General features: G+C 27.4%; 100 protein-coding genes and 4 tRNA genes (2 of these 104 running past the window's edge). 55 read left to right on the top strand and 49 right to left on the bottom strand.

The window, feature by feature from the left end; genetic code table 11:
* The 8 genes from flhA to F0310_RS01290 all read left to right on the top strand — a co-directional run.
* Positions 1–1586: the 3' portion of a flagellar biosynthesis protein FlhA gene (flhA, locus tag F0310_RS01325; RefSeq protein WP_232535930.1), read on the top strand. Its footprint begins 508 nt before the window's first position; only the last 1586 of its 2094 coding nucleotides appear in the window; its start codon lies beyond the left edge, outside the window; its stop codon occupies positions 1584–1586.
* On the top strand, positions 1586–2752 hold the full coding sequence (gene flhF, locus F0310_RS01320; protein ID WP_182117174.1) for a flagellar biosynthesis GTPase FlhF: 1167 nt from the start codon (positions 1586–1588) through the stop codon (positions 2750–2752). The genes flhA and flhF overlap by 1 nt, the downstream gene beginning before the upstream one ends.
* 12 nt (positions 2753–2764) lie before the next feature.
* Complete coding sequence (locus F0310_RS01315; RefSeq protein WP_182117173.1) at positions 2765–3655, top strand: MinD/ParA family protein; 891 nt, start codon at positions 2765–2767, stop codon at positions 3653–3655.
* A 1-nt stretch (position 3656) separates the two neighbouring features.
* Entirely contained in the window at positions 3657–4157 is a 501-nt protein-coding gene (locus F0310_RS01310; RefSeq protein ID WP_182117172.1) for a hypothetical protein, read from the top strand.
* 2 nt (positions 4158–4159) lie between these two features.
* Positions 4160–6058 (top strand): FapA family protein, encoded by a 1899-nt coding sequence (locus F0310_RS01305; RefSeq protein WP_182117171.1) that lies wholly within the window; start codon positions 4160–4162, stop codon positions 6056–6058.
* A 22-nt stretch (positions 6059–6080) separates the two neighbouring features.
* Positions 6081–6392 (top strand): hypothetical protein, encoded by a 312-nt coding sequence (locus tag F0310_RS01300; protein ID WP_182117170.1) that lies wholly within the window; start codon positions 6081–6083, stop codon positions 6390–6392.
* 15 nt (positions 6393–6407) lie between these two features.
* The gene (locus tag F0310_RS01295; RefSeq protein ID WP_182117169.1) at positions 6408–6905 is read left to right on the top strand and encodes a hypothetical protein; all 498 of its coding nucleotides are present in this window, start codon (positions 6408–6410) and stop codon (positions 6903–6905) included.
* 349 nt (positions 6906–7254) lie between these two features.
* A complete protein-coding gene (locus F0310_RS01290) occupies positions 7255–7422 on the top strand; it encodes a hypothetical protein (protein ID WP_182117168.1) in 168 nt (55 codons plus the stop codon).
* 966 nt (positions 7423–8388) lie between these two features.
* Here the strand turns inward: F0310_RS01290 and lepB are convergent.
* Positions 8389–8910 (bottom strand): signal peptidase I, encoded by a 522-nt coding sequence (gene lepB, locus F0310_RS01285; RefSeq protein WP_182117167.1) that lies wholly within the window; start codon positions 8908–8910, stop codon positions 8389–8391.
* Between the two features lie 49 nt (positions 8911–8959).
* Between lepB and F0310_RS01280 the strand changes: the two genes are divergently transcribed.
* Positions 8960–10207 (top strand): peptidoglycan DD-metalloendopeptidase family protein, encoded by a 1248-nt coding sequence (locus F0310_RS01280; protein ID WP_182117166.1) that lies wholly within the window; start codon positions 8960–8962, stop codon positions 10205–10207.
* 1 nt (position 10208) lies between these two features.
* Here the strand turns inward: F0310_RS01280 and F0310_RS01275 are convergent, their stop codons facing one another.
* A complete protein-coding gene (locus F0310_RS01275) occupies positions 10209–11591 on the bottom strand; it encodes a tetratricopeptide repeat protein (protein WP_182117165.1) in 1383 nt (460 codons plus the stop codon).
* A 175-nt stretch (positions 11592–11766) separates the two neighbouring features.
* Here F0310_RS01275 and F0310_RS01270 point away from each other — a divergent pair, with 175 nt between their 5' ends.
* From F0310_RS01270 to F0310_RS01255, 4 genes are read left to right on the top strand one after another with little or no spacing between them, the layout of a single operon-like run.
* Positions 11767–12969, top strand: a complete 1203-nt coding sequence (locus F0310_RS01270; RefSeq protein WP_232535928.1) for a hypothetical protein — start codon at positions 11767–11769, stop codon at positions 12967–12969.
* The gene (locus F0310_RS01265) at positions 12962–15145 is read left to right on the top strand and encodes a flagellar assembly lytic transglycosylase (RefSeq protein ID WP_232535927.1); all 2184 of its coding nucleotides are present in this window, start codon (positions 12962–12964) and stop codon (positions 15143–15145) included. Before F0310_RS01270 ends, F0310_RS01265 begins: the two co-directional genes overlap by 8 nt.
* Positions 15138–15932 carry an undecaprenyl-diphosphate phosphatase gene (locus F0310_RS01260; protein WP_182117162.1) on the top strand — a complete coding sequence of 265 codons (795 nt, stop codon included), beginning with the start codon at positions 15138–15140 and terminating at the stop codon, positions 15930–15932. Before F0310_RS01265 ends, F0310_RS01260 begins: the two co-directional genes overlap by 8 nt.
* 21 nt (positions 15933–15953) lie before the next feature.
* The gene (locus F0310_RS01255; RefSeq protein ID WP_182117161.1) at positions 15954–18311 is read left to right on the top strand and encodes a DNA translocase FtsK; all 2358 of its coding nucleotides are present in this window, start codon (positions 15954–15956) and stop codon (positions 18309–18311) included.
* A 52-nt stretch (positions 18312–18363) separates the two neighbouring features.
* Here F0310_RS01255 and rpsU read toward each other — a convergent pair whose 3' ends face one another.
* The 4 genes from rpsU to F0310_RS01235 are packed head-to-tail and all read right to left on the bottom strand — an operon-like array spanning position 18364 to position 22355.
* Positions 18364–18576 (bottom strand): 30S ribosomal protein S21, encoded by a 213-nt coding sequence (rpsU, locus tag F0310_RS01250; protein ID WP_120104064.1) that lies wholly within the window; start codon positions 18574–18576, stop codon positions 18364–18366.
* A gap of 16 nt (positions 18577–18592) precedes the next feature.
* Complete coding sequence (locus tag F0310_RS01245; RefSeq protein WP_476577974.1) at positions 18593–19504, bottom strand: M23 family metallopeptidase; 912 nt, start codon at positions 19502–19504, stop codon at positions 18593–18595.
* A 26-nt stretch (positions 19505–19530) separates the two neighbouring features.
* Positions 19531–21645, bottom strand: a complete 2115-nt coding sequence (gene recJ / locus F0310_RS01240; RefSeq protein WP_182117159.1) for a single-stranded-DNA-specific exonuclease RecJ — start codon at positions 21643–21645, stop codon at positions 19531–19533.
* Between the two features lie 23 nt (positions 21646–21668).
* Positions 21669–22355: a hypothetical protein gene (locus tag F0310_RS01235; RefSeq protein WP_182117158.1), complete on the bottom strand. Its 687-nt coding sequence runs from the start codon at positions 22353–22355 to the stop codon at positions 21669–21671.
* Between the two features lie 94 nt (positions 22356–22449).
* On the opposite strand from F0310_RS01235, the gene lon reads away from it, so the two are divergent.
* On the top strand, positions 22450–24873 hold the full coding sequence (lon, locus tag F0310_RS01230) for an endopeptidase La (protein WP_182117157.1): 2424 nt from the start codon (positions 22450–22452) through the stop codon (positions 24871–24873).
* Between the two features lie 39 nt (positions 24874–24912).
* Here the strand turns inward: lon and F0310_RS01225 are convergent, their stop codons facing one another.
* The 7 genes from F0310_RS01225 to rdgB form a co-directional block, all read right to left on the bottom strand.
* Entirely contained in the window at positions 24913–27189 is a 2277-nt protein-coding gene (locus F0310_RS01225) for an efflux RND transporter permease subunit (protein ID WP_182117156.1), read from the bottom strand.
* Between the two features lie 10 nt (positions 27190–27199).
* Positions 27200–29728: a leucine--tRNA ligase gene (leuS, locus tag F0310_RS01220; protein ID WP_182117155.1), complete on the bottom strand. Its 2529-nt coding sequence runs from the start codon at positions 29726–29728 to the stop codon at positions 27200–27202.
* 143 nt (positions 29729–29871) lie between these two features.
* Positions 29872–29955 (bottom strand) — tRNA-Leu (locus tag F0310_RS01215).
* A gap of 22 nt (positions 29956–29977) precedes the next feature.
* Positions 29978–30586 (bottom strand): DedA family protein, encoded by a 609-nt coding sequence (locus F0310_RS01210; RefSeq protein WP_182117154.1) that lies wholly within the window; start codon positions 30584–30586, stop codon positions 29978–29980.
* 10 nt (positions 30587–30596) lie between these two features.
* Positions 30597–31301 (bottom strand): phosphatidylcholine synthase, encoded by a 705-nt coding sequence (pcsA, locus tag F0310_RS01205; protein WP_182117153.1) that lies wholly within the window; start codon positions 31299–31301, stop codon positions 30597–30599.
* Positions 31302–31317: 16 nt separating this feature from the next.
* Entirely contained in the window at positions 31318–33087 is a 1770-nt protein-coding gene (pepF, locus tag F0310_RS01200; protein WP_182117152.1) for an oligoendopeptidase F, read from the bottom strand.
* A 126-nt stretch (positions 33088–33213) separates the two neighbouring features.
* Positions 33214–33813, bottom strand: a complete 600-nt coding sequence (rdgB, locus tag F0310_RS01195; protein ID WP_182117151.1) for an RdgB/HAM1 family non-canonical purine NTP pyrophosphatase — start codon at positions 33811–33813, stop codon at positions 33214–33216.
* A 249-nt stretch (positions 33814–34062) separates the two neighbouring features.
* Between rdgB and F0310_RS01190 the strand changes: the two genes are divergently transcribed.
* From F0310_RS01190 to F0310_RS01180, 3 genes are read left to right on the top strand one after another with little or no spacing between them, the layout of a single operon-like run.
* The gene (locus F0310_RS01190; RefSeq protein WP_476577986.1) at positions 34063–35076 is read left to right on the top strand and encodes a peptidoglycan DD-metalloendopeptidase family protein; all 1014 of its coding nucleotides are present in this window, start codon (positions 34063–34065) and stop codon (positions 35074–35076) included.
* Complete coding sequence (locus F0310_RS01185; protein ID WP_182117150.1) at positions 35077–35634, top strand: bactofilin family protein; 558 nt, start codon at positions 35077–35079, stop codon at positions 35632–35634.
* Positions 35624–36118: a DUF327 family protein gene (locus tag F0310_RS01180; RefSeq protein WP_182117149.1), complete on the top strand. Its 495-nt coding sequence runs from the start codon at positions 35624–35626 to the stop codon at positions 36116–36118. The genes F0310_RS01185 and F0310_RS01180 overlap by 11 nt, the downstream gene beginning before the upstream one ends.
* Positions 36119–36350: 232 nt before the next feature.
* Here F0310_RS01180 and F0310_RS01175 read toward each other — a convergent pair whose 3' ends face one another.
* The 3 genes from F0310_RS01175 to glpT all read right to left on the bottom strand — a co-directional run bounded on the left by F0310_RS01175 (position 36351) and on the right by glpT (position 40394).
* Positions 36351–37913: a glycerol-3-phosphate dehydrogenase/oxidase gene (locus F0310_RS01175; protein ID WP_182117148.1), complete on the bottom strand. Its 1563-nt coding sequence runs from the start codon at positions 37911–37913 to the stop codon at positions 36351–36353.
* A 33-nt stretch (positions 37914–37946) separates the two neighbouring features.
* A complete protein-coding gene (gene glpQ / locus F0310_RS01170) occupies positions 37947–38960 on the bottom strand; it encodes a glycerophosphodiester phosphodiesterase (RefSeq protein ID WP_182117147.1) in 1014 nt (337 codons plus the stop codon).
* 66 nt (positions 38961–39026) lie between these two features.
* Entirely contained in the window at positions 39027–40394 is a 1368-nt protein-coding gene (gene glpT, locus F0310_RS01165; RefSeq protein WP_182117146.1) for a glycerol-3-phosphate transporter, read from the bottom strand.
* A 3012-nt stretch (positions 40395–43406) separates the two neighbouring features.
* Between glpT and F0310_RS01155 the strand changes: the two genes are divergently transcribed.
* Complete coding sequence (locus F0310_RS01155; RefSeq protein ID WP_182117686.1) at positions 43407–44009, top strand: deoxynucleoside kinase; 603 nt, start codon at positions 43407–43409, stop codon at positions 44007–44009.
* Between the two features lie 58 nt (positions 44010–44067).
* Complete coding sequence (locus F0310_RS01150) at positions 44068–44847, top strand: hypothetical protein (RefSeq protein ID WP_182117144.1); 780 nt, start codon at positions 44068–44070, stop codon at positions 44845–44847.
* Here F0310_RS01150 and lnt read toward each other — a convergent pair.
* Positions 44805–46364 carry an apolipoprotein N-acyltransferase gene (lnt, locus tag F0310_RS01145; protein WP_182117143.1) on the bottom strand — a complete coding sequence of 520 codons (1560 nt, stop codon included), beginning with the start codon at positions 46362–46364 and terminating at the stop codon, positions 44805–44807. The genes F0310_RS01150 and lnt overlap by 43 nt on opposite strands.
* 151 nt (positions 46365–46515) lie before the next feature.
* Between lnt and F0310_RS01140 the strand changes: the two genes are divergently transcribed.
* The 8 genes from F0310_RS01140 (at position 46516) to F0310_RS01105 (ending at position 53502) form a co-directional block, all read left to right on the top strand.
* A complete protein-coding gene (locus F0310_RS01140) occupies positions 46516–48522 on the top strand; it encodes a tetratricopeptide repeat protein (RefSeq protein WP_182117685.1) in 2007 nt (668 codons plus the stop codon).
* A gap of 21 nt (positions 48523–48543) precedes the next feature.
* On the top strand, positions 48544–49650 hold the full coding sequence (gene ychF, locus F0310_RS01135; RefSeq protein ID WP_182117142.1) for a redox-regulated ATPase YchF: 1107 nt from the start codon (positions 48544–48546) through the stop codon (positions 49648–49650).
* A gap of 59 nt (positions 49651–49709) precedes the next feature.
* On the top strand, positions 49710–50495 hold the full coding sequence (locus F0310_RS01130) for a hypothetical protein (RefSeq protein WP_232535926.1): 786 nt from the start codon (positions 49710–49712) through the stop codon (positions 50493–50495).
* A gap of 69 nt (positions 50496–50564) precedes the next feature.
* On the top strand, positions 50565–50822 hold the full coding sequence (rpsT, locus tag F0310_RS01125) for a 30S ribosomal protein S20 (RefSeq protein ID WP_182117140.1): 258 nt from the start codon (positions 50565–50567) through the stop codon (positions 50820–50822).
* Positions 50823–50833: 11 nt separating this feature from the next.
* Entirely contained in the window at positions 50834–51163 is a 330-nt protein-coding gene (locus F0310_RS01120; RefSeq protein ID WP_182117139.1) for an HU family DNA-binding protein, read from the top strand.
* Positions 51163–51570, top strand: coding sequence for a bactofilin family protein (locus tag F0310_RS01115; RefSeq protein WP_182117138.1), 408 nt, complete (start codon positions 51163–51165; stop codon positions 51568–51570). The genes F0310_RS01120 and F0310_RS01115 overlap by 1 nt, the downstream gene beginning before the upstream one ends.
* Before the next feature lie 85 nt (positions 51571–51655).
* The gene (gene rho, locus F0310_RS01110; protein ID WP_182117137.1) at positions 51656–53197 is read left to right on the top strand and encodes a transcription termination factor Rho; all 1542 of its coding nucleotides are present in this window, start codon (positions 51656–51658) and stop codon (positions 53195–53197) included.
* A gap of 59 nt (positions 53198–53256) precedes the next feature.
* Positions 53257–53502, top strand: coding sequence for a type B 50S ribosomal protein L31 (locus F0310_RS01105; protein WP_182117136.1), 246 nt, complete (start codon positions 53257–53259; stop codon positions 53500–53502).
* A gap of 36 nt (positions 53503–53538) precedes the next feature.
* On the opposite strand, the gene F0310_RS01100 is transcribed toward F0310_RS01105, so the two are convergent.
* Positions 53539–56460 (bottom strand): insulinase family protein, encoded by a 2922-nt coding sequence (locus tag F0310_RS01100; RefSeq protein ID WP_182117135.1) that lies wholly within the window; start codon positions 56458–56460, stop codon positions 53539–53541.
* On the bottom strand, positions 56457–57176 hold the full coding sequence (locus tag F0310_RS01095; RefSeq protein WP_182117134.1) for a hypothetical protein: 720 nt from the start codon (positions 57174–57176) through the stop codon (positions 56457–56459). Before F0310_RS01095 ends, F0310_RS01100 begins: the two co-directional genes overlap by 4 nt.
* 138 nt (positions 57177–57314) lie before the next feature.
* Here F0310_RS01095 and serS point away from each other — a divergent pair, with 138 nt between their 5' ends.
* On the top strand, positions 57315–58589 hold the full coding sequence (gene serS, locus F0310_RS01090) for a serine--tRNA ligase (RefSeq protein WP_182117133.1): 1275 nt from the start codon (positions 57315–57317) through the stop codon (positions 58587–58589).
* Here serS and dusA read toward each other — a convergent pair.
* Positions 58579–59586: a tRNA dihydrouridine(20/20a) synthase DusA gene (dusA, locus tag F0310_RS01085; RefSeq protein WP_182117132.1), complete on the bottom strand. Its 1008-nt coding sequence runs from the start codon at positions 59584–59586 to the stop codon at positions 58579–58581. The genes serS and dusA overlap by 11 nt on opposite strands.
* 75 nt (positions 59587–59661) lie before the next feature.
* On the opposite strand from dusA, the gene F0310_RS01080 reads away from it, so the two are divergent.
* The 5 genes from F0310_RS01080 to F0310_RS01060 are packed head-to-tail and all read left to right on the top strand — an operon-like array spanning position 59662 to position 64940.
* Complete coding sequence (locus F0310_RS01080; RefSeq protein ID WP_182117131.1) at positions 59662–60348, top strand: SIMPL domain-containing protein; 687 nt, start codon at positions 59662–59664, stop codon at positions 60346–60348.
* A 20-nt stretch (positions 60349–60368) separates the two neighbouring features.
* Positions 60369–61070: a 6-phosphogluconolactonase gene (locus F0310_RS01075; RefSeq protein ID WP_182117130.1), complete on the top strand. Its 702-nt coding sequence runs from the start codon at positions 60369–60371 to the stop codon at positions 61068–61070.
* Positions 61057–62286 (top strand): flagellar motor switch protein FliG, encoded by a 1230-nt coding sequence (locus F0310_RS01070; RefSeq protein ID WP_182117129.1) that lies wholly within the window; start codon positions 61057–61059, stop codon positions 62284–62286. Before F0310_RS01075 ends, F0310_RS01070 begins: the two co-directional genes overlap by 14 nt.
* On the top strand, positions 62286–64064 hold the full coding sequence (locus F0310_RS01065) for an alanine--tRNA ligase (RefSeq protein ID WP_182117128.1): 1779 nt from the start codon (positions 62286–62288) through the stop codon (positions 64062–64064). Before F0310_RS01070 ends, F0310_RS01065 begins: the two co-directional genes overlap by 1 nt.
* Before the next feature lie 54 nt (positions 64065–64118).
* The gene (locus F0310_RS01060; RefSeq protein ID WP_182117127.1) at positions 64119–64940 is read left to right on the top strand and encodes a ZIP family metal transporter; all 822 of its coding nucleotides are present in this window, start codon (positions 64119–64121) and stop codon (positions 64938–64940) included.
* Positions 64941–64942: 2 nt separating this feature from the next.
* Here F0310_RS01060 and pstB read toward each other — a convergent pair whose 3' ends face one another.
* The 4 genes from pstB to F0310_RS01040 form a co-directional block, all read right to left on the bottom strand.
* Positions 64943–65707, bottom strand: a complete 765-nt coding sequence (gene pstB, locus F0310_RS01055; RefSeq protein WP_182117126.1) for a phosphate ABC transporter ATP-binding protein PstB — start codon at positions 65705–65707, stop codon at positions 64943–64945.
* Complete coding sequence (gene pstA, locus F0310_RS01050) at positions 65708–67189, bottom strand: phosphate ABC transporter permease PstA (RefSeq protein WP_476577985.1); 1482 nt, start codon at positions 67187–67189, stop codon at positions 65708–65710.
* A gap of 56 nt (positions 67190–67245) precedes the next feature.
* Entirely contained in the window at positions 67246–68154 is a 909-nt protein-coding gene (gene pstC / locus F0310_RS01045) for a phosphate ABC transporter permease subunit PstC (protein ID WP_182117124.1), read from the bottom strand.
* Positions 68155–68245: 91 nt separating this feature from the next.
* The gene (locus F0310_RS01040; RefSeq protein ID WP_182117123.1) at positions 68246–69091 is read right to left on the bottom strand and encodes a substrate-binding domain-containing protein; all 846 of its coding nucleotides are present in this window, start codon (positions 69089–69091) and stop codon (positions 68246–68248) included.
* A gap of 121 nt (positions 69092–69212) precedes the next feature.
* Between F0310_RS01040 and efp the strand changes: the two genes are divergently transcribed.
* Together efp and F0310_RS01030 are read left to right on the top strand one after the other, a co-directional pair.
* Complete coding sequence (efp, locus tag F0310_RS01035) at positions 69213–69791, top strand: elongation factor P (protein WP_182117122.1); 579 nt, start codon at positions 69213–69215, stop codon at positions 69789–69791.
* On the top strand, positions 69769–70422 hold the full coding sequence (locus F0310_RS01030) for a hypothetical protein (RefSeq protein WP_182117121.1): 654 nt from the start codon (positions 69769–69771) through the stop codon (positions 70420–70422). The genes efp and F0310_RS01030 overlap by 23 nt, the downstream gene beginning before the upstream one ends.
* A gap of 3 nt (positions 70423–70425) precedes the next feature.
* On the opposite strand, the gene F0310_RS01025 is transcribed toward F0310_RS01030, so the two are convergent.
* The 7 genes from F0310_RS01025 to F0310_RS00995 all read right to left on the bottom strand — a co-directional run bounded on the left by F0310_RS01025 (position 70426) and on the right by F0310_RS00995 (position 79267).
* Positions 70426–70499, bottom strand: a tRNA-Ile gene (locus tag F0310_RS01025).
* A gap of 69 nt (positions 70500–70568) precedes the next feature.
* Entirely contained in the window at positions 70569–71618 is a 1050-nt protein-coding gene (locus F0310_RS01020; RefSeq protein WP_182117120.1) for a hypothetical protein, read from the bottom strand.
* A gap of 20 nt (positions 71619–71638) precedes the next feature.
* On the bottom strand, positions 71639–73486 hold the full coding sequence (gene mutL, locus F0310_RS01015) for a DNA mismatch repair endonuclease MutL (protein ID WP_182117119.1): 1848 nt from the start codon (positions 73484–73486) through the stop codon (positions 71639–71641).
* Complete coding sequence (locus tag F0310_RS01010) at positions 73483–75846, bottom strand: tetratricopeptide repeat protein (RefSeq protein WP_182117118.1); 2364 nt, start codon at positions 75844–75846, stop codon at positions 73483–73485. Before F0310_RS01010 ends, mutL begins: the two co-directional genes overlap by 4 nt.
* On the bottom strand, positions 75839–76687 hold the full coding sequence (locus F0310_RS01005; RefSeq protein ID WP_182117117.1) for a tetratricopeptide repeat protein: 849 nt from the start codon (positions 76685–76687) through the stop codon (positions 75839–75841). Before F0310_RS01005 ends, F0310_RS01010 begins: the two co-directional genes overlap by 8 nt.
* Positions 76688–76736: 49 nt before the next feature.
* The gene (locus F0310_RS01000) at positions 76737–78437 is read right to left on the bottom strand and encodes a BB_0208 family protein (protein WP_182117116.1); all 1701 of its coding nucleotides are present in this window, start codon (positions 78435–78437) and stop codon (positions 76737–76739) included.
* A complete protein-coding gene (locus tag F0310_RS00995; RefSeq protein ID WP_182117115.1) occupies positions 78434–79267 on the bottom strand; it encodes a sugar phosphate nucleotidyltransferase in 834 nt (277 codons plus the stop codon). Before F0310_RS00995 ends, F0310_RS01000 begins: the two co-directional genes overlap by 4 nt.
* Before the next feature lie 84 nt (positions 79268–79351).
* Here F0310_RS00995 and rsmD point away from each other — a divergent pair, with 84 nt between their 5' ends.
* A complete protein-coding gene (gene rsmD, locus F0310_RS00990) occupies positions 79352–79891 on the top strand; it encodes a 16S rRNA (guanine(966)-N(2))-methyltransferase RsmD (protein WP_182117114.1) in 540 nt (179 codons plus the stop codon).
* 14 nt (positions 79892–79905) lie between these two features.
* Here rsmD and F0310_RS00985 read toward each other — a convergent pair whose 3' ends face one another.
* Both F0310_RS00985 and F0310_RS00980 read right to left on the bottom strand, forming a co-directional pair.
* Positions 79906–81450, bottom strand: coding sequence for an HD-GYP domain-containing protein (locus F0310_RS00985; protein ID WP_182117113.1), 1545 nt, complete (start codon positions 81448–81450; stop codon positions 79906–79908).
* 181 nt (positions 81451–81631) lie between these two features.
* Positions 81632–81704 (bottom strand) — tRNA-Phe (locus F0310_RS00980).
* Positions 81705–81844: 140 nt separating this feature from the next.
* Here F0310_RS00980 and F0310_RS00975 point away from each other — a divergent pair.
* Entirely contained in the window at positions 81845–82684 is an 840-nt protein-coding gene (locus tag F0310_RS00975) for an HAD-IIB family hydrolase (protein WP_182117112.1), read from the top strand.
* A gap of 579 nt (positions 82685–83263) precedes the next feature.
* Here F0310_RS00975 and hflC read toward each other — a convergent pair.
* The 4 genes from hflC to F0310_RS00955 all read right to left on the bottom strand — a co-directional run bounded on the left by hflC (position 83264) and on the right by F0310_RS00955 (position 86749).
* A complete protein-coding gene (hflC, locus tag F0310_RS00970; RefSeq protein ID WP_182117111.1) occupies positions 83264–84235 on the bottom strand; it encodes a protease modulator HflC in 972 nt (323 codons plus the stop codon).
* Positions 84236–85165: an FtsH protease activity modulator HflK gene (gene hflK / locus F0310_RS00965; protein ID WP_182117110.1), complete on the bottom strand. Its 930-nt coding sequence runs from the start codon at positions 85163–85165 to the stop codon at positions 84236–84238.
* A gap of 205 nt (positions 85166–85370) precedes the next feature.
* Positions 85371–86621: a hemolysin family protein gene (locus tag F0310_RS00960; RefSeq protein ID WP_182117109.1), complete on the bottom strand. Its 1251-nt coding sequence runs from the start codon at positions 86619–86621 to the stop codon at positions 85371–85373.
* Between the two features lie 55 nt (positions 86622–86676).
* Positions 86677–86749 (bottom strand) — tRNA-Cys (locus F0310_RS00955).
* 157 nt (positions 86750–86906) lie between these two features.
* Between F0310_RS00955 and F0310_RS00950 the strand changes: the two genes are divergently transcribed.
* Positions 86907–88430, top strand: coding sequence for a UDP-N-acetylmuramoyl-L-alanyl-D-glutamate--2,6-diaminopimelate ligase (locus F0310_RS00950; RefSeq protein ID WP_182117108.1), 1524 nt, complete (start codon positions 86907–86909; stop codon positions 88428–88430).
* A gap of 4 nt (positions 88431–88434) precedes the next feature.
* Complete coding sequence (locus tag F0310_RS00945; protein WP_182117107.1) at positions 88435–89529, top strand: D-alanine--D-alanine ligase; 1095 nt, start codon at positions 88435–88437, stop codon at positions 89527–89529.
* Here the strand turns inward: F0310_RS00945 and F0310_RS00940 are convergent.
* From F0310_RS00940 to prfA, 4 genes are read right to left on the bottom strand one after another with little or no spacing between them, the layout of a single operon-like run.
* Positions 89526–91787, bottom strand: a complete 2262-nt coding sequence (locus tag F0310_RS00940) for a hypothetical protein (RefSeq protein WP_182117106.1) — start codon at positions 91785–91787, stop codon at positions 89526–89528. The two genes, F0310_RS00945 and F0310_RS00940, sit on opposite strands and share 4 nt — an antisense overlap.
* Positions 91777–93780, bottom strand: coding sequence for a RelA/SpoT family protein (locus F0310_RS00935; protein WP_182117105.1), 2004 nt, complete (start codon positions 93778–93780; stop codon positions 91777–91779). The genes F0310_RS00940 and F0310_RS00935 overlap by 11 nt, the downstream gene beginning before the upstream one ends.
* Positions 93764–94597 carry a peptide chain release factor N(5)-glutamine methyltransferase gene (prmC, locus tag F0310_RS00930; protein ID WP_182117104.1) on the bottom strand — a complete coding sequence of 278 codons (834 nt, stop codon included), beginning with the start codon at positions 94595–94597 and terminating at the stop codon, positions 93764–93766. Before prmC ends, F0310_RS00935 begins: the two co-directional genes overlap by 17 nt.
* Before the next feature lie 13 nt (positions 94598–94610).
* Positions 94611–95678 carry a peptide chain release factor 1 gene (gene prfA / locus F0310_RS00925; RefSeq protein WP_182117103.1) on the bottom strand — a complete coding sequence of 356 codons (1068 nt, stop codon included), beginning with the start codon at positions 95676–95678 and terminating at the stop codon, positions 94611–94613.
* A gap of 293 nt (positions 95679–95971) precedes the next feature.
* Here prfA and F0310_RS00920 point away from each other — a divergent pair, with 293 nt between their 5' ends.
* A complete protein-coding gene (locus F0310_RS00920) occupies positions 95972–97117 on the top strand; it encodes a tetratricopeptide repeat protein (protein ID WP_182117102.1) in 1146 nt (381 codons plus the stop codon).
* A complete protein-coding gene (locus F0310_RS00915; RefSeq protein WP_182117101.1) occupies positions 97114–97923 on the top strand; it encodes a TatD family hydrolase in 810 nt (269 codons plus the stop codon). The genes F0310_RS00920 and F0310_RS00915 overlap by 4 nt, the downstream gene beginning before the upstream one ends.
* On the opposite strand, the gene F0310_RS00910 is transcribed toward F0310_RS00915, so the two are convergent.
* The 3 genes from F0310_RS00910 to F0310_RS05760 form a co-directional block, all read right to left on the bottom strand.
* A complete protein-coding gene (locus tag F0310_RS00910; RefSeq protein WP_182117100.1) occupies positions 97905–98552 on the bottom strand; it encodes a flagellar filament outer layer protein FlaA in 648 nt (215 codons plus the stop codon). The genes F0310_RS00915 and F0310_RS00910 overlap by 19 nt on opposite strands.
* A 70-nt stretch (positions 98553–98622) precedes the next feature.
* Positions 98623–99360, bottom strand: a complete 738-nt coding sequence (locus F0310_RS00905) for a hypothetical protein (protein WP_182117099.1) — start codon at positions 99358–99360, stop codon at positions 98623–98625.
* 4 nt (positions 99361–99364) lie between these two features.
* Positions 99365–100021 carry a hypothetical protein gene (locus F0310_RS05760; protein WP_232535923.1) on the bottom strand — a complete coding sequence of 219 codons (657 nt, stop codon included), beginning with the start codon at positions 100019–100021 and terminating at the stop codon, positions 99365–99367.
* A 170-nt stretch (positions 100022–100191) separates the two neighbouring features.
* On the opposite strand from F0310_RS05760, the gene infC reads away from it, so the two are divergent.
* The 6 genes from infC (at position 100192) to tsaB (ending at position 102864) form a co-directional block, all read left to right on the top strand.
* A complete protein-coding gene (gene infC / locus F0310_RS00895) occupies positions 100192–100746 on the top strand; it encodes a translation initiation factor IF-3 (RefSeq protein WP_182117097.1) in 555 nt (184 codons plus the stop codon).
* Between the two features lie 16 nt (positions 100747–100762).
* Entirely contained in the window at positions 100763–100960 is a 198-nt protein-coding gene (rpmI, locus tag F0310_RS00890; RefSeq protein WP_182117096.1) for a 50S ribosomal protein L35, read from the top strand.
* Between the two features lie 26 nt (positions 100961–100986).
* The gene (gene rplT, locus F0310_RS00885; protein WP_182117095.1) at positions 100987–101334 is read left to right on the top strand and encodes a 50S ribosomal protein L20; all 348 of its coding nucleotides are present in this window, start codon (positions 100987–100989) and stop codon (positions 101332–101334) included.
* Positions 101335–101535: 201 nt separating this feature from the next.
* Positions 101536–101796 (top strand): hypothetical protein, encoded by a 261-nt coding sequence (locus F0310_RS00880; RefSeq protein WP_182117094.1) that lies wholly within the window; start codon positions 101536–101538, stop codon positions 101794–101796.
* Positions 101793–102221, top strand: coding sequence for a tRNA (adenosine(37)-N6)-threonylcarbamoyltransferase complex ATPase subunit type 1 TsaE (gene tsaE / locus F0310_RS00875; RefSeq protein WP_182117093.1), 429 nt, complete (start codon positions 101793–101795; stop codon positions 102219–102221). Before F0310_RS00880 ends, tsaE begins: the two co-directional genes overlap by 4 nt.
* Entirely contained in the window at positions 102199–102864 is a 666-nt protein-coding gene (tsaB, locus tag F0310_RS00870; RefSeq protein WP_182117092.1) for a tRNA (adenosine(37)-N6)-threonylcarbamoyltransferase complex dimerization subunit type 1 TsaB, read from the top strand. The genes tsaE and tsaB overlap by 23 nt, the downstream gene beginning before the upstream one ends.
* Here tsaB and csrA read toward each other — a convergent pair.
* From csrA to F0310_RS00845, 5 genes are read right to left on the bottom strand one after another with little or no spacing between them, the layout of a single operon-like run.
* Positions 102849–103097, bottom strand: a complete 249-nt coding sequence (gene csrA / locus F0310_RS00865) for a carbon storage regulator CsrA (protein WP_182117091.1) — start codon at positions 103095–103097, stop codon at positions 102849–102851. The two genes, tsaB and csrA, sit on opposite strands and share 16 nt — an antisense overlap.
* Positions 103091–103492 (bottom strand): flagellar assembly protein FliW, encoded by a 402-nt coding sequence (fliW, locus tag F0310_RS00860; protein ID WP_182117090.1) that lies wholly within the window; start codon positions 103490–103492, stop codon positions 103091–103093. Before fliW ends, csrA begins: the two co-directional genes overlap by 7 nt.
* Positions 103493–104764 (bottom strand): flagellar hook-associated protein 3, encoded by a 1272-nt coding sequence (locus F0310_RS00855; RefSeq protein ID WP_182117089.1) that lies wholly within the window; start codon positions 104762–104764, stop codon positions 103493–103495.
* A 1-nt stretch (position 104765) separates the two neighbouring features.
* On the bottom strand, positions 104766–106649 hold the full coding sequence (flgK, locus tag F0310_RS00850; protein WP_182117088.1) for a flagellar hook-associated protein FlgK: 1884 nt from the start codon (positions 106647–106649) through the stop codon (positions 104766–104768).
* 10 nt (positions 106650–106659) lie between these two features.
* Positions 106660–107154, bottom strand: a complete 495-nt coding sequence (locus F0310_RS00845) for a flagellar protein FlbF (protein WP_182117087.1) — start codon at positions 107152–107154, stop codon at positions 106660–106662.
* A 120-nt stretch (positions 107155–107274) separates the two neighbouring features.
* Between F0310_RS00845 and mnmE the strand changes: the two genes are divergently transcribed.
* The 8 genes from mnmE to F0310_RS00805 form a co-directional block, all read left to right on the top strand.
* On the top strand, positions 107275–108669 hold the full coding sequence (gene mnmE, locus F0310_RS00840; RefSeq protein ID WP_182117086.1) for a tRNA uridine-5-carboxymethylaminomethyl(34) synthesis GTPase MnmE: 1395 nt from the start codon (positions 107275–107277) through the stop codon (positions 108667–108669).
* A gap of 2 nt (positions 108670–108671) precedes the next feature.
* On the top strand, positions 108672–110534 hold the full coding sequence (gene mnmG / locus F0310_RS00835; protein ID WP_182117085.1) for a tRNA uridine-5-carboxymethylaminomethyl(34) synthesis enzyme MnmG: 1863 nt from the start codon (positions 108672–108674) through the stop codon (positions 110532–110534).
* On the top strand, positions 110531–111154 hold the full coding sequence (gene rsmG, locus F0310_RS00830) for a 16S rRNA (guanine(527)-N(7))-methyltransferase RsmG (RefSeq protein ID WP_182117084.1): 624 nt from the start codon (positions 110531–110533) through the stop codon (positions 111152–111154). Before mnmG ends, rsmG begins: the two co-directional genes overlap by 4 nt.
* Positions 111155–111226: 72 nt before the next feature.
* Positions 111227–112219: an AAA family ATPase gene (locus F0310_RS00825; RefSeq protein WP_182117083.1), complete on the top strand. Its 993-nt coding sequence runs from the start codon at positions 111227–111229 to the stop codon at positions 112217–112219.
* 13 nt (positions 112220–112232) lie between these two features.
* Positions 112233–113114, top strand: a complete 882-nt coding sequence (locus tag F0310_RS00820) for a DUF58 domain-containing protein (RefSeq protein ID WP_182117082.1) — start codon at positions 112233–112235, stop codon at positions 113112–113114.
* Positions 113111–114010: a hypothetical protein gene (locus F0310_RS00815; RefSeq protein ID WP_182117081.1), complete on the top strand. Its 900-nt coding sequence runs from the start codon at positions 113111–113113 to the stop codon at positions 114008–114010. Before F0310_RS00820 ends, F0310_RS00815 begins: the two co-directional genes overlap by 4 nt.
* A complete protein-coding gene (locus F0310_RS00810) occupies positions 113997–114998 on the top strand; it encodes a vWA domain-containing protein (protein ID WP_182117080.1) in 1002 nt (333 codons plus the stop codon). Before F0310_RS00815 ends, F0310_RS00810 begins: the two co-directional genes overlap by 14 nt.
* On the top strand, positions 114995–115343 hold the beginning of the coding sequence (locus F0310_RS00805) for a vWA domain-containing protein (RefSeq protein ID WP_182117079.1). Its footprint extends 641 nt past the window's final position; 349 of the gene's 990 nt are visible here — the first part of the coding sequence; its start codon is at positions 114995–114997; its stop codon lies off the right edge, out of view. Before F0310_RS00810 ends, F0310_RS00805 begins: the two co-directional genes overlap by 4 nt.

The raw sequence follows: 115343 nt of genomic DNA, 5'->3' as shown, positions 1-115343 counted from the left end.
CGTATAGTTCTGGAAATTTGACAGAAGAGGAAGCTACAAGACAGAAAAATGATTTGCAGGCAGAGGTAAATTTTTATGGAGCTATGGATGGTGCTTCCAAGTTTGTTTCAGGTAATGTAAAAGTTGGTCTTTTAATAACTATTATCAATATTATTGGAGGTCTTATAATAGGAGTTACTCTACAAGGTCTTAGTTTTAATGATGCCATTAATAATTATGTTTCATTAACTGTTGGGGATGGACTTGTATCACAGCTCCCTGCATTATTGATTTCAACAGCAACCGGGCTTATTGTTACAAGATCAATAGCTAAGAATAGTTTCGGAGGAGAAATTATTGAACAGTTTACCTCTTATTCAGGAATTTATTGGATTGTATCTGGATTTTTATTGTTTTTAGCATTTCTTCCAGGATTTCCGACATTAATACTAATTTTGTTAAGTTTAGTAATAGCATTTTTAGCTTATTCACTTTCTAATTTAATTAGGGATAAGGAATTCCATGATAAGCAAAAGTCAGAGGAAGATAAGATAACAAGTTATTTTGAAAGAGAAGTGGCTCCTGTTGTTCCACTAGATCCATTATCTTTGGAGATTGGATATAATCTTGTTCCAATTGTAGATGATACAAAAACTTCAGAATTACTTGATCGTATCGTAAAAATACGTCGTGAGATTGCACTTGAATTTGGAATAGTTGTTCCTAAGATTAGAATAGTAGATAATATGCGACTTAAGTCTAATGAATATTCATTTAAACTTAGAGGAGTTGAAATTGGTCATGGAGAGATTAAGCTTGGTAAGTTCTTAGTTATTAATATAGTTTCTGATTCTGATATTCAGGGAGAACATACAAAAGATCCTTCATTTGGGCTACCATCTCTTTGGGTGAATGATGATGGAAGAGAAAAGGCAGAAAAGTTAGGTTATACGGTGGTTGATCCACCTTCTATTATTGCTACTCATATGACAGAACTTATAAAAAGGCATGCTTCTGAAATCTTAACTCGTCAGGATGTTCAAAATATTCTTGATGTATTTAAGAAAGATTATGGGGTTATTGTTGATGAAGTTTTAAAGGACTTCTCAGTTGGAGAGATTCAAAGAGTACTTCAAGGTCTTTTAAGAGAACAAGTTTCTATTCGTAACTTAGTTACAATTTTTGAAACAATAGCAGATTTTACAAGCGTAACTAAGGACATATTCTTTTTGATTGAAAAATGCAGGCAGGCAATTGGAAGGCAGATAGTTAGTGGATATTTAGATTCTAATTTTGAGCTTAATGTAATAACAATAAATCCAGAGTTTGAACAAAAAATAATTGAGTCAAAGTTTGAATCTAATAACGATCTTATAAGTTCTCTTGATCCTAATTTGAAATCAAAATTTATTTATGAGCTTTTTAAGCTTATCGGTGAGGTTCAATCTCAAGGATATTATCCTGTTGTGTTATCAAGTGAGTCTGCAAGACCTTTAATAAAGGTGTTAATGAGTAGGGATCTTGCAGATATTGTTGTCATTTCTGTTCTAGAAGTGCCTAAAAATGTTAAAGTTAATGTTCTTAAGACATTAGAGGTTGAAAAATAATGGTTCAATATTTTACAGAAAGAGGACCAACCTATAATGAAGTCATAGAAGTAATTAAGAAGAAATATGGGAAAAATGCTAGAGTTATGACTTATAAGACAATATCTCATGGAGGAATTTTTGGCTTATTTAGTAAAGATTGGATTGAGGTTTCGGGGTATGTTAGATATGATATAGGACAGCAGCAAATAAATATTGAAGAGGAAAAACGTAAAATTCTTCAAAGCATTAAAAAGCAAGAGAGTTCTTCAATTGAAGATGTGCTCAAGGAAGTTAAGTCTCTTAAAAATGAGCTTGCACATAAAAAAGAAGAAATTAATCATCCGACAATCTTAAAAATAGAAGATATTTTGCGCGATAATGATTTTTCTGAAAATTATATAAGAGATGTTAATGATTTTATTAAGAAAGAATTTAGTTTGTCAGGTCTTGATGATTATGATAAAGTTAGGGATAGTGTTGTGGTGTATATTGCTGAGACTATTAAATGTTCAGGTTCTCTTATTGATAATCTTAAGAAGAGGATTTTTATTTTAGTAGGACCAACAGGAGTAGGTAAAACGACCACTATTGCAAAGCTTGCGGCGATTTATGGAATCAATGGTGATAATACGAACTTAAACATTAAAATTATTACTATTGATAATTATCGTATAGGGGCTAAGAAGCAAATTCAAACTTATGGTGATATTATGGGAATTCCTGTTAAGGCAATTGAGTCTTTTAAGGATTTAAAGGAAGAGATTACACATTCGAAGGATTTTGATCTTGTTCTTATAGATACTATTGGCAAGAGTCCTAAGGATTTCATGAAACTTGCTGAGATGAAAGAACTTCTAAATGCTTGTGGTCGTGATGCTGAATTTCATTTGGCTGTAAGTTCTACTACAAAGACAGCAGACATTAAGGAAATATTTCATCAATTTTCGCCCTTTAATTATAAGACTGTAATTTTTACAAAACTAGATGAGACAACATGTGTTGGAAATTTAATAAGTTTGATTCATGAAATGAGAAAGGAAGTTTCTTATATCACTGATGGGCAAGTTGTCCCTCATAACATTAGTGTTGCAGAACCACTTACTTTTATAAAGAAGATAAATGGATATAGAATAAGTGAAGATGTTGAATTTATTCGAAGAATCAAAAGTAAATCTTATTATTGAGGATAGTATAAGATGGAAGATCAGGCTCAAAGTTTACGAGATATTATGAGATTGAATAATAAGGCTAATTTTGTTATTGATGATAAAATCCAAAACAGTAGAACTAGATTTATTGCTATTACTAGTGGTAAGGGTGGAGTTGGCAAGAGCAATATTGCTGTGGGGCTTGCTCTTAAATATTCAGGACATGGAAAGAAAGTGTTAATTTTTGATGCCGACATTGGGATGGCTAATATAAATATATTACTTGGCGTTATTCCAAAATATAGTATTTATCATATGATTATGCAGGGTAGAGATATCAAAGAAGTGATAACAAAAACAGAATATAATATAGATCTTTTGGCTGGTGCTTCTGGAACAACAGAACTTTTAGATCTTTCAGAAGCTGAGATGAATCAATTTATAAATGAACTGTTAAAGGTTTATGAATATGATATAGTAATCATAGACACTAGTGCAGGGATTTCAAGACAGGTTATTTCATTTTTGTTTTCTAGTGATGATGTGGTGATTGTTACAACTCCAGAGCCTACTTCCATAACAGATGCTTATGGTATAATCAAAGTTTTAGCTCACAGAATGGAGAATTTAAAGAATTTGAGACTTATTGTTAATAGAGTTGCTAATGTAAGTGAGGGGAAAGTAGTTGCTAAGAAGGTTATTGATATATCAAGTCAGTTTTTAAATTTAAATATTGATTATTTAGGATATGTTTATGAAGATCAGAATATTAGAAGTTCTGTTTTTAAGCAAAGGCCTTTTATTTTATTAAATCCTAATAGTAAGGCTAGTTATTGTCTTGATTCTATTGTTGCTACTCTTGAAGAAGTTTCTTTGGATAATAAGAAAAAAAGGGGAGTAATAGGGTTTATATCTAAATTTTTTGGTATGGAAAGATAATATGTTTGGTAAAGAAATTAGATATGTCTTATTATTTAGTGTATTTGCATTTATTATTTCAGTTATTCTTGGTCTACTCTCGCATGTATATTTTTTTACAGTATTATTTAGAGCATTCATTCAGTTTATATTTTTTTTCATTATTGGGGTTTTGATAGGATTTATATATAAAAAATATTTATATGATATTTTTAAAGATATAAGATTTGGTAGTAAAGAAGAAAATTATGGGCATGATAAGAGGAGCAAGAAGTATGAAAAAAGAGAAGTTGATACAGAGACTTTGTCCAATGGTACTTCTATTGCTAATAAGAGTGATATTAATGATGATTTTAAATTTGTGGAAGAATTTGGGAAAAACAATATAGGCCTTGAAGATAGTAGTCCTATTAGTAATATTGAGTTAAGTGATAAGCGATCAGATCAACTTTCATATATCGAAGCAAATGATCCAAAAATTGTTGCTGAAGCTATTAAAACCTTAATTAATAAAAAGGAGTAAATATGTCTAATAGTGTCAATTTTTATGATTTTCGTAATAAAATGAAAGATTATTTAGAAAGAGAGAATAATATTAATCTAATAGAGATAGAAGCAGACACTCTTGAGGAGGCTTTAAATGATGCTTCCTTAGAGCTTTCAATTCCTTATAAAGATTTAGATTATGAAATTTTGACAAGGGGAGCTAGTGGAATATTTGGATATGGCAAGAGAAAATGGAGAATCATTGCTTATAAAAATTCTTATACAAAGCTTAGTGTTTCTGATGTTTTAGGTTCAGGGGAAAGGGAAGAGGAAGTTTTATCAGTAGATGGTGCTTTTTTTATCAGAAAAGCTTCTAAGGGTATATTTTTGAAAGTTGTTGCCCCTAAAGGACAAGGTAATGCCGTTAATTTTGAAGATGTAATTAATAGTTTACATTTGGAGAGTAATATTCAAGATTTAAATAAAGATTTTATTAAATCTTTAGTTGAGAATGCTAATGGTAAGTATGAAAGAATAGGTGATTTTGAGGCTGATCCTTCTGATAGTGTATCTATGATGGTTCAAATATCAGAGGATTCAATGTCAGTGACTATTGATTTTACTAGACCTGGGGATAATGGGTATGAGATATTAGACAAAGATATTTTTAATATTCTTAAAAAGTATGGGATATCAGAGAGAGCATTCCTTAAAGATAGGATAGAAGAGTTTGTAGATTTTCCTATTTACGGTGAACCGGTTGAGATGGCAAAAGGAGTAAATCCTATTAGGGGAAAAGATTCTTATATTGAATTTATTATTAATAATAAACATTCTGTTGAATCAGACAATTTGATTGTTGGCTTTAAGAATGTTAATGAAGGAGATGAATTGGCAGAGATTATTCCTTTTTCGAAGGGTATTAATGGATATAATGTTTTTGGAAAAATATTAGAAGCCGAAGATGGCAGTGAGTTAGAATTTACTTTGGGGGAGAATACTAGGCTAGAAGGAAATAAAATTATTGCGAAATGTGGTGGATATATGTCTGTTATGGGTGGGTTGATTTCTGTTCATGATGTTTATGTTGTTGAGGGTGATGTTGGACCTGGTACTGGAAATATAATAAATAATGGTATGGTTCTTGTTAAGGGAAGTGTTTTAGATGGATATAACATTATGGCTAAGGGTGGAATAGAAGTGAGCGGGCTTGTTGGTAGATGTAATTTAAGAACTGATGGACCTCTTGTTTTAAGTAGTGGTGCTAATGGGAAAGGCGGTTCAGAGATTTATTCGAAGAGAGGTATAAAGGCTAAATTTTTAGAAAATGTTAATATAAGATGTGAAGGTGATATTGAGGTTATAAGAGGAATTGTTAATTCTTTCATATCTTGTAAAAATAAAGTTTTATGCATTGGAAAAAAATCTAAGATAGTGGGTTCCATTATCCAAGCTAGAGAAGAGATTAGAGCTTATTCTATTGGATCTGAGGGTAATGCTGAAACTTCTGTTGCTGTTGGATATGATCCTGAGATAAAAGATTTACTATCTAAATTTACTAAATATCTTGTAAAAATTGAGAAAAGATTAGAAGTTGTGATAAAAGATATTTCTGTTTTAAAGAAGAGTATTTTAGTTACTACTGACAAGGCGGAAAAGTCTTTAAAAGTTGATAGCTATAATGAACTTATTAATGAGAAAAAAGTTTTGATTTTAGAAATAAAGATGGTAAAAAGCAAGCAAGAAAGCTTACAAGAGGAACTTGAAGAGAGTAAAGTAAATGGTAAAATTTTTGTTGAACATATAGCTTATGCAGGTGTCAAGATTTATATTAAAGATGCTCATTATGAGCTTTCAAGAGACTATGATAATGTGACTTTTGAAGAAGATGATAATCTTATTAAAATGGGAGCTTATGTTCCTTTTAAGCCTAGCTAGGTTTAAAGTTATGGAGGTCTTTATGGATATTAATGGTGCATCTGAAGTTTCTAAGTTAATTGTGCAAAGTTCTTTTAAGCTTAGTGAAGCTTCAAGTGAAGAATTAAGGAAAAAAAAGACAAGAGAATATAATGATTTAAGTTTGAATCCAAATAAAAGTTATCATGTTGATTCTGAGGTGAACAGTATATATCCTGCTAATGAGATAAAGGGTGAAAATATGAATCTTACTGTATTATCAAAGAGTAAATATAATGAAAAAAATAAAGATGGTTTATATGATATTAATTTTAACGACCCAAAAATAGGAAAAAATGTTGATATTGAGAGATAGTTTAGGATGTTTTATATGTTGATGTTTTTTTGTTTTATTTTAATTATATTTATTTTTATATATTTTCATGTTTATATTGGTTTAAAGATAAAGTCTAATAGTATACTTAAAAAATTTAGAAGTGAAGTAGATAAAACTATTATTGAGATTAATCAAGCCACAGATCGTAATATAAATATTATTGAAATAAAAATTGAGAGTTTAAATAGAATTATTAAAGAAGTTGACGATAGAATAGAAGTACTTGATCAGAGATTACTAGGATTTAATTCTAATTCAATTTCATTAGGAAATAATAATTTTGGAATTAAAAATGATTCTGTTGTTTATAAAAATAATTTAGATTATTCAATACCTACTATTGAGAAAAATATAATAAAGGAAGGTTATGATATTCGCCAACAAGTTATTTCACTTTATGAACAAGGAGTGTCTTTGGAGATTATTTCTAAGAAGTTGAAATTAGATTTGGGGGAAATTGAGTTGATTATTTCAATTAATAGAGGCAGTTGACAAAAAATAATATAAATATATTTTTGATCTACTAATAATATAATTATTTTTTTTGATTTTAATTCTAAAGTAATTTTAAATGGCAAGAATAAAATATTGAATTTTTTGTTATACTTTTTATAGATTCTGGTATTGTTTTTAGTAGTTCTGATAAATATCAGTTACTATTGAATCTAGTTGAAGCTTTTTATAATTTTAAAGATTAATGTAGGTTATGGTAATTTTTATAAAGGTGGAGGTTGTTTTATATAGAGTTGAAGATATTCTTTTTATTTGCTTTTAAATATTATTAAAAATAATCTTTAGAAATCTTTTATAAAAGGAATTAACTGGTATTGCGATTATTGAGATGCCAGAGCAGTACCAGTACTTACTTATTTTTTTGAAATACAAAGAAGAGTTAACGTATTGCAGAAGCTTCAATCCCGAAGAGTATCAATTGCTACTTAATGGTCAAAATGGTTCAAGGCAGCATACAGTTCAGCAGCCATATCTTATGCTTTCAGAATGGGGATAAGATTCATTTCTTTTTATGAACTTGGGGGGGGGGGATACTTTTGATTCTATTCTTTTTAGAAAATCAGACTCATGCTTATACTTTTCTTTTAGCTAAGAATGAGAATAATTTAAAGATAAAATATAAAGAGATATTTTAATGATATTTAATATAAAATGTTCTGATATTAATTTAGGTAAAATTTTTCTTTTTAGTAGATAAAAAATAGAACTAAAATTAGTGTTGTATCGCCATTTCTTAATGATGAATGATGAACATTTAGAGTATAAAATTAAAGGATATGATTTTTGATTCTATGATTAGTTAATTTTATAGATAGAATTATTAGATTTACGAGAAGACTGTATCTTTATAATTAAGAGAGAAGGGGAAGGGTGGGTTAGTCTTGATAATATTTCAAAAATATGACTTTTATGGGCTCAACTAAGATTTCTTTGATTAAACAGAGATGAAGAGAAACTTTTTCCTAAAATTTATGTTTTATATTCTTTAAATCAAGATGAGATTTTCTTAAGAGATTTAAGCATTCAAGTTTTTAGTTTATTAAAAAATTCTATTATCAATTTTAAATATATAACTTTTTACTCTTTTAGAATTGAGACTTATAAAGATAGACTACTGAATTTAATTAATAAAGATATTTTGTAGCCAGTCCACAAGACATAATTTTATAACAAATAATGATGATTCTAAAGAATAGCTTTAATAAAAACTATAATGTGTCGCAGAATGAACATAGGAAATCTTATTTAAATTATTCTAATATAGATATTTTTCTTTTAAATTAAAGTAGGATCTTAAATTTCCACTTCATTAGATTTAGATACTAAGAGGTATAAATCTATTGAAAATAAATGGTTCTTATAATAGCTTAGGATAAATATATTGTTTCTTTTTAAGAGATTTATTCTTTAGATTTATTCTTTATAGGATATTAGATGAATTAGTATAATGACTCATTATTTATTATAGTCTATATATTATTTTACCAATAATATTATTTATATTTATAAATCCATACTCTCTGGAATCAAGAGAGACTTGTTTATTTTCTCCTATAACTAGGTAATAATTTTTTGGAATTGATTTGCTTTTTAAGATGCTTAGATGTTTTTCATTTATATTAAAATTTAAATTATCAATACTTATTATATTTTTTTGTATCCTTCTAAAGGGTTTTCCTGGTATAGCGAAAATTTTTTTAACTGAAGTTTTTCGTGTTATTGGGTCTTTAATAATTACCATATCGTTTTTTTTAGGTGTATTCCATAAAATCATATATTTTCCTTTACTGCCTAGTTTTATTCCATAGGCTAAATTATTACTTATTATCCAGCTTTTTTCTATAAGTATAGGCAACATTGAGGAACCTTTAACTAGATAAAAGGATAGGGTTAATTTAATAATTGTTAACATTAATAATAAAGCTAATATAGTAGATGTTATTTGATGTTTATATATTTTGATTATATTTTTAACAATTTCCATTAAATGCTTTTTAATAAATATATATTTCTAGTGTATAATAAGGCATAATATGATTATACCAAAAAAGGGACAGAATATAGGAAAAAGAAATAAAAAATTTTTATTTAAAATCACTAAAGGTGATTTTGAATTAAAAGATTTCAATAATATTTCTAATATTAATATAAGTAAAAGAAATAGATCTTTTCGGTTTATGAATTTTTTTAAACCCTTTTTTTACATAATTAAATTATTTTTAAATTTAGTTAAGCATAGAACAGTAGATATTAGGCTTTTTAAGTACCAATATTCTTATAAACATGTTGGGTTTAAACTAGAAAATGCTTTTAATGTTGGTTTTAGTTTTGATTTTATTTTTAGATTGAATGCTTTAATATTTGTTTTAATCTTAGTCTTTTATTTGGATATTTTTTCTTATTACGGTTCTTATGTTTTTTTAAATAGACTTAGTTTTCCTAAAGATTATTTTATTGAAACTTTTTTATACTATAGCGATCAGGATTTGAATCAGATCAATAATGATCTATTTCCCACAAATGAAAATAATTATGAAGGATTAAAAAAACCTTTGATTTTGAAAGTTGTTGAGCATAAGATTAAACCAGGAGAAACACTCTCTCATGTTGCATCTAGATATAGCATAACAAGTGAAACTTTAATCTCTTACAATAATATTAAAGATGTAAGGAATATTAGGCCCAATTTAGTAATTAATGTGCCTAATATGAAAGGGATTCTTTATACTGTTGAAAGGAATGATTCTTTATCGTCAATCGCAAAAAAATATAACACTACTAAAACAGATATTCTTGATGCTAATAATCTTGATAATGAGGTACTCTCTTTAGGTCAAAAGATTTTTATTCCAGGAGGAAGAATGCCTAAAGAGGCACTAAGAGATGCTCTGGGGGAAACTTTCTTATTCCCAACTCAAGGAGTTATTACTTCTGGTTATGGATATCGTCCAGATCCCTTTACTAGGGTTATTAGTTTTCATAATGGGATTGATATAGCAAATGCGGCTAATACACCCATTGTGTCAGCAAAAGAAGGTATTGTAGTAAAAATTGGGTTTAATGCGGGAGGATATGGAAAATATATTGTTATTTCACATAATCATGGTTTTCAGACTCTTTATGCTCATTTAGGTTCTTTTACAGTTAAAGTTGGTCAAAGGGTTTCAAGGAGTCAAGTGATAGGACATATGGGCAGCACGGGATATAGTACGGGAAATCATTTGCATTTCACTATTTTTAAAGATGGAAAAACAGAAAATCCTATGAAGTATCTTAGATAGATTATTGATACTTTGATATATTAACTTTTTTTAGTATTTGTATTAATTTTTTCCCTTCTACTAGGTCAATTAACCTGCCTTCGATTATTTGTTTAGCTTTAGTAGAAAACACGGCTGGTGCTATGCACAGTCCTTTTAATTTATTTTCTTTGGTTTTTGAAATAAGGTCTTTTAGAAATAATTCTCCTAGAATCTCTTGTTCTGTTCTAACAAATCGGACTATTAAGTTTTCTTCCCATTGATTATTTACAAGTTGAAAATTTATGTCTATAAACTGAGAAGTTACTTCATTTGTTTTTACATCTCTTATTTGAAACTTATTCTTATATAGCTTAATAATAATTTCACTAGCTAATTTTTCAAATTTTTCTTTTGAACTTTTAAGGTATATTCTAAGCGATAGATTTTCACTTAATCTTTTGCTAAATTCTAGTTTCTCATTGATTTTTTTATAGTTTGAGTCGACTCTTTCAACTTGAATAAAAACATCGGTTGCTTTTTGATAATTTTCATGTTCTATGTAAAGTTCACCTAGTTTATAAAAGAGTTCAAGGAATATTTTTTTAGGCAAATCAGGCTTTACTTTAATTAACTCTTTGATATTTTCTTCTAGCTTTTCTAAATTATTGTTTTTTGCATGAATTTCAGATTCAATTAAAAGGGATTCATATGTCATTTTATCTCTGTTTTTTAGCTTATCTGCAATTTCAAGAGCAAGGCGATCTTGATTAAGTTGAGTTAGGCATTTGGCATAAATTAAAAGGGCGTTTACATCATTTTGTATGTAATTTTTTATGTTGTTAAATATCCCAACGGCTTTATAGTAATTTTCCATATGGAAAAGAACTATTCCAATATATTTTAAAGCTTGATGATTATTTTTATCAAATTTGTATATTTTTGTTAGATAATGTAGAGCTTCTTTGTAATAGTCGTTTTTTAGGAAAGCTATTCCAAGATAATAGTTAACATCTGTATCATTTTTTTTTATTGCATATGCCTTTTTAAGAAATTCTAATGCTTCCCTATTAAAATTTCTTTCAAGATTATAAAATCCATAACTTAAAAAAGCTTTAAGTGAGTCTATATCTTGGCTTATGGGATTTTTTTCTACGAGTTGGCATAGTTTTTTAGCATATTTAATTCCATTTTCAGGATCTTTATTCTCATAATAATAATTGTTTAAAATTTGGAGCGCTCTTATTTCATTTGGATTTGCTTTTAGCATATTTGTGGCTTTTTCTATTAATTTTTTTGTTCTATCTGACTTTTTGTCATGTATCCCTTTTTCTCTTATTTGTGTATTTTTTATTGCAAGCTTGAAAAATAAAAATACCAAAAAAGATACTGTAAATGAGGAAACTATTATGAATAATGATAACACCTAAATTTTCTCCTAAACTTATATTTAGTAATATCATATGAAAAATATGAAACATAATCAAAGTGTTTTTATTTTGAATAAAAACTAGATATAAGTTGAATATAATTCAACTTATATTATATTATAATTATTATGCATAAATTTGTTTTTGTAAAAAACAAAAAGGTTGGAATTATTGAAAGGGTTTTTAGCAATAAAGCTTTCTAATAAAGAGTATTTTTCAGTTTTAAATTTGGAAGATATTTCTGTAAAAAAAGTTGTATTGGGTAAGATTTTAGATGAAACTAGTGTGAAGTTGGATTTTTATATTAGCAAGGTTGAAGATTTTTCTAATCCCGTTTTTGTAGGGTCTTTTTTCTTAGATAATCTTAGAAAAGAAAGTTCAGATATAAATGTTTATTTTAGAATGGAATCTGTGATACTTTATGTTTATGGTGAGTGTGATGGGATTGAGAATAAGTCTAAATTTGATTTGAGTTTATATAATCTTGATGTAAAGCTGGTAGAACTTAATGATTTTTCTAAGGATAGTCAGGTAAAAAATGAATACATTCCTGATTCTAGTAATTTAGATTTTGAGGATGTAACTACTACTAAAAGTTTAAAAAATGATTTTAAGCAAGATAAAGATAATTATTCTTTAGATAATTTGGATAATATTGATGATTTAAATCATGCAGAAGATTTATATTCTTTAAATGAAAAAGAATTTATCAATGAAGGTAATTTAGATATCTCTGGTTTATTAGATAAAGGAGATGACACGTTTAGTGCCTTAGATTTTGAGTCTAAACCTAATTTGGGAGATTTTGATAATAGTCTTAAGGCGACCAGTGCTCTTGGGAACGATAGTAATCAGATGAAAAGTGAACCTTTTAATTTTGTTAATAATAGGGATAATATAGAAGAAAATAGCTCTGATTTATATAATTCCCCCTCTGAATGTAGTGACATTAGTTTTGATTCTGATAATAATGTTATAAAGTTTATTGAAGATGAAGATATTGATTTTAGTAGTGTTAATATAGCAAGTTTTAAAGATTCTTATTCTGATGATTTAAGTGTTGATGATATTATTGCAGATATTGATAAAGGGTTGAAAGAGGGGCCAGTTGATGATGTATTTCTTGATGTTAGAGATTCTAGCAAAGGCTTAAGCATAAGTGTTGAGAATGAGCAGTTAGGTTCAGATACAAAGGAAGGTTTTATGCAAACCTTTATGCTTTATTTAAGTCTTATTTCTTTATTTTTGTTAATATTTTTTTCATTATTTTTGATTTTTTCTAAAGTTTTAAATCCTAGAAATTTCAAAATTTCTTATCATTATATATGTGAGAAAGAAAAAGTTAAAAAGCATGAAAGAAGTTCTTATGTTTAAGAAATTATTTTTTTTATTCATTAAATCTTTATTTAGTTTTCTGTTATTAAATTTATTATCTTGTTATTTTGAAAGAAAATCTTTGAATGAGAATGTGGTAAAAAGGAATGTGAATCGTTTTGATTTAAATCATTTAAACTGGTTATGGAATTTTGACTATGAGAAGCAAAATTTTGATGAGTATTTTGGGATAGATCCAAGATCTTATGTATATGTTGCTTATCTTTTTAAGAAAATAGGGTATGAAGAAAAATTTAGAGAATATATGTTTAAAGCATCAGAGACTGATAATAATATTGTATCGCAGTTTGCTGGTGTTAGGCTTCTAGAATACCATAATTCGAGAAAAGAATATTTTGAGGCTGAGCTTGTTGGGCGAAAGCTTTACAAGAAATATGAAGATAATAAGTATATTGCATTAGAATATTTTAAAAGTCTTTATTGGCAGAAAAAAAATAATGAGGCTCTTTTAGTTTTAAATAAATTGGATAAAATGAATTTTTTAGAATCTCAGATGAATGAAAATATTTTGTTTAAAGCTGTTCTTTATTTTAATATTTCAGATATTAATGAGTCATTAGTTTATTTTAAAAAGTTATTTGAAGATTTACCCGCAGGTTATCTGCATGTAAGAGCGCATGATTATCTTGTTTCAGATGAGAGATTTGGACTCCTAAGCCTAAATAAAAGTTTTTTAAATCTTGTTAGGTTTAAAGCTTTAGTTGCTAATGGTAAGCTAGAGGATGCAATAAATGTATTAAATAATAATTTTAAGGAATATTATAATAATTTTTTATTTTTAAATGATGTTTATAAGGTTTTTATGACTTCAGGATACATAGGTAAGGCGTTGTCTTTTTTTAATAATTTGAGTAGTGTTTATAAGAAGTATTATTTAGGGCTTATAAACTTGAGATTAAATACGGAAAATGCTTTAACTAGTATGGTTAAGTATATAGAAAGCAATTCTTTAGAAAATGAATCTTATAGGCTTCTAATTCTTAATGAGATTTTTAGTAATTTGATATATACAAAGGAATCAAGAAGCTATTTTGCTCAGAACATAGCTAGATTTTATACGTATAGAGATAGTGGTAATCCTGTATTTATTAGAATATTAGATGAATATATTTTAGAAGCTATTCAACTTGAAGATTATTATAATTTGTATTTGCTTTATTGCAATGGTAAAGATATACTAGATAATGTTGTTTTGTCTAGGCTTGCTTTTATTAATGCAAGGCTTATATATCATAAATTTATTAAAGCTAATAATGGAGTTGAATATGGTGAGCTTTTGCGCTCTTCTATCCAATATAACAGATCTTCTTATTCTTCTTTTATGAGCAAATATTTATTAAATCAAAAAATTGATGATTTTTTTGAAAATAATTTAGATATTATTTATGATAAGTCTGACTATGAAAGTTTCCTAGAGGGATTTTTGAGATTTAATTTACATTCTTATGTTGGTGCTTTTGTTGCAGATGATTTTAAGAATGGGTATAGATTTTCACCTAATTTTTACCGTGGGCTTTATGATGAACTTATAAGACATGAATATTATTATGAAGCTACCCTTGTTATTAATTATCTTGTAAAGCAAGATAGTTCAGCTTTAAATAAAGATGATTATAAACGTCTTTATCCTTATTTATATAGCTCTTTGGTGAGATATTGGTCAAAAAGACGATTAATTGAATCTAATCTTGTTTTTTCTTTAATAAAGGCTGAAAGTAGTTTTAAAAGAGATGCTATATCTAGGTCTGGTGCTGTTGGGCTAATGCAAGTTATGCCTTCAACAGCAGTTGATATATCTAGGGAGATTAAATATCATGAATATGACTTGAAGCAACCAAAAGATAATGTGATTATAGGGACTTATTATTTAAAAAAAAGGATAGGAACAGTAGGATCTATTTATAAGGCTCTTGCATCTTATAATGCTGGAATTGGAAATGTCCGTAAGTGGGAACAAGCTTATGGACATATGCCTAAAGAACTTTTTATTGAGGCAATCCCTTTTGGTCAAACCAGGAATTATGTTAAAAAGATATTGGTTTATTCTGTATTGTATGATGCTTTATATGAAGGCAAAGGCATAGATTCTGTAGTAGAATATATTATGGGTAAATTTCCTAAGGGAAATCCTTCTAGATTAGGAACTAATGGTTAATCTTTTTAGTGTTATTATTTTAGGAATTATGCAAGGGATTACTGAGTTTTTGCCTATATCTAGTTCAGGTCATTTATTACTTTTAAAAAAATTCATGGATCTTGAAGTTTCATTAGTATTTGATATTTATTTACATTTTGCAACTGTCTTAATTATAATTATTTATTATCAAAGACGAATATTAGAACTTTGTTTAAGCTTGATAAGATTTTTTTTAAAAAAAAATACTGCATTGGACTTAGAGAATCTAAGGGTATTACTACTTATAATAATAATTAATTTTATCACGGCGTTTATTGGTATTTTTATAGAAACATTTGAAGTAATATTTACTGTTGATATAGTTTTATTGAATTTTGTTTTAACGGGTATTTTGCTGTTATTACTTGAATTTAGATTTTTGGTTTTAGACTTGAAAAGTAATTTTATCTTTTCAGGGTTTTTTATTGGGGTTATGCAAGGAATTGGTACAATGCCTGGTATTTCTCGTTCAGGAATTACAATTTTTGCCTCAATTTTTCTTGGTTTTAGTAGGTCAAGAGCATGTGAGATTTCATTTTTATCTTTAATTCCTATTGTATTTGGAGGTTTATTTTTGAAACGAAAGGAGTTATTTACTTCGAATATGGCTTTTAATATTTTTGAAATAAATTTAGGAGCAGTTACTGCTTTTGTTATTGGATTATTTTCAATAAATTTGTTTTTCAGGATACTTAAAGGAAGCAAAACTTATTATTTTTCAGTTTATTTATTTACTCTATCAAGTGTGATTTATTTCTTTTTTTAAATGTAGTTAATAGCGTAGCGTATGAAGAATTTTTATCAGTATTTTCAATTTTTGTTTTTTTTTATGTTAGCTATTATATCATTTTCCCTTTTTGTAGCATTAACTCCCATAGGGAATATATTTGTATTTTTTATTTTTAACTTAATAGGGCAAATATTGCTAAACACTTTTTCATTTCTTTCATTTTATTTAATACTTTATCCTCTTGTAAATTGGTATGTTTATAGGGCTAATATGCTTAGTAAAAGATTTATATTTAACTGGAGCTATACGGTTATTCTATTTTTTACTCTAACATTTTGGTTAAAAATTAATTCTAAGCTTGAAGGTTCTAATATTATTAATTGGTTTTTGAATAATTTTGGATTATTGCTTGGTAATTTTTTTATTTTTCTTATTTTAATTTTAGAATTTGTTATTTGGATTTATTTGAATTTCTTATTTTTCAAGAATACTAATTTTATTATAGATACTATTCAGTTTTTAGGTTTTAAGCTTAAAATCTTGTTTGAAAGTTTGTTTGCTTATTTTCCTCTTTTAAGCTCTTTAAGGGTTAAAAAAGACATTAAAGTATATGAAGGTTTTGATAATGACTTTAATAAGAATGAGTCTTCTAGTGAAAAAGATAATATTATTAATGGAGAAGAATATCAAGCTTTGTGGTCTTTTAATACATTTTTAAGAAAATCTAATAAACCTTCTAGTATAGATTTAGATAAAGCTGTTTTTGATCAATCAAAAGGGTTAGATGCTACGTTATTAGATAAAAGGTTAATGGAAAATCAAAGTTTGCGAGATTTTCAGTATGATTTGGATAGTGATAAATCTAGATATAAGCTGTTATCAAAGTTTGATAGTAATAATAAGCTTGTAGCCAGTGGGAAAATTAAGGCTAGTGAGATAAGGCATAAGGGAATAATAGATAGCATTGCTAAAATTTCGGATGAAAATTTATTATCAGGTAGAGTTAGTAGTGATTATTTTATAGATATTTCTGTTTTTGATAAAAGAGAACCCAAAAATGATACAGAAGATATCGAATATGAAAGAGAGATTCAAAAACAATCAATGATTTTACAGGAAACTTTGAGAGAATTTAATATTAATGCTAAACTTATTGATATTATTAAAGGCCCTGTTGTTACTATGTATGCTGTTCGTCCTGATAAGGGGATTAAGCTTTCAAGGATAACTTCTATATCAGATAACATTGCCCTAAGACTTGCGGCTGTTAGAGTTCGAATTATAGCACCGATACCTGGTAAAGAAGCTGTAGGAATTGAAATTCCTAATAAAAGGAGGCAATTTATTTTAATATCGGAAATAATAGATAGTAATGAATTTAGGGATAATTTCAAAATTCCTTTTGCACTTGGTAAAGAGATTAGTGGATGTAATGTTGTATTTGATCTTGTCAATTCTCCTCACCTTTTAATAGCAGGTGCTACTGGGGCAGGTAAATCAGTTTGTGTTAACTCACTTATTGCTTCTATTATTTTTTCAAAGTCGCCAGATGAAATTAAACTTATAATGATAGACCCTAAAATAGTAGAACTTAAGCTTTTTAATGATATACCACATTTGTTAACCTCTGTTATTACTGATGTAAATAAAGCATTGGAGGCTCTTCGTTGGTGTCTTGATGAGATGGAGAGAAGGTATGTGCTTTTTGATAATTTTCTTGTCAGAGATATTAATGCTTATAATATGAAAATAAAAGAGGAGGGATTAAATGAAATTCCTTTGCCTTATCTTGTTATTATTATTGATGAGTTTGCGGATCTTATTCTTTCTGGAAGAAAAGATTTGGAGAATTTAATTTCTAGACTAGCAGCTATGGCTAGGGCTGTTGGAATACATTTGGTTCTTGCTACTCAAAGACCATCTGTTGATGTTATTACTGGAGTAATAAAAGCTAATTTTCCTTCAAGAATCTCTTTTATGGTAGCTAGTGCTATGGATTCAAGGATAATTCTCGGAACTTCAGGTGCTGAGAAGCTTTTAGGACGGGGAGATATGCTTTATGTCAGTCCTACTACTCCTTTTCCTCAAAGAATTCAAGGTGGATTTTTAAATGAAAAGGAAATTTACAGATTAGTTGAAGAGGTGAAGAAATTTGGTTCTCCAAATTATATTGATGATGAGATATTTCTTGGCAGTGTGGGCGCCTCAGATAAAGTAGTTCTTGACCCTTCAGATGAACCTATGTTTGAAGAAGCCCTTGAGATTGTTCGTTCTACTAAAAAAGCCTCTGCATCTTACCTGCAGAGACGACTCAAAATAGGATATAATAGAGCTGCAAGGATTATTGAACTTATGGAAAAGATGGGATATATAGGTGTTATAAAAGGTTCAAAAGCACGAGATATCTTTATTTAATTTTAAAATAGAAGTAGAGATATTCTAAATTGTGAGTATCTCTACTTTATGTCTATTGTCTTCCAATTTTTTGTTTTAATTTTCTGACTTTTTTAGCTTGTTTTCTTTTGAATGCTTTTTCTTTCTTTACTCGAATGGTGGACGGCTTCTCATAGTATTCTCTTCTTTTCCATTCTCTAATTATTGCTTCTTTCTCAATCATTCTTTTAAAACGTTTCAATGCTTTTTCTAGCCCTTCATTTTTGTCCACGTTAACAGTTACCAAAAAATCACCCCCTTTATTACTCTATCTTTTTAATATTATTGATTATTTTATTTTTGTCAATAAGCATATTTTCTAATAGGAAATCTGGATTTATAGCAACTCCATTAATTCTAATTTCAAAGTGTAAATGAGGGCCTGTTGAAATTCCTGTATTTCCAACATTTCCAATATATTTCCCTGTGTTAACTATTTTATTTTCTGTAACTCCAAATTTTGATAGATGTAAATAGATTGTAAATACACCTGGTAAGTGTTGAATTATTACAGTTTTCCCAGTAATTTCCCTATCTCTTGCAAATACTACTTTCCCTCTACCAGCTGCGAAAATAGGTGTTTTTTCTCTTTTGAAAGGAGCGTAATCTATGCCGTTATGCATTGTGAGTTTTGATATTTTTTTATTGTTTTGAGTATAAATTCTTTGGTCTCCATAAGGACTGCTTATTCTATATTGATCTTTTATAGGGTGGACTAAAGTATCATAGTGGTATATTGAAGTATCGCCTATGTTGCCAATTATATTCCATAATATGAGAGATTGTTCTTTGGCCTTTATTGACTTTTGACTCTTAAAAAGGGTTGCTTTTTTTTTATCTAACTTGACAGTTGTTTTTTTAAATTCAAATTTTTTTATTTCTATTTCCTTTATGTATTTTTTATTCTCAAATTCTATTTCAATTTTTCTTTTTCCTTCTTTAATCATTGGTGTAATTCCTAGTAGAGCTATGTGATATATGTTATTGTCTACTTTAAATTTGAAAGGATAAGAGCTTAAAATAGGGTTTTTATTACTGCTTAATAGAGATAGTTTTTTGAAGTTTTTGTTGCTTGCAAAGTAAGTGAACTCTCCTTGAAAAACTTCTCTCTTATAAAACCCCATTAATTCAGTATCTCTTGCTACATTAATATTGAATAGAATGATCAGATTCATAAGAATAAGGCTTTTGATGCTAAGCATTAATTTTCTCTCTTTTTAATGTCTATAATTTTTAGAATTTTGTCATTTTGATTATAGAAGTCTTCGCTAACTGTGAATATTATATCTATATTCTGGCCATCTTTAATTCCTAGCTCTTGAATATTTTGAGTTCCATTAAAGTATATAGCTCTGTAATAGTCTTGGTTATTTTTAATTTTCATGCTTATATGCTTTGAAGTTCCGTTTTTATCAATTGTTCTGAGATCTTGAACTGATACGTCTTCCATGGTTAAGATAAATTCTCTGAATCCATGTCCGTAAGGTTCAAATAAGTCAATTATTTTTAAGAGTTCTTCTTTTTTAAAATCTTTAGGTATAATAGCATCAATTAGTATAGAATCTTCTCGTACATCGCTATATTCTATTTTTTCAAGGGCATGTTCAAGTTTTTTAATAAACTCATTTAGCATATTTTCATGAAGCGTAAATCCAGCTGCTGCTTTATGACCCCCAGAATTTATTAACAAAGAACATGGTATCATTGATATTAAATCTTTTGAATTTATTTTATTATTTGATCTTATAGAACCTTTAATTATGTTGCCTTGTTTTGTCAAAAAAACAGCGACTTTTTGATAATAAGAAGAAAGTCTTGTTGCCATTCTAGAACTGATTCCCTTTGGGGTATGTTTGTCATAGCATACAATAAATCTATCATTTTTGAAAATGGTGTTTTCATTATGTGTATTCCAAGATACGTCTTCCTTTTGTTTTCTTAGAGTGTTTATATTTTTAATTTCTTTAAACTTGTTTTCTATGTTATTAATATCTTCGGTTAACAAAAATTTGATTGTAATATCTGCTTTTTCAAGCCTTCCTGTTGAATTTAATATAGGAGCAATCTTAAATGCTATATCGGATGAGCTTATTATTGGCTTTGTTAATAAGTTAGCGTCTTTTAGTAAACAGTTAATAGGAATTCTCTCTTTTAGTGCAATTTCTTTAAGACCTTCTTTTACAACTATTCTATTTTCGTTAATAATTGGCATATTATCAGCAATGGTTCCTATTGCAACAAATTTAAGATTTTTAAGGCATTTTTTTAGTAAATCTTTATTTATTTCAAATATTATGTTATAAAAAACATAATATAGCTTGTCTTTGATATGAATTTCTTTATATTTAAAATATTTTGTGATTTGGATTAGTTCTTTAAGTGTTTTTTTAGAAAATTTTGGGTATTTTCTTATAAAATTTTCGCTAATATCAATTGTTTCAATATCTATTTTTTGATTAAAGAACTCATTCAAAAGTTGATTTTGTTCATTTTTATTAAATACTATTACATATTTATCTTTTGAAAATTCTTCTAGTTTGTTGACATTGATTTGTAGGTCATTATTGTTTTCTAGTGAGAGATGTCTTTTTAAAATGTAATTATTTATCTCTATTGCGTCAAGGACAATTTTATTACTCAGTCTTTCTAAGAATAAAAACACAATATCTTTATTATAAAGATTGGTGGTAGATAAGTATAAGGCAAGACATGCTTTAAAGCTAACATAACAACCAGCTATTTCTTTAAAGGGAGATAAATCTCCTTTTAAATGAGGATTAATGATAATAATTTCTGTGTCAAGCTCTTTGTTAGGAAGATGGTGATCTGTGATAATTACTTCTATATTTTTTGATCTTGCATAAATTGCTTCTTCAATATTAGAAATACCGCAATCGACAGTAATTATTATTGATATTTTATCTTCATAAGCTTTGTCAATTAGTTCTTTTGTAATGCCATAAAATTCTCCGTTGGAGGGTATCTTGTATGCTACATTAAGACCGAAATCTATAAGTGTTTCATACATTATGATTGTAGCTGTGATTCCGTCTGCATCTTTGTCTCCAAAAATTAATATATTTTCATTCTCTTCAATAGCTTCTTTTATTCTATAAATAAATTTACTTATATTTTTGAGTAAGAAGGGATTATGCATTAAATTTACACTGTCTTCAATAAAGAATAAAAAGTCTTCTTCTTTGATTTCTCTTCTCTTTAGTAGTGTTGCTTCGAGAAGACTAATATTATATTTCTTTGCAATATTTATTATGTCTTCTTTTTTTATATCAATTTCTTTTTTTTTCCAAATCTTCACTTCTTGTATCCAGTTTGTTTTATTTAGATTAATGTTTTTTCAAATTCTGTATTTATTTTATTTTTTATCATTACTTCAATAAGTGCTTTTGATTTACTGGTTAAATCTATTAGTAATGAAGAACTTATGCTCTTTTGAGTTGTATCTTTTAAATATTTAAAACTTTCTTTATTAAGATAGTGATTTTTGTTACTAGCGCAATTTATGCAATTAAAACCATTAGTTTGCATGTCATAGTAATAATTATTTTCTATTTGCTTATCGCATGTAAAACATATGTTTGATAAACATAGAAAATTTTTTATGATTAAAAACCTTATTTTATATTGTAAATCGACTAAAAATGTTTTTTCCATAGTTGAATTGTTAAGAACATCTGTAGCCTTTGTAAATAACTCAAAACATTCTCCATCATCAAAACTTAAATTAATTAGTTTTGACCAAAGATTAATAATTATCAATTTTTCATAATTTAAATCTTTTAAAATGAATTCTTCGTCATTGACTTCTATTATTTTATATAAATTATTTTCTTTTACTATTTCGAAATTAGCTTTTACTAGCGTATTAATGTTTGATTTAAACTTTTTTATGATAGAGTTGTAAACAATTGTATTAATAATTCCTTTTGAATGAAATAAACTTAAAAGATAATAATTCTTCTTATGGTATAAACTTACTATAATAGCATTAATTTTACTAAACTGCATTATACATTATTGTATAATAAAAAAAATCAATATTAAATGAATTTTCATAAAAATTTTCTTTTGTTATAATTAAACTTAAGGAGACTTAATTTTTATGGAAGAATTAAAAAAGACTGAATCTAATGGGAATAAGCATTCAGATGATTCTGCTTCTGCCATTTTACCTCATTTTGATAAACCTGTAAGAGTACCTTTAATTGCAGTTCCATCGCATCCTATATTTCCAGGTATGTTTATTCCAATTATTATAGTTTCTGATACTGATATGAAAGCGGTTGATTATGTTAATAAGGGTAATGGTATTGTCTCCTTATTTGTTTTACGAGATAAATTTTTAGAAAAAACTGGCAATAAAAGTGATAAAATATCTGTCAATTATAAGCGGGATATTTATTCTGTTGGTATTACTGCTAAGATAGTTAAAAAAATTAACCTTCCTGATGGTGGATATAATATTTTTGTTTCAACTATTGATAGGGTTAAGTTTGTTAAGGTCGTTCTTAATGAAGATTTTCCAATAATTGAGGTTGATTATTTGAAGCAGATTCCAGTTAAAAAAGATGATTTACAGTCAAAGGCAATCTACAGTAGCATTTTGCTTAGAACAAAAGAAATATTTTCGCATAGAAAGATGCCAGAAGTTCAGTTAAATATGGTAAACATTGAGGATAAGGGTAGATTGTGTGATGTTGTTGCAGGAATGATTTCATCTTCAAAGGAGTCCCATCAAGAAGTCCTTGAGACTTTAAGCATAAAGGATAGACTTAAAAAGGTTTTAGAATTAATTTATGAAGAATTAAATTTAATTGAAATTCAGAATAAAATTACCAGGGGTATTCAGGAAAAGTTAGAGAAACAACAAAAAGAATTCTTTTTAAAAGAACAACTTAAAGCTATTAAGGCTGAGCTTGGATTAGGAGATGACAAGAAGAGTTATTTTGTAAAACTTAAAGCTAAAATAAACTCTTTAGCATTAAAGGGGGAAGTTCTTGAGGCAGTAGAAAGGGAGCTAGAGAAATTTTCATTTCTTGAGACAAATTCATCAGAGTATATTGTTGTTAGAAATTATCTTGAACTTATTACTAATCTTCCTTGGGGAGATTCTAGGATTGATTTTGATAAGTTTGATTTGCAGAAAGCAAAAAAAATTTTAGATAAAACGCATTATGGGATGGGAGAAGTTAAAGATAGGATTATTGAATATATTTCTGTTATTAAGCTAAGGAAATCTCAAAGAGGAGCTATTATGCTTTTAGTTGGACCTCCTGGGGTTGGTAAAACTTCAATAGGAGCAGCTATTGCTAAAGTACTTAAGACTAAATTCTTTAGATTTTCTGTAGGTGGTATGAGAGATGAATCTGAAATTAAAGGACATAGAAGAACTTATGTTGGTGCTTTACCAGGAAAGATTATTCAGGGATTAAGGATTACAAGAACAAATTCTCCTGTTTTTTTAATAGATGAGATTGATAAAGTTTCATCGTCTAATTATGGTGATCCATTTTCAGTTCTTCTTGAAGTTTTAGATCCTGAACAAAATATTAATTTTAGAGATCATTATCTTGATTTACCTTTTGATATTTCTAATGTTTTTTTTATTTTAACGGCTAATTCTGTTGAGACAATACCCAATCCTTTATTAAATAGAATGGAAGTAATTCAACTTTCAGGATATGTTGATGATGAGAAAATAGAAATAGCAAGGAAATATTTAATTTCTAAGGTTTTAAAAGAGAATGGAGTTAGCAGAGATTCTTTAAAGTTTCAAGGTTCAGCTCTTGTTCAGATTGTCAGAGAATATGCGAGAGATAATGGGCTTAGAAATTTTGAAAAATACATAAAGAAAATTGTAAGAAAAGTTGCAAGAAAGCTTGTTGAAGATGAGTATATTAAGTCTTACCAAATATCTAAGGAAAATTTGGAAGAGTATATTGGTGTTCCTGTTTTTAGAAGAGAAGAATTTTTAAATAAAGCTATGTCTCCAGGCATGGTAATGGGACTTGCGTGGACAAATTATGGTGGTTCAACATTAATAATTGAAACTGTAAAAACTGAAGCAAAGTCTTCTGGGATTAAGTTGACAGGTAGACTTGGGGACATTATGAAAGAATCTGCAAATATTGCATTTACTTATGTAAATAGTATTAGAAATAAAATTAAGATAGACAAGTCTTTTTTTGAAAAGTATATGATTCACTTACATATACCAGAAGGTGCTATTCCAAAAGATGGGCCTTCTGCTGGTATTACTATTGCTAGTGCTTTTATATCTCTTGGGCTTAATAAAGTTGTTAGACCTCATTTGGCTATGACAGGAGAATTATCGCTTACTGGGAATGTAATGGCTATTGGAGGATTAAGAGAGAAAATAATTGCAGCTAAAAGAAGTGGAGTTGAGCATGTTATTATTCCTATTGCAAATAAAGTTGATCTTGATGAAATACCTATTAACATTAAGACTGGAATAAATTTCCATTTAGTTAGCAATATGAGTGAGGTTATTAAATTATTATTTTAAGTGTTATATTGAATTCCTTACTTTTTATGATGTTATTTTTCATTTATCATCTATTCTCAATGCTTTAATTTTAGGTTTAAATAGGTAAATTAGTAATGGGAGTATTGTAAGTGACGCAATGGAAGTTGTTAGCATTGTAAAAGCTATTATAGCTCCAAGCGTTGCAATTATTTTATAAGTAGAAAACATTAATGTTAAAAACCCTATACCTACTGATATTGAATTTGCAAAAATTCCATTAAATACATTGAGGATTGATTCAAGTAAAGCCTTTTTATAGTCGTTAATTTTTTGATAATTTAATTTAAATGCATTAAAAAAGTGAATTGAGTAGTCTACTCCTACTCCCATGCTAACAGATGCAATTGTTGCTGTTGCAGGGTTTAGCGTTATTCCAAAAAGTCTCATTACAGCAAAATTTAGGAATACAGACCATGATACTGGGATTGCAATTATTATTCCAATTTTAATTGATTTAAAGAATATTATTAGCAATATTGTTATTGCACTAAGTGTTGTGATAATACTATTAATTTGTTCTGTTACCATAGTTTTAGATATTAGTATTTTGTCATAAGCACCTGAGAATTGATATTCATATCCTGGCATATACTCATTAAGTAAATTAATTACGTAATCTATGAAGATTTTTATTTCTTCAGTTGAATTTTTATCGATTCTTACAATAATTGATATTTGAGACCAATCATCATTTACATACATTTTGGTCATGTTTTTAATGGAATTGCTTCTACTGATTAAAAGGATTAATTTATTTAATATTGATTGATTTTTAGGAAGCCTATATTCATTCGGATTTTCTTTCTTAAATTTAAAGTTAATAAATCTTATGATACCGTTTATTGAGCTAGATTGAGTCTTAGCACTAAATGAGTCAATCTTATCTGTAATTAAGTCTAAGTTTTGCATATTTTTTGCATTTTTAAATGATCCAGATATGCCTTTAATTTCAATTTTAATAATAGAAATTCCCCCTATCTCTTTTTGCATCAGATTTAATGTTTTTTTGACACTTGTATGTTCTTGGAAATAGTCTTTTTCATCAAAGTTAATCTCTATTCTTAGAAGACCTACAATAGATATGAATAAAATAATTAGAGTTGAGATAGATGATGGATATTTATTGCTCAAAAGCCAATTTGTGATTTTCTGATTTATTATTGAAAGTTTTTCAAGAAAATTGTTTTTGGTGATCTTACTTTTATTTATTTCTTTATTCTTAAATGGAATATACACTAGTATTCCAGGCAATATTAATAAGGACATTAGCATTCCAATTGTTACTCCTATTGCCATAAAAATTCCCATTATTCTATATGCATGAATTGATGAAGTTATTAACGATAAAAAGCCAAGAGCTGTTGTCAGAGAAGTTAGAAGTATTGGTACTCTTAAAGTTTTTATTGTAGTAATTATTATTTTCTTAGAAAAAGATTCTTTTTTTATTTTTTTAAGTATTTCATTTATTATGTGTACGGAATTGGCACATCCAATTGAAATAAGTAATACAATCATTGTTGTTTCTGGGACAGTAATAGGAGATCGTACAAGTCCTTTGATTCCAAAAGTCCAAACTAATGCAAAAGTTGCAATGAATATTGGTATTAAGGCTCCTGATATGTTTTTTGCAACAAGGTAAAGCGATAAAATGACTATAAGTGTGGCTAAGGGGCCTAAAAATATAAAATCGTCAATCATATAATTAAGTATTTTTTCTCTTATTACAAGATCTCCTGTCAAATAAAGTTTAAGATCATCAGTTTCATATTTTTTAATTGTTGCTTCCATTTCTTCAATTTCACTTTTCAAATTTCTACTAAAATTTGTTTTTTCGTTTTCTGCAGGAACAATTATAAAATAAGTTAAGGTTCCATTGTCGTTTAAGAATGTATTTTTTATAAATGATGTTGAATTTACTTTTTCTCTTATATCATTTATTTCCTCATCTGTGTAAATATCTTTTTTAAATTGTGGAAAGTATGTAAATATGCTTGTAACAGAGCTATGAGGCACTTTTAATATATTAGTTATATCATTAGCTACTTTATTAATTTTTTCAAAGGTTTCTTTATTAAAAATGCTGTTTTTATTTTTAAATATTACAATTGTTGATAAGAGGGAATTACTTTTATCTATGTCTATTATTCTTTCAGTTTCTTTAGTTTTTGGAATAAGCTTTAGAATATTAGAATCAAATTCTATATTTTTCAAAAAGAAACCTAAAAAAATAGTTATTAATGTAAAAATAAGAAGTATAATTTTTCTGTATTTAATGGTCATTTTCTCAAAATTCATTTCTGTCTCTTTATTTCGTTACTATATTTATAAGCTTATCCTTAACCGTAACTATTTTAAGTATTTTTCTGTTTTTTATATTTTTTATAATTTTGTTATTTTTTAGTGCAGTTTCCTTAAGAATATTCTCATCTGTTCCTTTACTTATTACAATTTTATCTTTTGTCTTGCCATTGATTTGTAATACAATTTCTCTTTTTTCATCAATAATAAGACTTTGATTATATTTGGGCCATTTTGCATTCTTAAATATACTAGGAGGTTCTCCTAAATACTCCCACATTTCTTCTCCTAGATGAGGTGCAAAAGGCGATAATATGATAATAAAAAGTTTAAATATTTCTTTATAGTTTTTATCATATTTGTAAAGTTCATTTATAAATATCATTAATGATGATATTGCGGTGTTAAAATTTAGGTTTTCTATATCTTCTGTTACTTTTTTTATTGTTTTGTGAAGTTTAGATATTATTTCTTTAGGCGCTTTCTCTATTGTTAATTCTTTATTTTTAATAGCCCAGATCTTGTTTAAGAATCTAAAAATTCCAATTAAACCTTTTGTATTCCAAGGTTTTGAATCGGTTAAAGGCCCCATGAACATTTCATAAATTCTTATTGAATCGGCACCATATTCATTAATAATGTAATCTGGATTTATTACGTTTTTTAATGATTTTGACATTTTAGCAACTATTTGTTTTAATTCCTTGTTGTTACTTTTAGAAAAGAATTTATTATCTTTCTGTATTACCTCATCATTAGGAACGAGGATTCCATTTTCGTCTTGATATGCAAATGATGTTATCATTCCTTGATTTACAAGTTTTATAAAAGGTTCTTTTGTATTAACATAACCTAAATCGTATAGTACTTTATGCCAAAATCTTGCATATAGGAGATGTAATACTGAATGCTCTGCACCTCCAATATAAAGATCAACCGGCATCCAGTAATTGATCTTTTCCTTACTAGCGAATTCTTTTTCATTTTTTGGGTCAAGATACCGGATATAGTACCAGCATGAGCCTGCCCATTGAGGCATTGTATTTGTGTCTCTCTTGTATGTTTTTCCATTATATTTGACGTTTGCCCAACTATGAACTCTTGCTAAAGGAGATTCACCTGTTCCTGATGGTTTATAATTTTCTATTTCTGGTAGTCTTAGAGGTAAATCATCTTCTTTTAGTGGTGTTTCATCTAGTTTTTCATCAAGTAAAATGGGAATAGGCTCTCCCCAATATCTCTGTCTTGAAAAGACCCAATCTCTGAGTTTATAATTAATCTTTTTTTTCCCCTTATTATTCCTAATAAGCCATTCTATTACTCTTTCTTTTACTTCGCTAGTATGTAGGTTATTAAATTCTTTGGGTGTGTTAACTGAAATTCCATTTTCAATAAATGGTTTTTCTAGTATTTTGTTATTTCCCGTTTTTAAAACTACTTGCCTTATTTCTAAATTGTATTTTTTTGCAAATTTAAAATCTCTCTCATCATGCGCTGGAACACTCATTACAGCACCAGTTCCATAAGATCCAAGTACATAGCTACCTATCCATATTGGAATTTCTTCTTTAGTAATTGGATTAATAGCATGGGCTCCTGTGAATAGTCCTGTTTTATCTTTTTCAAGAGAAGTTCTTTCAAGATCGCTTTTAAGATATTCTTTGTTTCTGTAATCTGATATAAGAGTTTTGAATTCATCTTTTGTTATTTTATCTACTATTTTATTTTCTGGGGCTAGAACTAAGTAGGTTACACCAAATATTGTATCTGGTCTTGTGGTAAATACTCTAATTTTTTCTTCACTGTCCTTTACTTCAAATTCGATTTCAGCCCCTATTGATTTTCCAATCCAGTTTTTCTGCATTTCTTTAACAGATTCAGGCCAGTCTACTTCTTTAAGGTCTTCAATTAACCTTTCTGCATATTCTGTAATCTTTAGTACCCATTGCCTTAGTGGCTTCCTTTCTACCTTGTGGAGCCCTCTTTCAGATTTTGGTCCGCTAGATGTTTGTATAATTTCTTCATTTGATAATACTGTTCCAAGAGCCGGACAATACCAAACAGGTATTTCTTTTGTATAAGCTAAGCCTTTTTTATATAATTTTAGAAATATCCATTGTGTCCACCTATAGTAGCTCTCATCATGGGTTTTGATTTCTCTGTCCCAGTCGTATGCAAACCCTAATGATTTAATTTGTTCTTTGAATTTCTCAATGTTATCTTCTGTTATTTTTTTGGGATGAGTCCCTGTTTGTATTGCATAGTTCTCTGCGGGAAGTCCAAAACTATCAAATCCAATTGGATGAAGTACATTAAATCCATTTAAAAGCTTATATCTTGTTAATATATCAGTTGCAGTGTACCCTTCGAGATGTCCGACGTGAAGTCCGTTAGCTGAAGGATAAGGAAACATGTCGAGAATATAAATTCTTTTCTCTTTAGGGATATCCAGATCTTCATCAGCTTTGTATGTTTTATACTTATACCAGTAATCTTGCCATTTTTTTTCTATTTTTTTGAAATTGTATTCAGACATTTAGCCTCTCAGTGAATGAAATTGTTATTTTGATTTTAAAATTTTATACCATCCTTACATTCTATAGCTATTTTATTGAAAAGTAAATTGATACTTTAGTTCTTTTCTAGCTTGAATTTATGAGTATAAATTCTTTCGAATAATGCTGTGGACTGGACTTGAACCAGCATAAGTTTTCACTTACTAGCCCCTCAAGCTAGCGTGTCTACCACTTCCACCACCACAGCATCTTATGAATAATTATATTTTTTATTTAAAATATTTGTCAATTTTTTGTTTTTTTTTATTTTTTATAAATAGTATAATTAGAATTATTGTGGATAATGAGATAAATGATAGTAAAATTGTTATTTTTACTTTAGGAACTATCATTTTAAATGATTCTCCTATTTTAAAACTTAAAGTAAAGTAAATTGTAATTGATATAATAGCTGCAAAGAAATCAGCTAACAGGAAATGACAAGGTCTCATGTTTCCCATTCCGGCAGATATAAATATTGCATTTCTGACACCAAATGGAATAAATCTGCCAAAAAAGAGAGTTAAACTTCCATATTCTCCATAATAGTAATTCATTATATCTATTAGTTTGTTAACTTTTGTCTTTTTCCTAAATAGTTTATATGCTAAAAATCTTCCTATATAAAATGAAATTATATCGCCAATATATGCTCCCCAGAAAATCCCTAAAAATATTAAAACTGTGTACTCACTTTTTCGACTAGAAAGTATACCGCCCATTAATACTATTGCATCTTCGGAAATTGGGATATTAAAGCCTGCAAGGATAAGTAGTGTAAAAAATACCACTGGAGCATAACCTATATTGAGATCTATAAATTCTAGTATCATATTCATAAATTTCTCATTATTTTTTTCTTGTCTTATATGTTAGGTACATACTAATTAAAGTGATATATGAAAGGTAAAAAATTAATATCATTTTTGATATTTTTAAATAAGTTTCTGGTAATTTTATAAATATTGCCAATATTAAACTTAAAGAAGTTAATATTGTGAGGGAAATTGTTAAAGATTTAAATTCTTTAGTTTTTGATGGATAAATAAATTTAATTGGTACAAAGCTTAATATAATGCATATTAATATTATAATCAGATTTGTAGTTTGTCCTATATTAAATATGAAATTAAAAATTATTAAGAGGTTCCATAAAGAGGGAAAACCTCTAAAAAAATGATCGCTTGTTTTTGCATCTATTCTTGAAAATTGGTATGCTGATGCAAATAAAATGCCAATGCAGATTATTATTTTATATTCATCTTTTATAAAGTATCCATAATAAAAAAATATTGCAGGAATAAATGTATAGTTTATATAATCTACAATATTGTCAAGAAGAGCTCCATCAACTGTTGAGATTAATTCTTTTATATTAAATTTTCTTGCCAATGTCCCATCAATCCCATCAATTATAAGCCCAATAATTGTAAGTTTTAATAAAAGAGGGTAATCGTCATTTACTATTGCGATTATTGAATAAAATCCAACTATTAAACCAGAAGCTGTTAAAATATGTACTGACCAAGCTATAATAAGATTTAAGTTCTTCAAAATCCTACCCCTTTTATTAGAATAATTTTTTTACGTCTTCAAGACGTTCTTTGAAAATATTAATTGTATTTTTTATTGTTGATTTTAATGTTAAGTCAACTCCGGTAACTTTTAAAGAATCTAATGGATATTTTGAACCTCCTGTCTTTAAAAATTCTATATAATTTTTAATCGCATCTTTTTTATTTTCTTTTATATTTTTATATATTAAAAGAGCAGCAGTAATACCTGTTGCATATTGATACACATAGAAAGGTGAATAGAAGTGAGGGATTCTAAAACATTCAAGAGAGCTATTTTTATCAATATTAAGTGTAGGTCCAAAATATTTTTTTAGTAATTTTGTATAGGTTGTCTTTAGTGTGTCTTTTACAACAGGTTTATCTTTATTAATCATATCATGAATAATATATTCAAATTCAGCAAACATTGTTTGTCTGAAAAATGTTGCAAGTAGATCATCTATTTGGGCTAATTTTATGTATTTTATTTTTTCAACATTTTTTTCATTTTTTAGTAAATAATCTGCAAGTATTTGTTCGTTTACTGTAGATGCTATTTCTGCCTCAAAAATAGAATATTGATACTGGGGAAATGGATTATTTTTAATACTGAAATAAGAATGCATAGAATGACCCGCTTCATGAGCTAGAGTAAACATGTCTCTTATTGATTCGTCTTTATAATTAATGAGTATATAGGGTTTACCGTTATAAGATCCTGCACTAAAAGCCCCTGATCTTTTTCCTTTGTTTTCGTATATATCAACCCAACGTTCCTTAAAAAATCCTTTTCTTAGTACTTCGACATATTCACTTCCTAGTATTTCTAGAGATTGTAAGATTTTTTCACAAGCTTCATTAAAAGAATTTTTAAATTTTATATCTTTTGTTAGAGGAACGTAAATATCATAGTGATTAAGATATTCTTGATTAAGTATGTTTTTTCTAAATTCATAATATTTATGAAGTGTAGATAAATTTTCATTAACTGTCTCAATTAAATTTGTATAAACTTTTTTATCAATATTATTTTTAAAAAGCTTCATTGAGATAGTGTCTTCAAATTTTTTTGTTTTGGCTAGAAATTTATTTTTATTTATATCAGCAATTAAGAGATTGGCCAATGTATTTTCATGTTTTTTATATTCTTTGTAAAATTTTAAGAAAGCTTTTCGTCTTATCTCTTGATCTTCATTATAAAGAAATAAGCTGTAGTTAGAATTGGTTAAAGGGTTCCCATCAATCTTTCCAAATTCCATATCTGCATTTGTTAATGAAGAGAATATGTCATTATAAGATGAATAAATGGGAGTATAATTAGCTAATATTTTCTCTTCTTCCTCGCTTAAAATATGTTCTTTTTCTCTTAAAATGTTTTCGACAGCTATTTTTTTATCTTGAAGATCGCTATTCTCAAGCCATTTCTTTACTTGTTTTATATCTGTTTTTAGTATTTTTGGAATAAAAAATGAAGTAGTATTTGATACTTCTGTTTCTAAGTTAATATTTATTGTTCTAAGTTTATTTGAATCTTTATTACTTACGTCTGTTTCTAGTTGAAGATAAGTGTAATAAGATGTTCTTTCTAATTTTTCTGCAATTTCGTAATAATCGTTTAAGGATTGTTTGAATGTGTTTAAATCAAAATCTAAGTTTTCATATTTCTTAAACTCTTCAAGTTTTAATTTAATTTCTTTTACCTCTTGTTTATATTCTTCATTATTTTTAAATAAAGAGGATAAATCCCATTTGTTGCTTTCTTTAACTTTGTTTCTATCTATCATTAAATTTCTCCTTTATTTTAATAGGGCATTGATTATAAACATGAATAGTAATTATTCTAAATCTTTGCTTATTATTTTACAATAAATCAAGTATTTATATATACGATATGTTTTTGAATTTTGGTTTTAAACTAAATGGTTTATTAAAAAATTTTTAAATTTAGTAAATGCAATTCCTCTATGTGATATTTTATTTTTTTCTGCAATATTTAATTCACTAAGTCTTCTATTGTTATTAGTTAGGAAAATTGGGTCATATCCAAATCTATTTTTTTTACAATAATCAATATTAGAAGCAATTTTACCTTTAAAGATACCTTTGAAATTACTTATTTGTCCATCTGTTGAAATATGACTAATTATACATACAAAATATGCTTCTCTGTTTTCCTTATGTTTCATTAAATCGATAATGAGCTGGTTTTTTTCGTGACTACTAAGCTTTTTTCCAATTTTATATTTATCATACCTTTTAGAATAAATGCCGGGTTCTAGATTTAAAGCCTTAATACATAGCCCAGAATCTTCACTAAAAACATTCTTCTTTCTATTTAAAAGTTCAAATAAAGCTTTTGCTTTGATTAAGGAATTTTCTCTAAAAGTTTTGCCTGTTTCTTTTACATCAAAATTTTTAGGAATTTCAAGTTTTATATTAGGGATATTTAAAATTTGCTTTACTTCGTTTATTTTGTTCATATTAGTAGTTGCAAAAAATAGTGTTTTCATTGTATAAATAATAAATCATTTATTTTAGTTTGTATATTTTTAAATTACTTATAGCGTTGTTACTGAAAGTATTTGTGATAATTAATTTATGATCTACTAGAGATAATGAGTATGAGCGCATGGTAAGCAAATTTTAGAAATGAAATAGAATTTTTAATGTTTATAGTTTAATTAACATTTAAAATGGAGTTAAGTGTTCTAAAGCTTTATAAATTAGTGAATGAGGTAAGGCCTGTGATTAAAAAGGAAATGAGGTATAAAATTATCTTATTTTTAAAAGGACTGGGTAAGCTTTGTTTTATAATCCTTAATTCTTTTGTTAAAGTTTTAAAAAGTATTTACTCTTTTTTTAGTCAAAATGTTAGTTTCATGATTGTTCCTCATGTTAAAGGTAATGTTAAGAACATAAAGATTTCTTTCTTAACTCTTTTTTTATTTTTTTTATTTTTTCTTGTTATTTTTATAGGGTTTGTTTTACTAACAGTTAATTATGTTACTCTTACATCTATTGTTAAGTCTACTGAAAAGAATTATGAACTTGCGGAATCTGAAATTGAAGATTTTAGGAACATAGTTGTTGAAATTAATTCTGTTGCTAATAATTTTTCTAGAGTGTTAGATGAACTTAGAACTTCTTTAAAAATAAAGGAAAGTAGTATTGATTTGAACCGTAATAAATTAGATGGTGACTTTGTAGATTTTCTTGATTTGCAAGTGTTGGATGCTAATGTAATAAAAGAATTGAGTGATCTTAAAAATGTTAAAAGCACGATAGAAGGATCTATTGCTCCTCTTAAGAGTATAGTTAAGTTACTTCATTCTCAAAATAAATTGTTAAATGATATCCCTTCTCTTTGGCCAATTATTAAAGGAGATGGCATTATTTCTTTGCATTTTGGACCTGCTATTGAGCCTTTTACTAGGCAATGGTATATTCATAAAGGAATAGATCTTGCGGGAGTAAGAATTGGAACAGCTATTGTTGCAGCTGCTGATGGAGAGGTTATTAGGGCTAGTCATCAATCAACAGGATATGGTAATTTTGTTCAAATTAAGCATAAGTATGGATTATCAACTCTTTATGCTCATCTTTCTCGCTTAAACACTTCAAAGGGTTCTTATGTTAAAAAAGGGCAGGTCATTGGATTTCTTGGACAAACAGGGTATTCTACAGGTCCTCATCTTCACTATGAAGTTCGAATAGGGTCTCAAGTTATAAATCCGGATATGTATTTAAATTTATCAACGGGAGCTTCAAAATAGATGTTAAATTTTTTGATTGTAAAGAAGAATAAGAAAGTTGTTTCAAATTTTATTTTTGATGAAATCAAAACTATAGTTGGTAAGAATGATTTTTTTAAAGGGGAATTAATTTCAAATAATTTTATACGCATTGATGGTGATTTTCTTGGGTCTATTAGTTCTACTAGAAGAGTTATAATTGGGGAAACAGGTAGAATTAAGTCAAATATTAATGCGAATGAGATTGTTATTTCTGGAATAGTTCTTGGAAATATTTATGCTGAAAATAAAATTAAAGTTTTTCAATCAGGGTGTGTGATTGGTAATATTTCATGCAGGTCAATCGAAGTTGAAGAGGGTGCAATTGTTGATGGATATATGAATATTGGCACTGGAAATCTTGGGCTTTCTGAAAAAGATATATTTGTTTATACAGGCTCTTATAAGGTAAATGAAGATATTTTAATTGAAGTGAATAAAGAAATGAAAGGAGAAAGAATTGTTAGAGATTTTCAAATAGGGGAAGGGGAGAGTAATAAATATTTATTAAATGATATAAGTAAAGCAGATGAAGATTAATAATTTAGTATCGGGTGCTTTAAATCTTGAGTCGAAAGATTATAGAAAAAATAAGAGAAAAGTTGATATAGGTAAGTCAAGTTTTTTTTCTTCTGTGTTTAAGTCAGAATTTATAAAAAAGGATAAACATTTTATTTTGCTTGAGAATGGAGAATTTAATCTTGATTTTATTAAAAATATTTTAGATGAAATTAATGATATTGGAGAAAAACTTTTAAGTGAACCTTCTCGTCAAAATGTAATTTTTTACAAGAAAACTATAGCAGAATTTTTCTCAATTATCTTATCATCTTCTATTTCTATTAAGGAACAAAAAGGGGGAAGCTGTGAAGAGATAAAGAGGCCTAAATATCGAATTATTAGAGTTATTAATGAAAAGCTTGATAAACTTGCTTATTCAGTTTTGCAAAGTCAAGTTTCTCAAGTTGAGCTTTTAAGTAGTCTTGAAGAAATTCAAGGGTTGCTTGTAAATTTGCTTATATGAAGCTTTTATTTTAAATTAATATAGATAGTTGAGATAGGAATAAATTATGCAGTGGTTATTTTTTCTATATTCTTTAATGATTATTTTACTATTTCAAAGCTGTTATTTTGCTTTTATTTAGGTTTATTATGATAAAAACGATGTTTAGGGTAGTAGATTGTATGTCATTTTATGAGAGTATTAATTATAAGTTTTTTTGATTTAAAAAAAGAGAGGATACTAAATACTATTTTTAAATCAAATATTTTTGGGCTGTCTCTATAAAGGTTTGTATTTGATTACTTTTCCATTCTTCATTTTTGCCAAGTTTATGCATCATAATTTCAGCTACCTTTGGTGTAGCTTCAATTGTAGCTTTTGCATTCAATAGCAGTGACCTTGTTCTTCTTGATAAAATGTCTTCTACGGTTTTTGCTTGTTCAAATTCAATAGCAAAGTTGATTTGAGCTTCATTTAATGATAAATCAGCATGAATCTTATTGTTAAATCCTTTCATTTCAGTTAAGCTTTTAAAATCACTTCCATAAACCCTAAAGGGTTCAGGGATATTGAGTACCTTTTCCTTTTCTAGATAACCGTGTAACTTTAAGTTTTCTGTAGTAGAGATTGAATTAGGTATTAAATTTTTTTCTATTGCTATTTTTAACGTCTTTTCTGCCATTTTTCTGAAAATAGTATATTTACCTCCAGCAATTGTAATAAGATTAGATTCGGATATAAAGATTTTTTCATCTCTTGATATTTTTGAAGTGTTTTGCTCTCCTTTAGGGTCTATTATAAGTGGCCTAATCCCCGCATAAGCGCTTTTGATGTCACTCTTACTTATTTTAGTGTTTAAATAATCGTTCATATTATTTATTATAAATTCAATTTCACTTTCTAAACTCTTAGGCTCTTCTTCAATTTTGTCTATTGAAACATCTGTGCTTCCACAAACAACTCCGTTATGCCAAGGTAACGCAAATAAAATTCTATTATCACTTGTCTTAGGTATAAGCATTGCATAATTTGTGTGGAATTTTTCTTTTTTAAGTATTATATGTGTTCCTTGAGAAGGTTTAATAATGTTAAGAGCACTAGGGTCGTCTATTTTTCTAATCTCATCTGCAAAAATGCCTGTTGCATTGACTATGCATTTACTTTTTATTGCAACTTTTATGTCATTTATTCTATCTTTAATAACAGCTCCTGATATTTTGCCTTTCTCTTTATTAAACTTTATAAGTTCTGTATAATTGAATGCTATTCCACCTTTTTCAGTAAAGGTTCTAAGCATGCTTATTACCATTCTAGCATCGTCAAAGGAATCATCATAATATAGCACAGAGCATTTAAGGCCTTCTGTTTTAATATTTGGAATTTTTTCTATTGTTTTAGGTTTTGACAGTAGTTTTGTTTTATATTTAGTTTTTTTATGTTTTCCAAGAAGGTTATGGTACCATCTTAATCCAAAATAGTAGTAAGGTAGGCTAAAAATATTATATATGGGTAAAACAAAAGCACATTCATTAACTAAATGAGGTGCATTTTGTTCAAGTAATGCTTTTTCATGTAGTGCTTCTTTTACTAAGGATATATTTAATTGAGCTAAATACCTCACGCCGCCATGTATTAGTTTAGTTGATCTAGAAGATGTACCTTTTGCATAATCAAATTTTTCAATAAGCAAAGTCTTATTGCCTCTTGTAATTGAATCTATTGCAATTCCCAGGCCCGTAGCTCCCCCACCAATTATTATTATGTCAAAATCTTTGTTATTAAAATCCTTTAATTGTTTTTTTTCGGTTTTGTTCATAAAAATTAAATATTCTCCTTATTCTTAATAAATTTATTTTTTTATAAAGCTTATTGCTATGTCAGGAAAATCTGTAAATATTCCATCTACTTTTGCCTCATTAAATAGTAAATTTAATAATTCATTTGCGTTTTTTACATATGAAGGCAATGCATCAATTCTCATAGTGTAAGGATGAATCTCCATTTTGTGTTTATGAGCTAAGGAAATAAGTCCCGATACTTTTCCATCAATTATGATTTGAGGTATCCAAGGTCCTATACCATCAGAGTATTTTGCAACTTCTGCCATACCTTCTTCTGATTTGATATATTCATAGTCTGTAGGCGCTTCGTCCCAATCATTTTCACCGATGAGCATAACAAGCTTTCCTTTATAACCAATTTCTTCTCTTATTCTCTTAAGTTCATCAAAGTCGAATATTTGAAGATAAATGTTATCTTCTTTTGATTTATAGCCATATTTATTTAGGATTTCTATTACAATCTTGGATATATCTTTACCTTGTTGTTTATGCCAAAAGGGTTTTTTAATTTCAGGATAAATTCCAACATTTTTCCCTGTACTTTTGTTTAATCCTTGTATGAATTTTATTTCTTCTTCTAGAGTTGGAATTTTGAAATGGTAATCACTTAAGGGGAAACGGTTGGGATATATTGCTTTTCTAGTTTTAGGATCAAATCTTTCGCTAATCTTTAGCGATTTTAGCTCTCTTAATGTGAAATCAACAGAATAGTATCTTCCATCTTCTCTAGCTCTTTCAGGAAATATTTCTGCAACATTTGTTGTTGTGTCAATTTCTGGGTCATGCATTATAATAGGGATATTATCTTTTGTCAGAACAATATCTTGTTCTAGATAATTAGCTCCTAAAGCGTAAGCGTATGCTTTAGCCTCTAACGTATGTTCTGGTAAATAACCACTAGCGCCTCTATGAGCTATAACTATAGGTGATACCTTACTAGTACCTATTTTTTCCTTCTCGCAAGAGTTGATGAGAAAAGAACTTGTTAATAACAGCAACAATTTAAGTTTTATTTTTTTCATTTTACAACCTCTTATATTAGTATCATTACATTATATAGTTGTTAATCTTCTATTTCCATATAATTATTAAGTTCTTTTATTATTCCTATTTGTTTTGTTTTCTTGCCTAAATGCTAGACTTATAAATGTTATTGCAAGTAAGCAAGAAGCTATTAATAGATAAAAATAGGTGTTCCAATTAAAGTATTGCAATACAAATCCTGTAATAGCACTCGCAGCTACAGAACCTCCTATATAACCAAATAATCCTGTAAATCCTGCGGCAGTACCTGCTGCCTTTTTAGGGACAAGGTCAAGAGCATGAAGTCCAATAAGCATAACAGGTCCGTAAATTAAGAATCCTATTATTGCCAAAAGAGTAGTTGTAATAATAGATGTATTTTCTGGTAATTTCCAATATATAACTATTGTAACAAGAGCAGCGGACATAAAAATTATTCCGGTTTCAGTTCTTCTTCCCTTAAAAATCTTGTCAGATATCCATCCACAAATTATTGTTCCAGGAATGGCTGAAAATTCATAAATGGAATATGCCCATCCTGAATCTTTTATAGAAAAGTGTTTTACTTGTGATAGATATGTAGGAGACCAATCTAAAATGCCATATCTGACAAAATATATGAATGCATTAGCAATAGCTATGTACCAAAGTAACTTATTATTAAAAACATATTTTATAAAAATGTCTTTTGCTTTGAGTTCTTCTTCTAGTTTTTTTGTATAATTTTCAGGATAATCATTTTTGTACTCTTCAACTGGCGGTAGTCCTACAGATTGAGGAGTATCTTTTAATGTAAAAAGAACAAAAATGGCAATTCCTATCACCAACATTGCTGGTACATAAAGTACAGCTTGCCATTTGTTGAAGTGAAGAAGAGCCCAAGATGATATGATTCCCGAGAACGCTGCTCCTGTATTATGAGCTACATTCCAAGTAGCAACGGTTATCCCTCTTTCTTTTGTTGACCACCAATGTACCATAGTTCTTCCACAAGCAGGCCATCCCATTCCCTGAACCCATCCGTTTGAGAACATTAAAACGAACATGAGTATTACGGCTGTAGTAGTTTCAATTGAATTCCATGGAAATAAACCAAAAATAACAGTAATTATGGCAGACAAGAATAATCCTAGAGATAGAAAATATCTAGGATTGCTTCGATCTGAGACATTACCCATTATAAATTTAGAGAATCCATATGCAATTGAAACGCCGGATAAAATTATTCCTAGTTGTCCTTTTCCAAAGCCTTCTTTTTCAAGTTCAGGCATAGCAAACGAAAAAATTTTTCTTGTTAAATAAAAACCAGCATATCCAATGAATATTGAAACAAATATTTGAAACCTTAATCTTTTGTATAGTGAATCTTCTATATCTTTTTTTACTCTTTTTATGTGTTGTGCTGGGCTGAGAAAATTAAATAACTTTTTCATCTTTATCTCCACTTATTATCATATATTCATTAAAATATTAGACACAGAATTTAAATTCTACTAACCTACATAAAATTTTCATCTGACTATTTGTTTAGTTGTTATTTAATCCAAGATTCTTCTATATCAGTAGCTTTGTTCCAATTATAAATCAAATTTTTCTTTTATTTTTAATTGAAAGTTTAAATTTTTTATCTGGTTGGTTGCCAGAGATTTATTATCTCTTCAAGACTTTTTTAAGACTTTTTTAGCAAGATAAAGTAGTAAAATCCCACCCCCACACAGTATTGTCTATAGGATCAACAGCTCCATTTGACTAACTTCTAATTTAATTCTTAATTTATGTATTTAAAAGTTTTGAATATAATTTTTCGTTACTATTAATATATTAAAGTTTTGCGGTGCATGCTTTCAAGTACAACATTTTGTAACATATACTTTAGCTCTTTCTCTTTTGTGTTCAATAATATCGATTTTGTCATAAAGGACCTCAATGAAAGTTTATTCCAAATACTTATGAATGTCTGCAAAAAATAAATTTCTCTAATGTCATTTTTGGAAGTTTTTAGCTTGTCTTCTTTAGAACTTTTTCTGAATAGTTTTATCTTATTTCTTAATCATTGAACTATGGTTTCTCTAATAAAGATACTTTCTTTAGAGTATTAGGAAGTTGAATTATTTAGCTTCTATTCAATTTATATTAAATTGATTTGTAATTAATTGTGGGATCATTATTTATGTTAACAGTATTAAAATTCCATTTTCATAGATATTTTAGTCATTCCTTTTTTAGACATGATTATCCACATGTTGTTGTGTTTTGTTCACCAGTCTCCTTGCATAGGGATTTATGATTCAAATGTATAAGAATCTGCTTTTTCATATGTATATAATATAACTTCGTTTAATTTTAGTAAAATTACTTTTGGTATGACTAATTTTTATAAAAGTTAGTCATAATATTTATTAATATTATCTAATATGCATTTTATTTTTATATCACTAAAGTAATCATCTAATAGAATACCTGTTTTTGTAAAATGATTTTATCTTTTTCTTATTGAAATAATATTATATTGTAAGTTGGATATTTTATATTTTTGTCTCAAACGATTGTGATCTTTTATTGATTTATAATACCAGTTTATGTAATTTCAATAGAAAAAAATTTTGAATTGATTAATGCTTCTGCTACAAATTCTAATTGGTATTTCTATATTTAATTAGAGTCGTGCTAACCTACAACTGTAGTGGATAAATTTGCGTAAATTATTTTTGTTTGATTTCTTTCATATTTGAATTTTTGTCAAATACTATTTATCTTTAACTAGTTTCACTTTGATAAATATATAGGTATACTTTAAGGTAATTCATCCTTATTTTAAATTATTTAAATACTAATTAGTAATTAGTTTTTGGATCATACTTAGGATTTTTTTTCTAAAATAGATCTAATCTATAGAGTCTAATACATAAGTATGATATGAATGTAGCCCAGGTCGTCATTTTAAACCCCTCCTCAGCCACTAATAATAGTAAACTTGATCTAAGTATTACTGGGTTAATAGCGTAACCGTTCATTTCTCCAAAGATTATTCAAATAGAAATCAATATTGCTCTAATAATAAACGGAAAGAATGGATTTTTATCTACTTCTTTTACAAATTGCTGTACTAATAGACCTAGAGACATCAATAAAATATTATATAATGTTTGGTCAATAAATCCGGGTAAAAACCAGGAATTGCAATAAAGGTAGACTAATGCCTTGAGTGGTTTAAAAGTAGGGTCTACTTTTCTACCATTTAGAAAAATACTATGTGTCATTAGGGTTCTAAAAAAGCTTCAAGCATTTGAGATTTGATGTAATGAAAGAGTATTAAAACTAGAAATCTTCCAGTGACAACTAGTCTAATACTAACTACAGGATTTAAATGGACTTTGTTGATTTTTGAAGCTGTATAAACAACCGAATAATATTGTTCCAATCCCCATCTAAATACTATATCTATATAGCCACTCTTTATTATTTCTCCTACTACAGTAGGACGTTATGGAAATAATACTTGCATAGCTATGGGCCTGTGCAAAGTGTTAGTAGAATAAACATTTCTAAAAATTCTGAAGCAAATTATTTGAAATTTGTATAAATAATGTTTAGCTTCATTATATTTAATGTAAATTTATTTTAAAATTAATTTTCTATAATACATTAATTATTTTTTTTATAATTTATATATCTATTTATTTTGATTTTTATTACTTTCCTCTTTGATTTTATAATATCCATTCTTTCAAGGTTTATTAGATTTGGTACAAAGATATTAATTATTATCTTTATATCTTTGTAATAAGATATTTTGTATTCTGATAATTTTTCTTATTGATATCTTGTTATCCTTATTATTAATAATTGAAGTTTTTTAAAATTTTTAAATTTTTATATTTTTGAATTTCCTATTTGATTTGTTAATTATAATATCTTCTGTATTTGTTTTTTGTAAGTCTTTTGTATTTATATAGAGTTTATCTTCTTGGCCTTTTATTTTGTAAATATATTTAACAGTATCTTATATTTAAAATATTTATCTCTTATTATTTCCTTTTTACTTAGTAGTGTTATGATAAAAATTTCATTATTTTTAATTATTTGATTAATTACATTTTTATAGAATTTCTAATTATCACGCTAGTAAATAGTCTAGTAAATAGTAAGGAAAAAAGGGCCCATTTAAATCGGTTACTACGGTATTGGTATCCATCTAAATATTCTTCTAAATTATAAAAATATTACTTAAGTAATTCTTATGCTGCTAAAATGCTATTTTTATCATTATTAATGTCAATGCCTTTAAACATTAAAGTTTACTGAATTAGTTCTCTTGAAAAATTTAATTATTTTTTAAATTTTATTACTAGTTCTATTAATATAAGTTCTCATGTTTTTGATGGTTTAAATAATTTTGGTTTTTAACTATCATGGATATTGATTTAAATGCGGAGGCAAATTTGGTGATTGTAATTGAGGGTTTAATTGGAGCAGGAAAGACTACGCTTGGAAATGTCTTGTCTTGGGAGCTTAATATTCCTTTTTATAGTGAGTTAAATAATGAATTTACACTATCTATTTTAGATAAATTTTATAATGATAAGTCTAGATGGGCGTTTCCAGTTCAGATTAATTTTTTGAATGAGAGATTTAAACTCATAAAGTCTATTTTTAGAACTAAGAGAGGCATACTTGATAGATCTATTTATGGTGATCGTGTATTTGCTACTCTTTTAAATGAAAGTGGGTATATGTCTGATTACGAATATAGAATATATCTTGATTTACTTGATAATATGCTGGAACATTCTCAGATACCTGAATTGATGATTTATCTTAATTGTAGTGTTGATGAAGCTGAACGACGAATCAAAAATAGAAATAGAAGTTTTGAGACAGGAATTTCTAGAGAATACCTTTATAATCTTAACATTAAGTATTTGAGTTGGTATGATAATTATAGTTTGTCACCTAAATTAATGCTTGATTATGACAATATAAATATTTTTGATGATGATCACAAAAATAAGCTTATTTATTTAATTAAAGATAAACTTGTAATATAATTATTTATACTTATTGTTTTGGTGAGGGGGGAAAGTCTACATTTTGCTGGAGGTTGGCATGAGAAAGTTTATATTATTTTTATTTTTTTCTTTGATTTTTTCGAGTTTGTTTGCAGAGAATAATTCTGTAATTAACGATAAAAAAAAAGAACTTGCTATTTTTTATTATGAAGTAGGTCAGAGATATATTGATGTTGGTAAAGTTAAGAAAGGCGAAAAATTTCAGAAGAAGGCTTTAGAGATTTATCCTAGACTTAAAGAAGAGGTTGACTTTAAAATTGCTATCGAAGAAATTGACTCTAAAATAGATATTGAAGGTATGGGGACTAAATCCATCGCGTTTGAAGATGTTAAGCTTGAAGATATTCCAGGGATAAATCATGATAAAATTGAGATTAATGAACTCACAAATGCTCCTAAGATAGAATACATTGCTGAGAAAGCAAGGGAGAATAATAAGGAACAGGCGGTTAAATTTCAGTTTAACAAATTTGTAAGAGCTCTGTTTTTGCAAAATATTGCCTTAATAAGTTCTTTTATTGCAGATGAAGTTAGAGTTTTTGATAGGTTTGAAGCCAAGGATGTTTTTATTTCAAAATTACAAGGGGCATCAATTAATCTTGATAAAGATGAACTAGATGAATTAAGTTATCTTTCAGTTGATGATTTTTATGACTTAAAATCTTTAAAGATTGTTAGAGATACCGATGTTGCTTACAATGTTCAAGTTAAGGCCAAGAAGAATAATATTACTAAAAACATTCCATTTTGGAGTGGAAATCAGACTTTAAGCTTTCAGAGAAAGGGGGCTAAGTGGGTTCTTGCTTCAATAAAATAAAATCTTAATGTCATTATTACAATCATTATTGTTATCATGTATATAAATAAGTCTCCAATGTGCTCGTAAATTGTTGTAATCTTTGGAGACAATTTGACTTTGAAAGTTAAGTATCCTTCTTTAAATGTTTCTAAACTTTTAATGTTTTTTCCATATTCATTTATTATTGTAGTTATTCCAGAATTTGTTGCTCTAATTGTTTTAATTCCATTTTCTATGCTTCTAAATTTGGCTACTACGAAATGTTGCCATTCTGATGAATTTGTATTTGACCAGGAATCGTTTGAGAAGTTTAACAATAAATTTGCATCTTGTTTTTTATATGCCCTTGCAAGGTCAGTAAATGCATCATCATAACATATTAAAAGAGCTAAGCGGAATTTCTTTAATTTAAATATTTCAAGTTTATTTCCACTAATTTGTCCTGAAATACCAAAATTGTTAATAAAAAATTCTCTTACAAGCTTATAATTGTAAAATGGTATTTTTTCTGCAAATGGAACTAAAAATATTTTAGAGTATATATTTTCTATATTAAGGTTGGGTTTTATTGCATAGACAGAATTTTGATGCGTTCTTAATCTTTGATCTATATTAGAAGGTGAACCAATAATAAAGTGAGATTTGCTTTCTATTATTAATTCATTTATTGAATTATATAATTCAAGTAAATCTAAATTATCATAGATATATTCTTTATAAGAATTAAACGGAAGAGTTAGTACTCCTTCACTCCAGAGTATGAGTTCCGTGTCTGGATTCTCTTTTAAAGCTTCTTTTGTAAGCTTAATGGATCTTTTAATACTTTCTTTATAATTTCCAGGTAGCCAGGGATCAATGTTAATTTGAATTGCTGCAATGCTCAAAGTATCTATTTCTTTGTTTAATATTGGATTTATTTCTATTTTTTTAATTATTCCATAAGTAGAAGATGCAATTATTAGTATTATAGAAAAAAATGTGCTTAATATGTTTACTTTACTTTGTTTTATTAAAATACTTGCAATTCCTGCGTTAAAAAAATAGACAATAAATGATACAAAAAAGACTCCAAAAATGTCAGCTACTTGTATTAAATCATTGAAGTTGCTAATCATAAAAGCTGAAAACCCCCAGGGATATGCTGAGAATCCAATGGATTTAGAGTAATCGTAAATAGTAAAAAGTATAGCTAAAATTAATGCTTTGTTCTTGAAAGTTTTGATGGAATAATATAGTAAATATCCTAACGCAAAAGAGTAAGGTATATACCCTATTATTGCTCCCAGGAATGTTAATATCCCAAAGTATTGAAAAAACGCAAGCCAAAAATTTTGTAGGCTATTGGCTATTAGGAAATAAAAGACTGTAAGGCTAATCAGAGTTTTTTTGTTTTTTGTTTTAATTAATGCAATGAAAAGTGGTATATATGCGAAAAATCCAATAGCTGAATATCCTGTTTCTTTTATTTCGTTTGGAGTTGCTAAAGTTGTAAGAATACTGGAGAATAAGACTAAGTAAATATATTTCTTTTTCATTTTTCCTCTTTTTATTATTTGTAATAAGTATATTACATAGTAAGTCTAGGTGTTAATATGCAGTATTGCATAGTATAATATATAGTATAGTATGCAATACTGCATACTAATGCTAACTGTAAGTAATATTGCTTTTGGGTTAAGAAAAATGGTGTTGTTTTTTAATATAATTATTTTGCTTTTTGGAAATATATTTGTTTTAAATTCTCAGGGTATAGTTACAAATAAAGATGCTCAGGAAGAATTTAGATGGGCTCTTAATTCTTATAATAATGGCCTTTATGATGATGCTTTATTGTCTCTTAAAAAGGTTTTAAGTTTTGATCCAAACAACCTTGATTATCATTTTTGGACGGGTAATGTTTACTATAGACTGGGATATATTGAAGAAGCTTTGATGGAATGGAGAAATTTACAATCTCAGGGATATAAGGTTGCATATCTTAGGCAATTAATATCTATTGTTGAACAAAGAAGGGGTCTATTTTTAGACCACGAACTTGGTGTTGAAAGGCTTATTAGAGTAGCATCCCTTGATAATTCTATATACAAGCGACCGCATGGATATCAGGTTACGTCTTTGAAAGCGGATCAATATGGTGGATATTATGCTGTTAATTTTGTAGGAAATGAGATATTACATTTTGATGTTAATAATAATGTTGATATTTTGATTAAGGATGGTATTAGTTACTTAAAATCACCTTATGATGTAGTTGAACTTGATGGATTACTTTATGTTACTCTTTACTCAAGAGATGAGATTGGCATTTATGATAAAACGATTGGAGTTAAAAAAGGTTCTATTGGAAAGAAAGGGACAGGAATTGGTGAGTTGCTTGCTCCTCAATACATGACTATTGATAATAGAAATTATATTTATGTAAGTGAATGGGGAAATAAACGAATAAGCAAGTTTGATGCTGAAGGTAATTTTATTTTGCATTTTGGTGTTAAAACAGTGGGTTTTATGGGACTTTTGGGTCCTACAGGAGTTACATATTTAAATGGAAATATTTATGTTGCTGATGCACTTAGGGGTTCTATTGAGATTTTTGATACTAGTGGCAATCATTTGTATACTGTTCAGACTTCTATTGAGGGAATAGAAGGGCTTAGTAGTGATTTCAGTGGAAATAATATTATTATATCTTCAAGATATGGTGTTTATAAATATAATGTTTTAGGAAAAACATTTATTAAGCTTTTAAAAGCAGATGATATTGATTCAAAAATTTCGTATTCAGTTATTGATGTCAATAATCAAATTATTGTTTCAGATTTTAATAAGGCAAAAATTTCAATCTATAAAAGTGATGTTAGTATTTATGATAGTTTAAATGTTGATATTAGGCGAGTAATTAGAGATGGCGATTCTAAAATTTATGTTGAACTTAATGTTAGTAGTAGAAATGGATTGCCAGTTGTAGGACTTAAAAGTGAAAATTTTGCAATAGCTAATGAAGCATACTATATTATTAAACCCAAAGTTGCTTATGATGTTAATCTATCTAATGAGATGAATATTTCAATTATATTTGATAAATCTTTGGGTATGAAAAAATATGAAAAAGAACAGATTATGGGTATAAATACCCTCATAAAGAATAAAAAGAATAAGAAATTTAGCTTTGTAAATGCAACAAGTGTACCTTTAATAGACAATATTGAGAGTTTATTAAGTACTATTAACAAGACAAATTCTCTTGGATCTTATGATTCAACTTATGTGAAGACAGACGTTAGCTTGAAGCTTGCAGGCTCTGAGCTTATGTCAAGAAGTTCAAAGAGAGCTGTTCTTTATTTTAATAATGGAACTTTAAGTCGTTCTGCTTTTGATACCTATTCTATAGACACTATTTTAAATTATTATAAAAATAATGATATTAGATTTTATTTAGTATTGTTTGGAAATAGCCCTGTTGATCCTAAGTTGCAATATTTGGTAGATGAAACTGGAGGGGCTGTGATTCCTTTTTCATCTTATGAAGGAGTATCTAAGGTTTATGATTTGATTTTAGGACAGAAGACAGGCACTTATTTACTTGAGCACAACTATCCTGATACACAGGAGCCTAATGGATATTTTAATCTATCGGTTGAAATCAATTTTAATCAGCAGACGGGCAGAGGAGAATTTGCATATTTTGTTAATTAGTTGGGGGTAGGAGGAGTATTTATGTCGCTTAATGCAGGGATAGTGGGAATGCCTAATGTAGGTAAATCTACTTTATTTTCATCTTTAACATCAATGAAGACGGAAATTGCCAGCTATCCTTTTTGTACTATTGAGCCAAACGTGGGCATTGTAGCAATACCTGATGAGAGACTTGAAAAAATTGTAAGTTTGATTTTATCTAAAAAAGCTACATCAGCTGTTATGGAGTTTGTCGATATAGCAGGTCTTGTTAAGGGAGCCTCTATGGGAGAGGGACTAGGCAATAAATTTTTGTCTAATATTAGGGAAGTTTCTATTGTTGTTCATGTTGTTAGATGTTTTGAGGATAGAGACGTTATTCATGTTGATGGAAATGTAAATCCAAGAAGAGATATAGACACAATTAACACAGAGCTTTGCCTTGCAGATCTTGATACTGTAAGAAGAAGTATATTAAAGAATGAAAAAAGTATAAAAGGTACTGATAGGAAGATTAGTGAGAACTCAAAGAGAATTATTTTGATGCTTAAAAAGCTTGAAAAGCATTTAATGGATATTAGACCAGCAGTTGAATTTGTATTTGATGAATTTGAGAATGAATTTATCAAATCTTTAAATCTTTTGACTATTAAAAAAGTTATATATGTTTGTAATGTAGATGAAAATTCTTTTTTTGGCAATAAGTATACAGATGTTGTAAAAGATATTGCGTCAAGGGAAGGTAATGATTATTTAATTTTGTGTGCCAAGATTGAAGCAGAACTTGCTGGAGTTGAGAATTTGGATGAGAGGAAAGAGATTCTTACTTCTTTTGGAATAAAAGATAGCGGACTTAATAGTCTAATAAAGAAAACTTATTATACTTTAGGCCTTAGGACTTATTTTACTGCTGGTATTCATGAAGTTAAAGCTTGGACTTTTATTGATGGAATGAAAGCTCCAGAGGCTGCGGGTATAATACATAGTGATTTCCAGAGAGGGTTCATTAAAGCAGAGGTGTATTCATATGATGATTTGGTTGAATTTCGAAGCGTGCAAAAATTAAAGGAGAATGGGAGATTTAGACTTGAGGGAAAAGATTATTTAGTAAAAGATGGTGATATAATCTTCTTTAGATTTAATGTTTAAATAATAATGTAAATATGAATGAAATATCCTTTTATACAATTAGGTTAATTTTTATTTTTATGTTTAATGTTAGTTTTTCTATATTCTATATTTTTTTGTATAAGGATATATTTGGTATTTTTATATTTTTCTTAATATTAATAAATATTTTTGTAGTAATCTCTTACTTCAGATATTGTTATAATATTGAATTTAGAAATAATAGTATTTTATATAAGAATTTATATTCCAAAATTAATTTTGATTTTAATGATATTTTATGGCTTAAGAAAAGATTATTAGATAATATGTTAATTTTGGGTTTAAGTAATGGCCAAAAAATAAAAATTTGTTTTTTAAGAAAAGATTATTTGGTTGAATTTTTTAGAAAACTTAAATCTATTAGAGAAGATTTGTTCATTGCAAAAATTCAAGAATTTCCACAGAGGTATTATGTATCAGGTATTTATTTAGTAAGTCTTTTATTTAGAATTTTGATTAGTCTTTTTATTTATTATGTTGCATTTAATAATATAATAATATTTCTTTTTATTTTTTTTATTGACATCAAAGTTTTGATAGGTGATATTTTAATCATAAAGAATTTAGTTATTTTTTATGAGTTTAGAGAAACTTCTATTTATGAAAGAAAAATATTTTCTAAAAAAGAATACTTTTATAAATTTTTTAAAAATGTATTTTTAAATAGCACTGATCTTAATGCTAATGATTACTTGTTATCTTTTATTTATTATGATAAGTACAGTGAACAACTTAATAGTGTGTTTATTAATGAAAAAAGAATGTCTTATTCTATGCATAGAGCTTTTGCATATGTTTATAATTATTGCAATAAGGTAACTTGATTTTAGATTGACTATATTTTAATTAGTTGATATATTTATTACCATATTGGCTGTATTAAGGAGTTTGATTTGGGAAATAATCCATCGGCATTAAAGAGGGTGCGGCAAAATTTAAGGAGAAATCTAAGAAATTCAAGTGTTAAGAGTGAATTAAAGACTATAGAAAAGCGTTGTATTAGGATGGCAAGAGAAGGAAAGATAGCAGAAGCTTTAGAATTTTTTAAGTTTGTTTCAAAAAAGTTAGATACTGCTGCTAGGAAAAAAATTATTCATAGAAATAAAGCTGCTCGTAAAAAATCAAATTTGAGTATTTTGCTATTAAAATAAGGAAATGGTTTATGTCTTTTTCAAGAAGACCCAAAATTACTAAGTCGGATATTATCGATTTGATTAATTTAAATATTAAAAATAATAATGAAAAAATAGAGAAAAAATATATAAAACTTGTAGTTGATGCTTTTTTTGAAGAGCTTAAAAATAGTCTTTGTCTTAATAATGTTATAGAATTTAGGTCTTTTGGTACATTTGAAGTGAGGAAAAGGAAGGGGCGTCAGAATGCACGTAATCCTCAGACTGGTGAGTATGTTAGAGTTGAAGATCATCATGTAGCTTATTTCCGTCCGGGTAAAGATTTAAAAGAAAGAGTATGGGGTATAAGGGATAATTAATGTCTCCTGATATTAGAGATGATTATAAGTGGGATTGCAGACTGGATGCAAGCTTAATTTTTAGGGGAAAGTTAAAGTTTGAGGGTGCTTTATATCTTGATTCGTCTTTTGAGGGTGAGATATTTTCAAAGAGTGGAATACTTTTTATAGGTAGAAATAGTAAAGTTATTACAGATGTTATAACTTGCGATACATTGATAATTGAAGGGATTTTAAAGGGAAGTGTGAATGCCAGTAATAAAGTTTATTTAAATAGTGGTTGTAAGATATATGGCGATATTAAGACAAAAAAAATATTTATTAATGATAATATAGTCTTTGATGGTAAGTGTGAAATGATTAAATCTAATGAGAGTATAGATTTGTTTGCTTTTACAGTTTCACAAATAAAAGATACTTTTCAATGAAATTAACTTATACATTTTCTAGTTAGTATAATTGTAAATATTGCTTTTAGATCCCTTCTTAAAAATTTGTCTCATAGAGGAGATTATGGATAGAAAATTTGAGGAATTTGATTTAGAAGATGAAATGAAGCGTTTAAATTCATCTAAAGAATTAAAAAACGAAGATAATTCAAAGAAAAAGGTAGTTAAAGTTGTTGCTAAAAAAGAAGCTTCTAGTTCATCTAAAAAATCTGAAAACGAACGATTGAAGGTAATTAATGGTGTGTCTCCAGATTTTGATTATGATATGTCTAGTCCGGATCTAGAAAATAGTATTAAAACACTTGAACAGAGTAATATTGTTGATTTTTTAGGAGGAAAGGATAGTATAACTATAAATACTCTTTATGATAAACCCATTACTGAGGTTAGAAAAGTTGTTGAAGGACTTGGAACTAATCATACTATTGCAGTAACCATGAAAAAGACAGAGTTGATATTTTTACTTGTTAAGATACTAACTGAGCATAATATTAGTGTTTTATTTACTGGAGTTCTTGATGTTTTAAGTGATGGATATGGATTTTTGCGTACAGCATCTAATTCTTATCTTTCAGGAGGTAACGATGTTTATGTATCGCCTTCTCAGATTAGACTTTTTAATTTAAGGACAGGTGATATTTTATATGGGCAGATTAGATCTCCGAGGGATGGAGAGAGATTTTTTGCTATGATTAAGATTAAGAGTATTAATGATCAAGACCCTACTTTTGCACAAAATAGAATACCTTTTGATAACCTAACGCCTTTGTATCCTAGTTCAAAGTTAGATCTTGAATATGAAAATTGTAACATCTCTACGAGGCTTATTAATCTTTTTGCACCTATTGGAAAGGGGCAGAGAGCTTTAATAGTATCTCCTCCAAAGGCTGGAAAAACTACTTTGCTTCAGAAAATAGCTAATGCAATAACTACTAATTATCCAGGAATTATTTTGATGATTTTACTTATTGATGAGAGGCCTGAAGAGGTGACTGATATGATACGAGGTGTTAGGGGTGAAGTGATTGCATCTAATTTTGATGAGCAAGCCAGCAGGCATGTCCAGGTAGCAGAAATGGTGATTGAGAAGGCAAAAAGACTTGTTGAGAATAAAAAAGATGTTGTTATTCTTTTAGATTCTATTACAAGACTTGCAAGAGCTTACAATCAGACTATGCCGACTTCTGGCAAAATACTTTCTGGAGGGGTTGATTCTAATGCTTTGCATAAGCCAAAGAGATTTTTTGGTTCTGCTAGAAATATTGAAGAGGGTGGAAGCCTTACTATTATTGCTACAGCTTTAGTTGATACTGGAAGTAGAATGGATGAGGTTATTTTTGAAGAGTTTAAGAGCACTGGTAACATGGAGTTAATACTTGATAGAAGCCTGGCAGACAGAAGACTTTTCCCTGCTATTAATATTAAGAAATCGGGAACAAGAAAAGAAGAGTTATTATTGAATGAGGAGGAGCGTTCTAAAATTTTACTTATTAGAAAGATTTTAGGTGGTGTTGATGATTATGAAGGTGTTGAGGCTTTAGTTGAAAAAATGAAAAAAAGTAAAAATAATGAAATTTTTTTAAAGACTATGAGTAATGGCGATTAATAAAATTGACTTTCTTTTTAATTTGAATTAAACTTTAGTTAGTTTAATAGAGAGGCTTTATGAAGAAAAATATACATCCTAGAAGTAATTTGGTAGTTTTTAAAGATGGGTCTAATGGTGCAATGTTTTTGGCTAAGTCTACTTTAACTTCAAAAGAGACAATTAAGTATAGTGATAATAAAGAATATCCATTGATTAATGTCGAAATTACAAGTAAGTCACATCCTTTTTATACAGGTCATCAAAAATTTGTTGATGCGGCAGGTAGGATTGATAAGTTTAACAAAAAGTATAAAAAAGCTTAAAAGCATTAATTTTTATTATTTATTATATTTAATTATTTAATATATTTTCTTTACTTTATATTTTTCCCCAATGAGTTTTTCTAGTTTTTCTTTTTCGTTTTCGTAGGTTTCATTATTGATAAGAGAAGTTATGCTGTTTTTTTGTTTTAGCTGATTTAATACTTCTCCAGATATATTTTTAATGTCTTTTATTGTTATTTTAAAGTAAGAATCTCTAATATCTTGCCTTAGTTCGTCACTAATTTTTAATAGCTTTCTCTTATAACTTTCAAGTATTTCTCTGGATTTTGTTTTTACCTTAGTACTAAGGCCTATTACTCCTACTAAATAAGTATAGAGATCTTCATTTTTGATTTTATTGTTATTGGCCAATTCTTCTAATGATTTTTCAAATACTTGATATGTTTTTACAAAGTTAGGATCTCTATATGATGAAAAAGAAAATATTCCGTTTGTAATAGACGCAAATGCTCCATAGGCTCCGCCTATAACTCTTATTTTTTCCCAGAAAATTCCGCTTTTTAATATATGCGCTAAAAAGTTTATTTTTGGATAGTTTTTATCTTTTATTTTATAACTTAAAAAACTTATGCAGTTGAAATATACTTTTGATGGGATAATAATTATTTCTTTTAGTGGCTCATTTACTGGGTCTATTGTATTTAATGTATTTACATAAATTTTTTCAATTAAACTTTCTTTTAGTATAAATAGTTCGATTTCCAATTTTTTAATCACATCTTTGGCATTTCCTATAATGAGAGATGAAAAATTGTTTTTTAAAATTATTTTGTTTTTTATTTTTTCTAAATTATGAGCTATTTCTTTTAGATAGTCTGTGTCTGTTTTTATTTTTTGCCAAAATTCTCTTCCTGTAATTCCTAGTTGAAGTTCTCTTAAGTATTTGTTTAAGCTTAACTTTGATTCGGATCTTGTTATTGCAAATATATGTCCTTTGGGGATTAAAATTGATTTAAAATCATTTTTAATACTTAATATCACTTCTTTCAACCTGTCGTAATCATGAAAATTTATATTAGTTAAAATTTCTTTAATTAATGTAAATGATTCATTGATTTTGTTGTTAAATGATTTAAAGTTTATGTTAAACAGATTAATAATATTGCCGTTAATATCTTCTTCATAGCTTTCATATATGTTTAATTGCCCGAAAGTATTTTGAATTTTATTATTTAAGTCTATATAGGAATAATTTTTAGTAGATAAATCTTGAATAGCTTTCTTGAATAAAGAGAGAAGTGTAAAATCTTCTTTTTCTAAAAAATCTAATTTAAAAAATAAATATACATTAAAAATATTATTATTGTTTTTTAGTTCAAAGGTATGTAATTTAAGTTCAGGTATTTCATTAAAATCTAAACTTTTATCAACTTCTTTTGGTAAATCCTCTAACTTAAGTATTGGGAGTTTACTAATATCAGATTTAAGATCTTTCTTTTTTTGATAATTCTTAAATTTATTGTAGTCTTTTGTGAATTCTACAAATTTTTTGGGATTTTTCTTGATTTTAATTTCTCTATCCATCAACTTCTTTTCTATTTTTTCTTCCATTTCCATAAGAGTTTCATCGGATGGAATAAAGTTGATTAAAGTATAATGATTATTATTTAGTAGATATTTTTCTATTAAATTCTCAAAGTAAGGTTCTCCTTTTTCTAGTTTGCTCTTAATTTCATCCAAATAACAATTGATTTTTAAAGTATCAGAAGGATACATTCCATGTAACCATCCTTTAAGACTTTTAATCATTAGTGAGATAGCCAATCCTTGTCCTTTTTCTTCTTTTAGACTAAATTCATAACCGAATAGAATACCCTGTATTAATTCTTTTGGAATTTTTGATTTGACAAGATTTGTAAGTTCACTGAAAACCATGTTTCTAAATTCTTCAACTTTTCCTGGAATTACATTTTGCATTCCAAATGAGAATACACATTCCCTTATGTCTGTATTTGTGCCACTAATATCGTCTATCCCGTCGCCAATTTGGCTTTTTAGCATGTTTATAGTGAATTTGCAAGAATCGTCCAGTAGAATTTCTGACAAAATTTCAAGTCCAATATTTTCTTTTATATCTTTAATATCGGCACATAACCAGTTTATTGTGTATACTCCGAGTGTATTTTCATTTTCTTTTGGAATACAATAATTTAATAATTTACCTTGTTTCCATCTTTTTGTTTTGTCTACATTATAAGTAATATTTAATTTTTCTTTTTTATAAGGTCTTATAATATATTTTTCAATAAAATTTAGATTTTTGTCAGTTTCAATATTTCCAAATAAAAATATTTTGCAATTTTCGAGTGTATAGTATTTATTATAAAATGCAATAAACTCTTCATAAGTAAGGTCAATAATATTAACTGGATTACCTCCTGAATCGTATTTATAAGTTCCTTCACAAAATAAGGAATTAATTGAAAATTCATTAATTATAGAATTTTTATTAGAATAAATACCTTTCATTTCATTTAAAACAATTCCAGATAATTTAAAGTTGTTAGGATTAATATTATAACCTTCTTGCATAAAAGCTTCTTTTTTAAGTAATGGATTAAATACAGCATCAGCATATACTTTAAATAAATTAAAATAGTCTTTTTGTAGAGTAGAAGCTGCTGGATATAAAGTTTTATCTGGAAAAGTCATTGCATTTAAAAAAGTGTTTAAGCTTCCTTTCATTAAATAAAGAAAAGGATCTTTTATTCTATATTTGTTTGAACCACAGAAAATTGTGTGTTCTAGAATATGAGCAACTCCAGTATTATTAAAAGGAAGTGTTTTAAATGCAATGCCAAAAGCATTTTCTTTGAATTTGTTACTTTTAAGTTCAAATACTTCTAAGCCACTTTCATGTTTAAAATAACATCCCTCGGCGTCATATTCTTCCAAGTGGATTTTTGAGATTAAGCTAAAAATTTTCTTTCTCTTCATATTTGATTAATTTTATCCTTAATGTATTCTGATATTTCCTCTTCACTAAATTCGAAGATATTATCTGTCTCTTCTGTATCATCTAAATTAAATATATAAGGAGGTAATTTTATAATTATGCTTTTATTTTCAAAATAAATTACTGCTTGCTGTAAATCGAAGATCAAGTCGTTTGATTGTGATTTTTCTTTAATTTTTTGAGTAAAGTAAGGAAATGCTTCCTTTACTTCAAGTATGTCGTCTATGTTGTGTATATAATCTCCATCCTTGCTAATATAATAACTCCTATAATTTGTGATGGATATATCATTTATATCCTGAGTTGCAGATAATATTATTGTATAGATGTTGTATCCATGGTAGATTTCATAATCTAGTTTTAAGCTTGGTTTTTTATAATCTTTTTTAGGAGTAAAAGATATGCTTTCTAGGTTTTTGACAGTTTCATTTGCATAATTTTGAATCTCTTCATTGAATTCTTGAAGACTACTGTTTTCTGTTAAATTATGTACTACTTTGGGGATTCTAATTTGGTACTTAAAGGATTCTGATTCTTTTTCTGCGGAGATTGATGAAATAACTAGTTCATCAGATTCATTATAAATTGAGTTAATATCATTAAAATTAATATTTTTAGGTTTTTTTGTACAACTTATAAAAATCATTAATAAAGATATTAACATGAAATTTTTTTTTACTGTTAATGATTTGACCATAAAGCAATTTTCTCCCTGTAAAGTTAATCTATTATTGTTCTCAAATTATTATATAATAATTCTTATGCTAATTAATATAGATTATTTTAAATTTAAATTGTCTTTTGTTTTAGTTAAATCTATTTTGGGAGTTTCTTAATGCTTGATTTGAAGTTTATAAGAGATAATGTAGATCTTGTTCGTAAAAATATTAAAGATAGAGGTCTTAAACTAGATATTGACATTTTAATTCTTCTTGATGATGAACGCAGAAAGCTTGTTACTAAGATAGGCGAGATGAGTGCTATTAGAAATGAAAATGCCAATTCTATGAAGGGAGAAGTTAATGATTCTATTAGGCAATCTTTAATAGAAAGCGGAAAGGAATTAAAACTAAAAATTACGGCTTTAGAGGAGAAATTAGAGCATATAACATCTAAGCTTTTAATTGAACACAAGAAAATTCCAAATATTTCTGCTCCTGATGTACCTGTTAGTAATAGCGAAGAAGGCAATGTTATAATAAAGTATTCGGGAACTATTCCAGAGTTTGATTTTAAGCCAAAAGATCATATAGAAATTGGAGTTAGCTTGGGTCTTTTTGATTTTGAAAAGGCACGTGAAGTAAGTGGTAATAAGTTTTATTACCTTAAGAATGAGGGTGTTTTTTTGGAGCTTGCTCTGATTAATTTTGCTTTAAATAAACTTAAGCTTAAAGGGTTTGATTTATTTATTACACCCGATGTTGTAAGGGAATTTGTAGTTGATGGGATTGGATTCAATCCTCGTGGCAATGAAAGTAATTTTTATAAAATTGAGAATACAGATAAATATCTTATTGGTACAGCTGAGATTACTCTAGGCGGATATTATTATAATACGATACTTGACCTTAAGTCTCCAATAAAAATGGCAGGTCTCTCTCATTGTTTTAGGAAAGAAGCTGGTGCAGCTGGACAATTTTCTAAGGGTCTTTATAGAGTGCATCAATTTAGTAAGCTTGAAATGTTTTGTTTTTGCAGAAGTGAGGAGTCTGATCGTATTCATAATGAGTTTTTAGCATTAGAAGAGGAAATTTTTAGTGATCTTGAAATTCCATATAGAGTTTTAAATGTTTGCACTTTTGATCTTGGTGCTTCAGCTTACAAAAAGTATGATATTGAGGCTTGGATGCCGGGAAGAGGAGATAAAGGAGAATATGGTGAGGTTACTTCAACTTCAAACTGTACAGATTATCAGTCAAGGAGACTTAAGATTAGATATAAAGATGAAGGCCATAATAAATTTGTGCACATGGTGAATGGGACAGCAATAGCTTCAACAAGAGCTATTATTTCAATACTTGAAAATTTTCAGGATGAAAAAGGAGGTGTTAGAATACCCAAGAATTTGGTTAAATATACGGGTTTTGATTATATATCACCTAAGAATTAGATTGTAGGATATTATCTTTTAAATTTTCAATTGCTTTTAGAAGTATTTCATGATTTTTAAGGGTTTTGGGAAAAGGTGCTGTTAGAGCTTGTCGGAATTTGGCAGCACCTTCTTTTGCAAACATTATTCCCATTATATGTTTTAGTACTGTATTGATTGAAAAATATTCATTGTGTTCTTTAATATATTCTGTCATTTTTGATAATATTACTTTTCTTGTTGGAATTTGTTCTTTTTCTTTTAAGAATTCTCTTGAAGCTTTTGCAATAAAATAAGGATTTTCTGCTGCAGCTCTTCCAATCATGATAGAATCTACGTATGATAAATGTTCTTTTATATGTTTGTTGTTATTAATTCCTCCGTTTGTTTCAATAAATAAGTTTTTATATTCTTGCTTTAGTTTATATACAAATTCGTGTTTAAGACTTGGAATATTTCTGTTATATTTAGGAGAATATCCATTTAGTACTGCTACTCTTGCATGGATAATGAAATTATTTATTTCGAATGATGCAATTTCTCTTACAAATTTTTTGAGTTCTGTATAAGTTTCCTCACTATATTCTCTATCGTTATCCCTTATTCCTATTCTATGTTTGATTGAAACTGGTTTATTTGTATTTTTTTGCATAGCTTTTAGGATTTTTGCTACTTGGGTTGGTGTTTTCATTAGACAGGCTCCATAATTAGCATTTTGTATTCGAGATGATGGACAGCCAATGTTAAGATTATATTCATCAAAATTGAATTTATTTTCAAGAATTTCTATTGCTTTAGCAGCATCATTTTCGCAGTTTGTTGCTATTTGGATTGCAATTGGAGAATCGGTAGGAATTTGCTTTACTATCTTGTTTAAATTGCCTATTATGATTGACTTCGCTAAAATCATGGGAGTGTATAGAGTTACTTTTTTTGAAAATAGCCTTATTAAATATCGAAAATGTTCATCAGTAATATTTACCATTGGTGCTATTGATATTTTTCGTTTTATTAACATTACATAATATGTTAAAATAAATTTCTTAATTTAACAATTTGTTTTGTGAAAGATTTAGGAGGAAAAGTTATAGCAATGCTTAGGGTATTAGTTTTATTATCATCGTTAATATTTTTGTTATCATCATTCATCATATCTAATGGCATAAAAAATGTTGGGACTAAGAATAAGGATTATATCACTGTTAAAGGTTTAAGTGAAAGAGAAGTTATATCAAATTCTTCAAGTTGGAATTTACAGTATGAGTTAGTTGGTAATACTGTAAATGAAATTAATAGATTAAATAATGCGAATTTGATGGCAGTAAGAGAGTTTTTTGTTAGTTATGGATTTAGTGAAAATGATATAAAAATTGCGTCTATGAATTTTAATATTGGAAATTATCAAGGAACTCTTTATAAGTATAGTGCTTATGTGTCTTTAAATGTTTATACTAAAGATATTGATAAGATGGAACAAGCAAGTAATAATATTATTAAGCTTTATAATAAGGGAGTTCTTTTAACTAGTAATATAGGCCCAAATTATTATTTTGATAAAATTAATGATGTTAAGCCTGAGATGTTAGCGGATTCCGTTAAAAATGCTAAATTAGCAGCTTTGGAGTTTGCAAATAATTCAGGTGCTACTTTGGGAAAAATTAAAAATGCAAATCAAGGATACTTTGAATTTCTTCCAGTTGATAGAAGCTTAGGGAATCATGAGCTTTACTCAAAGAAGATATTAAGAGTTGTTACTACAGTTTCTTACTATGTAGATTAAGATATATTAAAGGAAGGATAATGGAATTTTTATATTCTAATAAAGAAAGTGATTTAAAAAAGAGATTTTTTGATTTTTTTTTGAATAATGTTAATCAAGATGATTTTACTAGTATTGGAATTTGTGGCGGACGCAATATTATTTCTTTTCTAAATGTTTTTGAAGAAAATAATTACTCTCTTAGAAAATCTCATTTTTTTTTAGTGGATGAGAGATGTGTTGATTTAAATAGCAATGATAGTAATTTTAAGTGGTTAAGTGAGGGTTTTTTTTCTAGAATGATAAAAAAAAATTTAATCTATAGTTCTAATCTGCATCCATTTATTTACAATGAGTTTGATGAAGTGTCTTCTATTCATAGTTATAATATTGAATTTCATTCTAGATTTACGAGATTAGACATTAGTATTATTTCTGTTGGTGAGGATGGACATATTGCCTCTCTTTTTCCTTCAAAAAAACTTTTGTTTTCTGAGATGGAAGGATATCAGTATGAATATGATGCTCCAAAACTTCCTTATAAAAGGATAAGTTTAACTCCTAAATCTTTGAAGCTATCTAAGTCTTGTGTTCTGCTTTTTATGGGGGATGAAAAGAAAGCTGCTTTAGAAAATTTTTTAAATTCAGAAATATCTTTGAGGGAATGTCCGGCAAAGATTTTTGATGTATTTTCTAGTTTATTAGTTCTTACAAATATTGAGGGGGTCTATGCAGGACCCTAGACTTTCTAAATATCAAAGTGTGAAAAAGTTAGGAGCTATTTCTCTTAATAAGATTGATGAAGGAGATTTAAGTAATAAGGTGACTGGGACTGAAATGCAAGGATCAATACTTAAAACTTGGGTCAATCTTATTAAGAGAGATAGGAGTGTGTTTTTGGAGAGAGAGCAGGCCTCTAGTGTTTCTAGGGGAGGTAGAATTGAAAAGTTAGGGTTTATTCGTAAAGAAAATAAGATTACAAAAATAGCAAAGTATTTTTTAGCTATTGGTCTTGAAAAGGCATCAGAGATTATATCTGAGCTTGATGATGCTCATATAATTTCAATTATTAAGGAAATTGCAGAAATTAAGTATGTTACTCCTGAGGACAAGAAGAAAATTATTAAAGAATTTGAAGAGTTGGTCAGATATGAAACTAAATTTTTAAAGATTGATAATAAATTTACATATGATTTATTAAATAAATCTTTAAGTAAATCAAAAGCAAAAGAGATTTACAAAAAAATTACAGGCGTTGATCCTTTCTTGCCTTTTGATTATTTGTCTGATGTTGAAAATGAACAACTTTGGTTTTTAATTGGGGTTGAAAATGTGAAGACTCTACTCATAATATATAATTACTTATCTAAAGAACAGAAAAAGTATATTTTTTCTATGTTAGATGAACAAGCGAAAAAACAATTTATTAAAGAACTTGCTAAGCCAAGACAATTCAATATGGATATGGTTGAGACTATTTCTAATAGACTTAAAAGTAGGTTTGAAATGCAAGGTAGACTTAAGACTGAAAAACTAGATGGTTCTAAGATATTGGTTGATATTTTGAGTTATATGGATTCTGAAGATGAGAAAAATCTTTTAAAGAGCATTAACATGAAAGCATTTAATCCTATTAAAGATGGTGAGATTAAAGAGAAGATATTTGATATTGATGTAATATTGAGAATTATGGATAATGATATGCATAATATTTTAAGAGAATTTACAGATAAAAATATTGCAATGATTATTAAGGATAAAAATGATGAGATTAGAAATAAGATTCTTTTAAATGTATCAAAGAGGCGTAAAGAAATTATCTTAGAAGAAGAAAATTTTTTAGGAAAACTCAATAAGAATGAGATAAAACAAATGACAACATCCTTTATCAGTTATATTAAAGAGTTGACTTTAAAGGGAGAAATAATAATATATAGAAAGAACGAGGAGTTTGTTTAGTGAAACTTGATGATCTGCGTAGAAAGTATATAGAATTTTTTGAGAGTAAGGGGCATTGTGAAATATCGGGTAAGTCTTTAATACCTGATAATGATTCTACTGTACTTTTTAATACAGCTGGCATGCAACCTCTTGTTTCTTATCTTCTTGGAGAGATGCATCCACTTGGAGATATGTTAGTGGATGTTCAGAAATGTTTGAGGACAGGAGATATTGATAAGGTTGGAGATTTTAGTCATTTAACTTTTTTTGAGATGTTGGGGAATTGGTCTCTTGGTAATTATTTTAAAGAGCTTTCTATAAAATATAGTTTTGAATTTTTGACTTCGTCTAGTTACTTAAATATTTCAAAAGATAAGCTTTATGTTAGTGTTTTTGAGGGAGACGAGAACATTCCTAAGGATACAGAGACAGCTAGTGTATGGGAAAGCCTTGGAATACCTTGTAATAGGATATTTTATCTATCAAGGGAGCATAATTTTTGGGGTCCTGTTGGTAATGTAGGTCCTTGTGGTCCAGATACTGAAATATTTGTTGATACAGGAATAGATAAGTGTTCTAGTAAATGCGATATTACATGTTCTTGTGGTAAATATTTCGAAATTTGGAACAATGTATTTATACAATATAGGAAAGATGAGAATGGATATTATGAAGAACTATCTCGAAAGTGTGTGGATACAGGCATGGGAGTCGAGAGAACTATTACGTTTTTGCAAGGAAAATCTTCAGTTTATGATACAGAGGCTTTTGAACCCATAATAAAAAAAATTGAGCAAGCTTCTGGCAGAATATATGGGCGAAATTTAGCTGATGATAGGGCCATTCGAATAATTGCAGATCATATTAAGGCAAGTTGCTTTATTTTAGCTGATAGTTTTGCAGTTCTTCCTTCTAATGTGGGACAAGGCTATGTTTTAAGAAGAATTATTAGAAGGGCTATTAGATATGCAAAAAAAATTGGTATAGAGTCTCATTTTTTAGCAGATCTTGTTGATTCTGTTGATGGAATTTATAAATCTTTTTATAAAGAATTAACAGAGAAAAAGTGTTTCATTAAGAATGAGCTTCGTAAAGAGGAAGAAAAATTTTTTAAAACCTTGCGTCATGGTGAGCAAGAATTTGTTAAACTGACTCAAAAATTATTATCAAAGGAAATTCCAGGTGAGTTTTCTTTTAAGCTTTATGATACTTATGGGTTCCCTTATGAAATAACAGAAGAACTTGCATCTGAACATGGGTTTAGTGTGGATAAAATAGGATTTGAAGAACATTTTAGAAAGCATCAAGAGATTTCTAAGAAGGGAGGTGATAAAGTTTTTAAAGGAGGGCTTGCTGATTGTACATATGAAACCATTAAGTTACATACAGCTACTCATTTACTGCATAAGTCTCTTAAATTAGTATTGGGTGAACATGTAAGGCAAAAGGGAAGTAATATTACAAAAGAAAGATTGAGATTTGATTTTAGCCATCCTCATAGAATGACAGATGATGAGATAAAAAGGGTTGAGGATATTGTCAACTTACAAATAAAGAATGCATTGTCCGTGGAAAAATCTATAATGAGCTTAGATGATGCTATTGCTAGGGGTGCTATAGCTCTCTTTGGTGAAAAATATGACGATATTGTGAGTGTTTATGAGATAGATGGGTTTTCAATTGAAGTTTGTGGTGGTCCTCATGTTAAGAATACTAGTGAGCTTGGTACTTTTAAAATACAAAAAGAACAAGCTTCTTCTTCTGGAGTAAGAAGAATAAGAGCAGTTTTGCTTTAATTAATAAATGGTAATTAATTTATTGATAATTAATAAAATTTAGGAGGATACTTTATGTTTGAACGTTTTGGGGAATATTTATTGACATTGCATCCTGTTTTTTTAGGGTTTTTAGGTTCTACATTTACTTGGTTTACGACAGCTTTTGGAGCGGCAGCTGTCTTTTTTTTCAGAAGGGTAAATAATAAAATAATGGATGCTATGCTTGGATTTTCAGCAGGTATTATGATTGCTGCTAGTTTTTTCTCACTTATTCAGCCTGCAATAGAGAGAGCTGAAGAGCTTGGCTATACTCCATGGATACCGGCTGTTTTTGGATTCCTTTTGGGGGCTTTTTTTATATATGCTGTTGATGTATTTGTTCCAGATCTTGATAAGCTCACATTTATTGATGAAGATTTAACAAGACATGGTAAAAAAGATTTTTTGCTTTTTACGGCTGTTACTTTGCATAATTTTCCAGAAGGACTTGCTGTTGGTGTTGCTTTTGGAGCTTTGGTTTCTACTCCTGATATACATACTTTGGTTGGAGCTATAATACTTACATTAGGAATTGGTATTCAAAATATGCCAGAAGGTGCAGCTATTTCTTTGCCTTTAAGACGAGGAAATGTTCCTTTATGGAAATGTTTTAATTATGGTCAGATGTCAGGCTTGGTTGAAATTTTGGGGGGGGTTTTAGGAGCTTATGCAGTTTATACTTTTACTAGAATTTTACCATTTGCTTTATCTTTCTCAGCAGGGGCAATGATTTATGTCTCAATTGAGCAATTAATACCTGAGTCTAAAAGAAAGGATATTGATAGTAAGGTACCAACTATATTTGGAATTATTGGGTTTACTTTAATGATGTTTCTTGATGTTTCTTTGGGTTAAAATTAACCGAATTTGCCAGTGATATATTCTTCGGTCTTAATATTTTTAGGATTGAAGAATAATTCATCTGTTGGGCTTTCTTCTTCTATGTATCCGTTAAGGAAAAAAGCAGTTCGATCAGATATTCTTCCAGCTTGTTGCATATTGTGAGTAACTATTATAATAGTATAGCTTTCTTTTAAATTAATTATTAACTCTTCGATTTTCCCTGTTGATATTGGATCAAGAGCAGAAGTAGGTTCATCCATTAATATTACATTTGGTTCAATTGCAAGAGTTCTTGCAATGCACAGTCTTTGTTGCTGTCCTCCTGAAAGACTTAGAGCGTTTATGTTAAGCTTATCTTTTACTTCATTCCAAAGTGCAGACTTTATTAAAGATTTTTCAACTATTTCATCAAGTTTTTTTTTGTCTTTAATTCCGTGAATTTTTGGTCCATAACTTATATTGTCATAAACAGACATTAAAAATGGATTGGGAGTTTGGAAAACCATACCTATTTTTCTTCTAAGTTCAAGAACATCAAAATTATTTGAGTAAATACTCTTATCTTCATATATTACTTTTCCTTCTATTTTAACACCTTCCACAAGGTCGTTCATTCTGTTAAGTGTTCTAAGGAATGTTGATTTTCCACAGCCAGATGGGCCTATTAATGCTGTAATGCTATTTCTTAGTATAGATATGTTAATGTTATTTAATGCTTTAAAGTCTGTATAAAATAAGCTTAAATTTTCTGTTTTAATGATTGCTTTATCTTTATTCATTTATTTAATCCTATATAATTTATTAATTAAAAATTTTGATGTCAAGTTTATTAAAAGTATCATTATAATAAGTATTGATGCCGTTCCAAACCCTTTGTCTAAGTGTCCTTCTTGAAATAATAACAATAAATGTACTGTTAAGCTTCTTGCGGGTTCATTTAAAGTTTCTGCTAATCCTAAATTTGTTCCCATTGTGAATAGAAGTACAGCTGTCTCGCCAAGTGCACGTCCTATTGCAAGAACTATTCCTGTTAAAATGCCGGGACTGGATGCAGGTAATAGAATTTTGAGTATAGTTTCTGTTTTGTTTGCCCCCAGAGCAAAAGAAGCATATTTATATGATTTGGGAATTGACTTAAATGCTTCTTCGGTTGTTTTAATAATCATTGGTAGTATCATTAATGAGCTTGTTATAGCACCAGAAAATATTCCCATGCCAAGTATTGGGACAAAAAATATGAGTCCAAAAAGTCCGAAAATTATTGCAGGGATTGATGATAAAATTTCTACGCTCATGGATATTGTTTTGTAAAATATTTTGCTTGAAGTGTATTCTGCAAGCATTATTCCTGTGCCAATTCCTATGAAAATTGAAATTACTGCTGTTAATAATATTACATAAAAGGTATTAATGATTAAATAAGATATGCCCCCATATGCGCCAGAATTTCTCGGGGTAGATAATATAAAATTTAGGTTTAAAGGCATGCTTTTTTTTGTGTAATAAAGTTTAAGAAAGGGAGGATTGCTTTTGTAAAAAGAGTGCCAAGGTACAACTGCAATGGTACCTTCTTTTTCTTCTACTTCTTTTATTATATTAGGATTATAAGCTGAGTGTTTTATAATATATGAGTTAATATTTTTAAATATTAACTCATTCCATTTTTTCTTTCCTATGAGCAGCTTTTCAGTCATTTCTAGGCTCAGTGCATTAATAATCTCATTTTCGCTCTTTTGTAATGTTTTTTTCCCTACTAAAATAGACATAGATTTAATTTTTATAGATTTAATTTCTGGATATTTTTTGAAATTTAAATCTTCGAGTTCTTCTTTTGTTAGATAGCCAATAGCTCCCACAGTTTTATTGACGGTTTTTATCATTTCTTCAGTTGATTCTTTTACTTTTACATATCTGTTGTTAAATTCATTATTTTTTATAAAGGTTGTTAGTATAACTTTACTGGATAAATTTGATTTTAAACTTGCAATTGGAACTATATCTATGACTTGATCGGATATGCTTCCCCAATGAGAAATTTTATTATTATATATGTTATATATGTCTTTAGTAGTGAGTTCATCTATTTTAATGCTTTTATTTATAATAAAGGCAATTTTTATTTTTTGGTTCTTAAGTGTTAATGGTAGAAAATGTTTTTTTTCATTTAAAAATAATGTTTGTTTTTTAACTGAAAAAAATAGTGAATTGTATAATATGTAGGATATTAAAAAAATTAATAGTGCTATTAACGCATAAGAAATTAATTTTATTATGAAAAATGATATTTTATTTAACAGTTTGTTTATTTGAACTGTATTCACTTGATTTTTAGCCTTTTAGAAGAAGAAAGAATAAAGTATTTGATTGAATTTGTAATAATTACTGATAATAGTAAAACTAAAGCTGTTGAGAATAAAGCTTCTCTGTGAGTTCCAGATGCATAGCCCATATCTATTGCAATATTTATTGTAAGAGTTCTAATAGGTGAGAATATATTTTTTATGAATAAAGGAGATCCTCCACCAACCATTAAAACTGCGATTGTTTCACCAATAGCTCTGCCAATGGCTAGCATTACTCCTGCTAAGATTCCTCTTCCAGCAGAAGGAATCATTACTTTGTATATTGTTTGCCAGTCTGTAGCTGCTAGTGCAAGAGAGGCTAGTTTATATGATTTTGGAACCGCTTTAAGTGCTATATATGAGACGCTAATTATTGTTGGAAGTATCATTATACTTAAGACTATAGCTGAGCTTATTAGGTTATATCCTAAATTATCTTCTCTTTTAAATGTGTTCTTTATGAGAGTAGCTATAAATGTGCTTCCGAAAAAGCCATATACTACACTTGGAATTCCTGCTAATAGTTCTATAATAGTTTGTAGTATTTTTTGATAAATTCCTTTAGTTTTTTCAAAAAGATAAATTGCAAATCCAAGCCCGATTGGTAGTGCAATTATGACAGAAAAAAATGTTGTTAAGGCAGAATTTATAATAAATGATAAAATTCCATAAGATTTTTGTATATTACTCGTAGGATTCCAATTAGTGCTGAATAAAAAATTACAAATTTTAATTCTATTGTGGAGAAAAGGTGCTATTCCATTATTAACAATAAATAAAATTAACAATAATATAGATAAAGCGCTAATTGTTGCGGATGTAAAAACAAAAAAGTTAAAACCTAAGGTAACAATATTTCTTTTTGTCTTTAAATTTAACACCATTCTTTACAAGAAGCCCCTCTATAGAATTTTATTCAAATTCTTTTCTATTAAAAGCTTTATCTAAGTTTATCATATCCCTATTTGGTTATTATTAAATTTTATTTTCAATGCCAATGAATCCTTGTTCTTCAATAATATCTTGACCATTTGGACTTAGCATAAATTCAATAAAGTTAAGTGTATTTTTGTTTTCAGAAATACTAGTTGTGATTGCAATTAAAATTCTTTTTATATTGTATTTATTCTGCATTATTGTTTCTTTTGTAGGATATATGGTATTTATTGAAAGCGTATTTAGCCCCTTTTCCATAGAGTTCTTCGTATATCCAAAGCTAATATATCCAATTGAATGTGGAGTAAGACTTACCTTTTCAATCACCTCACCATTAGATTTTACTACAATACTATCTTGCTTGAATTGGGCTTTTTCAGGAGTTTTTAATATTTTTTCAAGAACTAGTTCTTTGACAGATGAATACGATCCGGATGATGAATCTCTATTTATGAGATTTATTCTAGCGTTAGGTCCTTCAACTTGTTTCCAATTTTTAATAGTTCCATTAAGTATATTTGCCAAGTCAGATTCTGCAATATTTGTAATATTAACATCAGGGCTTGTGATAAATATTAAAGCATCATAAGCAATTATAGTGACTTTAGCGCCCTTAGCTATTTCTTCTTCGGTAGCATCCCTTGATGAAATTGCCATTTTATAAATGCCATCAAATAATCCTTTAATGCCCACGCTACTTCCTTGAGCATCATAAGTTACTTTAATTTGGTTATTTGTTTTTTTATAACTTAAGATTAATTCATCCATAATAGAAGATGCAGTGGTGGAGCCTCCAATAGAAATAATATTTTCATTACTATTAGTTGAGCAACTTATAAATAGAAAGAATAATAAAATAGCAAAGGTTAATTTGATATTTCTCATTAAATTGATTCCTTTTACGACTATATATAATATCATTAATTTTAGATAAGTCAATAAATAGTAAATATTTTGATTTTTTGATATAAAGTATTAAACAAATTATAAATTTATGAGGTATTAAATGAGTGCAATTAAGGCTGGAAACATTGAAAAGGGGAGTTTTTTGTTGTTTAAAGGCATTCCATATATTGTTCTTGAACGAGAATTTTCAAAAACAGGTAGGGGAGGATCTATTGTAAGGCTGAAACTTAAAAATTTAAAAAATAAATCTATTATTAAAGAAACTTTAAAAGGATCAGTTACAGTAGAAGAGATTGAAGTTTTAGAAATAAAGTCCCAGTATCTATATAGGGATGGTGAAAATCTTATTTTTATGGATTTAGAAACTTATGAACAATTTAGTGTTAAATTAGGAGAAATTTCAAATATTGAAAATAAGATTCTCTTTTTACAAGAATCAAAAGTATATTCTCTTGTTAAATGGGAAGATGAAGTTATTGACATTAAATTTCCTCCCAAAATTGCATTTGAAGTTGTAGATGCTGAGATTGCTGTTAAAAGTGACACTGTGACTAATGCTATGAAGAATATTACTCTTCATACAGGTTTTATATTAAAAGCACCTATTTTTATTAATATTGGAGATAAGATTTTGGTTAATTCTGAAACAAAAGAATATGTTGAGAGAGTTAAAGACTAAAGTAGTTTTTTTATTTTTTATTATTTTATGCTCTTGTGAAATAAGCTATCCTGATATAAGAGAACTTGATTATATAATTAATTATTATTTTAATAAGGATAGTTTTGATTATTCTATGTCTTTTGATTTTGCTATTAGAGTTTTAAATTCTAAAGATATAATTAAATTTGTTGTTGAAAACATAGATAACAAGGAATTTATTGAAGTTAATAAAGATAAGCATGCTTCTTCTTTCATTGATTCTACTCTTGGCAAGGATATTCTTTATTGTAAAGATTTGATTTTTAATATTGCAGATAAGATTTTTGATAGTTTTGTAGCAAAAATATATCTTTTTGATTATGGCATGAGAATATACAGTAAAGATATTGTGATAAATTTAAGTTTATCAAGAGAAGAATTATCTTTAATTTATGATTACGTATATAAATATAAAGATATGTCTAAATTAAATGAAATAAGTGGTAGTAAAGTTTATTTGATTAAGACTCTTAAGGATGAGATTAACTTTTTAAATGCAGTTGCTAATGTTGAAGATATAACTAGTATTCAAATAGAGGATAATTTGGATAATTATATAGGACTTTATTACATTGGGAAAAATTCTAATTTATTTTTTAAATTAAATTAATGATGGGCCCACCAGGACTTGAACCTGGGACCTACCGATTATGAGTCGGGTGCTCTAACCAACTGAGCTATAGGCCCTAAAAAGATAATTTAAAAGAATTAAAAGTAGTCTTTTCAATCCACACCTTAAGCCATTATATTGATTTTTTATTGATTGTCAAGTTCATCAATTTCATTTTTTATGATTTCTATTTTTGAATTTAGTTTATTTAATTTGTTTTCAATTGATTCTTTATTTCTTATAAGTTGTTTCATTTTTTCTTTTATTGTGTATATTTCTTCTCTCTTAATTGTTTTTACTAATTCTTCATTTAATTTTATTATTTGTTGATTTAAATTTTCTATTTGCTGTAACAAAGAATTAATTGCTCCGGTTTTACTTAATCCTTTTTCTGTCTTTGTCATCTCAATAAATTCTTCTGCAATTTTTTTTAAAACATTCTTTTTATTTATTTCAACAATGCTAATTTTATTTTCTATTTTATTTTTGTTATTGATTTTATTTTTTATACTTTTATTTCTTGTTTCTTTTATAGTGTCATTTATTGTTGTTAAACTTGTTTGAGCTTTGTTAATTAATCTAAATTCTTCAATTAGTTCTTTAGTTAAATTTTTATTTTCTATAAATTTATTGATTAACTTTTCTAAGTTTTCTGAAGATAAGTGTTCTCTTAATATTTTTTTTTCAAACTCTTTTTCTACTTTTCCTATATTTATTTTATTTAGTATTTCTTTTATGACTAGTGTAATATGTATAATACACTTCTTTAATAAATTGAGATTTTTATTAGGATTTGTTGTTTCTTTTGTTTTGTCTTCATGCTTTTCAAGCATTGATTTGGTAAAGTCTAGTTTGTATTCTAGGATTGATTGTAAATTTTTTGGATAATGATTTATTAATGATTCTATAGTTTTTGTAAGCTTATTTTTGTAAACTTTAAGAATGTTTTTTTGAGCGAATTTGCAGTCTTTAAGGTTTTTATATAATTCTTTTAATTTATTTTCATTGTCTTCTGCCTTGCTTAAATTTGTTCTAAGCTGAGTTAGTTCTTTTTCAATTAGCTTTAAAGAAGCGTAGGAGGGTAATTTTTTCAGCTCTATTACATTGCTATTTTTAAGTGTTTTACCAAGTTCAGTTAACTTTTTGTATTTTTCTAATCTTAATTTTTGGATTTGAGATTTGAGATTATTTATCATGAGTAACTTCTGTGTTTATTTTATTTTCTGTTGACACTTTTTTCAAGTTCAAATTTAGAAATTTTATAATAAATTTTTCTTCCATGTGGACAATGTTTAAGATTTAAATGAAAAAATTCATTTATTAAAAAATTGCTAAATTCAGAGCTGATTGTGTCATTTTGTTTAATAGCTTCTCTACAGGCAATAGTAGCGTATAGATCAGCTTCTAGAGAATTAATAGTTTTGCTTTTCCTTTTTTTTAAGAATTGAATAATAACATTTTCATATTTATTACAGATATTTGGTATGGATTTAAGTTCATAAGTTTGATTATTTGTTTTAATAACTATGATGTCTATTTGTTTATATTCTTCTATTTCACTTTCAAGTATTTTGTCTGCGTCTTCACAATCTACCTGGAATTCAATTGGGACTAGAAGGTTTTGTATGGTCTTTTTTGAATTTTTTAGATTATTATATATAATGCTTTCATGAAGAGCATGTTGGTCCAGGAAATAGACTTCATTATGCTTCTCTACTATTAGAAATTCAGAAAATAATTGTCCTATATATTTATGTTTGCATTCTTCCTCTCTTTGATTATCGATTGAATTTAGAATTGTAGAAGTTTTTAGATGAATATTTTGGATTTGGGTTTTAAATAATGATTTATTATTTTGGGTTGTTGGGGTTAGGCTTTCAGAATTAACTTTTTCTTCTATGGTATTTTTTATTTTTTTACTTTGAAGATTTTTAAATGTTAATTCTTCATTTTTTGTAATTTCGTAGATTTGTAAATTTGAATTTTGTAATTTGTTGCTATCAGCTTGTAATAATCTAGTATTATTGGTTAATTGTCTTTTTGTTATTATGTTTTGATGATCTTGTAAAATTTCTTTTTGCTCTTTGTTAAAAAAATTATTAATGTTGTTTGAAATTTGTTTAGGTAAAAAAGGTAGATTGAAAAATCTTACTTCTTTTTTTTGAGGGTGTATATTAAAATCGACATATTTGGGTTCTATTTCTAAAAATAGATAACATATTGGGAAATTACTTGGAGTTAGCATTCTGCTATATCCATCAATAATAGCATCAGATAAATTTTTTTCTTCAATAGATCTTCTGTTTACAAATATTTTTATATTTCTTCTATCTTTTCTTGAAAAGTTAGGAGAAGCAAAAAAAATTTTTATTTTGACATTCTCGTATTCTGCTTCTATTTTCCTAAATTTATTATACTTTATTGTTTCTCCATATACACTTTGAACTCTGTCTATTAATTTTTCTTTAAAATATACTTTTCTCAACTCATGATTAATACTTAATCTAAAGTCAATTTCAGGATGAGTTACAGCTTTTTCTTCAAAAACTTTTAAACACATTTTTGTTTCAATAGAATCTTTTTTTAAGAATCTTTTTCTTGCGGGAAAATTATGAAATAGGTTTTTAACATCTACTATTGTTCCTTTTATTGGAGATTGTTTTTTAAAGTGTTTTTCAATTCCGTTTTCAATTTCAATTTGATAACTTTCTTCTCCTGTAGTTGAACTTGTTATGGTGAGATTAGAACAAATGGCAATACTAGAGAGGGCTTCTCCTCTAAAACCTAGTGTCTTAATTGATTCAAGGTCTTTTTCTGCATTGATTTTTGAAGTGGTGTGAGGTAAATAGCATATTTTTAAGTCTTCTGGACTTAATCCACTACCATTGTCTGTAATTAGTATTTTTCTAATACCTCCTTCTTCTAGAAAAACTTCAATTTTATCTGCTCCAGAATCTATTGAGTTGTCAAGCAATTCTTTTAAAATAGAAGAAGGCCTGTCTATGGCTTCTCCTGCGGCTATTTTTTGTACTAGGGTTTTGTCTAAAAATTTTATTTTGTTCATTGTTCTATAATTTTTATTATATTTTTATTTTGTGTGTAATTTGGAAATTTTTTAATAATTTCTTTAAGTCTTTTATTATCTCCGTTTTCATTGTATTCTATTATTCCTAATGCATGGAGAGCTTCTGGGTTATTTGAATCTATTTTAATGTATTCTATTAGTTTTTCCATTGCTTTTTTGTTTTCTTTGGTATCCAAAAATGTAATGGCTAGATTGTATTTTGCTTCAAGGTTTGAGCTAGCTTCTGCTTTTTGAAAAATATCTATTGCTTTTTGATAATTCCCTTGTTTTTTGTAGAGTTTACCAAGATTATTTAATACTACTGAATGATTTTGATTGATAACTTTTTCTAGTATTTCAATTGCTTTACTTTCATTTCCTAACTTTTCGTATGCCTTTGCTAAATTTATGTGTGCTGTAATATTTTTAGGAGTTTTTAAAATTACATTATTGTAGAATTCTATTGCTTTATGATAATCTCCTTTTGTTAAGAAAATGGATGCTTTTAAATATAAATATTCAGGTTTCTCTGGCCTTATAGAAATAGCCTTATTTATGATTTTAAGTGAGTCATTGAGGTTATCATTTTCAAATTTTGCTATCGCTAGGTTATAAAGAATGATGTCATTTTTTTCTTTAAATGAGAAACTTGCCATTTCTAGGTATTTTTCACCACTTTTAAAGTCTCCGATATGATTTGCAGTAATTCCTGCTTTTATTGCGTAATTAGGATTTTTAGCAATATCATGAGCTTTTTTGAAACTTAAAAAAGCATGTGCTTTATTGTTGTTTTGTTCTTCCGCTATTCCTTTTCTGTAGAAAGCAGTGTCGTAATTTTGATCAATTGCAATTGCCTTATCAAAGGCTTTAATTGCTTCTTTGGGTTTATTTAATACAATTAAAATTGTGCCTTTATTTGTGTATGCTTTTTTGAGATTTGGATGAATTGCAATAGCCTCATCAAAAGCTTTAATTGCTTCTTTGTATTTCTGTAGTTTAAATTTAATGATTCCAACTTTATAATAATCTTCTGCTTGTTTTGTTATGCTTGCAATTTTTCCATAAATTTCTTCAGTTATCTTTAAGTTACCTTTTTTTTCATTTATTAGTGCTAGCATTTTGAGGGAGTTTAAATTTTTTGATAAATCTTTAGCATGTTTGGTAGGGATTTTTGATCTATCTTGTTCTTTAATTTTATTATCTGATGAAATATTCTTTTTGTCAAAGATTTTTTGCACAGGTCGATCTTTTACAAAAAGCTCCTTATTTAAAGGAGCTTTTTGTAGGCCGACTGGTTTTAATTCAAAATTTTGCTTTATTAACTTAAGCAAGATTTTGGCGGCTTCTTGATATTTTGATTTATCAATTAAATCATTTACTTTCTTGAATTTGTTATTTAGTCCCTTTTTGATTAGTTCATTAAGTCTTATCTTTCCAATAGAGGGATTTCCAGTGTTAATATTATCTAATATCTCATAAAGTTCTTTTTTTATAAGGTAGTTGTAGGGTCTCGCTATTTTTTCAATCATTTGATTATTTGATTTAGGTAGAATTTTTATATTTGTTTCTTCTATTTTTATTGGTTGTTTTAAAGATAGAGACTTAATATTTTTTTTATGGCGTTCATCAATTTGATTTTTTTGTTCTGTTTTGTAATTATTTACAAATTTTTCTCTAAGTTCATTCTCGTTCTTTTTTATTTCTTTTTTTTGATTATCTATCTGTTTATTCTTAGTATTGTTTAGCTCTTTACTTAAGTTATCTTTTAACTTTTTTAAATTAAATAAATTTTTTTTTCTTTCAGTAAATTCTTTGTTGATTATTTTTGACTTTTTATTGTCCTTGATTTTACTTTTGTTGCTGACTAAATTTTTGGGTACTTTACTTTTTCTAAACTCTAAAATATCTTCATCTTCAATACTATTTTCTTCTTTTCTGTCAGCATAGTTTTCTATTGCTGTGTTGTCTTTAATATATCTATTATTAAAAGCAATATCAGAATTTTCATTATTAATAGGAATTAATTTTTCTCTTCCCTGTATTTTATCTAGTATTTGATTGGCTGTGTCTCTTTGCAGATTTTTTGACTCAAAAGGATTATTATTAGCAAGTTCTGCCAGAGTATTTTCAAGCATTGCAATATCTATGTTTTTTGGATATTTATCTTTTAGCAATTTCGTTATTGAATAAGCTTTTTTATAATTTCTATCCATAACACTGTTTTTGACTTCATTTAGCATTATTTCTTGGTTTCGTTTGTTTAATCTATCTTTAGATATATAATAACCAAGCAATGCAAATGAAGAAATAAGCAGAAATATTAAAGTTAATAGTATAGGTAAACTTTTTCTGTTATTCATCTATGTTTAACTCCTCTTGCCAATTAATTTTTTCTAGCTCAATTAAAGAATCTGTTTGTAAATTTGTTTCAAATTCTTTTTGAGGTATGTCTTTAATGTCTTTAATGTCTTTAATGTCTTTAATGTCTTTAATGTCTTTAATGTCTTTACTTTCTTTACTTTCTTTACTTTCTTTACTTTCTTTACTTTCTTTACTTTTGTGATCATTTCTACTTTTTAGACTTTTGTCAAGTTTTTCTAAATCTGCTTTTTTATTTCTTAAAAGATTAATCATATATAAAATATCATCTTTTTTTTCAGTTTCATATCTTAGTGTAATAAATTGAGAATAGTCATGAATCGCCATAGTATATGAATCCCATGCGTTTTTATAGTTCTTTTCCTTAAAATTTACTTTTCCTTGTTCAACATAAGAATTTGCTCTGTTAAGTAGTGCCTTATCATAATTAGGCATATTTTTAACAGAATTGGAATAATATTTTATTGCTAAGTTATAGTATCCTTCCCCTCTTTTAAACATTATATTTCCAAGTTCAAAAAATAGCTTATAATCAATGTCTCCTCCAATTGCAATTCCATCAAGCAAAGCTCCTTCTGCTTCTGTTAATTGATTATTTTCCCTATAAGCTATTGCTAAAAAATAGTATCCATTTTGTACTTTTGGATATTTCTGAATGGCATCACTGAGGATCTTGATTGCTTTTGGATAATTTTTGTTTTTTATTTCCTCTTGCCCAATTCTAATTAATCTTTGAGCATATGCTAAATTTGGGTTTAATAAGAAAACTAAAAATAAAGTAAAGATTGTCGGTGTTTTAAGCCTTAAAAAATTAGCATTCATATCTTTTATTATTAATATTGTATTATTTTATAGGAAATATTACTATATTTCATAGTGTTCTAAGAATAAATTTATTTTGATCTTTATTCAAAAATGCAATGAATTGTATTATGTCTTCTTTTTGTAAGAAAGAAATTGTTTTTTCTTCTTTTATTGCATTTGGGTTGGAATGATAAGCAATATAACATATTGCAGGTAGTAATTTTTTATCTATTTTTAACATTAGTTCTGGTTTAATATTTTTATGTAAAATTTTTAGTACTCTTGTTCTTAAAGTTAATGATTTAATTAAAATATATGATTTATAGTAGTCGAATTCGCAATCATTAGTTTTTTGCATTTTTATTATTTCTTTAGGTATGATAATTTTACTTTCATCGAGATATAAGATTATTTCTGATATGAATTCAAATTGTTCCTTGTCAATATTTGGATAGAAAGATAGGAAATATATGAATATTTGATTTTGAATTTCAAAGTTTTTACTTTTAAAGAATGTTTTTATATCTTTTGAAAAATTTTCCTTATCGTCTTTTTCAGCATAAATGTAGAATGCTATCCATCCATATGTGTCTATTTTTTTTGTATTGTTTTTTATGTAGTTGACTACATTTTGCAGAAATGTTTTTTTTATATATTTATTTTGAAATATACTTGAACTTTTGTATGGGTTGAAATTCATTTTTTCAAAAGATACAAAGAAATCTTCTGCTTGGAATTTTGCTATAATCATGTCTTCTATTTTTTCATTTAAATTTAGCAATCTATGTTTTGAAATGTATTCGATTGTAAATGTAAAATCTTCCCATTCGTTTGGCACTTTGTCTTTAAAAAACCACTGTAAATATTTGTTTTTTGCAGTTTTTTCAATTGAGGCTAAATAATCTTTTAGCGTATTTTGAAAATCTTTAGGAGTATATTTTGTAAAATCACTGAAAAAATAGTTAAAATTAATGTTTTTCCTTGAACCTTTATAAAAAATTTCATTAAGGCTTAAAGTTTTTATTGTTCGTAGATATTTAAGAATCTCATCATACTTTAATGTTAAAATTTCATCTATCATGTATCTATAGTTTTTTCTTAAAATTTTGTTAAAAAGTGATCTAGATAAACATCCTACTGGCCAGTATGTTAAAATGAGCAATTTTTGTAGTTTGATTACTCTATTTTCTTTTTTTGTTGAACTAGATTTGAATAGTCTTTGTAATTTTTGGCTTTGCTTTAAAATGCGCTTAATTTCTTCCTTATTTCTATTTCTTACAGCTATTAGTATATCTATTGTTGTTTCTAAATTTTCTATTTTTATGTTACTGGAGAAGTTTAGTATTATTTGCTTATATAACTCTTTTTTACATAAAGTAAATTTTGGATTATTTTGTATTTCAATTAATTTTAAGAAATTAGTTGATTTTAATTTATATGTTATTCCAAGCCTTTTACTCATAAGGTTTGTTTCTTTTTGTATTTGTAATGAGTTTTTTTCTTTAATTATCTCTAATATCCAGTTTTTGATTTTTTTATTTTCATTTTCTTCGTAATAATACTCTTCAAGAGTAATTTTTATTTTATTTCTTTTATTCTCATAATCTTTGCTTATTTTTATAAGGCTTTTAATTTCTTCTTCATTTAGCATATAAAGCTTTGAGAAAATACTATATTTTAAGATTTTTTCTTCTATATTTTCATTTATATATTTTTTTAATATGCTAAGAGAATCATAAAATTCTTGGCGTTTTATTATTGTGTTCATTTAACCTCTATTAAATCTTTAATTATTTGTAGCAACTTATCGTCTTTTTTAGCAATTTTGATTATTGATTCTAGATAACCTTCAATATCACCTGTGTCAAGCCTGTCACCTTCTATTTCTTTATATAATACTTTCCCCTGGCTCATCAGTTTCTTTAAAGCATAAATGTGATGATATTCTCCATTCTTATGAAGTTTAAATCCTTCTTCTAAATATTTAAAAAAATCATAAGTGTATAAAAACCTGCCAATAGAAGCTTTTCTGCTTGGCTCTTTTCCAGCTTTTGGTTTTTCTATTATGTCTTTGACATGAATATTATCTTTGTTTAGCTCTATTACTCCGTATCTGTTTATATTTTTGGGATTTTCAATAACAGATAATATATTTTTTCCTGTTTTTTTATGTAGTTCTATGAGTTGTTTAGTTAAGGGAGGATTTCCAATGTGTAGATCATCAGGATATGCAACTATTGTAGGCTCTAGCCCAATCCAAGGTTTTGCATGTAATAAAGCATGTCCTGTGCCCATCATTTCATTTTGTTTTATGAAACTAATATTGATATCTTTAGGTTTAATAATATCTAGTAAATCTTGCCTAAATTTTTTTGTGAATATGGATTCAAGTTCAATTTCTCTGTCGAAATAATTGTCTAAAACTCCTTTTCTTCTTGAGGTTATTATTAATATTTCTCTTATGCCGGAGTTAATAAATTCTTCAATAACGTATTCAATTGCTGGTTTATTTAGAATTGGCAACATTTCTTTTGGAATAGTTTTTGTTATGGGCAAAAATCTTGTTCCATATCCAGCTGCTAAGATTATACCTTTCATGTTTTTCCTCTTAAAAGAAAATTATATCAAAATTTAAGTTTTAAATATTTAATATTTTATTAAATTAATTTAAAATTAATGTTTATGCATATAAGTGCAGGTAAATATAAGGGAAAAAAGGTTGCTTTTATGAGGGCAGGTAATGTGCGTCCTGTGATGTCTGTTGTCAGGAAAGCATTTTTTTCTATTCTTTTTAATCAGATTATAGATTCAAATTTTCTTGATGTATTTGCAGGTACTGGAATAATGTCTCTTGAAGCTTTGAGTAGAGGAGCAAGATTTGTTCATCTCGTTGATTATAATAAGGTTTCTAGGAATCTTTTAGTTAAAAATTTTAGATTTATAAATGAACCTTATAAATTTTTTTTCAGTGAGGCTAAAATCTTTCTTAAGAAGAGTAATCTTTTTTATGATTTTATTTATCTAGATCCACCTTTTGATTATTCTTTTAAGGAAAAATTACTTGAAATAATTTCAAAAAATGATAGTTTAAATAAATATGCGAAGGTTATTATTCATTATCCTTCTAGAGAAAATTTAAGTAAGTATATTTTAAGCCTTTCTAAATACGATTCTAGGCGATATGGTGATTCAAGGCTTGATTTTTTTAAATGTTACTCTTAAATTAAATCTTAATATTAATCTTTGATGGAATTAAAAATATTGAATTCATTACTTTTAAGTTCTTCAATATTGCGTTTTAATTCAAATTTATTAATATTTTTTAATGGAGCTTTCTTTACTTCTCCGCTTTGTCTCTTTATGGTTATCTCTTTGGATTCAAGGTTAAGTATAACATCTCCAATGTTATATGATTTGTCCTTTTTTTTAATTATAGATAGAGTAGGCAATATTCCTACATTGTATTCAAATACAACTACTTTAAATAGAGGTTCATTGCTATCTTTTGTATATATGTCAAGGACTTCTCCATAGTCGAAAGGCGCAAGTATTGTTAAGAAAATTTTTAGCATTTCTATATCAAATTTTTTATTTTTTAAGTGTTTATTTGGTTTATCTGTATCCCAATGGTATTTTTCGCTATTTTGAAATAAGAATTCAATAGCCTCCAGAGGGTTAACAGGTTCTTTTATTATAATAGGATTTACCATTTCATCATAAGCATCTATTATACAAAAAATCCTAATAAGTTCGTGAGTAAATTTTTTAATTTTTATATCTGTATGACTCTTACTGTTAAGATAGTTTTTTTGACCATTTATTATCATTTTTGTAATAGGAGATATATCTTCTCTCATTCTAAATAGATTTTTAGAGATATTAATGCTTTTGTCTAAATATTCTATTTTAAGTTTGTACTTTTCTTCTGTTTCTTTGTTTTTAAGGCTGATTTTATCTTTCAGTTCTTTTAGTATATTGATATGCATTAGTCCTATTGGGTGTAGTAATACACCAAGAGCAGCTTGTAATATTGTATTGTTATCGTAAAAAAATTCTGTAAGTTGTGTATAATGTCCTTTATCGATGAAAAACTTTGATGTTGAGCGTGGGGCATCTTTTACTGCTCTTTCTTTATTTAGCTGTGCAATTGTTATTAAAAAATAAATTGTTGTGTCAATTGCATGAAGTAAAACAGAATCGCCTATTGTTTTTATTTTTCCATTGCAAAGTTCCCAATCTCTTCTGATTGAGTGTAGATATAATTTTTTTATTGTTTTTGAGTTAGACAGATTGTCCTTATTTCTCATTTTTTGAAAATCGAAATAATTATATATTTCTATCAATAACTTTTGAATAGATATTATTTTGTGTATTGGTAAAATTTTAAAGCTTCCCTCAATGATTTCTTTAGAATAAATAGAATCGGGATTTTCTTCCATGAGAATATTCAAATTTATTAATCTTTTTTTGCCGGCAATTGTAAATATTTTATCTTTTTCTGAAAATGGCTTATATATTTCTTTTAAAGAATGAAATAAATCTTCCTTTAAAAGATTTATTTCATTCTTTAAAAGTTCTTCATTGATTATATTTACTAATTTTTCGTGTGGAATGTTTGCATAGTTATTGATTACGGGTATACGTGTGACATTACCTTGTTTTAAAACTTTTATGATTTTATCATTTACTCTCGTACTTAGTTTAGATAAATTACCGATGTTTGAAAAAATAATATCGTTCTCTGTTAAGTCTTCTATTTTTTTTATTTCTTTGAGAATCATTTTGAGTCCTCTTAAATAGAATTTTAAATAATTGGCTCAAGAAAAGAAAATTTCCTAATAAAGGGTTAAACTCTTCTATTCCACAAATTTTCAATATTAGTCTGAAAGTTTAAGATTTAAAATGTAATTATCTTTTCTAACTTTGAATTATAGTACAATAAATAAACCCAATGACTAATATTGCCGCCGAGGAGAATCGAACTCCTGACACAAGGATTTTCAGTCCTATGCTCTACCAACTGAGCTACAGCGGCTATTTTTATTTTATAACGTTATAATTTTTCCATAAACATTTTTTTTTGTCAATTATTTATTAGTAATAATAAATTATTTGTTATTTTTTATATATAAAGTTGTATAATTAATCTCATATGCTTTTTATAGGAATGCTCATTTGAGTAAGGTATTTATTACGGATTTAGATGGTACATTGCTTGATGCAAAGGGATCTTTGTCAGATTTTTCTAAAAGCAATTTAAAGGAACTTCTAAAGAGAGATGACTTTAAATTTACAGTTGCTACAGGTAGAGATTTTTATCTTATGAGATCCCCTTTGAGGGGATTTAATTTTAAGATTCCCTTAATTAGTAATGATGGTGCTTATGTTGCATCTATTGACCAGGGTAAGTCTCTTTATGTAGAAAATATAACATGGGGTTGTCTTTGCGATATCTATTCTTATTTTAAGAGTAATGGTTTTTCTATATTTTTTAAAGTTGTACATAATGGAGAGGTATTTAATGCTTACGATGGTATTAATAATTTTTTAGAACATTGGTATCTTACATTTAAGCAAACTTTTTGTTGTTCAAATATTATTAAAATAAATAAACTCAATGATATCTTTCTTTATGACGTTTTATCTGTTACTGTTATTGGTATTCGTGAGATAATTGAATCGGCTTTTTTGAATATGAAAAATTATTCTGAACTTAAAGTTTCTAAATATGGAAGAATAGAATTTAACGATAAAATTAGTGTTATTGAGGTGCAAAGCATTCATGCTGAGAAAATAAATGGTATTAAATTTTTAGCTGATTATTTGTCTATTTCTTATAAAGATATTGTTTATTTTGGAGATTCTGATAATGATATCTCTGTTTTTAATGAGAATGAAATTCATAAAGTTACTCCTAAAAATGGTATTGATACTCTTAAAAATAAAGCTTGTGAAGTAATTGATTATCATTATAATGATTCTGTAGTAAAATATATACTAAACAATTTTAAATAATTTTTAAATAAATTGAACTTTATAATTATTATTCAGGTTTTATTTTTCTGTCTTTGTGTCATATCTTATAAAGATAAAGTTTTTAGTATTTATCTTTATTTTTTTGTAGTAATACATTAGCATTATAGCATTAAGTTTTGTATTTCTTTTATTTAAGTTTTTGTCTTTTTTCTGTAATATTATTTCCTTCAGTATCTTTAAATATTAAATAATAACTTTCTATTTTGTAATCGTTTTGGCTTTTGAGAATGGATTATTGATAATTTCTGAATAGATATATTGAGTCAATATGCTTTACTGTTTAAAAGTAACTATTTATATAGTTGCTAAGATGACAAGTGTAGTTATATGTATGTTTACTTATTTTTCTCTTTGTGTAATTCCTTTTTTCTTTACTTTAGTTTTTACTTTTTAAATTTGTTTAATTTAATTAGTTTTACTTTTTAATGTGTTGATATTTTATAGACTTTATGTAATTTATTAATAAATGTAAACTTAAAGAATTTTTACAACAAATCTTTAATATTTTTTTTAAATAAAACTTTTATTAAATTTAGTATTTCAGTTATTTTATATATTTTATTTTTTGTTATGTAAGTATTTGAAAAAATCCATGTCTGTTGAGAATATTTTCCGTTTATCTTTAAGTACTGCCTTGTAGCTTTCTAGTGCTTGCCAAAATATATAAAATTCAATATTTTGGCCATATGCATTTGCATAAATCCTTGCAGCTTCACTGTCGCCTTCAGCTTTAATTTTAGCTGCTTCAGCTTTTGCCTCGCTTAGTAATTTTAGTTTTTCTTTTTCAATGCTACCAAGAATTTCTGTTTTTTCAGCCATACCTGTGCTTCTTTGTTCTTCTGCTATTTGTTGCCTTTCTGAGATCATCCTATTATGTACGGAATCAATTAAGCTAGGGTCATAGCTAATTTTTCTAATAAGAACATCAACGATTTCAATTCCAATGTCTTTTGTATTTTTATTTGCTACTTCAATTATTTCGTTTTCGATGATTTTTCGACCCTTTGTTATTTGATAAGTTGTGTCATTTTTAGTCTCTTGAGCTGTCAAAATACCCTGAGATAGTCTCTGGATTGGATCATTTGAACTTCTAATCATTTCAAGTAAAGGGTACTTAGCAATAACGCCTCTAACAGCAGGTTCAATAGCAGCATCAATTCTTATATAAGCTCTATCCATTGTTTTGATTGAGGTATAAAACTTATTAATATCTGCAATTTTCCATCTAGCAGTTGTATCTATCCATATTAGTTGTTTCTCTTCGCCACCTGTTGGAATTCTTTGGGGTTCTCCATCCCATCTAAGTATGATTTTGGGAAATATCTGTACTTGTTCAATGAATGGGATTTTATATTTAAGCCCTGCTGTGTGTTCAGTTCTGTTAATTTTTCCAAGTCTTGTAGTGATTGAAATTTCATTTTCTTTTAGTATATAAATTGGTTGCATTATAGAAAGTGATATTAAGCTAATTATTAATGTAAATACAACAGTCTTAACAATAGAGAATAAAAATTTTATTATATATTTCATTTATTTTATCTCCTTAAAGGGTAGAAAGTTTTTTAAATTTTTATCGATTATTTCAATATTATCTTTGTTTTCGAGAATTTCTTTCATTGTTTCGTTATAGATCCTTTCTTTTGTAATTTCTGGATCTTTAATATATGCATTTAAAATTGCATTAAAAATTTTAGTGTCGGCTAATGCATTATTTATTCTGCTTTCTTTATATCCCTTAGCTTCTTCTATTACTTTGAGCGCTTCTCCTCTTATTTTTGGAACAATTTGATTAAATTCTTTCTTTCCTTCATTAATGAATTTGTTTTTGTCTTGGATCGCAATATTAACATCTTCAAATGCTTCATAGACTTTTCCTTTTGGTGGCATAGCATTTCTGATTTGTACTTGTACAATGTCAATTCCCAAATTATATGTTTTGATAATCTCATTCATTGAAGATTTTACTCCCTCTGTAACTCCAACTCTATTGTCATTAATTATTTCAAAAATAGTGTTATCTCCAATTAATCTGTTCATTGATGATTTTGCAATGTCTTTTATTGTTTCTTCTGGATCTTGTACTTTAAACATGAAAGAATATGGATCGTTTATTTTATATTGGACTAGCCATTCAATATTTATTATGTTTAAATCTCCAGTAATTATAATTCCCTCGTCTTCACCAGCATTAATTCCTCTATTATTATCTGTGTTAAACCCAAGTTTAACCTCTTGTACTATCTTTACTGGTAAAATGAATTTTTCCTCAATTAGTGGGATTTTAATGTGTATCCCTGATTCAAGGGTTCTATTTAGTCTTCCAAGGCGAAGAACAATTGCTTCTTCTGATGGACCAACTACGAAAACATTTGATATGATTATTATTGATATTATTGCAAATACAATAATTATTATTGTGTATTCGTATGTTTTATTGAAAAATTTTGGAATATTCAGCATTTTTATCTCCTTTTTATTTATTTATTTCAAGAGAAAATAAGTTTTTCTTCTTGATTTTTGATATTTATTAAGAATAAAGTTTTGATATAATGTTCATTATTTTATTGAATTTTGCTTGACAATTAAAGATGTCGGGACTTCTTTCAATTTGTATTTTGCCCTTAAGCTAGCTTTTGAAGAATGAAAAAACTTTTTATAAAAATTTTTATACATTTTCACTCCTTTCAAATTTTTTGAAGGTTATTTTTTTTATTTTATGATTTTGTACTTCCTCTATTAAGTATTCTCCATGCTCTGTATTAACTTGTTCTCCTTCTTTAGGAATTTTGTCAAGTAAATCCATTATGTATCCTCCAATTGTGTTTATATAATCTTTGTGTTGGATTTTTATTTCAATAGTTTCCTCAATTTTATCAAAGGTAGTTTCTCCAAGGATTAAATAAACATTTTCATCTTCTTTAGTAATAAATTGTTTTTCTTCTTCTAGGTCATATTCATCGAATATTGATCCAAATATTTTCTCTACTATATCCTCTATTGTCAGTATTCCCGAAAATCCTCCATATTCATCAATAACAATAGCCATTATTTTTTGATTTTGTCTCATGATAGCTAGAGTATCTTTTATTCTTTTGTTTTGTTGTACAAAGACAGCAGGTTTTGTAAATTTTATGATACTTTTTTCAAGTTCATTTTTGCTTATTTCAATTAAATCCTTAGTTATTAAAATTCCTATTATTTGTTCTCTATTTTGACCTTTATATACAGGAATTCTGGAATATCCTTCCTTTTTAATCAATTTAATTTTGTCTTTTAGTTTTGATGTGCTTGAAAGTGAGAATACTTCTGTGCGGTGAGTCATAACTTCAGATGCTCTAACTTCTCCTATATTTAACATTTTTTGCATGAATATTCTAGCATCATTTTCTAAAATTCCTAAATTTTCAGCTAAGAATAACATATTCTTTATACTATCTTTATTCATTTTTTGACTTGTTTTTATTTTACATAAGCTTAATAGGACCTTAGTTATTCCATTAATTACATATATTATAGGGGTGAATATAAATGTTAATGTTTTAAGTAATATTGAGGAAGACAAAGCTACGCCTTCATTATTTAATATTGCTATCTGCTTAGGAAATATTTCTGAAAATATCAGAACTATTATTGTTACAATTCCTGTTGAAAAAGCAAGGGCATTATTGCCATACTTGTTAAGTACAAATTTTGTTGCAAGAACACTGGTTGTTATATTGGCAATATTGTTTCCAATTAGAATTGTTGTAACGAGTTTTGATGGATTTTGAGCTAGGTTATACGCAACTTTACCTAATTTTCCCTTTTTCTTTATATCTTGGATTTGTATTAAGCTTAATGAAGTGTATGCAGTCTCTGAAGCTGAAAAAATTGCTGAAAGCGTTATAAGTATTATTATTAATGTTAACTCTAACATATCTATTATTTTAGTTTATCTTCTTAAAAACTGTATTGGCTCTTATTGACTCTAAAGGCGCTGACCGGAATCGAACCGGCGAATCAAAGTTTTGCAGACTTCTCCCTTAGCCACTTGGGTACAGCGCCATAAAACAATAGTTAGTTTATTAAAAAATGATTGAATTGTAAACAGCATTTTAGTATTTGCTAGCATTAATAATGCTAGAGTAGATTTTGACAATGTAAGGCTTCTATTTCTGAACTTTATATCAAAATAGTTTTTATTTTTGTACAATTTATTAATATGAATAGAAAAAAAAGACTTAATAGTGTTTTAGCTAAGTTAGATAAGAATTTAATCATCGAGATTAGAGGATCTTGTGATTTGGAAATAATAGGGCTTGCATATGATTCGAGATGTGTATATACTAGTTTTGTATTTTTTGCTCTTCCGGGGTTTCATTGTGATGGTCAAAAATTTATTGAAGAGGCAATTCAAAGGGGTAGCAATGTTATTGTATATACTAGTCATGTTGACTTTTATGTTCCTGATGTAACATACATTAAAGTTGATTCTTTTAACATAAAGAGATTTATGTCAAATTTTTCTAATATTTTTTATGATGAACCTTCAAAAAAGCTTAAAATTATTGGAGTAACAGGAACTGACGGAAAGAGTTCTGTTTGTTTTTATATATATACTCTTTTAAAGTCTATGGGTATTAAGGTTGGATTTATTTCAACAGTGTTTTTTGATGATGGAAGTGGAAATTTAATTAAGAATCCTTATAGGCAGTCAACTCCAGAATCAACAGAAATTCATTTTTTTCTTAGTAAAATGGTGAATAATAATGTTAAGTATGCTATTGTTGAATCAACATCTCATGGCCTTGATCCTAGAACGGCAAGGCTTGTTGATATTAAGTATTCTGTTGCTGTTTTGACTAATGTTAGTCATGATCATCTTGAATTTCATGGCACGATTGAGAATTATTTGAGAGCCAAGCTCAATCTTTTTTCTTCTACTGCCATTAATAATGGGATTGGTGTTATCAACATTGACGATAAAAGTTCTTCTATCTTTTTAAATTCTATTGATAAATATTATACATATAGCTTGGAGAATAAGAATGCTGATTTTTTTGTAAGCAAGATTAATGAAAAAATGGGTTTTACAGAGTTTGAATTTTTTAATAAAAATATTAAATATGATGCTAAAGTTAATTTGACAGGTAGTTTCAATGTTGAGAATGTAATTGCTGCTTTAATTGTTGTAAGTCAAGTTGCAAGTATTAGTATGCTAAAACTTGTTTCTAGTCTTGTAAATATTAAGGGTCTTTGTGGACGAATGGATGGTGTTGATTTTGGACAGAATTTTTCTTTGATAATTGATTATGCTCATACTCCTGGTGCTTTTCTTAAGCTTTTTCCTATATTTAGAAGACTTTCAAAAAATAGATTAATTGCTGTATTTGGTTCGGCTGGGGAGAGAGATATTTCTAAAAGAAGATTACAAGGAGAGATTGCAGATAGATATGCAGATATAATAATACTTTGCGATGAGGATCCAAGGGGTGAAAAAAGTATGAATATAATTAAAGATATTGCAGAGGGAATTTCTTATAAGATTAGGAATGAAAACTTATTTTTCATTCCTAATAGGAAAGATGCAATTGAAAAGGCTATAGCCCTTGCAAATTCTGATGATTTGGTAGTTACCCTTGGAAAGGGACATGAAGATTCAATAATATATAAAGATAAAAGTATTCCTTGGGATGAAAAAATTGTTATTAAAGATATTATTTTACGTTTAATGAATAGAGGTTAATTTTATGAAGAAAAATCTTATGTTAATATTTGGTGGAGTTTCTTTTGAACATGAAATTTCTTGTAGATCTGCTTATGTCGTTTATAAAGCTCTTCTGAAGCTAGATAAGTATAATGTGTTTTCAGTTTTTATTGACAAGAATACTGGAGTTTGGTATTTATTGGACTCTATTACTGTTGATTCTGAATTTATTAAGAAGGATAGTTCTTCTATTATTAGTTTAGTACCTGGTTATGGGATATTTGTAAGAGATAGAGACCTTGAAATTGATGTTGTGTTTCCTATTGTCCATGGAAGAACAGGAGAAGATGGATCTATTCAGGGGCTTCTAAAAATAATGGATATCCCTTGTGTTGGTCCTGGTATTTTAGGAAGTGCTATTTCTAGTAATAAGTATTTTTGTAAGCTTTTGCTTAATAGTTTTAATATTCCTTTGGTGCCTTTTATTGGGCTTAGAAAGTATGATTATTTACTAGATAAAGAAGGAATTAAGAATAATATAAAACAAAATTTGAAATATCCTGTTATTGTTAAACCAGCTGTATTGGGGTCTTCAATTGGAATAAATATTGCATATGATAATAATCAAATTGAAAAATGCATAGAAGAAGCTTTTAAATATGATTTAACAGTTATTATAGAGAAATTTATAAGAGCTAGAGAAATTGAATGTTCTGTTATTGGAAATGATCAGATTAAAATATTTACTCCTGGGGAGATTGTTATACAAGATTTTGTATTTTATGATTATGTTGCTAAGTATTCTACTATTCCTGGAAATTCTATTGTTTTTAATATTCCAGCTCATCTTGATACAAAACATTTATTAGATATTAAAGAATATGCATTTTTAGTTTATAAAAGTTTAGAACTTAGAGGTATGGCAAGGATTGATTTTTTTGTTGAAAGAGATACTGGCTTAATTTATGTCAATGAGATAAATACAATACCAGGATTTACGGATATTTCTATGTTTTCTAAGATGTGTGAACATGATGGTGTTGGCTATGAGTCTTTGGTGGATAAGTTAGTGGATTTTGCTTTTAATAGTTATGAAAAAAGGAAAAAAAGAATTGATTTTAAAAAGTTGGAAGATTAGTTTAGTTTTAAACTTTTTAATTTTTCTATTTCCTTGTCATCTTGGAGCTTAAAGAAAATATCTAAATCATGTTTTTCAGGTTTAGGAAGTATGCCTGAGTATTTAATTGAATATGAATAATCAATTTTTATGCTTCTATCTTCTGTTTTAGTTTCTTTATCATATATTTTGACATAATGGTCATTAGTGTCAAAGTAAGCAAATATATCATATTTAATGTCTTCTTGCGATTTAACTGTAAAAGCGATATTTATTATTTTTGACTTAATATTGTTTACGGTGAATATTATATTGTTAGATGCTACTTTGTACGGTGTATTGCTTTGATATATTATAAGTTCAGATGCATTTTTTAATTTTAAATTAATTTGTTTTGCAATATTCTTAGTATTAATTTTGATTCCATATATGCTTCTTTCAGCAATATCTATTTTTTGAAAGGAAAGATTTATTAAATCTTTTTGTATTTTAAATTCCTTTTCCACTTGTTTTTCACTTTTATTTAAATTTAAATTGAAATCTTTTGTTACTATTTGAATTGTATTTCTGTTTTCTTTAAGATATTCTATGCTAATTTTATTGATTTTCTCTGGAAAGCTTATTATTTGATTGATTTTAATTGTTGAAATTTTACTTATGTTATTTGAAATTATTATTGTAGCGATCATTAAGAAAAAAATTATAGATTCCATTTTTTCAGCTTTTTTGAATTCTTGTAATATCGGTTTAGTTCTATACTTTAAATGTTCTATTATATTAATAAGTATTGGTGAGAAAAGTGAGATTGATATTAAATAACATAATGCTATTGGCCTTGAAGCAAGAGGGGTTGTTTGTAGGGATGTTATTAAAATGAAGTTTATTGTCCAAATAATGATTATTATGGTCTTTTTTATAAGTTTTTTGTTATTTGGAATAATTAATATTAATATATTTTTCAATAGGATAATTAAAATAAATTCTATTTTAATGTATAGTATCATTATGAGTTCAATAATGGAAATTGCTATTGCTAAATATTTAAGATCTCTAAAATTTAAATATATTTTAAAGTTATATATGAAGTAGGATATCAGATTAAAATTAAATAATGTTAAGAAAAAATTTACTAGATAGATTGGATTTATAACATTATAGTCTATTGAGTTTGTATATTCTGTAAGTATTTTATTTGTGGCTATAAATGAAATATATGTACTTAAGAATAATATAAAAAATAGCCTTGCTATTTTGTAGTAATTATCTTTGACTTTTCTGATTATTATGCTAGTTTTTGTAAATTTACTAATAAACATCAATATAATGAAATTATAAATAGTATATATTAATATGATGAGTGTACTTTCATTTATTATCAATTTTTTAAATGGAATATTGATTATAATATAGTGCAAGTGATTCTTATTTTGGATATTTTGTTTAGATATTATTGTTTCTTTAATTGATTTATAAATTTCAGAAAGATTATTGTTTTTGGAGTATTTTAAAAGAGGTATATTTTTATTATTATTGATAATTAAAATGGGAATTTCTTCTTCTAAATATAGATTATATATTTCATTTATATTTTTATCATGGATTTTTGAAACAATAAAATTTACTTTATTGTTTTCAAATGGATTAATAAGGGATTCTAGAAAGCTTAAATCTGTTTTTGAATTTATTATATTTGATTGATTTTTAAATTCTATTATATTATTTTCTTTTTCTTCATTTAGCATCAAATATATTGTTCTTTTATTTTTCTCAAGAGTGTTACTATTAAGGAGTAGTATGCTACTTATTTTTGATATTTGTTTATGTGAATCATCTTTAATAAAGTATATGTTTAATGTATTTTCAGGTTTGAAATTTTTAAATTCATTTAGCAGTGTCATTGAAATTGCAATTGCAAGATTGTTTTGTAAATCATATTGTATCTCTATAGGTACAATGATATTATAATCGGTTTTACCTATTCCTTTTACTTGTGAGTGAATTGTTTTTTGCGAATATCCAATAAAGCCAATCTCTTGAAGTAATTGTTCTTTGTATTGAATATTGCTTTCTTCCAGAAAATTTTTTATGTAGTCATAAGTGTTTTTGATTTTTGTTATTTTTTCTGTATCTTTGTTTAATTTATTAATTTTTATAATATGTTCTTTTATTTGTTGAATATAGGGGTATATCCCATTATAGGGGTATATCCCATTTGCTTTTATTGTTTTGTTTAAAATAGATATGTTTATGAGAATTAAGAATAATATCTTAATTCTCATAATTTTTAATGTCTTCTTCTACTTGCATTATTTTAAGTATATTGGGATTCTCTTTGAGAGATAAAAGTACCATTTCTACATTTTTTGCATTTGATGAGATGATTATGTTGCTTATGCCATATCCATTTCCACAATCTTCTATTTTTTCACTAATGAGTCTTACATTGAAATTTGTAAAAATGTTATCTAGATAATTGAAAAGACCTTTTAAATTTTTTAAGAATATTACAATATGATATACTTTTCTTGTTGGTGTTGCCTCCCATTCTACTTCTACTAGGTTACTTTTTTTATATTGTTTTACGGTTTGACAATTATCGTTGTGTATTATTATTTCATCTTTTTGTATTATGCCTATGATATCTTCTCCTGTTGATGGATTGCATTCAGGAGATAATGTAATTTTTTTTATTTTAGATTTTGTTAATGATTTAAACAGACTAAAAAGTCTTTTTTGTTCTTTATTTTCTCTAATAAGATATGCAATTATGTTATTATCTACAAATATCGTGTCATCATTTTTATTAAGCCAAGATCTAATTTTTGAACGTGCTTTTTTTGTTCTAACACTATTTAGCCAAATTACATTGGGTTTTGCCTCAGGTGAGGTGAATATTTCAACAATTTGTTCGTTTCTTAAAGGTTTTGTTAATGAGCTAATCTTAGCATTAATTTGTGCATAGAGTGCTTGGTCTCCAATGTCTGTATGTATTGCGTATGCGAAATCAATTGAATTTGACCCAAATGGAAGTTCTATTATTTCTCCTTCTGGAGTATATACATATATAAATGTGTTTAATAGTTCTTTATGTATATCATTCATTGAGTATTGGTTTTTATTCATCGAATCTTGCTGCCATTTTTTTATTCGATTAATAAAAGAAAGATCATCAGCTTTCAGTTCAGTTTGCTCTTTATAGATCCAGTGAGCAGCAACACCGTATTTAGCGATTCTATCCATTTCTTCTGTTCTGATTTGTATTTCAATTAATTGATTATCTTCTGGTATTCTTACTGTGGTATGTAGAGATTGGTATTTGTTCTCTTTAGGTATTGCTATATAGTCTTTTAATCTTCCTGGTATTGGTTTCCAAACTTTGTGTACAATTTCTAGTATTTCATAACATTCTTTTTGCTTTCTACAAATTATTCTGATACCTAAGGTATCAAAAATTTGAGATAGCTTATTAGTTCTTGTTTTCATTTTTCTAAATATTGAATAGAAATGCTTTGAGCGCACTATAATTTCTGCTTCAATCCCAATTTTTTTAAGTTCTTTCTCTATTGCCAATTTTCCTTTATATAGTTTTTTTTCTCTTTCTATTTTTGTTTCGGATAAAAAATTTTTTATCTCTTTATATTCTTTTGGATAAAGATATTTTAATGACAAATCTTCTAGATATACTTTAAGAGATGAAATACCTAGTCTTTCTGCAATAGGTACATAGGTAGCAAGACAATCTTTTGAGATTCTCTCTCTTCTATTTTTAGGTAAGTGGGAAAGAGTTGTCATGTTGTGTAGCTTATCAGCAAGTTTTATGATTATTATTCTAATGTCATGAGTCATTGCGAAAAACATTTTTGAAATAGTGTTTGCTTCTTTAATTGCTCTTGTTTTATTGTGTAAATCATGAATTTTTGTTACACCATCAATTAGGCTTAAAATTTCTTCATCAAATTCTTTAATTATTTCTTCTTTTTCAACGCTTGTGTCCTCAAGCACATCATGTAGTAATCCAGCTATTGTTGTTTTAAAATCTAATTGAAATTTTGAAAGAAATAAGGCAACCATTATTGGATGTATTATATAAGGAACTCCACTTTCTCTATATTGTCCATAATGTAGTTGTTCTGATATTTCAAGGGCTTTAAATATTAATTTTTTTTGAATCTCATCTTTATAAGTGTTATTAATAGTATTTTTGAAGATGTTTTTTATTTTATCAATATCATTTATTTTCATTAAATATGCAATTTCATAGGGTTGTATCATTTTTTATCCTCAGCACTAATGCTCTTTTTCTTGTCTCAAGATCATGTAGAGTTTTGAGATATAAAAACCCTTCCTGTATTGCAAATTCTTTCATAGGTTCTATTTGCCATGGAGCTAATTCTATTATTAATAATCCATTTTGTATAAGTTTATGTTTTGATTGTTGTATTATTTTTCTTGAAAGCTCAAGCCCATCTTTCCCGAACCCTAAAAGAGCTATTCTTGGTTCTTTTTCTAACTTTTCCTTTATTTTAAGTTCATCTTCATTTAAATAAGGAGGATTAGTAATTATTATTTCAAACTCTTTGTTTATACATTTTAACAGATCTGAATATAATATTTCTATATAGTTTTCTAATTTTAGTCTTTTTGTATTTTTTAATGCTACTTGTAGAGCTTTAATAGAAAAATCTGACAATATTACCTTTTTCTTAATATAATATGCAATTGTAAGTCCAATGCAACCACTTCCACAGCATAAATCTAAAATTTTATTTAAGTTATTCTTTTTAATTTGTATTAAAGCTTCTTCTACTAAACATTCTGTATCTGCTCTAGGAATAAGTACATATTTGTTTATATAAAAATTTATTCCCATAAATTCTTTTATTTTAAGTATATAGTGTATTGGAATTCCTGATTTTATATAATTTATTTTACTCAAAAATTCATGTTCTTCTTTTTTTGTTAAATTTTGATTTTTATTGGCAAGAATTAATTCTTTTCTAATTTTTAAAATTTTTTCAAGTAATAATAATGCATCAAGATAGTGTAGATTGTGTTGTTTTGAGCTTTTTATTGCTTCGTTTATATTCATTGAAAAGTTATATTTAATTATCTTTTAAGATTCTTTCTTGAAGTTTAATGGCTAGCATGTCAAGAAAAGAATCAAGATCTCCTTGTATTATTTCTTCTAACTTATAAAGACTAATATTTGCTCGATGATCTGTTACTCTGTTTTGTGGAAAATTATATGTTCTAATTCTCTCAGATCTATCGCCTGAACCTACCTGTTGTTTTCTGTAGCTTGAACGTTGTTCTTGTTTTTTAATATCTTCAAACTCATAAAGTCTAGCTCTTAAAATTTTCATCGCTTGGTCTTTATTTTTATGCTGACTTCTCTCATTTTGACACTGTACCACGATTCCTGTAGGTAAGTGTGTGATTCTAACAGCAGAATCTGTTGTATTAACATGTTGTCCACCTGAACCGGAAGATCTGTAAACATCTATTCTTAAATCTTTATCATTAATTTCAATATCTGTATCTTCAGCTTCAGGAAGTACAGCAACAGTTGCGGCAGAGGTTTGAAGCCTTCCATTAGATTCAGTTATTGGCACTCTTTGAACTCTGTGGACTCCGCTTTCATGTTTTAATTTTTTAAATACATCTTTACCTTTTATTTCAAAGCTTATTTCTTTAAATCCCCCCAGTTCTGTTTCATTAAAGTTAATAAGCTCTGTTTTCCAACTTTTTTTCTCAGAATATTTTGTGTACATTTCGTAAAGATTGTTGGCAAAAAGTGCAGCCTCCTCTCCTCCAGTCCCAGCTCTAATTTCGATAATAATATTTTTACTGTCTTTTTCGTCTTGAGGTAATAGCAATACCTTAATTTTATTTTCGGTCTCTTCCTTTTGAAGATTTAAAGTAGCCAATTCTTGTTTTATTAGTTCCCTCATTTCTAAATTTTCTTCTTCAGAGAAGATTTTTTTATTTTCCTCAATTTGGTGTAGTATTTTTTCATATTCGTTTTTTTGTTCTCTAATTTTTTCTAGGTAATTATATTCTTTTATTATTTTTGCATATTCTTTTTGATTCTTAATTAAATTTGTGTCCTGTAGTTTATCTTCAAGCATTTTTATTTTATTTTCGATTGGGTCTAATTTATTTAAAATCATTTTAGTTTTTCTCCTAATGGATAGTAATATTTTATCTTAATTTTGGGTTTTTTTGTTATAATTGCTTTTAAATTTTGTATAAGGGATTTTAGTTTAAATTTAAATAAAAATTTGAGCTCGTAAATTTAAGTATATTTTTTTTAAATTTTTATATAATATGTATTATTAAGATTGGAAATTAAAGATTTATTAGTATCTTAGTATGTTTATGTCTAAATATAATTTATACGTTTTAATAGCATATATGAAATGAGTTGAGTTATATCTTTAATAAACCAGTTAAAGGGGTATTTATGTTAGAAAAGGAACTTTTATTAGGTGATCTTGAAGATATATCGCAAGTTTCTGATAATAAACTTCTTGATGTTACTGAGAAATCCAAGAGGGGATATCAGTTAATAAAGGAAGAGAGGCTTGCTGAAGCAAAGTCATTATTTAATGATATTTTAGAAAAGGATAATGATAATAATTATGCTCTTGTTGGACTTGGAGATATTGAAAGGAAGAAAAAGAACTTTGATAAAGCTATAATTTATTATCAAAGATGTCTTTCTAAGCATTCGAATAATAATTATGCGCTTTTTGGTTTGGGAGATTGTTATAGAAGTTTATATGATTACAAAAAGGCTACAGATATATGGGAAGAATATTTAAAATATGATCCTGAAAACATTACTGTTTTAACAAGAGTTGCAGCTTCTTATAGAAAGTTAAAAAATTTTCAAAGGTCTAGACAAGCATACTTAAGAGTAATAGAACTTGCGCCAGATAATGATTATGCTCTTGTTGGTATTGGGCATTTATATTATGATTTTAAAGAGTATAAGGAAGCATTGAAATATTGGCTTAAGATGTATGAGATAAATCAGGCTAAGATTGATGTTCGTGTTTTGACTTCAATTGGCAATTGTTATAGAAAATTAAAGGAATACAATAAAGGAATTTATTTTTTTAAAAAAGCATTAGAAATTTCTCCAAATAATTTTTATGCTGTTTTTGGACTTGCTGATTGTTATAGGGGGAATAAGGATTATCATGAAGCATTGAAATATTGGCTTGCAATAATAGAAAAGGATTCAAAAAATAACTTGGTTTTAACAAGGATAGGGGACATATATCGATATTTGAAGGAATATGAGAATTCACAAGTATATTATAAAAAAGCGCTTGAAGTTGATTTTGATATGTTTGCTGTGCTGGGCCTTGCTTTATTGCAAAAAGAGAAAGGACAATATGAAGAAGCATTAACCGCTATTAAAAATCTTATAAAAAACAATCCTAAAAACTCAATGTTATATATTAATGCTGCTGAATGTTATGAGGCAATGGGGCAAATTGAAAATGCTTTGGATATTTTATCAAAGTTTTTACAATTGGGAATGAAGAATGTTGCCATTATTGACTATATTGATGAACTTAAGAAGAAGAAGGACTTATGAACCTTGAAATTGAGAGATCTATTTTTTTTGATAAGTTGATAGATACTCATGTTCATTTTAATGAGCTTAAGAAGAATTCTATAGATGTTCATCATGTTATTAATAAATGTTCTAGAAATGGATTTGTTTATTTTCTTGATATTGGCTTACATCCTAGTGATTTTTATGATAGAAAAAGGCTTTTAGAAGCTTATTCTAACATTGCACTAACAGTTGGAATTCATCCATTAAACGACACTTTAAAAGATGACTTTGAATTGATTGATAATATTTTGGTAAATGAAAATGTTATTGCTGTTGGTGAGATTGGTCTTGATTACTTAAAATCTGATAATAAAAAAGAACAGATTGAAGCTTTAAATGTTCAATTAGATTTGGCTAGTAAATATAAAAAGCCTGTTATTTTACATATTAGAGAAGCTTATGATGATGTTTACGATATTATTAAATCTTCCAATTTTTTGAACAGAGGAATACTTCACTGTTATTCTGGTACTTATGAATATGCCAAAAAGTTTATTGATCTTGGGTTTAAAATATCTTTTGCAGGTAATTTAACTTTTAAAAATTCAGAATTTTTAAGAGAGGTTTTGCGTAAAATAGACATTAGTGATATTTTGATTGAAACAGACAGTCCATTTTTAGCTCCAGTTCCTTTAAGGGGTAAGATAAATGTTCCCTTTTTTTTAGGGTATACATGTCTTGAAGTTGCAAAGGTTAAAAGTTGCGACGTAGAAAGTATTGCAGCTAAATTGTATCACAACTTTAAAGATTTATTTAAAAATGTTTACCAATTATCATCATAAGTATTTGATATACTTTGTTCATCAATCATTGCCTTGAGCTCTGATAAATATATATATTGAGGCTCGTAATTTATTCTATGCTCAGGTATTATTTTTATTCTTATTAATTCAGAGTCTCTTGTTTCTTTTTTAAATTTATATTTTTTTTGTGCAAAATTTTTTGGAATATATGCTCTTAGTTTTTTCCATCCAAGGAAGTTAAGTTTAGAGATACCGTTTTCTGCTTTAAAGGGGATTGAGTGAAAAGTCCCAGATGAATCTTTTAATATTGCAAAGACTTCTGTGTTGGTTTCTCTTCCATCTATCCATAAAGAGAGACTCCTAACAATGCCTGGTATTGTCATCTGTTTATCTGGGTCTAGATTTATTTCACTATCGCTTCTAGAAGTTATATATTTAAGTGCTAATACAAATTTGTTATCTTGAGTATCATTATTGTTGTTTTTAAATCTAGCAAGTAAAGGATTAATCCTTTCAGTAAAAAATCTTAAATTAAAATCAAATGGGTCTTCCATTTTGGAAAGAGTATATTCTTTTTGTTTTTGGTTATCGTTCTTTTTATCAGTTTCATTTTGTGCAAATGCATAAATATTAATAAAAGTAATCAATATTATTAAAATCTTTATCATATAAAATCCTTATAATTTGGAACTCAATATTATTTAGTATTAGTTACTATATTAGAATAACAAATTTACATTATCTTTTATAGATGTTTAGTTCATAGTAAAAATTTTTATCTATTTTTTTTATTATATCTATTAAATCTAATTCATTAATACCAATTATATATTTTGAGTTAATTTCTTTTAGATTTTTTTTAGTATCTCCAATTAGAATAAATTCTATTTTTTTAAAAAACATCGATCTACTTAATCTTTTTAGGTAGATGTGATTATTTTTCATTGAAAATAGAATAATTTTTTCTATTTTAGGGGTAATGAAATTTTTTAAGTATTCTATATTTTTATTATCTATAATAGTGATATTTATATTTTGCCTTTTTGCTCTTTTTTCTAAATATTCTAAGTCTTCTTTATTTAAGGTGTTATCTCTCATTATTAATGATGATTTAAATTTTGTTAAAGAGTTACTGAATATAAAATCAATAGCCTTTTTTAATGAAAATTTTATATCGGGAAGAGAAAAAAGGTTTTTTCTTCTTTTATTATTTAGTATTTTATTATTTGATTTATGTGTTAAAAGTATTTTTTTTACATTTTCTAGTTTATCTTTAATCATTTCAATGTCTTTTTCATTTATGAATAATATATCTTCTTTTATAAATGGGTCATTTTTAATTTTGAAGAAATATGCAGTTGCATCTGAGAAAATTATTATATAGTTAAAATTTTTATTTATAATTTTGTTTTCTTTACAATTGGATATAGATAATAGAGTTAATAATGAAATAAGAGCTATTTTTGTCTTTATCATTAGCTTAAAGTTTCAATGAGCTCCTGTTTAAAGCTATAATTACCAGTAATATTGTTGATATGGATAAAGCATAGAATTGCATATTAATTAAAATTAATACTTTTAAAGTTGTAATTATTGCTTCTAGTAAAAGAAGGGGAATGAGAATAAGTTTGTATCCATTTATGTTGTGTATTATAGAAAAATTTATTCCTCTTTCGCATATTATTGCTGTAGATATAAATTTTATTATATGCAGAATAGGTATTTTGATATATTCATATGTACTAAAAACTTTGCTATTTGAAATAATTAGCTCTAAGTTTTTAGAAAAAGTAAGACTGAAAGCAAAATATATTAAAAATATTGGTTTTTTTTTAAGTGCTGAATCTGAATTAAATGTGAAAAAGAATATAAAAGTCAATAATGGAAATATATAATAGTAAAGGTGTTCTTTGATGAATATTGAGATTGCTAAACTTAATTTTGTTTTATAGTTTATTTCTAATGCTTTATATAAGATTAATTCTTCTGTCAAATATAATGAGAAATAGATAGTAATTCCAAATAATGCTATCATTAGATATATATAATTTTGTTTGACTTTTTTAAGTTGAGGATATTTTATTAATGTGTAAATTCTTAAAACTAAAGGCAAACTTACAAGTAAAAATATATTCATAATAAGTAAATTTTACTTTTTAATTATTGATTAATCAATTGATTTTTTGTTTTATTACGTAGTACTTTTTGTTATTGTTTTAAATATAGAGATATTGTAATTTACTTTTTCATTAAGGTATATTAAAATTAGTTATTAATTGATATTGTTTGAGGAGTATATATTTTTAGATGATAAATAGGAGTTCCAATAGGGATAGAATTAAGCCGGGGGAGAAAGAATTAAAAATTAATCATAAAATAAAGGCTAGTGAAGTTAGGGTTGTTTTTGAAGATGGAACTCAATCTGTTTTGCCAATTGAAGAAGCCATTATGCAAGCTAGGGAGGCTGATCTTGATTTAGTTGAAGTTTCCCCGAATGTTTCACCTCCAGTGTGTAAGATAATTGATTATGGTAAATATAAATTTCATCAGGAGAAGAGGCAAAAGGAGCAGAAGAAAAATCAGAGAATAATTAAACTTAAAGAAGTTCGAATGCAGCCAAAAATAGATACTCATGATCTTGATTTTAAGTCTAGAAATATTTTGGGCTTTCTTAGAGAGGGAAATAAGGTAAAGGTTACTATAAGATTCAGAGGACGCGAACTTGCTCATACTCATTTGGGATATGGAATTTTAGATAGTGTTCTTGAAAGAGTTGGAGATGTTAATTATAATTTAGAATCACCGGCTAAGATGGAAGGCAAGACTATGTTTTTAGTTGTTGCACCTAAATCTAGGAAGTGATAATAAGGAGATATGAATGTCAAAGATGAAGACGTGTAAAAGTGCAAGTAAGAGATATTCTTTTACTTCAAAGATGAAAGTGAAGTATAAAAAGCAAAATTTAAGACATATCTTGACAAATAAATCTTCTAAAAGAAAGAGACATTTGGGAAAATCGGGTGTTATTTCAAGTTGTGAGTTTAAGAGGATTAGAACTTTATTGCCTTATGTTTAGTTGATTTTAGAATTTTAGGAGGTTGTATGGCTAGAGTTAAAAATGGGACAGTTCATGTTGCAAGGCGAAAGAGAATTTTAAAAAAAACTAAGGGATTTTGGGGTACTAAGAAAAGTAATTATAAGAAAGCAAAGGATACCCTTCGTAAAGGTATGATGTATGCTACAAGAGATAGGAAGAATAGAAAGAGAGAGTTTAGAAGTTTATGGATTGCAAGAATTTCTGCTGCTTTAACAGGTATGGGAATTAATTATTCAAGGTTTGTTGAAGCCTTAAAAAAAGCTGATATTAGAATTAATAGAAAAATTTTGTCTAATTTAGCTATTGAAGATATAGAAACTTTTAAAAAAATAGTATATGAAATAAAAACTTAAAAAGTTCCTGAGAAGTTCAATTATAGGAATTAGAGTTATTTTTTGCGACATCTCACTAAATTTGGGAATTTGAGTATTTTTTTAACGGATGATTTCTTAAAGATAATCAAAAGTTAAGAATGAAAATTCCATATTTTAAAATAGCGCTAAATGAAATATTTCTATGTTGGCTTCTTGGGATTTATTTAAAGGAATATTATTGTGCAATTTATTTCTCTTAAAAATATTAAAAAACAAGATAGCTATATCTATTATAGGAATGTATATTTTGCTGATGTTATTTATGAATATAAGGGTTTTAATGAAAATAAGCGAATTAAATTTGTTATAGAAACAACTCCTTTAGGCGAAAAACATATCACTATTGATTTTATAGATCCACTAGACTATCCTGTTCTTAGTTTAATGATTGCAATAAAAAGATATATAATTGAGATTGATGTTGAGGGCGAGCTTCCTTGATTTTATCTTTTGAATCGGAGGAAAAAATGATAGACTTTTCTAAGTCTTTTTTTAATCCTATACCCATTGGCAAGGTATTTGCTCTTTGTGGTGATATAGGATCAGGGAAGACAACCTTTTTGAAAGGTTTAGCTTTAAATCTTGATTTTTCTTCTTTTGCAAGCCCAACTTATAATATTATTAATGTTTATGAGTTTGTTAATTTTAAATTTTATCATATTGATTTGTACCGTTTAAATATTTTAGATGAGTTTGAGCTTATTGGTGGGATGGAGATTCTCTTAGATATTTCTTCTATTATAGCTATAGAGTGGCCAGATATTATTCTTGATATTTTACCTAAACACAGATTGATATTTTTAAAATTTAAAATAGTAGATACTACTAGGATTTTAGAAATTAGTGATGAATACTCTTGCAGTTGATTATTCTTATAAGTCTCTATTAATTTATTTTAATATAAATGATGAAGCTTTACCTCTAGTTGTAAGTAAAAATAATATTAGTAATAATCTTAGTGTTCCAAAAATATTTAAAGAATTTGTGTTAGAGAATAATATTAATCTAAATCATCTTGATTTAATTATTAATTCATATGGTCCTGGTTCTTTTACGGGTTTAAGAATTAGTTTAAGCTTTATTAAGGGTCTATCATTAGGACTTTCTATTCCTTTTGTAAATATACTTACTTTTGATGTTTTTGCTAACTTAGTCCATAAAAATTCAGATATAGTTACTTTAAGTTTTACTGCGGGTAGATATTTTTTTGGATATTATAGATATTCTAAATTATGTAATGATATTTTTTGCTTTTCTGAGAAGGAATTATTTGAATATTTAAAAAAACTTGACTCTAATTTGGTGATTATTGGAAATGGGATTGAATTTATTTATGATAAACTTAAAAATAAGTATACTATCATTAGTAATATTGATTCTTTTGGTCATGTATTGACTGAGCTTGGAAAATGTAAATATTTAAAAAACAAACAAGGAGATGATATTTTTTCTGGTCCTTTTTATGCAAGAATGAGCGATGCAGAGCTTAATTCTTACTTAATAAAATAATCGAATAAGCTTTTTATTTTATTTATATTGTTTTTTATATTTTGTTTATCTTTTAATATTGATTTTTTATTTTCTTCTTTAATGATATTATAAATTTCAGATCTAAATATTTTAATGTCTTCAGGAGCTTTTATTGCTATTTTAACACTATCTTTTTTTATTTCAAGTATTGAAATTTCAATATCAGGGTCTATTTTTATACTTTCTTTTGCTTTTCTCGATAATACTAACATAATTTTTCTCTAAAGACTCTATATCGAAGAAAATGCTCTTCATTTGTAGAAATGGCTTGTTTGCCAATTATTTTTTTTTTGTTTAGTATGATAGGGGCTTTTAAATTTGCTGTGATGTCTTTGTAGTTTTTTACATGCATGTTTATTATACATAGGATAACTCTTTCATCTTCATTTTTTGCTTGAATATCTAGCCAGTCTTTTTCCTGTATATTTGGTAAGTATCCTTCTAGAAAATTGAAAGGAGAGGTCACTAAAAAGCTAATTTCCTCATTGACTGACTGCATAATTGAAAAGAGTCTGTGCTCAGATTCTTTAATTATAAACTCTTTAATATCCTCAAATCCTAGTATTCCCTCAGGGAATCTAAATTTTATACTATTTTCATCTCTCATTTATTTTAAAAAGTCTAATAGTGTTGTTTGCATTATCCTTGCAGAAACTCCTAAAGATACTTGATAAGATAAGCTTGCCATATTAAGATCTGTTATTGCTTTTGTTACATTAAGATCAGTGTAATTAACCATATCGTCTTTCATATCCATTGCTTCTTTGCTAATTCTTTCATAACTTGAATCAAGTCTATTCTCTTTGGCCCCAAGATCGGCTACTGTTGTAAGGATTTTATTTAAACTCTCATCAATTTCAGCTAAGCTCCTACTTCCAATAAGTTCTTCTCTGTTTTCTTCTAAATTGTCTCTAAGTTCAATTAAGGTATCAAAAATAGATCTGCTTCTAACTTCAGTATTTCCTGAAATATTGTAAGGAGGTGATTTAGTGTCATTGTTTTTAGTGATAATACCAAGTTCTTGTAATACGGATGAACCTTCTTCTGTTATCCACATTTGGTGGGGTGTGGTTGTTTGTATTGAAATTGAATTTAAAATACGATCAAGACTGGCTTCGACAGGAGCCGATGATTCATTAATCTTAGCAATAATGTCAGCGGCAGTATCTCCTGCTACTAATGCTATTTCAATATTATCAATATAAATTTTTGTATTTTCTTTTACAATAAATCCATTAACATTTGTCGATGATATTATGTGGTGATTTTGTGAGAAAAATATTTCGTTACCAGGATAATTCGTTGGAATATAAATTCCATTATATATTTCTATTTCTTTTTCTGCTTGATTGCCATTATAATCTATTCTTATTATTTGGGGAGATTCTCTATCTTGAGTGACATTATTAACTCTATTTTCTCTGGTTATTTTAAAAGCCTCAGCATCAATTTTAGTTCCTGCAAAAATGCTATATCCGTCTGGGCCTTTTACATTTGCGATTGCAATAGCATCTTCAAGAATTGCATTTACTTCTTTTGCTATTATTTTTTTATCGTCAAGTCCATAAGTCCCATTTGCTCCTTGTATAGTTATTTCTTTAGCACGAGTTAAAATGTTTGATAAAGATTGCAAGTATCCTTCTATATACCTAAGTTTTCCTTTAGCACTGTTGATGTTTTTAATATAGGTGTTAAGCTTGAAAATGTCACTATCTAGTCTTATTGCATGAGTAATTCCTGTAGGATCATCTCTTAAATTTTTAATTCTTTTCCCTCCTTTATATAAACTTTCCAGGAGTTTTGTTATTTTTACTTCCTGTTCTGTTGAAGATAATTTTAAATTATCATAAGTTAAAGGATGGCTTATTCTGTAAATCATGCTATACTCCCATTTTATTAATTATTGTGTCTATTAATTCTGTAGAAACAACAATGAACTTACTTGCAGCAATGAAGGCTTGTTGAAATTCTATCATATTGGTCAATTCTTCATTTTTATTAACACCTGAAATTGATAATCTTAAATCAGTTAAATCTTTAAGTATTTGCTCTTGATTAGTTTTTGTAACTTCTGCTGTTTGTCCTTTTATTGCAATATTAGATGCTGTATTTGCAAAGTAGTCATTTAATGTGGAATTTTTTCCAATCATTATAGGTGAGTTTACAAAAGACGCGATGCGTAGAGCTGCTTCGTTATCTCCAATAGAAATATCATTTGTAGGGTTCTTAAGGCTAGCTACAATCTTTGATGGATCGTCTGTAATTTCTTTGGCTATTTTAAGCCAAGCTGATGGATTTTTTAAGGGAGATATTGAGTAGCTAGATGCATTTGTTAGTTTATCAGTTGTGTTAATATTTTGGTAATCATAAGAACCATCAATACCAGATTCTTTTAAAATCCCTGCATAACTTGTTAAAAATAATCCAGAATCCTCAATGTGTCTAATTCTAAATATAACATTTTCTTTGTCTTCTTCTTTTACTGCTTTAATTTCAAATTTTCCTTTTGTATTGATTCTTGCAGTGACTTGTGCATTAGAGTTATTTATTTTATTTATCACATCTTGAACCGTATCTGTTGTATTGTACACTATTTCTATAAGTTCATTTTTGTTGATTGTTTCGAAACTTAATTTGCCTGAAAACCCTAGTTTTTCTTCTGCAAATATTTCATTTGTACCATTTATTTTAAAGAGGTGAACAGAGTCAAATTCTCCGTCTCCATTACTGTCATAACGTCCACGTTCATCTGTTAATTTGTATTCTTGTTCAAAGAAAACCCTTCCATTTTTTTTATCAAGTCCATGCCCTGATACATGAACTTCATTAATAAGCTCTGTGACATTAATTGCCATGTTGTCTAGTTCATTGATTTCGTTTTTAATTTCGTTGTCTCTTACGTTAATAATAGCTCCTAATTTCCCTGTATCAATGTTAGCCAACTCACCATTATTCCATAAAACATTCCATTTAGTTCTTGTAGGTCCATTAGAGGCTTCTAATATAAATTCGTTTGCGACTGTACCTTGAATAAGGTGTTTGCCTTCTGTATGAATTAAAAATTCGTTAGGGTCTTGTCTATTTTCTATTGAAATGCTAATAAGACTGCTTAGCTTGTCAACTATGAAATCTCTAGAGTCCATTAAATCATTTGGATGGTCTTTCATAGCAATTGATTTTGAAATTTGCTTATTAAGTTCGCCAATATTTCTAAGATAATTGTTTATCTCTTCAGTAATAATTTTTACTTCATCATTTGCCATTATGTATATTCTTTCAAGTGAATGAAATCTATTTTTTACTATCTCTACAAAAGACTTGCCTCGTTCTAAGATAATATTTCTTTCAGCTAATCCTTGAGGTTGTCTGGATAAATCTTGCCAGCTTTCCCAAAAATCATTTAGTCTTTTTCTAATTGATTGTTCTTCTGGTTCATTATAAATATTTTCAAGCAAAGAAATGAATTTATTTTTCGAACTCCAGTATCCAAGTTTGTGAGATTCTTCAGCTATTCTTATATCCAGCAGATCATCTCTCACTCTTTCGATAGATTGAACCATTATTCCTTGACCTAGTTGGCCAATTTTTTGCGCTCTATTTAAATGAGGGGAATAAATTGGCATCTCAGTTTTCATTATGATCCTTTGTTTTGAATATCCAGGCTTTGATGCGTTAGTTAAATTATGCCCGGTTGTATTCATAGCATCTTTGTGGGCAAATAAACTTCTTTTTCCAATTTCTATTCCTGAGAATGTTGAATCCATTTGAGACTCCTTAAAGTTTTTTATTTATTAAAATAGAGGCCTCATTTAAATTTCCTTTTCTAGGCCTGTAAGGATTTCTATAAGTATTATTTTCTATACTTTCTTGAGCATCTTTAAATATTATATTTAATATTTTAAGTGATGTTTCTATATGACTTGATATTAAATAATTTAAGTTTTGAATATTTATCATTCCTATTTTTAATCTATGGAAATAATTATATATCTCTTTTTTGTAAACTACACATAACTTTTCTATTGCAATATAAGTTGATTCAAATTTTTTATATTCTGTAAATTCTTTCCAAATTTTATTTCTCTTTATCTCAATATCTTTAAATTTGTTAAGACAGATGTTTGTTTTATTAACAGTTTCTTTGAGCATTGTTTCGTTCTTTTCATCAAGATATTTTTTTATGTCCAGGTACAAAGCATAAATATCTTCTACTAAAATAGCTTCTTGTTTTAGAGTATTTTTTAACTCAGTTTCTAGCTTAACTTTCATCTTATGCCATAAATTATAAGATAAATTAACAATATTTACAAATTAAGTGAAATTTAGCGTAGTTTTAATAATTTATAATACTATTGTATTTTCATGCTATGGTATAATTTATTTTAGTTTATGAGCAATCTTTTTCAACGAGATGATGATATTGTTGCACTTGCTACTCCCTTTATGACCAGTGCTTTATGCGTGATTCGTAGTAGTGGAGTCTCTTCGATTAAGAAATTTTCTAAAATATTTTCGAATCCTAAGGGACTTATTGAGGCATCTGGTAATACAATTCACTATGGTTACATAATAGACAATGAAACTTATGAAAGATTAGATGAAGTTGTTGTTTGTCTTTACAGAGCTCCAAAGAGTTTTACAGGACAAGATTCAATAGAAGTTATAGCTCATGGATCTCTTATTGGCATGAAGAAAATTATAGATCTATTTTTAAAAATAGATTTTAGATTGGCTGAACCTGGTGAATTTACTTTTCGCTCTTTTTTAGCTGGTAAACTTGACCTTACTAAAGCAGAGGCAATTAATGAACTAATTTTTGCTAAAACGAATAAGATTTATGATCTTTCTGTTAATAAACTTTCAGGTTCTTTGTTCTATAAAATAGATTCAATAAAAAAAGATATTTTAAATTTTCTTTCAGCGCTTAGCGTTTATCTTGATTATGAAACAGATGAGCATGATGTTGTAGTCCCTTTTGAAATTATTTTAAAAAGTAAAAATGAACTTAAGTTATTAATCGATTCTTATGATGTTTCAAAGAAAATAGAGCATGGAATTACATTGGTTTTGGCTGGTTCTGTAAATGTTGGGAAGTCTTCTCTTTTTAATTTATTGATAAAAGAAGATAGGGCAATAGTATCATCTTATGCAGGAACTACAAGGGATTATATTCAGGCAAGTTTCGAGATGGATGGAATTTTATTTAATGTATTTGATACGGCGGGTTTTAGGGAAACTGAAGATTTTGTTGAAAAGTTAGGCATAGATAGGAGTAATTCTTTGATTAAAGAAGCTAACTTAGTTCTTTATGTAATAGACTCAAGTTTGAAGTTAACAAATGATGATTTGAAATTTATTAATTCTTATGGAAGATGTTCAAATGCTATTTTTATTATAAACAAAATAGATTTAAGACAGGATAAAAATACGATTGAATTTCTAAATTCAAGTAACATAAATTCATCAAATTTAGTAAGAATTAGCACTAAAACTTTGTTTGGAATGGATTCTCTTTATGCTAAAATAAAAGCATTTACATGTTTTAATTATGTGGATATTAATTCTTATGATGTTGTCATTGCTTCAAGTCGTCAGGCAGAACTTTTAAAGAAGGCTTATATTTTGATTATTGAGTTACTAGATAAAATAGAACAGCATATAAGTTATGATATGTTGGCATATGATGTTTATGAGATTATTAACTTTTTAGGTGAAATAACTGGCGAAGTTACTAATGAAGATGTTCTTAGTAATATGTTTAAGAATTTTTGTTTAGGAAAGTAGGTATGGATTTTGATGCTGTTGTGATTGGAGGGGGACATGCTGGAATTGAGGCTTCTCTTGCACTTGCAAGATTGAATTTTAAGACTCTTTTAATTACTCAAAATTTAGACACGATTGGAAAGCTTTCTTGTAATCCGGCAATTGGTGGACTTGCTAAAGGGAATATGGTTCGCGAAATTGATGCTCTTGGTGGAGAAATGGGGCGTATTATTGATTTTAGCATGATTCAATTTAGAATTTTAAATAAAAGTAGGGGACCTGCTGTTCAGGCTCCACGTGCACAGGCAGATAAATTGATGTATCAATTCAAAGCAAAGGAAACATTGGAGATTCAAAGTAATCTTGATCTTTTTCAGGATACTGTTAGTGACTTTTTGCTTAATTCGATGAGGAATAAGATTGAAGGAGTTATTACAGAAAGAGGCAATAAGTTTACATCTCGTGTTGTGGTACTTACAACTGGAACTTTTCTTAGGGGTAAAATATTTATTGGTGAATATAAAGCTTCCATGGGGAGGTTATCTGAGCCTGCATCTTCTGGACTTGAAAATATTTTACTTGAACTTGGATTTGAAATGGGTAGGCTCAAAACAGGGACTCCTGCAAGAATACACAGGAAAAGTATAAATTTTTCAAAAGTGGAAATTCAATTTGGAGATTCTGATATTGTTCCTTTTTCTTTTTCAAATAATTTAATAGATAAGTCTCAACTTTCATGTTATATTACTTATACTAACAATAAAACTCATAAAATTATAATTGATAATATGCATCTTTCACCTCTTTATTCTGGAGAGATTATTGGAAATGGTCCTAGGTATTGCCCTTCAATTGAGGATAAAATAGTAAAATTTCGAGATAAAGATAGGCATCAAATATTTATTGAACCTGAGGGATTGAATACTGAAGAAATGTATCTTAATGGATTGAGTACTTCATTGCCAGAGGATGTTCAGATAAAATTAATTCATAGTATTGATGGGCTTGAAGATGCTATTATGACAAGGCCTGGATATGCTGTTGAGTATGATTATATTAATCCTATTGAGCTTTATGCAAATCTTGAATCTAAAAGGATTGAGGGTTTGTTTATTGCAGGGCAAACCAATGGTTCTTCGGGTTATGAGGAAGCTGCAGCTCAAGGGTTGATGGCTGGAATTAACGCAGCACTTAAAATTCAAAATAAGGAATCGATGATACTTACAAGAACAAGTTCTTATATTGGTGTACTAATTGATGATCTTGTTACTAAGGGGACTAAAGAACCTTATAGAATGTTCACTTCAAGAGCTGAACATAGACTTAATTTAAGGCACGATACTAGTGATAAGAGATTGATTAAATTGGGATATAAAGTTGGATTAATTGCAGAGGATAGGTATTCTGAATATCTTTTAAAAGAAAAAAAGATAGAAGAGGTTAAGGAGCTTTTACGACAAAGGCGCTTGAAGGATGGTGAAGCAATTACTCTTCAGTTAAAAAAGCATGTTAATAAAGATTTTTATCATATATTAAAGGATCCATATATTAATTTAAAGGATCTTGTTAAGATAGATTCTAAATTTAATTTTTCAAAAGTTATTCTTGAGCAGGTTGAGTTAGATATTAAATATGAAGGTTATATTAATAGACAGAAAGACTTAATTAGGAAGATGAATAATCTTGAACTTATTAAATTGCCTCTTGATTTCAATTATGAAATTGATGGTTTGTCAAGAGAATCCAGGGAAAAATTTTCCAAAATACAGCCAGCAAATTTAGCTCAAGCAAGCAGAATTTCTGGTATTAGAAATACAGATATTCAAATTTTGCTTATATATTTTTCAAATCCTAAAAATAAGGTAGTCCTTAATTTGGCTTTATGATGCGTTTTTTTGAAAAAAATATAAAAAAATTAAAGATTCCCTTTACGCCAGGAAGTATTGATAAATTAAAGATATACATTGATAATGTTTTATTATTTGGTGATAGATTCAATTTAGTATCAAAAAATGATAAAAATTTTAATATAATACTTTTTCATGCTTTAGATTCTCTGTCGGGTTTTCCTGTTATTATAGATAATAATCCAAATCAGGTACTTGATGTTGGTAGTGGTGCAGGCTTTCCGGGAATTATTTTAGCTATTTTTGATAAATATAGAAAGTATTTTCTTCTTGAGAGAAGTGCCAAAAAGGCTACTTTTTTGAGGATGATGAAGATAGAGCTTTGCTTGGATAATTTAGAAATTTTAGAGCATGATATTAGAGAAGAGAAAAATGAGTATGAGTTTATTATTTTTAGAGCTTTTAATAATATAAAAGAATACGCAAATATATTGAGATTAGTTTTAAAAGATGGAGGTTTAATTATGGCTTATAAGGGGAAGATTAATAAGATTGAGTTTGAAATTAAATTTGTTGAAAGTTTATTTAGAAAAATAGAAATAAAACCATCATTAATTAATGGCGAAAAGGAAAGGAATTTGCTTCTACTTTATATATAGTAATTTTGTTATTGTTATTATCATTTTATGTTTGTTTTAATGATAAATGAGATTTAGTAATATAGGAGTAACATGAAAGGTAGTTTTCAAATAGATTCAGAAGTAGAGAATGCGTTAAGTTTAATAAATAAGTTTAGGAGAGAAGTTTCAAGTAGAATTCTTGGACAAAAAGAAATGATTGATGCTATTTTGATGGGAATTTTGACAGAAGGACATGTGTTGCTTGAGGGTGTACCAGGGCTTGCGAAGACATTAACAATACAGACAGTTTCAGATGTTCTTGATCTTGGATTTAAAAGAGTTCAGTTTACACCAGACCTTTTACCCTCAGATCTTACAGGAAATATTGTGTATAAGAATACAACAGGGACTTTTAAGGTAAGAAAGGGTCCTGTATTTTCAAATATTATTTTAGCAGATGAAATTAATAGAGCACCTGCAAAAGTTCAATCAGCTCTTCTTGAGGCAATGGGAGAGCGTCAAGTAACTCTTGGCGATGAAACCCATAAACTTCCAGATCCATTCTTTGTGCTTGCAACGCAAAATCCAATTGAACAGGAAGGAACTTATAATTTACCAGAGGCTCAGCTTGACAGATTTTTGCTTAAAGTTAATGTTAATTATCCTGCTATCCAAGATGAGATAAAACTTCTTAAAATATTTTCAGTTGGAGGTGGTCTTGAGAATATTAAAGTTGCAAAGGTAATGAATTCTTATTCTTTGTCGGATCTTAAGCGTATAGTTAGCAAGGTTAAAGTGGATGATAAAATAATGCTTTATATAGTTACCTTAATAGCAGCATCTCGTGAGAATGATAAAAAGACTTATCCCTTTACTAAGTATATTGAATTTGGAGCATCCCCTAGGGCATCTATTAGTTTGCTTAAATGTGCTCGTGTTCATGCTCTTTATGAGGGGCGATTATTTGTTCTTCCAGAAGATGTTAAGGCTGTAGCCTATAATGTGTTAAGACACAGAATTACTCCATCTTATGAAGCAGAGGTCGAAGAAATGAATACAGATGATATTATTAAGATACTTCTTTCGGCTGTAGCACTTCCTTAAGAGTTTCTGTAAGATGCAAGAGAATAATGAGTTAAATACTAGTACGAAGACTAAAATAAAAGCTTTGAAATTTTTTTCAAGAAAAATGCTTTTAGAACTTAATTTTGGTGGATATCGTTCGATTTTTAAGGGACTTGGTCTTGAATTTCATGAATTTAGGCCTTATGAAGAGACGGATGATGCTAGATTTATTGATTGGAATGTTAGTTCTAAAACAGATATTATATTTTCAAAGGTTTTTAAAGAAGATAAGGGAATGAATCTTCATCTTCTTGTTGATAATTCACTTTCAATGAGTTTGGGAAGTTTTATTAACAAAAAAGAAATTCAGGATCTTTTAGTTTCTATATTTGCGCATATGGCATTTTTTAATAATGACAAGATAGGTATAACTTTTTTTTCAAGTAAAACGGACAAATTTATTCCTTCTAGAAAAGGGCATTCACATTTAGGATTAATTTTGAATGAAACAATAAATAGAAAACTACAAAGGGGGAGTAATTTAACTTATATATTTAAAAATACAGCTGAGTATTATAAGAAAAGGTCTTTAATTATAATTATTTCAGATTTTAAGGCTAATGATTATTTTAGGTCTTTAACTGTACTTAGTAAGCGGCATAATATTATTGCAATAAGACTTACAGATTTTTTTGATGAGAGTCTTCCTAGATATGGATTTTTAACCTATGAAGATATTGAAACGGGTGAAAATTTTTTAGTTTCGGGTTTTAGCAAGATTATAGTAAATAGTTATAAAAATTATTGGACGTTGGATAAAATAAGATGGAAGCAAGAGTGCGTAAGGAGAAGCATTAATTTTGTAGAAATTAATACAAAGGATGATGTTTTTAGAAAAATAAAAGCTCTTTTAAAAAAGGATAGCAAGGTTTGAAAAATATAATTATTGTTTTTGTATCTTTTTTATATTTTAATTTATTCCCTTATGAGTTAAAAAATGAAGTATTTATTCCAACTCGTTATTATGTGGGAGATACTGTTGAGCTTAAGTTTTCTTTGATTCTTAGTGAGGGTGAAAAGTTTACTCCTGTTGACTTTATGGAAATTAAAAATGAGTTTGTTGAGGTTATTTCGCTTGTTTATAGACCAGAAAGAGAAGAGATAATAATACAGTTTGTTTCATTTTATGTTGGAAGCAATACTCTTCCAATTATTTATGTTGGAGATGTTAGCAAAAATGGTGATTCAAATAAAGTTATTCTTAAAAATATAAAAATAAATACAAGTAAGCTAATTGCAGCAGATGATTCTCTTATGATACAAAATATAGAGAGTGTTCTTTTTCTTCCAGGAACGAGTACTTATCTTGTTATTTTTGTTTTAGCACTTATGGTAGTTCCTTATGTTTTGATTAAGCTTTTAAAGATTATAAGAAATTTATTATTATTTTTAATAATGAGACATAATTTGAGGAAACCATATAAAATTTTTCAAAAACAGTTCGTTATTTTATCTAACTATATTAAAAATGAAGAGGACCAAATTGTTTTTTATAATTTATTAAACTCTTCTTTAAGGGTCTATTTATCTAAAAAAACAGGTTTTGATTTTAATGCAATTACTACAACTGAAATTTCTGAAATTTTGCAAAATCTTAAGGTGCCTTATGAAATTCGTTCAACTTTAGTTAATATTCTTAGGGTTTCTGATTTCAGTAAATTTAGTGGTGTTAATTTACTAGGAGGAAATCTATCACTCGTTTTGGAGGATCTCAAGAAAGCATCTCTTAGTTTTGAAGAATTTAATAGGTATAATAATGTTGACATTTAATTCTCCCTTATATTTATTTTTACTTATAATTCTTCCATTAATAATTTATTATAGCCATTTTTTTAAAGATAGAGGAGGGAAAATTAAATTTCCAATATCTCTTTATGGGAATATTGGTTCTCTAAAATTTAAAGATTATGGATTGAATATATTATATTTTATAACTTATTCTTTTTTTTATTTAGCAATAATGGGCATGATCTTGACTTTAGCGGGACCTTCTATCTCAAAAAAGAAGATGTCTTATCTTAGCAATGGTGCAGATATTATTATTGTGTTGGATATATCGCCTAGTATGGGAGCAATTGAGTTTTCCTCCAAGAATAGGCTTGAGTTTGCAAAAGAATTAATTAAGTATTTTTCTCTTCAGAGAGAAAATGACAATATTGGCCTAGTGGCCTTTGGAAAAGAAGCTTCATTAATAGTTCCGCTTACAGCTGATAGGGAGTTTTTTTCTAAGAAATTAGATGATATTTACATTATGGATCTTGGTAATGGATCTGCTTTGGGTCTTGGAATTTCCATTGCTCTTTCTCATTTAAGACATTCAGAAGCTCCTAGAAAGTCTGTTATTGTTTTAACGGATGGAGTAGTTAATTCTGATGAAGTTTATAAAGATCAAGTTATAAATCTTGCTAAGGGATTAGGTGTTAAAATTTATTCTATTGGGATTGGTAGTAATGAAGAGCTTAGTGTTGATTTTAAATTGAGATCAGGGAAGTTTTATCAGGGTACTTTAAAAGAAGTTTATGATCCCAGTATGCTTTTTGAGATTTCAAGTAGAACAGGAGGACTTTTTTATTCTGTAAACGATGATTTTTCATTTAAATTTGCAATTCAGGATTTTTCTAAAAAGGAAAATGTAGAGAGGAAAGTTAAAATTTCTGTTGAAAATAACGATATTTATAATGAATTTCTCTTTGTAATATTTTGTTTATTTGTTCTTTATTTTATATTTTCTAAGTGTTTTTTAAAAGAGGTATTATGAGCATAGGGAATTATTATGCTTTTTACTTGTTTATAGTTTTATTTTTAATTCTTATCTTGTATATCTATAATTTTAAAAAAAATCTTCCATTTTTTAAGAATTTAAGTATTATGTATGCTAATAATGCATACATAATAAATTATTGCATAAAAAAAATACTTATGATATTGTTTTTTATCTTGAGTTTGGGATTTTTAATTCTCTCTATTTTAAATATTTCTTGGGGATATAAAGTTGCTGAAGATGAGAGATCAAATTTAAGAATATCTTTTGTTGTTGATGTATCTCGCAGTATGTTAAGTTTAGATGAAGGCAAATCTATTAATAGGCTTGATAGTGCTAAGG

Source organism: Borrelia sp. A-FGy1 (genome assembly GCF_014084025.1).
Taxonomy (GTDB): Bacteria; Spirochaetota; Spirochaetia; order Borreliales; family Borreliaceae; genus Borrelia.
This window is presented reverse-complemented; position numbering and strand designations above follow the sequence as displayed.

What these genes read in the sequence shown, in the direction of transcription:
- F0310_RS00985 (WP_182117113.1), bottom strand. Translation starts at nt 81,450, where the DNA reads ATGATTCTCAAAGAAATAAAAAAAATAGAAGACTTAACAGAGAACGAT.
- F0310_RS01315 (WP_182117173.1), top strand. Translation starts at nt 2,765, where the DNA reads ATGGAAGATCAGGCTCAAAGTTTACGAGATATTATGAGATTGAATAAT.
- F0310_RS01115 (WP_182117138.1), top strand. Translation starts at nt 51,163, where the DNA reads ATGTCTCCTGATATTAGAGATGATTATAAGTGGGATTGCAGACTGGAT.
- F0310_RS01075 (WP_182117130.1), top strand. Translation starts at nt 60,369, where the DNA reads ATGGAATTTTTATATTCTAATAAAGAAAGTGATTTAAAAAAGAGATTT.
- csrA (WP_182117091.1), bottom strand. Translation starts at nt 103,097, where the DNA reads ATGTTAGTATTATCGAGAAAAGCAAAAGAAAGTATAAAAATAGACCCT.
- rdgB (WP_182117151.1), bottom strand. Translation starts at nt 33,813, where the DNA reads ATGAAAACACTATTTTTTGCAACTACTAATATGAACAAAATAAACGAA.
- F0310_RS01070 (WP_182117129.1), top strand. Translation starts at nt 61,057, where the DNA reads ATGCAGGACCCTAGACTTTCTAAATATCAAAGTGTGAAAAAGTTAGGA.
- F0310_RS01245 (WP_476577974.1), bottom strand. Translation starts at nt 19,504, where the DNA reads ATGAATCTGATCATTCTATTCAATATTAATGTAGCAAGAGATACTGAA.
- F0310_RS01105 (WP_182117136.1), top strand. Translation starts at nt 53,257, where the DNA reads ATGAAGAAAAATATACATCCTAGAAGTAATTTGGTAGTTTTTAAAGAT.
- F0310_RS01040 (WP_182117123.1), bottom strand. Translation starts at nt 69,091, where the DNA reads ATGAGAAATATCAAATTAACCTTTGCTATTTTATTATTCTTTCTATTT.
- hflK (WP_182117110.1), bottom strand. Translation starts at nt 85,165, where the DNA reads ATGCTGAATATTCCAAAATTTTTCAATAAAACATACGAATACACAATA.
- F0310_RS01020 (WP_182117120.1), bottom strand. Translation starts at nt 71,618, where the DNA reads ATGATAAATAATCTCAAATCTCAAATCCAAAAATTAAGATTAGAAAAA.
- efp (WP_182117122.1), top strand. Translation starts at nt 69,213, where the DNA reads ATGAGTGCAATTAAGGCTGGAAACATTGAAAAGGGGAGTTTTTTGTTG.
- fliW (WP_182117090.1), bottom strand. Translation starts at nt 103,492, where the DNA reads ATGAGAGATGAAAATAGTATAAAATTTAGATTCCCTGAGGGAATACTA.
- F0310_RS01130 (WP_232535926.1), top strand. Translation starts at nt 49,710, where the DNA reads ATGTTTAATGTTAGTTTTTCTATATTCTATATTTTTTTGTATAAGGAT.
- flgK (WP_182117088.1), bottom strand. Translation starts at nt 106,649, where the DNA reads ATGGATTCAACATTCTCAGGAATAGAAATTGGAAAAAGAAGTTTATTT.
- F0310_RS01000 (WP_182117116.1), bottom strand. Translation starts at nt 78,437, where the DNA reads ATGAACACAATAATAAAACGCCAAGAATTTTATGATTCTCTTAGCATA.
- lepB (WP_182117167.1), bottom strand. Translation starts at nt 8,910, where the DNA reads ATGGAAATTGTTAAAAATATAATCAAAATATATAAACATCAAATAACA.
- rho (WP_182117137.1), top strand. Translation starts at nt 51,656, where the DNA reads ATGGATAGAAAATTTGAGGAATTTGATTTAGAAGATGAAATGAAGCGT.
- F0310_RS00920 (WP_182117102.1), top strand. Translation starts at nt 95,972, where the DNA reads ATGTTAGAAAAGGAACTTTTATTAGGTGATCTTGAAGATATATCGCAA.
- F0310_RS01095 (WP_182117134.1), bottom strand. Translation starts at nt 57,176, where the DNA reads ATGGTCAAATCATTAACAGTAAAAAAAAATTTCATGTTAATATCTTTA.
- F0310_RS00945 (WP_182117107.1), top strand. Translation starts at nt 88,435, where the DNA reads ATGAAGAAAAATCTTATGTTAATATTTGGTGGAGTTTCTTTTGAACAT.
- F0310_RS00855 (WP_182117089.1), bottom strand. Translation starts at nt 104,764, where the DNA reads ATGATTTACAGAATAAGCCATCCTTTAACTTATGATAATTTAAAATTA.
- F0310_RS01235 (WP_182117158.1), bottom strand. Translation starts at nt 22,355, where the DNA reads ATGCAGTTTAGTAAAATTAATGCTATTATAGTAAGTTTATACCATAAG.
- F0310_RS01300 (WP_182117170.1), top strand. Translation starts at nt 6,081, where the DNA reads ATGGATATTAATGGTGCATCTGAAGTTTCTAAGTTAATTGTGCAAAGT.
- F0310_RS01010 (WP_182117118.1), bottom strand. Translation starts at nt 75,846, where the DNA reads ATGAATAACAGAAAAAGTTTACCTATACTATTAACTTTAATATTTCTG.
- ychF (WP_182117142.1), top strand. Translation starts at nt 48,544, where the DNA reads ATGTCGCTTAATGCAGGGATAGTGGGAATGCCTAATGTAGGTAAATCT.
- prfA (WP_182117103.1), bottom strand. Translation starts at nt 95,678, where the DNA reads ATGATTTTAAATAAATTAGACCCAATCGAAAATAAAATAAAAATGCTT.
- F0310_RS00825 (WP_182117083.1), top strand. Translation starts at nt 111,227, where the DNA reads ATGAAAGGTAGTTTTCAAATAGATTCAGAAGTAGAGAATGCGTTAAGT.
- F0310_RS00995 (WP_182117115.1), bottom strand. Translation starts at nt 79,267, where the DNA reads ATGAAAGGTATAATCTTAGCAGCTGGATATGGAACAAGATTTTTGCCC.
- dusA (WP_182117132.1), bottom strand. Translation starts at nt 59,586, where the DNA reads ATGTTAATAAAACGAAAAATATCAATAGCACCAATGGTAAATATTACT.
- F0310_RS01175 (WP_182117148.1), bottom strand. Translation starts at nt 37,913, where the DNA reads ATGAACAAAACCGAAAAAAAACAATTAAAGGATTTTAATAACAAAGAT.
- prmC (WP_182117104.1), bottom strand. Translation starts at nt 94,597, where the DNA reads ATGAATATAAACGAAGCAATAAAAAGCTCAAAACAACACAATCTACAC.
- F0310_RS01310 (WP_182117172.1), top strand. Translation starts at nt 3,657, where the DNA reads ATGTTTGGTAAAGAAATTAGATATGTCTTATTATTTAGTGTATTTGCA.
- F0310_RS01005 (WP_182117117.1), bottom strand. Translation starts at nt 76,687, where the DNA reads ATGAATGCTAATTTTTTAAGGCTTAAAACACCGACAATCTTTACTTTA.
- hflC (WP_182117111.1), bottom strand. Translation starts at nt 84,235, where the DNA reads ATGAAATATATAATAAAATTTTTATTCTCTATTGTTAAGACTGTTGTA.
- lnt (WP_182117143.1), bottom strand. Translation starts at nt 46,364, where the DNA reads ATGAAAAAGAAATATATTTACTTAGTCTTATTCTCCAGTATTCTTACA.
- F0310_RS01255 (WP_182117161.1), top strand. Translation starts at nt 15,954, where the DNA reads ATGAAGAATTTTTATCAGTATTTTCAATTTTTGTTTTTTTTTATGTTA.
- F0310_RS01060 (WP_182117127.1), top strand. Translation starts at nt 64,119, where the DNA reads ATGTTTGAACGTTTTGGGGAATATTTATTGACATTGCATCCTGTTTTT.
- leuS (WP_182117155.1), bottom strand. Translation starts at nt 29,728, where the DNA reads ATGTCTGAATACAATTTCAAAAAAATAGAAAAAAAATGGCAAGATTAC.
- infC (WP_182117097.1), top strand. Translation starts at nt 100,192, where the DNA reads ATGATAAATAGGAGTTCCAATAGGGATAGAATTAAGCCGGGGGAGAAA.
- F0310_RS00950 (WP_182117108.1), top strand. Translation starts at nt 86,907, where the DNA reads ATGAATAGAAAAAAAAGACTTAATAGTGTTTTAGCTAAGTTAGATAAG.
- mnmE (WP_182117086.1), top strand. Translation starts at nt 107,275, where the DNA reads ATGAGCAATCTTTTTCAACGAGATGATGATATTGTTGCACTTGCTACT.
- F0310_RS01225 (WP_182117156.1), bottom strand. Translation starts at nt 27,189, where the DNA reads ATGAATTTTGAGAAAATGACCATTAAATACAGAAAAATTATACTTCTT.
- F0310_RS01185 (WP_182117150.1), top strand. Translation starts at nt 35,077, where the DNA reads ATGTTAAATTTTTTGATTGTAAAGAAGAATAAGAAAGTTGTTTCAAAT.
- F0310_RS00810 (WP_182117080.1), top strand. Translation starts at nt 113,997, where the DNA reads ATGTTGACATTTAATTCTCCCTTATATTTATTTTTACTTATAATTCTT.
- mnmG (WP_182117085.1), top strand. Translation starts at nt 108,672, where the DNA reads ATGGATTTTGATGCTGTTGTGATTGGAGGGGGACATGCTGGAATTGAG.
- glpQ (WP_182117147.1), bottom strand. Translation starts at nt 38,960, where the DNA reads ATGAAAAAAATAAAACTTAAATTGTTGCTGTTATTAACAAGTTCTTTT.
- F0310_RS01030 (WP_182117121.1), top strand. Translation starts at nt 69,769, where the DNA reads ATGTTGAGAGAGTTAAAGACTAAAGTAGTTTTTTTATTTTTTATTATT.
- rsmG (WP_182117084.1), top strand. Translation starts at nt 110,531, where the DNA reads ATGATGCGTTTTTTTGAAAAAAATATAAAAAAATTAAAGATTCCCTTT.
- F0310_RS00915 (WP_182117101.1), top strand. Translation starts at nt 97,114, where the DNA reads ATGAACCTTGAAATTGAGAGATCTATTTTTTTTGATAAGTTGATAGAT.
- rsmD (WP_182117114.1), top strand. Translation starts at nt 79,352, where the DNA reads ATGCATATAAGTGCAGGTAAATATAAGGGAAAAAAGGTTGCTTTTATG.
- F0310_RS01180 (WP_182117149.1), top strand. Translation starts at nt 35,624, where the DNA reads ATGAAGATTAATAATTTAGTATCGGGTGCTTTAAATCTTGAGTCGAAA.
- glpT (WP_182117146.1), bottom strand. Translation starts at nt 40,394, where the DNA reads ATGAAAAAGTTATTTAATTTTCTCAGCCCAGCACAACACATAAAAAGA.
- F0310_RS00905 (WP_182117099.1), bottom strand. Translation starts at nt 99,360, where the DNA reads ATGATAAAGACAAAAATAGCTCTTATTTCATTATTAACTCTATTATCT.
- F0310_RS01080 (WP_182117131.1), top strand. Translation starts at nt 59,662, where the DNA reads ATGCTTAGGGTATTAGTTTTATTATCATCGTTAATATTTTTGTTATCA.
- F0310_RS00910 (WP_182117100.1), bottom strand. Translation starts at nt 98,552, where the DNA reads ATGATAAAGATTTTAATAATATTGATTACTTTTATTAATATTTATGCA.
- flhF (WP_182117174.1), top strand. Translation starts at nt 1,586, where the DNA reads ATGGTTCAATATTTTACAGAAAGAGGACCAACCTATAATGAAGTCATA.
- F0310_RS05760 (WP_232535923.1), bottom strand. Translation starts at nt 100,021, where the DNA reads ATGAATATATTTTTACTTGTAAGTTTGCCTTTAGTTTTAAGAATTTAC.
- pstC (WP_182117124.1), bottom strand. Translation starts at nt 68,154, where the DNA reads ATGGTGTTAAATTTAAAGACAAAAAGAAATATTGTTACCTTAGGTTTT.
- serS (WP_182117133.1), top strand. Translation starts at nt 57,315, where the DNA reads ATGCTTGATTTGAAGTTTATAAGAGATAATGTAGATCTTGTTCGTAAA.
- lon (WP_182117157.1), top strand. Translation starts at nt 22,450, where the DNA reads ATGGAAGAATTAAAAAAGACTGAATCTAATGGGAATAAGCATTCAGAT.
- F0310_RS00820 (WP_182117082.1), top strand. Translation starts at nt 112,233, where the DNA reads ATGCAAGAGAATAATGAGTTAAATACTAGTACGAAGACTAAAATAAAA.
- F0310_RS00935 (WP_182117105.1), bottom strand. Translation starts at nt 93,780, where the DNA reads ATGATACAACCCTATGAAATTGCATATTTAATGAAAATAAATGATATT.
- mutL (WP_182117119.1), bottom strand. Translation starts at nt 73,486, where the DNA reads ATGAACAAAATAAAATTTTTAGACAAAACCCTAGTACAAAAAATAGCC.
- F0310_RS01305 (WP_182117171.1), top strand. Translation starts at nt 4,160, where the DNA reads ATGTCTAATAGTGTCAATTTTTATGATTTTCGTAATAAAATGAAAGAT.
- F0310_RS01280 (WP_182117166.1), top strand. Translation starts at nt 8,960, where the DNA reads ATGATTATACCAAAAAAGGGACAGAATATAGGAAAAAGAAATAAAAAA.
- F0310_RS01210 (WP_182117154.1), bottom strand. Translation starts at nt 30,586, where the DNA reads ATGAATATGATACTAGAATTTATAGATCTCAATATAGGTTATGCTCCA.
- rplT (WP_182117095.1), top strand. Translation starts at nt 100,987, where the DNA reads ATGGCTAGAGTTAAAAATGGGACAGTTCATGTTGCAAGGCGAAAGAGA.
- F0310_RS01120 (WP_182117139.1), top strand. Translation starts at nt 50,834, where the DNA reads ATGTCTTTTTCAAGAAGACCCAAAATTACTAAGTCGGATATTATCGAT.
- F0310_RS00940 (WP_182117106.1), bottom strand. Translation starts at nt 91,787, where the DNA reads ATGAGAATTAAGATATTATTCTTAATTCTCATAAACATATCTATTTTA.
- F0310_RS01295 (WP_182117169.1), top strand. Translation starts at nt 6,408, where the DNA reads ATGTTGATGTTTTTTTGTTTTATTTTAATTATATTTATTTTTATATAT.
- pstB (WP_182117126.1), bottom strand. Translation starts at nt 65,707, where the DNA reads ATGAATAAAGATAAAGCAATCATTAAAACAGAAAATTTAAGCTTATTT.
- F0310_RS01100 (WP_182117135.1), bottom strand. Translation starts at nt 56,460, where the DNA reads ATGAAGAGAAAGAAAATTTTTAGCTTAATCTCAAAAATCCACTTGGAA.
- rpmI (WP_182117096.1), top strand. Translation starts at nt 100,763, where the DNA reads ATGTCAAAGATGAAGACGTGTAAAAGTGCAAGTAAGAGATATTCTTTT.
- F0310_RS01290 (WP_182117168.1), top strand. Translation starts at nt 7,255, where the DNA reads ATGCCAGAGCAGTACCAGTACTTACTTATTTTTTTGAAATACAAAGAA.
- F0310_RS00960 (WP_182117109.1), bottom strand. Translation starts at nt 86,621, where the DNA reads ATGTTAGAGTTAACATTAATAATAATACTTATAACGCTTTCAGCAATT.
- F0310_RS01265 (WP_232535927.1), top strand. Translation starts at nt 12,962, where the DNA reads ATGTTTAAGAAATTATTTTTTTTATTCATTAAATCTTTATTTAGTTTT.
- F0310_RS01190 (WP_476577986.1), top strand. Translation starts at nt 34,063, where the DNA reads ATGAGGTATAAAATTATCTTATTTTTAAAAGGACTGGGTAAGCTTTGT.
- F0310_RS01150 (WP_182117144.1), top strand. Translation starts at nt 44,068, where the DNA reads ATGAGAAAGTTTATATTATTTTTATTTTTTTCTTTGATTTTTTCGAGT.
- pepF (WP_182117152.1), bottom strand. Translation starts at nt 33,087, where the DNA reads ATGATAGATAGAAACAAAGTTAAAGAAAGCAACAAATGGGATTTATCC.
- F0310_RS00845 (WP_182117087.1), bottom strand. Translation starts at nt 107,154, where the DNA reads ATGAAAGTTAAGCTAGAAACTGAGTTAAAAAATACTCTAAAACAAGAA.
- F0310_RS01260 (WP_182117162.1), top strand. Translation starts at nt 15,138, where the DNA reads ATGGTTAATCTTTTTAGTGTTATTATTTTAGGAATTATGCAAGGGATT.